Source organism: Providencia manganoxydans (genome assembly GCF_016618195.1).
Classification (GTDB): domain Bacteria; phylum Pseudomonadota; class Gammaproteobacteria; order Enterobacterales; family Enterobacteriaceae; genus Providencia; species Providencia manganoxydans.
Genome location: NZ_CP067099.1, coordinates 2,537,544 through 2,652,886, shown reverse-complemented (window position 1 = coordinate 2,652,886; position 115,343 = coordinate 2,537,544). Strand labels below are relative to the sequence as shown.

105 protein-coding genes and 3 tRNA genes (1 of these 108 only partly in view) are annotated in these 115,343 nt (G+C 39.6%); 63 read left to right on the top strand and 45 right to left on the bottom strand.

The window, feature by feature from the left end; genetic code table 11:
• Together pheT and ihfA are read left to right on the top strand one after the other, a co-directional pair.
• On the top strand, nt 1–225 hold the 3' portion of the coding sequence (gene pheT / locus JI723_RS11895) for a phenylalanine--tRNA ligase subunit beta (protein ID WP_070925450.1). 2,163 nt of this gene lie to the left of the window's left edge; 225 of the gene's 2,388 nt are visible here — the last part of the coding sequence; the start codon falls outside the window, past its left edge; the stop codon is at nt 223–225.
• Between the two features lie 4 nt (nt 226–229).
• Nucleotides 230–526: an integration host factor subunit alpha gene (gene ihfA / locus JI723_RS11890; protein WP_004263721.1), complete on the top strand. Its 297-nt coding sequence runs from the start codon at nt 230–232 to the stop codon at nt 524–526.
• A gap of 89 nt (nt 527–615) precedes the next feature.
• Here the strand turns inward: ihfA and JI723_RS11885 are convergent, their stop codons facing one another.
• Nucleotides 616–1,824, bottom strand: a complete 1,209-nt coding sequence (locus JI723_RS11885) for a hypothetical protein (protein WP_337979396.1) — start codon at nt 1,822–1,824, stop codon at nt 616–618.
• A gap of 123 nt (nt 1,825–1,947) precedes the next feature.
• Between JI723_RS11885 and btuC the strand changes: the two genes are divergently transcribed.
• The 11 genes from btuC to JI723_RS11830 all read left to right on the top strand — a co-directional run bounded on the left by btuC (nt 1,948) and on the right by JI723_RS11830 (nt 13,053).
• A complete protein-coding gene (gene btuC, locus JI723_RS11880; RefSeq protein WP_272579700.1) occupies nt 1,948–2,949 on the top strand; it encodes a vitamin B12 ABC transporter permease BtuC in 1,002 nt (333 codons plus the stop codon).
• 5 nt (nt 2,950–2,954) lie between these two features.
• Nucleotides 2,955–3,725 carry a vitamin B12 ABC transporter ATP-binding protein BtuD gene (locus JI723_RS11875; RefSeq protein ID WP_337979395.1) on the top strand — a complete coding sequence of 257 codons (771 nt, stop codon included), beginning with the start codon at nt 2,955–2,957 and terminating at the stop codon, nt 3,723–3,725.
• Between the two features lie 131 nt (nt 3,726–3,856).
• Nucleotides 3,857–5,002, top strand: a complete 1,146-nt coding sequence (arnB, locus tag JI723_RS11870; RefSeq protein WP_337979394.1) for a UDP-4-amino-4-deoxy-L-arabinose aminotransferase — start codon at nt 3,857–3,859, stop codon at nt 5,000–5,002.
• Entirely contained in the window at nt 5,002–5,994 is a 993-nt protein-coding gene (gene arnC, locus JI723_RS11865; protein ID WP_070925445.1) for an undecaprenyl-phosphate 4-deoxy-4-formamido-L-arabinose transferase, read from the top strand. The genes arnB and arnC overlap by 1 nt, the downstream gene beginning before the upstream one ends.
• On the top strand, nt 5,994–7,979 hold the full coding sequence (arnA, locus tag JI723_RS11860) for a bifunctional UDP-4-amino-4-deoxy-L-arabinose formyltransferase/UDP-glucuronic acid oxidase ArnA (protein WP_070925444.1): 1,986 nt from the start codon (nt 5,994–5,996) through the stop codon (nt 7,977–7,979). The genes arnC and arnA overlap by 1 nt, the downstream gene beginning before the upstream one ends.
• On the top strand, nt 7,979–8,872 hold the full coding sequence (gene arnD / locus JI723_RS11855; RefSeq protein ID WP_070925443.1) for a 4-deoxy-4-formamido-L-arabinose-phosphoundecaprenol deformylase: 894 nt from the start codon (nt 7,979–7,981) through the stop codon (nt 8,870–8,872). Before arnA ends, arnD begins: the two co-directional genes overlap by 1 nt.
• Nucleotides 8,873–8,879: 7 nt before the next feature.
• Nucleotides 8,880–10,538: a lipid IV(A) 4-amino-4-deoxy-L-arabinosyltransferase gene (gene arnT / locus JI723_RS11850; protein WP_070925442.1), complete on the top strand. Its 1,659-nt coding sequence runs from the start codon at nt 8,880–8,882 to the stop codon at nt 10,536–10,538.
• Nucleotides 10,535–10,882: a 4-amino-4-deoxy-L-arabinose-phosphoundecaprenol flippase subunit ArnE gene (gene arnE, locus JI723_RS11845; RefSeq protein WP_070925441.1), complete on the top strand. Its 348-nt coding sequence runs from the start codon at nt 10,535–10,537 to the stop codon at nt 10,880–10,882. Before arnT ends, arnE begins: the two co-directional genes overlap by 4 nt.
• Nucleotides 10,879–11,286: a 4-amino-4-deoxy-L-arabinose-phosphoundecaprenol flippase subunit ArnF gene (arnF, locus tag JI723_RS11840; protein ID WP_140179110.1), complete on the top strand. Its 408-nt coding sequence runs from the start codon at nt 10,879–10,881 to the stop codon at nt 11,284–11,286. The genes arnE and arnF overlap by 4 nt, the downstream gene beginning before the upstream one ends.
• 88 nt (nt 11,287–11,374) lie before the next feature.
• Nucleotides 11,375–11,860 (top strand): C40 family peptidase, encoded by a 486-nt coding sequence (locus JI723_RS11835; RefSeq protein ID WP_070925440.1) that lies wholly within the window; start codon nt 11,375–11,377, stop codon nt 11,858–11,860.
• A gap of 176 nt (nt 11,861–12,036) precedes the next feature.
• Complete coding sequence (locus JI723_RS11830; RefSeq protein ID WP_140179112.1) at nt 12,037–13,053, top strand: lipoate--protein ligase; 1,017 nt, start codon at nt 12,037–12,039, stop codon at nt 13,051–13,053.
• A gap of 242 nt (nt 13,054–13,295) precedes the next feature.
• On the opposite strand, the gene JI723_RS11825 is transcribed toward JI723_RS11830, so the two are convergent.
• The 11 genes from JI723_RS11825 to ppsR all read right to left on the bottom strand — a co-directional run bounded on the left by JI723_RS11825 (nt 13,296) and on the right by ppsR (nt 25,229).
• Complete coding sequence (locus JI723_RS11825) at nt 13,296–13,667, bottom strand: helix-turn-helix domain-containing protein (protein ID WP_070929058.1); 372 nt, start codon at nt 13,665–13,667, stop codon at nt 13,296–13,298.
• A 148-nt stretch (nt 13,668–13,815) separates the two neighbouring features.
• Nucleotides 13,816–13,923 (bottom strand): hypothetical protein, encoded by a 108-nt coding sequence (locus JI723_RS19920; protein ID WP_420704855.1) that lies wholly within the window; start codon nt 13,921–13,923, stop codon nt 13,816–13,818.
• Between the two features lie 335 nt (nt 13,924–14,258).
• Nucleotides 14,259–15,044 (bottom strand): heme ABC transporter ATP-binding protein, encoded by a 786-nt coding sequence (locus tag JI723_RS11820; RefSeq protein WP_140179114.1) that lies wholly within the window; start codon nt 15,042–15,044, stop codon nt 14,259–14,261.
• A gap of 2 nt (nt 15,045–15,046) precedes the next feature.
• Nucleotides 15,047–16,048: a FecCD family ABC transporter permease gene (locus JI723_RS11815; RefSeq protein ID WP_319065859.1), complete on the bottom strand. Its 1,002-nt coding sequence runs from the start codon at nt 16,046–16,048 to the stop codon at nt 15,047–15,049.
• Nucleotides 16,045–16,866 carry a heme/hemin ABC transporter substrate-binding protein gene (locus JI723_RS11810; protein WP_140179116.1) on the bottom strand — a complete coding sequence of 274 codons (822 nt, stop codon included), beginning with the start codon at nt 16,864–16,866 and terminating at the stop codon, nt 16,045–16,047. The genes JI723_RS11815 and JI723_RS11810 overlap by 4 nt, the downstream gene beginning before the upstream one ends.
• A gap of 176 nt (nt 16,867–17,042) precedes the next feature.
• The gene (locus tag JI723_RS11805) at nt 17,043–18,092 is read right to left on the bottom strand and encodes a hemin-degrading factor (protein WP_272579703.1); all 1,050 of its coding nucleotides are present in this window, start codon (nt 18,090–18,092) and stop codon (nt 17,043–17,045) included.
• 25 nt (nt 18,093–18,117) lie between these two features.
• Nucleotides 18,118–20,109, bottom strand: a complete 1,992-nt coding sequence (locus JI723_RS11800) for a TonB-dependent hemoglobin/transferrin/lactoferrin family receptor (RefSeq protein ID WP_070929772.1) — start codon at nt 20,107–20,109, stop codon at nt 18,118–18,120.
• 239 nt (nt 20,110–20,348) lie between these two features.
• On the bottom strand, nt 20,349–22,502 hold the full coding sequence (locus JI723_RS11795) for a TonB-dependent receptor domain-containing protein (RefSeq protein WP_272579704.1): 2,154 nt from the start codon (nt 22,500–22,502) through the stop codon (nt 20,349–20,351).
• A 208-nt stretch (nt 22,503–22,710) separates the two neighbouring features.
• Entirely contained in the window at nt 22,711–22,896 is a 186-nt protein-coding gene (hemP, locus tag JI723_RS11790; protein ID WP_070929770.1) for a hemin uptake protein HemP, read from the bottom strand.
• Nucleotides 22,897–23,116: 220 nt separating this feature from the next.
• Entirely contained in the window at nt 23,117–24,166 is a 1,050-nt protein-coding gene (locus tag JI723_RS11785; RefSeq protein ID WP_337979393.1) for a 3-deoxy-7-phosphoheptulonate synthase, read from the bottom strand.
• A 202-nt stretch (nt 24,167–24,368) separates the two neighbouring features.
• A complete protein-coding gene (gene ppsR / locus JI723_RS11780) occupies nt 24,369–25,229 on the bottom strand; it encodes a posphoenolpyruvate synthetase regulatory kinase/phosphorylase PpsR (RefSeq protein WP_140179122.1) in 861 nt (286 codons plus the stop codon).
• A gap of 272 nt (nt 25,230–25,501) precedes the next feature.
• On the opposite strand from ppsR, the gene ppsA reads away from it, so the two are divergent.
• Nucleotides 25,502–27,874, top strand: coding sequence for a phosphoenolpyruvate synthase (ppsA, locus tag JI723_RS11775; protein WP_319065863.1), 2,373 nt, complete (start codon nt 25,502–25,504; stop codon nt 27,872–27,874).
• A 745-nt stretch (nt 27,875–28,619) separates the two neighbouring features.
• On the opposite strand, the gene ydiK is transcribed toward ppsA, so the two are convergent.
• Nucleotides 28,620–29,735 carry an AI-2E family transporter YdiK gene (ydiK, locus tag JI723_RS11770; protein ID WP_272579707.1) on the bottom strand — a complete coding sequence of 372 codons (1,116 nt, stop codon included), beginning with the start codon at nt 29,733–29,735 and terminating at the stop codon, nt 28,620–28,622.
• 400 nt (nt 29,736–30,135) lie between these two features.
• On the opposite strand from ydiK, the gene ydiJ reads away from it, so the two are divergent.
• The 9 genes from ydiJ (at nt 30,136) to JI723_RS11725 (ending at nt 41,044) form a co-directional block, all read left to right on the top strand.
• Nucleotides 30,136–33,192 (top strand): D-2-hydroxyglutarate dehydrogenase YdiJ, encoded by a 3,057-nt coding sequence (gene ydiJ, locus JI723_RS11765; protein ID WP_272579886.1) that lies wholly within the window; start codon nt 30,136–30,138, stop codon nt 33,190–33,192.
• Nucleotides 33,189–33,605, top strand: coding sequence for a 1,4-dihydroxy-2-naphthoyl-CoA hydrolase (menI, locus tag JI723_RS11760; RefSeq protein ID WP_070929765.1), 417 nt, complete (start codon nt 33,189–33,191; stop codon nt 33,603–33,605). Before ydiJ ends, menI begins: the two co-directional genes overlap by 4 nt.
• Nucleotides 33,606–33,974: 369 nt before the next feature.
• A complete protein-coding gene (sufA, locus tag JI723_RS11755; RefSeq protein ID WP_070929764.1) occupies nt 33,975–34,355 on the top strand; it encodes a Fe-S cluster assembly scaffold SufA in 381 nt (126 codons plus the stop codon).
• 16 nt (nt 34,356–34,371) lie between these two features.
• Nucleotides 34,372–35,871: a Fe-S cluster assembly protein SufB gene (gene sufB / locus JI723_RS11750; protein ID WP_070929763.1), complete on the top strand. Its 1,500-nt coding sequence runs from the start codon at nt 34,372–34,374 to the stop codon at nt 35,869–35,871.
• Nucleotides 35,872–35,915: 44 nt separating this feature from the next.
• Entirely contained in the window at nt 35,916–36,662 is a 747-nt protein-coding gene (gene sufC, locus JI723_RS11745) for a Fe-S cluster assembly ATPase SufC (RefSeq protein WP_070929762.1), read from the top strand.
• A complete protein-coding gene (gene sufD / locus JI723_RS11740; RefSeq protein ID WP_070929761.1) occupies nt 36,637–37,941 on the top strand; it encodes a Fe-S cluster assembly protein SufD in 1,305 nt (434 codons plus the stop codon). The genes sufC and sufD overlap by 26 nt, the downstream gene beginning before the upstream one ends.
• 7 nt (nt 37,942–37,948) lie before the next feature.
• Complete coding sequence (gene sufS, locus JI723_RS11735) at nt 37,949–39,187, top strand: cysteine desulfurase SufS (protein WP_272579709.1); 1,239 nt, start codon at nt 37,949–37,951, stop codon at nt 39,185–39,187.
• A 136-nt stretch (nt 39,188–39,323) separates the two neighbouring features.
• Nucleotides 39,324–39,740: a cysteine desulfuration protein SufE gene (gene sufE, locus JI723_RS11730; RefSeq protein ID WP_070929759.1), complete on the top strand. Its 417-nt coding sequence runs from the start codon at nt 39,324–39,326 to the stop codon at nt 39,738–39,740.
• A gap of 227 nt (nt 39,741–39,967) precedes the next feature.
• A complete protein-coding gene (locus JI723_RS11725) occupies nt 39,968–41,044 on the top strand; it encodes a L,D-transpeptidase family protein (protein WP_140179132.1) in 1,077 nt (358 codons plus the stop codon).
• An 85-nt stretch (nt 41,045–41,129) separates the two neighbouring features.
• Here JI723_RS11725 and JI723_RS11720 read toward each other — a convergent pair whose 3' ends face one another.
• From JI723_RS11720 to JI723_RS11695, 6 genes are all read right to left on the bottom strand, one after another.
• Nucleotides 41,130–41,369, bottom strand: coding sequence for a major outer membrane lipoprotein (locus JI723_RS11720; protein ID WP_070929757.1), 240 nt, complete (start codon nt 41,367–41,369; stop codon nt 41,130–41,132).
• A 659-nt stretch (nt 41,370–42,028) separates the two neighbouring features.
• Nucleotides 42,029–43,441, bottom strand: a complete 1,413-nt coding sequence (pykF, locus tag JI723_RS11715; RefSeq protein WP_070929756.1) for a pyruvate kinase PykF — start codon at nt 43,439–43,441, stop codon at nt 42,029–42,031.
• Between the two features lie 410 nt (nt 43,442–43,851).
• Nucleotides 43,852–43,928, bottom strand: a tRNA-Val gene (locus JI723_RS11710).
• Nucleotides 43,929–43,954: 26 nt separating this feature from the next.
• Nucleotides 43,955–44,031 (bottom strand) — tRNA-Val (locus JI723_RS11705).
• A gap of 26 nt (nt 44,032–44,057) precedes the next feature.
• Nucleotides 44,058–44,134, bottom strand: a tRNA-Val gene (locus JI723_RS11700).
• Between the two features lie 159 nt (nt 44,135–44,293).
• Nucleotides 44,294–45,667, bottom strand: a complete 1,374-nt coding sequence (locus JI723_RS11695; RefSeq protein WP_337979392.1) for an MATE family efflux transporter — start codon at nt 45,665–45,667, stop codon at nt 44,294–44,296.
• A 282-nt stretch (nt 45,668–45,949) separates the two neighbouring features.
• Between JI723_RS11695 and JI723_RS11690 the strand changes: the two genes are divergently transcribed.
• The gene (locus JI723_RS11690) at nt 45,950–46,606 is read left to right on the top strand and encodes a riboflavin synthase subunit alpha (RefSeq protein ID WP_140179134.1); all 657 of its coding nucleotides are present in this window, start codon (nt 45,950–45,952) and stop codon (nt 46,604–46,606) included.
• Between the two features lie 155 nt (nt 46,607–46,761).
• On the opposite strand, the gene JI723_RS11685 is transcribed toward JI723_RS11690, so the two are convergent.
• The 4 genes from JI723_RS11685 to punC form a co-directional block, all read right to left on the bottom strand.
• Nucleotides 46,762–47,049, bottom strand: a complete 288-nt coding sequence (locus JI723_RS11685; protein ID WP_272579711.1) for a putative quinol monooxygenase — start codon at nt 47,047–47,049, stop codon at nt 46,762–46,764.
• Nucleotides 47,050–47,075: 26 nt separating this feature from the next.
• Nucleotides 47,076–47,831 (bottom strand): helix-turn-helix transcriptional regulator, encoded by a 756-nt coding sequence (locus JI723_RS11680; protein ID WP_140179136.1) that lies wholly within the window; start codon nt 47,829–47,831, stop codon nt 47,076–47,078.
• A gap of 137 nt (nt 47,832–47,968) precedes the next feature.
• The gene (cfa, locus tag JI723_RS11675; RefSeq protein ID WP_272579712.1) at nt 47,969–49,117 is read right to left on the bottom strand and encodes a cyclopropane fatty acyl phospholipid synthase; all 1,149 of its coding nucleotides are present in this window, start codon (nt 49,115–49,117) and stop codon (nt 47,969–47,971) included.
• A gap of 485 nt (nt 49,118–49,602) precedes the next feature.
• Entirely contained in the window at nt 49,603–50,826 is a 1,224-nt protein-coding gene (gene punC, locus JI723_RS11670; protein ID WP_070929750.1) for a purine nucleoside transporter PunC, read from the bottom strand.
• A 122-nt stretch (nt 50,827–50,948) separates the two neighbouring features.
• On the opposite strand from punC, the gene punR reads away from it, so the two are divergent.
• Nucleotides 50,949–51,854 (top strand): DNA-binding transcriptional activator PunR, encoded by a 906-nt coding sequence (gene punR / locus JI723_RS11665; RefSeq protein WP_070929749.1) that lies wholly within the window; start codon nt 50,949–50,951, stop codon nt 51,852–51,854.
• Nucleotides 51,855–51,857: 3 nt separating this feature from the next.
• Here punR and purR read toward each other — a convergent pair whose 3' ends face one another.
• Entirely contained in the window at nt 51,858–52,883 is a 1,026-nt protein-coding gene (purR, locus tag JI723_RS11660; protein ID WP_070929748.1) for an HTH-type transcriptional repressor PurR, read from the bottom strand.
• Between the two features lie 270 nt (nt 52,884–53,153).
• Between purR and cydH the strand changes: the two genes are divergently transcribed.
• On the top strand, nt 53,154–53,237 hold the full coding sequence (gene cydH / locus JI723_RS19915; protein WP_139158717.1) for a cytochrome bd-I oxidase subunit CydH: 84 nt from the start codon (nt 53,154–53,156) through the stop codon (nt 53,235–53,237).
• Nucleotides 53,238–53,310: 73 nt separating this feature from the next.
• Here the strand turns inward: cydH and sodB are convergent, their stop codons facing one another.
• Nucleotides 53,311–53,889: a superoxide dismutase [Fe] gene (sodB, locus tag JI723_RS11655; protein ID WP_272579714.1), complete on the bottom strand. Its 579-nt coding sequence runs from the start codon at nt 53,887–53,889 to the stop codon at nt 53,311–53,313.
• A gap of 483 nt (nt 53,890–54,372) precedes the next feature.
• Between sodB and JI723_RS11650 the strand changes: the two genes are divergently transcribed.
• On the top strand, nt 54,373–54,720 hold the full coding sequence (locus JI723_RS11650) for a Grx4 family monothiol glutaredoxin (RefSeq protein ID WP_070929746.1): 348 nt from the start codon (nt 54,373–54,375) through the stop codon (nt 54,718–54,720).
• A 91-nt stretch (nt 54,721–54,811) separates the two neighbouring features.
• Here JI723_RS11650 and rnt read toward each other — a convergent pair whose 3' ends face one another.
• Both rnt and gloA read right to left on the bottom strand, forming a co-directional pair.
• Nucleotides 54,812–55,453: a ribonuclease T gene (gene rnt / locus JI723_RS11645; protein ID WP_070929745.1), complete on the bottom strand. Its 642-nt coding sequence runs from the start codon at nt 55,451–55,453 to the stop codon at nt 54,812–54,814.
• Nucleotides 55,454–55,659: 206 nt separating this feature from the next.
• Nucleotides 55,660–56,067: a lactoylglutathione lyase gene (gloA, locus tag JI723_RS11640; RefSeq protein ID WP_070929744.1), complete on the bottom strand. Its 408-nt coding sequence runs from the start codon at nt 56,065–56,067 to the stop codon at nt 55,660–55,662.
• A 272-nt stretch (nt 56,068–56,339) separates the two neighbouring features.
• Between gloA and JI723_RS11635 the strand changes: the two genes are divergently transcribed.
• Entirely contained in the window at nt 56,340–56,579 is a 240-nt protein-coding gene (locus JI723_RS11635) for a DUF1289 domain-containing protein (RefSeq protein WP_070929743.1), read from the top strand.
• A 675-nt stretch (nt 56,580–57,254) separates the two neighbouring features.
• Nucleotides 57,255–57,689 (top strand): transcriptional regulator SlyA, encoded by a 435-nt coding sequence (gene slyA, locus JI723_RS11630; protein ID WP_070929742.1) that lies wholly within the window; start codon nt 57,255–57,257, stop codon nt 57,687–57,689.
• 649 nt (nt 57,690–58,338) lie between these two features.
• Here the strand turns inward: slyA and JI723_RS11625 are convergent.
• Complete coding sequence (locus JI723_RS11625) at nt 58,339–58,806, bottom strand: outer membrane lipoprotein (protein WP_070929741.1); 468 nt, start codon at nt 58,804–58,806, stop codon at nt 58,339–58,341.
• Nucleotides 58,807–59,385: 579 nt separating this feature from the next.
• On the opposite strand from JI723_RS11625, the gene anmK reads away from it, so the two are divergent.
• From anmK to pdxY, 4 genes are all read left to right on the top strand, one after another.
• Nucleotides 59,386–60,507, top strand: coding sequence for an anhydro-N-acetylmuramic acid kinase (gene anmK, locus JI723_RS11620; RefSeq protein WP_272579887.1), 1,122 nt, complete (start codon nt 59,386–59,388; stop codon nt 60,505–60,507).
• A gap of 24 nt (nt 60,508–60,531) precedes the next feature.
• Nucleotides 60,532–61,185 (top strand): pyridoxamine 5'-phosphate oxidase, encoded by a 654-nt coding sequence (gene pdxH / locus JI723_RS11615; protein WP_070929740.1) that lies wholly within the window; start codon nt 60,532–60,534, stop codon nt 61,183–61,185.
• A 253-nt stretch (nt 61,186–61,438) separates the two neighbouring features.
• Nucleotides 61,439–62,713 carry a tyrosine--tRNA ligase gene (tyrS, locus tag JI723_RS11610; protein WP_070929739.1) on the top strand — a complete coding sequence of 425 codons (1,275 nt, stop codon included), beginning with the start codon at nt 61,439–61,441 and terminating at the stop codon, nt 62,711–62,713.
• A gap of 228 nt (nt 62,714–62,941) precedes the next feature.
• Entirely contained in the window at nt 62,942–63,805 is an 864-nt protein-coding gene (pdxY, locus tag JI723_RS11605; RefSeq protein WP_283125830.1) for a pyridoxal kinase PdxY, read from the top strand.
• Between the two features lie 55 nt (nt 63,806–63,860).
• On the opposite strand, the gene gstA is transcribed toward pdxY, so the two are convergent.
• Nucleotides 63,861–64,466, bottom strand: coding sequence for a glutathione transferase GstA (gene gstA, locus JI723_RS11600; RefSeq protein ID WP_070929737.1), 606 nt, complete (start codon nt 64,464–64,466; stop codon nt 63,861–63,863).
• 260 nt (nt 64,467–64,726) lie between these two features.
• On the opposite strand from gstA, the gene JI723_RS11595 reads away from it, so the two are divergent.
• Complete coding sequence (locus JI723_RS11595; RefSeq protein WP_337979391.1) at nt 64,727–65,593, top strand: DUF817 domain-containing protein; 867 nt, start codon at nt 64,727–64,729, stop codon at nt 65,591–65,593.
• Nucleotides 65,594–65,647: 54 nt separating this feature from the next.
• Here the strand turns inward: JI723_RS11595 and fabI are convergent, their stop codons facing one another.
• The 8 genes from fabI to pspF all read right to left on the bottom strand — a co-directional run bounded on the left by fabI (nt 65,648) and on the right by pspF (nt 74,382).
• Entirely contained in the window at nt 65,648–66,436 is a 789-nt protein-coding gene (fabI, locus tag JI723_RS11590; protein ID WP_272579717.1) for an enoyl-ACP reductase FabI, read from the bottom strand.
• A 150-nt stretch (nt 66,437–66,586) separates the two neighbouring features.
• Entirely contained in the window at nt 66,587–67,390 is an 804-nt protein-coding gene (gene sapF, locus JI723_RS11585) for a putrescine export ABC transporter ATP-binding protein SapF (protein ID WP_070929734.1), read from the bottom strand.
• On the bottom strand, nt 67,390–68,385 hold the full coding sequence (gene sapD / locus JI723_RS11580; RefSeq protein ID WP_070929733.1) for a putrescine export ABC transporter ATP-binding protein SapD: 996 nt from the start codon (nt 68,383–68,385) through the stop codon (nt 67,390–67,392). Before sapD ends, sapF begins: the two co-directional genes overlap by 1 nt.
• Nucleotides 68,385–69,275, bottom strand: a complete 891-nt coding sequence (gene sapC / locus JI723_RS11575; RefSeq protein WP_070929732.1) for a putrescine export ABC transporter permease SapC — start codon at nt 69,273–69,275, stop codon at nt 68,385–68,387. The genes sapD and sapC overlap by 1 nt, the downstream gene beginning before the upstream one ends.
• Nucleotides 69,262–70,227, bottom strand: a complete 966-nt coding sequence (gene sapB / locus JI723_RS11570; protein ID WP_070929731.1) for a putrescine export ABC transporter permease SapB — start codon at nt 70,225–70,227, stop codon at nt 69,262–69,264. Before sapB ends, sapC begins: the two co-directional genes overlap by 14 nt.
• Nucleotides 70,224–71,909 carry an ABC transporter substrate-binding protein SapA gene (sapA, locus tag JI723_RS11565; protein ID WP_070929730.1) on the bottom strand — a complete coding sequence of 562 codons (1,686 nt, stop codon included), beginning with the start codon at nt 71,907–71,909 and terminating at the stop codon, nt 70,224–70,226. Before sapA ends, sapB begins: the two co-directional genes overlap by 4 nt.
• Before the next feature lie 467 nt (nt 71,910–72,376).
• Nucleotides 72,377–72,919, bottom strand: coding sequence for a hypothetical protein (locus tag JI723_RS11560; RefSeq protein ID WP_337979390.1), 543 nt, complete (start codon nt 72,917–72,919; stop codon nt 72,377–72,379).
• A 458-nt stretch (nt 72,920–73,377) separates the two neighbouring features.
• Nucleotides 73,378–74,382 carry a phage shock protein operon transcriptional activator gene (pspF, locus tag JI723_RS11555; protein ID WP_070929728.1) on the bottom strand — a complete coding sequence of 335 codons (1,005 nt, stop codon included), beginning with the start codon at nt 74,380–74,382 and terminating at the stop codon, nt 73,378–73,380.
• A 243-nt stretch (nt 74,383–74,625) separates the two neighbouring features.
• Between pspF and pspA the strand changes: the two genes are divergently transcribed.
• From pspA to JI723_RS11510, 9 genes are all read left to right on the top strand, one after another.
• A complete protein-coding gene (gene pspA, locus JI723_RS11550) occupies nt 74,626–75,294 on the top strand; it encodes a phage shock protein PspA (protein WP_070929727.1) in 669 nt (222 codons plus the stop codon).
• A 69-nt stretch (nt 75,295–75,363) separates the two neighbouring features.
• Complete coding sequence (gene pspB / locus JI723_RS11545; protein WP_070929726.1) at nt 75,364–75,594, top strand: envelope stress response membrane protein PspB; 231 nt, start codon at nt 75,364–75,366, stop codon at nt 75,592–75,594.
• On the top strand, nt 75,594–75,950 hold the full coding sequence (pspC, locus tag JI723_RS11540; protein WP_070929725.1) for an envelope stress response membrane protein PspC: 357 nt from the start codon (nt 75,594–75,596) through the stop codon (nt 75,948–75,950). The genes pspB and pspC overlap by 1 nt, the downstream gene beginning before the upstream one ends.
• A 229-nt stretch (nt 75,951–76,179) precedes the next feature.
• Complete coding sequence (locus tag JI723_RS11535) at nt 76,180–76,362, top strand: hypothetical protein (RefSeq protein ID WP_070929724.1); 183 nt, start codon at nt 76,180–76,182, stop codon at nt 76,360–76,362.
• Nucleotides 76,363–76,594: 232 nt separating this feature from the next.
• On the top strand, nt 76,595–77,992 hold the full coding sequence (locus tag JI723_RS11530) for a YcjX family GTP-binding protein (protein WP_140179146.1): 1,398 nt from the start codon (nt 76,595–76,597) through the stop codon (nt 77,990–77,992).
• Nucleotides 77,989–79,044, top strand: coding sequence for a YcjF family protein (locus JI723_RS11525; protein WP_070929722.1), 1,056 nt, complete (start codon nt 77,989–77,991; stop codon nt 79,042–79,044). The genes JI723_RS11530 and JI723_RS11525 overlap by 4 nt, the downstream gene beginning before the upstream one ends.
• 235 nt (nt 79,045–79,279) lie before the next feature.
• A complete protein-coding gene (gene tyrR, locus JI723_RS11520; RefSeq protein WP_272579720.1) occupies nt 79,280–80,845 on the top strand; it encodes a transcriptional regulator TyrR in 1,566 nt (521 codons plus the stop codon).
• Complete coding sequence (locus JI723_RS11515; RefSeq protein ID WP_272579721.1) at nt 80,838–81,260, top strand: hypothetical protein; 423 nt, start codon at nt 80,838–80,840, stop codon at nt 81,258–81,260. Before tyrR ends, JI723_RS11515 begins: the two co-directional genes overlap by 8 nt.
• A 168-nt stretch (nt 81,261–81,428) precedes the next feature.
• Entirely contained in the window at nt 81,429–81,803 is a 375-nt protein-coding gene (locus JI723_RS11510; protein WP_070929719.1) for an ATP-binding protein, read from the top strand.
• Between the two features lie 44 nt (nt 81,804–81,847).
• On the opposite strand, the gene tpx is transcribed toward JI723_RS11510, so the two are convergent.
• Nucleotides 81,848–82,351 carry a thiol peroxidase gene (tpx, locus tag JI723_RS11505; protein ID WP_070929718.1) on the bottom strand — a complete coding sequence of 168 codons (504 nt, stop codon included), beginning with the start codon at nt 82,349–82,351 and terminating at the stop codon, nt 81,848–81,850.
• A gap of 704 nt (nt 82,352–83,055) precedes the next feature.
• On the opposite strand from tpx, the gene JI723_RS11500 reads away from it, so the two are divergent.
• Both JI723_RS11500 and zntB read left to right on the top strand, forming a co-directional pair.
• Complete coding sequence (locus JI723_RS11500; protein WP_272579722.1) at nt 83,056–84,678, top strand: peptide ABC transporter substrate-binding protein; 1,623 nt, start codon at nt 83,056–83,058, stop codon at nt 84,676–84,678.
• A gap of 378 nt (nt 84,679–85,056) precedes the next feature.
• A complete protein-coding gene (zntB, locus tag JI723_RS11495; RefSeq protein ID WP_272579723.1) occupies nt 85,057–86,040 on the top strand; it encodes a zinc transporter ZntB in 984 nt (327 codons plus the stop codon).
• A gap of 335 nt (nt 86,041–86,375) precedes the next feature.
• Here zntB and ttcA read toward each other — a convergent pair whose 3' ends face one another.
• From ttcA to JI723_RS11480, 3 genes are all read right to left on the bottom strand, one after another.
• Nucleotides 86,376–87,290: a tRNA 2-thiocytidine(32) synthetase TtcA gene (ttcA, locus tag JI723_RS11490; protein WP_070929715.1), complete on the bottom strand. Its 915-nt coding sequence runs from the start codon at nt 87,288–87,290 to the stop codon at nt 86,376–86,378.
• A 268-nt stretch (nt 87,291–87,558) separates the two neighbouring features.
• Entirely contained in the window at nt 87,559–87,807 is a 249-nt protein-coding gene (locus JI723_RS11485) for a helix-turn-helix domain-containing protein (RefSeq protein WP_319065885.1), read from the bottom strand.
• Nucleotides 87,808–88,181: 374 nt separating this feature from the next.
• On the bottom strand, nt 88,182–88,886 hold the full coding sequence (locus tag JI723_RS11480) for an aspartate/glutamate racemase family protein (protein ID WP_272579725.1): 705 nt from the start codon (nt 88,884–88,886) through the stop codon (nt 88,182–88,184).
• A gap of 221 nt (nt 88,887–89,107) precedes the next feature.
• Between JI723_RS11480 and JI723_RS11475 the strand changes: the two genes are divergently transcribed.
• Nucleotides 89,108–89,449, top strand: a complete 342-nt coding sequence (locus JI723_RS11475; RefSeq protein WP_272579726.1) for an MliC family protein — start codon at nt 89,108–89,110, stop codon at nt 89,447–89,449.
• 92 nt (nt 89,450–89,541) lie between these two features.
• Here JI723_RS11475 and JI723_RS11470 read toward each other — a convergent pair whose 3' ends face one another.
• Nucleotides 89,542–92,835 carry a M66 family metalloprotease gene (locus JI723_RS11470; RefSeq protein ID WP_337979389.1) on the bottom strand — a complete coding sequence of 1,098 codons (3,294 nt, stop codon included), beginning with the start codon at nt 92,833–92,835 and terminating at the stop codon, nt 89,542–89,544.
• Between the two features lie 464 nt (nt 92,836–93,299).
• Here JI723_RS11470 and JI723_RS11465 point away from each other — a divergent pair, with 464 nt between their 5' ends.
• From JI723_RS11465 to JI723_RS11420, 10 genes are all read left to right on the top strand, one after another.
• Nucleotides 93,300–94,223, top strand: coding sequence for a substrate-binding domain-containing protein (locus JI723_RS11465; protein WP_139158716.1), 924 nt, complete (start codon nt 93,300–93,302; stop codon nt 94,221–94,223).
• 76 nt (nt 94,224–94,299) lie between these two features.
• On the top strand, nt 94,300–95,856 hold the full coding sequence (locus JI723_RS11460; RefSeq protein WP_337979388.1) for a sugar ABC transporter ATP-binding protein: 1,557 nt from the start codon (nt 94,300–94,302) through the stop codon (nt 95,854–95,856).
• Between the two features lie 11 nt (nt 95,857–95,867).
• On the top strand, nt 95,868–96,884 hold the full coding sequence (locus JI723_RS11455) for an ABC transporter permease (RefSeq protein ID WP_272579730.1): 1,017 nt from the start codon (nt 95,868–95,870) through the stop codon (nt 96,882–96,884).
• A gap of 398 nt (nt 96,885–97,282) precedes the next feature.
• A complete protein-coding gene (gene sra, locus JI723_RS11450) occupies nt 97,283–97,507 on the top strand; it encodes a stationary-phase-induced ribosome-associated protein (RefSeq protein WP_070929707.1) in 225 nt (74 codons plus the stop codon).
• Nucleotides 97,508–97,818: 311 nt separating this feature from the next.
• The gene (locus tag JI723_RS11445; RefSeq protein ID WP_140179165.1) at nt 97,819–98,598 is read left to right on the top strand and encodes a YaeF family permuted papain-like enzyme; all 780 of its coding nucleotides are present in this window, start codon (nt 97,819–97,821) and stop codon (nt 98,596–98,598) included.
• Between the two features lie 362 nt (nt 98,599–98,960).
• Nucleotides 98,961–99,869 (top strand): Gfo/Idh/MocA family protein, encoded by a 909-nt coding sequence (locus JI723_RS11440; RefSeq protein ID WP_319065896.1) that lies wholly within the window; start codon nt 98,961–98,963, stop codon nt 99,867–99,869.
• A gap of 19 nt (nt 99,870–99,888) precedes the next feature.
• Nucleotides 99,889–100,326, top strand: coding sequence for a VOC family protein (locus JI723_RS11435; protein WP_070929704.1), 438 nt, complete (start codon nt 99,889–99,891; stop codon nt 100,324–100,326).
• 112 nt (nt 100,327–100,438) lie between these two features.
• Complete coding sequence (locus JI723_RS11430) at nt 100,439–100,867, top strand: universal stress protein (protein ID WP_070929703.1); 429 nt, start codon at nt 100,439–100,441, stop codon at nt 100,865–100,867.
• Between the two features lie 184 nt (nt 100,868–101,051).
• Nucleotides 101,052–101,390, top strand: a complete 339-nt coding sequence (locus JI723_RS11425) for a hypothetical protein (protein ID WP_070929702.1) — start codon at nt 101,052–101,054, stop codon at nt 101,388–101,390.
• 118 nt (nt 101,391–101,508) lie between these two features.
• Entirely contained in the window at nt 101,509–101,946 is a 438-nt protein-coding gene (locus tag JI723_RS11420) for a universal stress protein (RefSeq protein ID WP_070929701.1), read from the top strand.
• Nucleotides 101,947–102,035: 89 nt separating this feature from the next.
• On the opposite strand, the gene JI723_RS11415 is transcribed toward JI723_RS11420, so the two are convergent.
• Entirely contained in the window at nt 102,036–102,329 is a 294-nt protein-coding gene (locus JI723_RS11415; RefSeq protein WP_070929700.1) for a DUF5339 family protein, read from the bottom strand.
• A 256-nt stretch (nt 102,330–102,585) separates the two neighbouring features.
• Between JI723_RS11415 and JI723_RS11410 the strand changes: the two genes are divergently transcribed.
• A complete protein-coding gene (locus JI723_RS11410) occupies nt 102,586–102,993 on the top strand; it encodes a hypothetical protein (protein ID WP_319065898.1) in 408 nt (135 codons plus the stop codon).
• Nucleotides 102,994–102,995: 2 nt separating this feature from the next.
• Here the strand turns inward: JI723_RS11410 and JI723_RS11405 are convergent, their stop codons facing one another.
• Nucleotides 102,996–103,625 carry a TetR/AcrR family transcriptional regulator gene (locus JI723_RS11405; RefSeq protein ID WP_272579733.1) on the bottom strand — a complete coding sequence of 210 codons (630 nt, stop codon included), beginning with the start codon at nt 103,623–103,625 and terminating at the stop codon, nt 102,996–102,998.
• A gap of 204 nt (nt 103,626–103,829) precedes the next feature.
• Here JI723_RS11405 and JI723_RS11400 point away from each other — a divergent pair, with 204 nt between their 5' ends.
• The 4 genes from JI723_RS11400 (at nt 103,830) to phoH (ending at nt 107,936) form a co-directional block, all read left to right on the top strand.
• The gene (locus JI723_RS11400; protein WP_272579734.1) at nt 103,830–104,639 is read left to right on the top strand and encodes a threonine/serine exporter family protein; all 810 of its coding nucleotides are present in this window, start codon (nt 103,830–103,832) and stop codon (nt 104,637–104,639) included.
• Nucleotides 104,636–105,100 (top strand): threonine/serine exporter, encoded by a 465-nt coding sequence (locus JI723_RS11395; protein ID WP_140179174.1) that lies wholly within the window; start codon nt 104,636–104,638, stop codon nt 105,098–105,100. Before JI723_RS11400 ends, JI723_RS11395 begins: the two co-directional genes overlap by 4 nt.
• A 526-nt stretch (nt 105,101–105,626) precedes the next feature.
• Complete coding sequence (locus JI723_RS11390; RefSeq protein ID WP_337979387.1) at nt 105,627–106,655, top strand: endonuclease; 1,029 nt, start codon at nt 105,627–105,629, stop codon at nt 106,653–106,655.
• Between the two features lie 498 nt (nt 106,656–107,153).
• The gene (phoH, locus tag JI723_RS11385) at nt 107,154–107,936 is read left to right on the top strand and encodes a phosphate starvation-inducible protein PhoH (RefSeq protein WP_070929695.1); all 783 of its coding nucleotides are present in this window, start codon (nt 107,154–107,156) and stop codon (nt 107,934–107,936) included.
• A gap of 200 nt (nt 107,937–108,136) precedes the next feature.
• Here phoH and zinT read toward each other — a convergent pair whose 3' ends face one another.
• The gene (zinT, locus tag JI723_RS11380) at nt 108,137–108,781 is read right to left on the bottom strand and encodes a metal-binding protein ZinT (RefSeq protein WP_070929694.1); all 645 of its coding nucleotides are present in this window, start codon (nt 108,779–108,781) and stop codon (nt 108,137–108,139) included.
• Between the two features lie 346 nt (nt 108,782–109,127).
• On the opposite strand from zinT, the gene JI723_RS11375 reads away from it, so the two are divergent.
• The gene (locus JI723_RS11375; RefSeq protein WP_337979386.1) at nt 109,128–114,860 is read left to right on the top strand and encodes a hemagglutinin repeat-containing protein; all 5,733 of its coding nucleotides are present in this window, start codon (nt 109,128–109,130) and stop codon (nt 114,858–114,860) included.
• Nucleotides 114,860–115,318 carry a hypothetical protein gene (locus JI723_RS11370; RefSeq protein WP_337979385.1) on the top strand — a complete coding sequence of 153 codons (459 nt, stop codon included), beginning with the start codon at nt 114,860–114,862 and terminating at the stop codon, nt 115,316–115,318. The genes JI723_RS11375 and JI723_RS11370 overlap by 1 nt, the downstream gene beginning before the upstream one ends.
• The last annotated feature ends 25 nt before the right edge of the window (nt 115,319–115,343 follow it).

The window sequence follows — 115,343 nt, the reverse complement described above, 5'->3', positions numbered from 1 at the left end:
GATGTTCTGGCAGAGTGTAAAAAAATTGGCATAAATCATATAGTTGGCATAAACTTGTTTGATGTGTATTGTGGTGAAGGGATAGCAGATGGTTATAAGAGTCTTGCTATCAGTCTTGTCTTCCAAGATACCGCGCGTACTATGGAAGAAGAAGAGATAACCGCGACCGTTGATCTGTGTGTTGCTGCGTTAAAACAGCGATTCCAAGCCTCCTTGAGGGACTAAACCTATGGCGCTTACTAAAGCTGAAATGTCAGAAAATTTGTTTGAAAAACTGGGTGTTAGCAAACGTGATGCTAAAGACCTTGTCGAAACTTTCTTTGAAGAGGTTCGCCTTTCCTTAGAAAATGGTGAGCAAGTAAAATTATCTGGATTCGGTAACTTTGATTTACGTGATAAAAATCAACGTCCCGGTCGTAACCCAAAAACTGGGGAAGATATTCCAATTACTGCCCGCCGCGTTGTGACCTTCCGCCCTGGCCAAAAATTAAAAAGCCGTGTGGAAAAAGCAACACCAAAAGAGTAATAGCACTTTTTTGTGCTGATAAAAGACCGCCTAGGCGGTCTTTTGTTTTATTAGTAGCATTGATTATTTTATGCGTTTAATGAGTGTGCTCATGAGATTATGCTTAATTCTCTACTGATTAATTTTTCCATGAGGTGAGTTGCCGGTTCTAACCAGCTAGTATCCTGTAGTGAATTTCGAGTGTATTGGTATCGTGATGCGGCAATCTGTACGACATTATTTGTGTCCATTTGGTTGCTTTCTTGATTGTTGATAATCTCTCGGTATAAAGGTATATAAATGCGTGTGAGGTGATCTAAATCAGAGAGTGCTCTTATGTTGCCGTTTGTTTCAAATTCAGATAATTGTTTAAGTAATTTATGTTTCTCAGTTTTATTTTTGTCTAAGAATTTATTTTGTAATTCTTTCATCGCGCTAATTGCTAAGTTTGATTTGGATTCGAATTTTTCTAAGTGGAATAAGTTGAGTGGCTTTTGAGTATCAATGCTGTCTATTAGTGTAGTTGTGTGTTTTAGAGTGCCAGATTGGCGAAATACCCACCCTTGTTGTAGGTATTGTGGTTCAGAAATTAACACAGTAACTAAGTAATTTATTTTGTGAAGTTGAATTTTTTCATTTGCTGATAAAGCACCATCCTCATCGATAGCTTTTTTATTGGCGGTATAGATTGGAGACACCTTCGCCATTTTTTGTTTATATTTGTCATATTCTGAGGCGATAATATGCTGAATATATTGAATATCGCAATCGCGCTGTTCTTCATACTCCTTAAATGTTTCTGGGAGATCATGCTGCAAAACTGGTGCAATAAGGCGCGCTAAATCTTTTTCGCTTTGGTTATACTTTTCTTTTTGCGCGAGTATTTCACACATAGATGGCACTAGCTTTTGTAAATCAGGTGGTAAATCCTTAATATTGGGCTCAAGGAACATCGGCGTTTTTTGATGATCTTCACAAGTATTATTACTTTCTTTCAGAATAAAATCCCAAATTTTTGTTAACCGATTAAACGTATTGATTTCTTCTTGAGTTGGTATTTCAATATTTTGGATCATAGATTTAAATTTAATGAATAGGTTTTCTTCTTTTCGATATGATGGGTTCTCAAAAGTGGTGAAAGGTTTTTTGCCACTGATGGTATAGTAGATTGATGTAGCGATGTTCGAGATAGCGGTTATACATCTTGAAAACATGCTAGGCGCTGGTTTGACAGAAAACGGATTTGTTGTCTCTGAAGCGCTGTAAGTTTTGTGTTGGTACTCGTTATTCGTATTATTTGCTTTAATATCAATGCTCATAAAGTTCCTTTCGTTTTATAGTTGAAGAAATTATGAGTATCCTAGATTGATGGATAGCGTATTACTTTCATAAATAGCTATAATTAGTCTGCTGACCTCTTTTTTTAAAATATTATTAACCTAATGAATAATCACTTATTAAATCTTCAAAAACAGCAACTGCGCTCTGATGTGCGATTAATTATTATGTTAATGATTTTTTTGATGATTATTTCAGTGGTGGCACTGAGTGTGGGTGAAATTCAGCTTTGGCCAAACCAATGGGGTAGTGAAAGTGCTCAATTGTTTGTTTGGCAAATTCGTTTTCCTCGGCTACTGGCGGTAATCACCATTGGTGCAGCATTAGCTGTTACTGGTGCGATCATGCAAGCGTTATTTGAAAATCCATTGGCAGAGCCCGGGCTTCTTGGGATCAGTAATGGTTCTGGGGTTGCCGTGGTTTTGGTAGTGTTATTATCCAACGGGGTGACGCAATATTGGCTAATCAGCGTTGGTGCGATTATTGGTGCACTGCTGTTAACCTCGATTTTGCTTTTCTTTGCTCGTCGAAAGCATTTTAACAATGCCAGCTTGCTGCTGGTGGGAGTGGCACTTGGCGTGATCTGCGGCGCGATAATGACATGGATGGTGTATATCAGTAGCAGTTTGGATTTACGTCAGTTGCTTTACTGGATGATGGGCAGTTTTAGTGGTATCGATTGGCGTCAATTTGGCTTAGTTATCGCATGTTTACCATTCTTACTATGGGCTATCTTCCAAGGTAATATCCTCAATTACTTGTCGCTAGGCTCATTGCAAGCCTATCAATTGGGGGTTTCTCTGCATCGCTGGCGATTAGCTTTGATTATCGTAACAGGTGTATTAGTTGGTTTAAGTGTGGCGATTGCAGGAGCTATTAGCTTTATTGGTTTGGTCGTTCCGCATATTTTACGATTAGCGGGGCTAACAGATAATCGTACTTTATTGCCCGGATGTGCATTCGCAGGAGCAGGGGGATTGCTACTGGCTGATATCGTTTCAAGAACATTAATCGCAAATGCCGAAATCCCTATAGGGGTGATCACAGCAACGTTAGGGGCACCTATTTTTATTTGGCTGTTAATCCGTAATAATCAATGGAGGTAAAATAGATGGGGAAATTACCTCCAGTGATTGAATTAGTACAGTTCAGTATTGGTAACCGTTTACATAATATCAATGAGAGTGTATTTGCCGGTGAGAAAATTTATTTATTAGGTGCAAATGGTTCAGGTAAAAGCACATTATTAAATGGAATAAGTGGTTTTTTATTTTCTACCGGACAACTTAAAGTGAATGGGCAAGATATAGTTAGCTATTCAACTCAAGAGCTGAGCCAACAGCGAGCCTATTTCCCCCAATTAGTCCCTCACCAACCTATTTTAAAAGTATTTCAGTATTTAGCGTTGTTTCATTTAGCGACTGACTTTAGTTCGTCGTTATTTGATAGTTTATGCCATGATTTTCAACTTGGCGCTCTATTATTGAAGCCTATCAATCAGTTATCCGGTGGTGAGTGGCAAAGAGTACGCATTATTGCCGCGTTTTTACAGGTGTGGGATGGTCAAGATCTGAGTGGAAAATTTATCCTATTTGATGAGCCAACGAACAATTTAGATATTATTCAGCAATCAATGTTAGATAAATGGGTGAAATATTTTTGTGATTGCCAAGGAACGGTTATAATGAGTGACCATAACTTGAGTCACGCATATAAATATGCAGATAAAGTTTGGATGTTAAAAAAAGGTGAAATTATCTTTTCAGGTAAACCTGAGCAAGTTATGAACGAGTGTAATCTTTCTGAAATATTTGCAGGTAAAGTCCGTTTAAGTCCAAATGATGAAAATAGGTTTTGGCAAGTAATTAATTTTGACGAGTAACTCAAAAATTGTTTTAATCGACGGTTTCGTTGTGGTTTACGATATAAGAAATGTTTTCAGGTGTTGATGTTCGGTTAAAGTAACTTTAACTAGAATACTCTATTCTTAATAAAAATTAGGCTACAAACTATATGAGCAATTTCCTTCCGTTTTCAAAACCGGCAATCGGTGACGAAGAGGTTAAGGCAGTAGAGAAAGTTCTGCGTTCAGGCTGGATCACCACAGGCCCACAGAATCATCAGTTAGAAGAAGACTTTTGCAAACGTTATGGTTGTAAACATGCAATTGCCCTTACTTCAGCAACCGCAGGTATGCATGTTGTTTTAATGGCGTTGGGGATAGGCCCTGGTGATGAGGTGATAACACCATCACAAACGTGGGTATCCACCATCAATATGATTGAGCTATTAGGTGCAACACCCGTGATGATTGATGTCGATCGTGACACGCTTATGATGCAACCTGATGCGGTAGAGAAAGCGCTTACTGCGAAAACGAAAGCGATAATTCCTGTACACTATGCAGGTGCTCCTTGTGATTTAGACGCATTACGCGCTATCGCACAAAAAGCAGGTGTGGTACTGATTGAGGATGCTGCCCACGCAGTAGGCACTCGTTATAAAGATGAGTGGGTCGGTCAACATGGCACTGCTATCTTTTCTTTCCATGCAATCAAAAATGTGACTTGTGCCGAAGGCGGCTTAGTGGTTACTGATGATGATGAATTAGCCCAGCGTGTTCGTACATTAAAATTCCATGGTTTAGGTGTTGACGCCTTTGATCGACAAATGCAAGGCAGAAAACCACAAGCTGAAGTGGTTGAACCTGGGTTAAAATATAACTTGTCAGATATTCATGCTGCGATAGCGGTGGTTCAATTGTCTCGTGTTGAAGAAATGAACCAACGACGTGCACAGCTCGTTGCTCGTTATCGTGAAGCATTAAAAGATTCACCGCTGCAAATGCTGTCAGTACCTGAATATCCTCATTTACATGCTAACCACTTATTTATGGTGCGTGTTGACAAAACTGTGTGTGGTATCGATCGTGATACTTTTATGGAAAAACTAAAAGCGTATGATATTGGTACTGGCTTGCATTTCCGTGCTGCACATACGCAAAAATATTACCGTGAGAAGTACCCAGAACTCTCACTCGCAGAGTCAGAATGGAACACAGCAACGCTTTGTTCACTGCCTCTCTTCCCTGATATGTCTGATGCAGATGTTGATCGGGTAGTTAAAGCGATAAATGAAATCCTTTTGGAGTCAAAATAGTGTCATTTGTAGATGAATTTGAAGAGATTAAAAAAGTCTCTGTTGTGATCCCTGTTTATAATGAAGAGCAAAGTCTTCCTCAGTTGCTTGAGCGTACCATCAAGTCCTGTAAACAATTAACTCAGGCTTATGAGCTGATTTTAGTTGATGATGGCAGCAGCGATCGTTCAGCGAAAATGTTGACTGAAGCCGCAGAAAATCCTGATAACCATGTTATCGCGATCATTCTGAATCGTAACTATGGGCAGCATTCTGCAATTATGGCTGGTTTCAATCAAGCAGACGGTGATTTAGTGATTACACTGGATGCAGATTTGCAAAACCCTCCAGAAGAGATACCTCGTTTAGTGCAAACTGCGGCTCAAGGTTATGATGTTGTTGGGACTCGTCGTGCTAATCGTCAAGATTCGTGGTTCCGTAAAACGGCGTCTAAAATGATTAATGCGATGATCACGAAAGCGACCGGTCGTTCGATGGGTGATTATGGTTGTATGTTACGTGCATACCGTCGTCATATTATTGATGCGATGCTGCAATGCCATGAACGAAGCACATTTATTCCTATTTTAGCGAATACTTTTGCGCGTAGAACGATTGAAATTGATGTAGCGCATGCTGAACGTGAGTTTGGTGATTCAAAATACAGCTTTATGAAGCTGATTAATTTAATGTATGACCTGCTGACTTGCTTAACTACAGCGCCTCTGCGTTTATTAAGTGTAGTTGGTAGTATTATTGCAGCAGGCGGTTTCTTATTAGCAGTGTTGTTGATCGTATTACGTTTGCTTTTTGGCGCAACATGGGCAGCGGATGGCGTGTTCACACTGTTTGCAATACTCTTTATGTTTATCGGCGCACAATTTGTCGCTATGGGGCTGCTTGGTGAGTATATCGGCAGGATCTATAATGATGTGCGTGCGAGACCCCGTTATTTTATTCAAAAAGTCGTCGGTGCGGATGCTAAGACTGACAAAAATCAGGAAGAAAACTAATGAAAGCTATTGTTTTTGCCTATCATGATATTGGCTGTGTAGGGCTGAAAGCGCTTAAAAAAGCAGGTTTCGATATTCAGGCGGTATTTACTCACACTGATGATCCTAACGAAAACCACTTTTACTCTTCAGTAGCGCGTGTCAGCGCGGACATGGAACTTCCTGTTTACGCGCCAGAAAACGTCAATCACCCATTGTGGATTGAACGTATTCGCGAATTGAAACCAGATGTTATTTTCTCATTCTACTATCGTGACATGCTGAGTGAAGAACTGTTAGCGTTGGCACCGAAAGGCGCGTTTAACCTACACGGCTCTTTATTGCCAAAATACCGTGGTCGTGCGCCAATTAATTGGGCACTACTAAACGGTGAGCACGAAACCGGTGTGACTCTGCACAAAATGGTTGCTAAAGCGGATGCTGGCGAGATTGTTGCGCAAGAAAAAGTGGCGATCACTGATACTGACACTGCGCTGACTCTGCATGCTAAAGTGCGTGAAGCTGCAGAAGTGTTATTAGATAAAACTCTACCACTGATTGAAGCAGGCAACTACCAGACGACAGCTCAAGATGAGAGCCAAGCAAGCTATTTCGGGCGTCGTACAGCTGAAGATGGCCTGATTGATTGGAGCCGTTCTGCGACAGAAGTTAACTGTCTGATCCGTGCTGTAACTGAACCGTATCCAGGTGCGTTCACCTATTTGGGTGCTCGTAAAATGATCATTTGGCGCGCTCGCGTTTTAGATGATAACCAAGGTAAAGCGGCTGGTACCGTACTGTCTAGCGATCCACTACGTATCGCTTGTGGTCAAGGTGCGATTGAAGTGGTTAGCGGTCAAAGCGAAACAGGTTTGTACATGCAAGGTAACCGTCTTGCTAACGAGATGGGGATTGTGACTGACGTGCGTGTTGGTGCGAAACCTACCGCTCAAGTAAAACGTCGTACACGTGTTCTGATCCTTGGTGTTAACGGCTTTATCGGTAACCACTTGACTGAGCGCCTGTTAAAAGACGGCAACTACGATATCTATGGTATGGATATTGGTTCGTCTGCGATTGAACGCTTTATTGGTAACCCACGTTTCCACTTTATCGAAGGTGACGTGAGCATTCATACTGAGTGGATTGAATACCACATTAAAAAATGTGACGTTATTCTGCCGCTAGTAGCGATTGCAACACCAATCGAATATACCCGTAACCCACTGCGTGTATTCGAATTAGACTTCGAAGAAAACTTGAAAGTGGTTCGCTACTGTGTGAAATACAACAAACGTATCATCTTCCCATCAACTTCAGAAGTTTATGGTATGTGTGATGATAAAGAGTTTGATGAAGACGAATCACGTCTGATTGTTGGTCCAATCAATAAGCAACGTTGGATTTACTCTGTATCTAAACAGCTGTTAGACCGAGTGATCTGGGCATATGGTGCGAAAGAAGGTCTAAAATTCACCTTATTCCGTCCATTTAACTGGATGGGGCCTCGTTTGGACAGCTTGAATTCTGCTCGTATTGGTAGTTCGCGTGCAATCACTCAGTTGATCCTCAACTTAGTTGAAGGTTCACCAATTAAACTGGTTGATGGTGGTGCACAGAAACGTTGCTTTACTGACATTAAAGACGGTATTGAAGCGCTGTTCCGCATTATCGAAAACAAAGACGGTAAATGTGATGGCCAAATCATCAACATTGGTAACCCAACTAACGAAGCAAGTATTCGTGAGTTAGCGGAAATGTTGCTTGAAAGCTTTGAAAAGCACCCACAACGTGGAAAATTCCCGCCATTTGCAGGCTTCCGTGAAATCGAAAGCAGCAGCTACTATGGTCAAGGCTATCAAGATGTTGAACATCGTAAACCAAGTGTTGAAAACGCACGTCGTTTATTAAACTGGGTTCCGAGCATCGACATGAAAGATACCATCGAAGAGACATTAGATTTCTTCCTACAAGGTGCTGTTGAAGAGTTAGGTGATAAAGACTAATGAAAAAAGTTGGCTTGAGAATTGATGTGGATACCTATCAAGGTACATTGAAAGGCGTTCCACAATTACTCAAAGTGCTGAAACAGCACAACATTCAGGCCAGCTTTTTCTTCAGTGTAGGACCCGATAATATGGGGCGCCATTTATGGCGCCTTTTGCGTCCTAAATTCCTGTGGAAAATGCTGAGATCTAACGCTGCCTCTTTATATGGACTCGATATCTTATTGGCGGGTACGGCTTGGCCGGGTAAAAAAATAGCCAAAGATTTAGGTTATTTAATGAAGCAAACGTTAGATGAAGGCCATGAAGTTGGATTGCATGCATGGGATCACCAAGGCTGGCAAGCGAAGGTGGCTAAGTGGAGTGAGGCTCAACTCGCTGAGCAAGTGAAGCTTGGTGTTGATGCATTACAAAAGGCAACAGGGCAGCCAGTAATGTGTTCTGCGGTTGCGGGATGGCGTGGCGATGAGCGAGTACTTGAAGTTAAACAAAAGTTTGGTTTCAGTTACAATAGTGATTGCCGTGGGCAATATCCATTTAGACCGATCTTACGTGATGGTTCGATAGGGACTGTGCAGATCCCTGTGACCTTACCAACTTATGATGAAGTGGTCGGCACCGTGGTCAGTGATGAAGCTTTTAATGATTTTATCTTGCAAGCGATAAAAGAGGATCAAGGTGTTCCGGTTTACACTATCCATACTGAGGTTGAAGGAATGTCTAAATCAGAACAATTTTCACAATTATTGGAACGAATTACTCAAGAAGAAATCCAATTCTGTACATTAAGTGATTTATTGCCAGAAGACATCAACACACTACCTACGGGCAAAGTGGTGAGAGCACCATTCCCGGGGCGTGAAGGCTGGCTTGGCTGCCAAGAAGAGGGATAGTATAAGCATGTTGAATAACCGAGCGAGCAAAATAGGAGCCTCACTGCTGGCTCTTTTTTTTATCTTAACTTATTTACTGCCGTTGAATAGCCGTTTACTTTGGCAGCCCGACGAAACGCGTTATGCAGAAATTAGCCGTGAAATGTTACAACGTGGCGATTGGATCGTTCCGTATATGTTGGACACTCGCTACTTTGAAAAACCCGTAGCCGGTTATTGGATCAACAATATTAGCCAAATGATTTTTGGTGAAACTAATTTTGCCGTTCGCTTCGGTTCTGTATTTTGCATTTTGCTGAGTGCATTACTTATCTATCGTATGGCTAAAATGATGTGGCGTAATAACCATGTTGCCTACGTTGCAAGCTTTATCTATGTTTCGATGTTCTTGGTGTTTGCTGTTGGGACATATAGCGTACTTGACCCGATGTTGTCATTGTGGATTGCTGCAAGTATGTATTGCTGTTTATGGGCAATGAAGGCTCGGGGAATAAAAGAAAAACTGGGGGCATGGATCTGTCTCGGTTTAGCATGTGGCATGGCATTTATGACCAAAGGGTTCCTTGCATTAGCCATTCCAGTGATTGTAATGCTGCCAATTACGATATACCAAAAGCGCTTTCTTGAAATGATCAAGTATGGGCCGCTTGCCATTGTCTCTGCGGTATTAATTAGTTTGCCATGGGCACTGGCTATTGCAAAACAAGAACCCGATTATTGGAATTATTTCTTCTGGGTTGAACATATCAAGCGTTTCACTGCTGATGATGCACAACATATAGCACCGTTCTGGTATTACATTCCGATTATTTTATTAGGCTCCATTCCATGGGTTGGATTGCTTCCAGGCGCATTATGTAAAGGATGGAAAGAACGTAAATCAAGCCCTGATATGTTTTTCCTACTGTGTTGGTTTGTTGTCCCCGTGTTGTTCTTTAGTATTTCACGCGGCAAGTTACCAACCTACATGCTACCGTTTATGGCTCCATTAGCATTGTTAATGGCGAAGTATGGGGTGGATTGTGTGCGTAATGGCAAAATGAAAGCGCTAAAAGCGAATGGTATTATTAACATTGCCATTGGTGTATTAGCGGTTATCGCAATTATTATTGCCGGCACTGTTATTAAGCGTCCTCTCTACGAAGCAGATGAATGGTCTAAGATGGTACTTGGTATCGTCGCTTTCTCTATTTGGGGTATCATTGGTTACCTATGTACCGTGTTAAATGCTAAGTATTGGTTATGGGCAGCCTCTTGTTCGCTTGCGGTGAGTTTATGCATCGGAAGTGCATTGCCAAACAATACGATTAATTCAAAACTGCCACAAAGTTTTATCCATCAGAATCATGATTTACTTATGGATAGCAAATATTTAATGGCAAGTAATGTCGGAATTGCGGCTGGGCTAGCATGGGAAACGCAAAACTCAAATATCTACTTATATAATAGTAGTGGTGAGCTGACTTACGGCTTAGAGTATCCAGATAGCCAACACCGTTTAGTCAAACCCGATCAATTTGCGGCTTGGTTAGCCAAAGCACGTCAAGAGGGGCAAGTGACCGTGGTATTTTTACTTGGTCGTAAAGAGGGGCTCCCAGACATACCTAAGCCAGATCAGGTGATCAGTAATTCACGCATTGCGATTGTGGTGTATCACAAACAATGATTGCACAATTATTACTACTATTATTGGTCAGTGCATTAACTTGCATTGGCCAAATAGCACAAAAACAAGCGGTCGTTTGTTGGCAGGGCGATAAGCAAAATAAAACAGCATCAGCCATTCGTTGGTTGGTGCTGGCGTTGTTGATGCTAGGTTTGGGCATGTTGTTTTGGTTAAAGCTCTTGGAAACCATGCCATTAAGTATTGCTTACCCGATGCTCAGTATTAACTTTGTTTTAGTCACTTTGATTGGTCAATTTGTTTATCATGAAAAAACAGGGCTAGATCATTGGCTAGGTGTTGTAGCGATTATGATCGGTATCTTTCTGATGAGTATTAGTGGATGAATAAAGGTTATATTTGGGTAGTAGGCAGTGCACTGTTAGTGACAATTGCTCAGCTGAGTTTAAAGGCTGGTGTAGTTGGGCTACCTTCGTTCACCCTTGGATGGCATTGGTTACAACTCGATTGGCTAATGGCGAACGCTGTTAGTTTAGGTATCGTGTTTATTGGTCTAGTGTGTTATGCATTATCTATGCTGTGTTGGTTGTTGGCTTTGAAATCAATCCCATTGAATAAAGCTTACCCATTAATTAGCTTGAGCTATATATTTGTGTATTTGCTGGCTGTTATTTTGCCTTGGTATAATGAACCGGCAACATGGCTAAAAGCCGGAGGCGTCGCATTTATTATTCTCGGTGTTTGGTTAATTAGTCGACCAACAAAACGGTCAGCCAATAAAACTAAATAATGTAATTTAATGACGCGATTATTTATTTTTCATATTTTAACGGCTATGATGAATTTGATGTGCTGATTTTTTATCCACAGGGTGCGATATGATAATTAAATGGCGATATTTACCAATAATATTTTCACTGGTGCTGGTGGGATGTTCCACTTCAGTTAAAAGAACCCCGCCGCCGCCATTAAAAACACAATTATCTGACCCAATCATGACCATTGCTCAGCTAAAAGACCAGTTGGAGCAATGGTATGGTACACCGTATAACTACGGTGGGATGAGTCAAAGTGGCGTTGATTGCTCTGGCTTTGTATATCGTACCTTTAATGATCGCTTTGCTATCCAGTTACCACGTACTACGGTTGACCAAACCCAGCTTGGCACACGTATTGATAAATCAGATTTGATGCCTGGCGATTTAGTTTTCTTTAAAACAGGTTCAGGTGAGAATGGTTTACATGTTGGTATTTATGATACGGACAATACATTTATTCACGCATCAACCAGTAAAGGGGTGATCCGTTCATCGATGGATAATGTGTATTGGCGAAAGGTGTTTTGGCAAGCTCGCCGTATCTAGCCTTCATTTCCTCTTTATTTATACTCTAGATAATTCAAGATTGCAGTTAGGCGACAAGTGTAGGAGCCTACATAAATCGGTGACTCGTACGAGTGAACGTGGTTAACAGCACTGCAACTTGAAGGATGATGAGTATATGCTATCTTAATGCCAATTTTTATTACTAAGGTAGCAGCATGTCTAGCTTACGTTTACTTATTTCTGAATCGTTTGACCCTTGGTTTAATTTAGCTGTTGAAGAAACCATATTTCGCCAAATGGCAGCAGACCAACGAGTGATGTTTTTATGGCGCAATGCAGATACTGTAGTTATAGGCCGCGCACAGAATCCATGGAAAGAATGCAATACCCGCCGTATGGAATTGGACAAGGTTCGTTTAGCTCGTCGTAGTAGCGGTGGAGGGGCGGTATTTCAAGATCTTGGTAATACCTGCTTTACTTTTATGGCGGGTAAACCTGAATATGATAAAAGTATTTCCACGAATATTATTGTTAATGGATTGGCTAAAGTTGGCATTCAAGCGGAAGTTTCAGGGCGCAATGATCTCATATTAAATACCACTGATGGCCCTCGTAAAATATCGGGTTCAGCGTATCGCGAAACCAAAGATAGAGGCTTCCATCATGGCACGTTACTGATTAATTCTGATTTAAATCGTTTAGCTGATTACCTTAACCCAGATCCTAAAAAACTACAGGCTAAAGGGATCACTTCTGTGCGTTCTCGTGTGGCTAATTTATGTGAACTGGTATCCGATATCAGCCACGAAAAAGTCTGTGAAGGGATTATCGCTAGCTTTTTTGAGTACTATGGTGAGTCAGTAGCACCTGAATATATTTCACCTGAGAAGCTGCCTGATCTGCCTAATTTTAGTGAAACCTTCGCTAAGCAAAGCAGTTGGGAATGGAATTTTGGTCAAGCGCCTGCGTTTACGCATTATAGTGATACACGTTTCCCATGGGGTGGTATTGAATTCCATTTTGATATTGAAAAAGGGGAAATTAAGCGCTGTCAATTTTTCACGGATAGTTTGGATCCGTCACCACTGGAGTGGTTAAGTGAGCAACTGACGGGACAGGTTTATCAAACAGAGACCGTACGTCAGCTCATAGCAAAAATGCACACGATGTGGCCTGAATTAGCTGAGCAACTTGTCGATATAGAAGGTTGGTTGATACATGAATTAAGTTAAAAAAAGAGCCGGTATCGCTACCGACTCAGACATAGACTTAAATATACTTATCATATTTCAATTTGCAGCTTTTTTTGTTTAGGTAGGGTGACTAGTTTCATTTTACACTAGTCACATACTTAAGTGTGTTCCTAGCGATCCATTCACTTGCCACCTAGCTGCCCCTCGAATTACTTAGAGTATAAAGAAATAAAAGGTATTAAGGGGATGACGAATATTTCTACAACTGAACTGAAATAAGTTTAATTATTACAACTGCAAGACATAAATTCTTGGCATTCAGGCATTTGACCGTTTTGGCGGAATTTTGCAGGTGTAATGTCAAAATGTTTTTTAAAGATACGTGTAAAAGTCGCTTGTGAGCTAAAGCCGTATTGCAGAGCAATATCAAGGATCGGTAAGTTGCCATCACGTAAAGATTTCGCAGCTTCTAATAAACGACGTTTACGGACGTATTCGCCAAGCGTGCAACCTTTCATTTCTTTGAAAACACGCTGTAGATGCCATTTTGAATAACCACTCTTATCGGCAATAGTGTCGATTTTGATACCTTCATTGCGCTGTAACTGACTTTCAAGCCATTTAACAATATCGTTAACTACACTCTCAGACATATTTACCTCCCACTACGATGGGTTATTGTTCATTAATAACTAATAATAACTAAAGAAATTAGTGTCTATTCTTCCTATTTTTCCGATATATCGATAGGCATAACGTGCTTTTTTTTAGTGAGAATGGTTATTGATACGATTGGATTTATCAATCTAACTGTTTTATACATTCAATATTGTATGTTATTTTTTTATTTAAATCAATGTGATAAATTTTATTGCTGTTCTTATTAGGTTTATTTTTACGTGTAAAAATACCCTGTTCAATTTTTTTGTATGATGCATTCGAATTTATTAACCAAGTAAAATGTTGAGAAATTAATTTGTTTTAAGTTCTATGGAAAAAACGATGAATGGCTTTAATAGACAGGAAATACCGATGTGATAATCACAAATGTTAATGCTTTTTTATCTATAATTTTAAGATAATATGATTGGTGTTATTCGTTTTATTAGTAAAAAATCGTAATTAAAGTGTTAACTAATTCATAACAAGATGCTAGCGCAAATAGTCAATTCATTATCAGAGCATGTGTTGTCATCCGAAGAACACAGTTTCTTGCAGAATACGCTGCAAGAAACTGAAAGAAATTAGCGGCGCAAGTAGACGTGTGGTGTGGTTGTTTCAGGGTGGGTAATGATACCTAAGTCAGCTTTATACCACTGGGTGAGGTTTTCTTCTGTTAATACCTGTTCAGGTGTACCGCCAGCAACAAGTTTACCTTGATGTATCAAATAAATACGGTCAGCGTATAACGCTGTGAGGTTGAGATCATGTAGTACACAGCAGACACCAATGGGTCGTTCTCGGGTTAACTGGTGTAGTAGGCGTAAGCTATGTTGCTGATGATAGAGGTCAAGGGCTGATGTCGGCTCATCTAAAAATAAACATACGGGTTGTGGGGTTGGTTGCCAGACTTGAGCCAATACACGCGCTAACTGTACTCGCTGTTGTTCACCGCCAGAGAGTTGGCGAAAATCACGTTGACGTAGTTCAAGGCAATCTGTTTGTGTTAACACTTCCTCAATGGCTTGCTGTTTGTGTTCAGAGCCATGTGGGCTACGTCCCATAGCGACGACATCTTCAACGGTAAAGGCGAAAGACAAATTGCTCTGCTGCTTCATTACTGCACGTTTTTTCGCGAGTGCACGGTGTTGCCAGTCACGTAGATCTAGGCCTTCTAATAGACACTTGCCTTGCGTGGGGGCTGAATATCCCGTTAGTAACTTTAGTAATGTTGATTTTCCCGCACCATTTGGGCCGATAATAGCAACCATTTCATGTTGTTGTATGGATAGACTGATATCATCAATCAATGTTTTATCGCCAATTTGAAAGCCAAGATGGCGTGCTTCAAGGAGAGCTTTACTGCTCATTTTTAAATCCTCCCTGCTGGCTGTCGCAGTATTAACCACAAAAAGTAAGGTCCGCCAATTAAACCTGTCAATAAGCCAACAGGGATCTCTGCTGGGCTAACAGCGGTACGCGCGATAGTATCTGCAACCAGTAGTAATGTCGCACCAACAATAGCTGAGCCGGGTATTAACCAGCGATGGTCAGGACCTAAAGTCATACGGATCAAATGAGGAACTACTAAGCCAACAAAGCCAATCACGCCACTCATTGCAACAGCACAGCCAACCAGTAAGGCACTTAAAAAGAGTAAAATAAATTTAGTTTTCTCAACATTTAAACCTAAATAATGTGCATCTTCATCACCAAGCTGTAGCAGGTTAAGCTTTTTGCCTTGCCATAAACAAATAAGGCAGGTTGGTAAAATGACACTGGCTGCGATCGTCAGTGAAGTCCAATCTATGCTCGCAAGTGTGCCCATCATCCATAAGCTAAAAGTACGCAATTGTTGATCATCACTGATATAACTGAGTACACCGATAAATGACATGCACAGGGCGTTGATAGCGATACCGGCTAAGAGTAATCGAGCAAGATTGCCATTCGAATAACGGTTCAAACTAAAAATAATTAACGAGACAATTAAGCTACCAACAAAGGCAGCACCGATATGACCATAGTTCAGCAAAACGCTAGGCAAAGAAACAGAGAGCACAATAAAAGCAGCCACACACAGAGCGGCACCACTACTGATACCTAATAAACTGGGATCGGCGAGTGGATTACGGAATAGTCCTTGCATAATTGCGCCAGAGACGGCAAGGGCAAGTCCGACTAAAATAGCCAGTAAAATTCGCGGTAAACGGATATTTAGCCAAATTTGCCAGACAGGATCGGTTGTAGGGAGTTGCCACAGTGTTTTAAATGAGACATTCATTGCCCCAGTATTAGATGAAACCATTGCAATGGTGATCAGTACTAAGAGTAGGGCAATAACGACAAATAGTGGGTATTTAATCCGATTCATTGCGAATTCTCTAATGCCTCGCGTATTTGCAGCATCACTTCTGGTGTACCAAGACTAAAGCCAAGCATTCCCATATCATCAACGACAATTAATGCTTTATTTTTCGCCGCCGGTGTCATTGCAACCCCCGGCAATTTCCATACTCGCTCTTTACCACCTAAAGATTTAATGCCTTCTTGAGTGACAATGATGAGATCGGGTTGGCTAGCGATGACCCCTTCTTGAGATAATGGACGATAGCTATTAAAACCAGACATGGCATTTTTAGCGCCGGTTGCTTTAATCAGACTATCAGCGGCAGTTTGTTGACCCGCTGCGAGAGGAAGTACACCACCGTGGCTCATAATAAAGAGTACTTTCTTATCAATCGGTGATGTATTCACTTTGGCTAATTGTTGATTAAATTTCTCAGTAAGTTGTTTGCCTTGTTCCACTTTACCGACAGCATTCGCAATGGTCGTGATTTTTTCAGGAACAGCTTCTAATGAGGGTTTACCTGTGACTTTGATGATCTTAACGCCACTTTTTTCTATCTGTGATAGTGCAATCGACGGTTTGGCAAGCTCACTCGCGAGTATCACTGTTGGGCGCATAGATAATACACCTTCGGCATTAAGCATACGCATATAGCCAACATCGGGTAGTTTAACTGCTTCAGCAGGGTGGAGGCTGGTGCTATCCCTAGCAACCACTTGGTCACCTGCGTTGAGTTCAAAGACTATCTCCGTCACATCTCCCCCGAGCGTTACGACTCGTTCTGCTGATTGGGCGGTGCAACTGATGATGAGTGTCATTGCAATTAGAAGCCATTGTTTCATGTTATTTACCTACAGGCCGTTGATCTAAAAACCAATCATTCAATCCAATGTGTATCGAGAGATTCATTATCTTAATATTAGATAAGAACCTCTCGGAGGTTAATTTACATTTTAGATATCAGCCGTTAATTCAGATGAAAATTGGCGATTAACTAAAAAGGGACTGTCTCTAACGATTAGATGTGTTGCAGTGCCATAACTTGATTACGCCATTGTTCTTGTTCTGGCGTTCCTTCGGTACGTTGGCCATACATCTGTACAATTTGATTGCCATCTTTATCAAACACCTCAAGGCTGGTGACAAAACCATCTTGAGTGGGTTTGCGTGTTACCCAGCACTCAGAAACACCATTTTCAATCATATGTAAGGTGAAATCCGGATTGAAAATGTTCAGCCATTTAATTTCAGACCCTTCGGCTTGATATGGCATCAAACGTTTCAATTGGCCTGTGAAAATCTGTACACAACCACGGTTACCAACAAAAATCATAATTTCATTTTGATCGTTAAACGCGGTATTAACCAATTGATTGAATGAATCAACAGGGACTTGCCAAGCCAAATCATCACTGACGGCACGGAACACTTGCTGGCGGCTCAGATTATTTTTCTTCAGTAAGATAAAGAATTGGTGAACATCGGTCATATTGCGCCATTCTTGCTCTAACTGCTGTTTCAGCTCATCGCTGATTGGCTGTTGAGAAAAAGGCTCCGCAGCTTCAACAACTAATGGCGGGTTGTCATTAGAGGCATATTGTTCAATCAATGCCTGCCATGCCACCATGTCTGTCTCATCTGTAGTATAGACTTTATGCAGAGCATCACCTTGTTTATCAAAAAACTGGATACTATGGCGTTCACCGTTTTTAGCTTCTTCGGTCAAGGTAAAAATAGAATCCCAATGGCTGAAGAACATCCGTAAATCCAACGCGCGTGGATTTAAAATTAACCCTGCGTGTGAGCTGAATTTCGCATTATCGTAGCGGCCAACTTGCTCATGTACCACGTATTCATTACGTGTGATGGCTTTGACTTGACCAACGGCAGCTAAAGCCTTTAGCAAGGTAGGGGCATCAACATTGAGTCTTTGCGCTTTGTCATGACCGACACGGCTATGTAATAGCTCACCTTCAGAAACATTAAGGTAAGCCGCTAGATCGCGAGCGTATTTTGCTTTATTTTCTGCTTTAGCTTGTTGATAACGCTCGAATAATGTTGAACTCACTGTGTATCTCCTTATTTGATTAAAATTACCATTGGAAGCTGACAAATAGCTTCGCATTACGTCCATCCTGCGGAACGCCTTGTGAAGAGTAATATTCCTTGTCGAAGGCATTGCCTAAGACAACGCTAGTACCCAAGCCTTTTAATTGACCATCACCCTGATAGCTAACATAGAAATCATGTACAGCATAGCCTGCTTGGCGTGGTTGTTTTGATGCAGCATTAAAGTCAGTATGGCGGGTAAATTCACCTAACCAACCGACAGAAAAACCGCTATTAGAAATAGGAACAGAAAGGTTACTGGTGACAGATTCAGGTTTGATAGACGTTATCGATTGTCCATTGTATTCATTTTTACCTGTGGTTTTGTTATAGGCCAGTTTCCAGTTGAAATAGTCATTTTTATAGTCCATTGAAGCATCGACACCCCAAATTTTCGCTTGTTTGGCGTTAACGGATGTCGTGTAGCCTTCGAGAAAACTCACTTCAGTATTGATATAATCTTTAGCTTTCGTATCAAAATAACTGGTTTTAAATTGTAAATTGTCGCGAGCCATAAATAGGTCATCAAAACGTAAACCAAAACCATACTCGGCAGTTTGAGTTTTTTCAGGTTTTAAGTTTGGATTGGGCTTCCACCTATTTACAAATGGACCGACTTGAAAATGAATTTCATCGTTATACATTTCCATCATGGTTGGTGCACGGAAAGCTTCTGAATAGGAAGCAAACAGCATTGACCAGTCTGTAGGCGTAATACTAACCGCACCTTTGGATGACCATTTCCCTTCTTTAACGTCATCATTGCCTTTTGCCGTTGATTTATAATGGTCGTAACGGGTTCCAATAATAAATGAAACAGGCAAATCCTTTAATGCAATCTCATCTTGTAAGAAGCCGGAAGCAAAGGTGATATCTGCATCAGGGAACTGAGTGGTCGCAGCATACGGTGTTTGATTTTGCTTATAGGTCTCACCACCATAAGTCAAGTTATGAGCAGCGAAAGGTAACTCATAAAAATGGGTTTTATTATCCAGTTTCAAACCATAGGTTTTTTGGGTACGCCCTTCATATGGTGTACCATTACCTTTAGCGGTGATATTGACATCGGAATAATAGGTGGTGGCTTTAAGATTTAACCAATTGTTTGATTCTGGCGCGAGGTAATAGGTTGCTTGAGCATCGCGTTGACGTGTGGTGCGATTAACTTTGAGATTATCTTTTGCCACGTTTAAGTCTTGGGGATTTTTCGGCTCATAAGCATTATCGTTATAATAACGTAATTGCCCTGATAACTTTTGGTCATCATTCACCTGCCATGTACCTTTGGCGAGCATGTTGGCAATGGTTTCTTTATTATCCATATCATCACCATTGCTCAAGCGAACATCCCCTGATTGCTTAGTGACAAAACTGAATAGACCATCTAATTGCTCGGTTCGCCCAAATGAAGTACCACCAAAACCAAAGCTATGATCACCGGTAGCGGCTTGGCTGAAGACACGAAAACCGCTATTTTGACCATCTTCTAGTAAGTCTTTAGCATCAACGGTTTCCCATGCTATGACACCGCCCATTGCACCACTACCATACAGTAGGGCGGAAGGACCGCGAATGATCTCGACTTGCTTGATTAACGCAGGGTCAAGAAACGTGCCATTAACATGGCCCGTATCGGTGCCTTGGCGGACATTATCGACAAGAGTCAAAATCCCCTTGCGGTCAAAGCCACGCATATAAATTTCTTGACCATTCACTCGGCTGGTTCCTGAAACACCAATACCGGGAATTTTGCGTAAAATATCATTTGCGGTACTCGCTGTTTTGGTTTCTGGTGAGTTATTTTTGATAACAGTCACCATCATCGGTGCATCAAAACTATCCCGTTCAGTACCTGTCGCATAGACGGTCATAACATCATTGCGATGGGGTGATGTTGTTTGTGTTTCTGCCTGAGCAGTAGCAATAACAGAAAGAACGGCGCTTGTTATAACTGATAAACGTAAAACATGAGACATGTTGTTATACTCCATAAAGTGTTACCGGTTGCGCTCGTTATGCTTCAAGTTGCAGCGTTGTTGACTACGTTCATTCGCACTAGTCACATAGTTTTCTATGTCCCTAGAGACTTATTCACTTGTCGCCTAGCTGCACCTCGAATTATTTAGAGCGCAGTTTTCAAGTTTAAGTTTTTGCCTAAACCCGCATGTAGGAAAACTAACCGGTGAGTATTATTTATTTTATAATTATTAAATGGTTACCATTGATAACTCACATTGAAATAGAAATTACGACCCTCTTGAGGAACACCCATTGATGAAACATATTGGCGATCAAAAGCATTCTTCAGTGTTAGTGTCGTACTTAACCCTTTGATAAATTGATCAGCTTGATAGTTAACATAGAAGTCGTGCAGGCTATAACCAGCGTACTGAATGACTTCTCTATGTTTACGATCGACGCCATGCTGAGATTTATGTTGTTGTAATTTATATTTATCGCTGCCTTGTAATTGGGTTTTGGCCGCAAATTCACCGATCCAGCCTAGATTGATACCTGTTGTTGCAATCGGTGCATTAAAGCGAACAGACAGAGTTTCAGGGCGAATAGATGAAAGTGAATGACCCGTATTATCTTCAGTACCTGTTGTTTGGTTGTAGTTAATGTTTAGGTCGAACCAATGATTTTTATAGGAAATAAAGCTATCAAGCCCATGAATGGATGCTGATGGGATATTGGCGTAAAAAATTTCATGAGGGAACCATTGGAATATTCCCTCCCTAAAATTATATTTTTTTTCATAACGGCCTTCAGCAACGATGTAATTTTTAGCTTTAGTCGTAAAATAGGTGGAACCCAGTTGTAGGGTATCTCCTTGAGTCATCACATCGTCAAAGCTTAATTTAGAGCCAACCTCAAGCGTCTTATTGGTTTCAGGTTTGAGATCTGGTGAAGGTCTAAAATCTGAGCTAAAAATAAATGCCTTAAAATGATTTGAGTTGTTATATAACTCGGTCATGCGTGGTGCACGATAGCCTTCCGAATAAGACGAATAGAGGTTTAACCAATTTGTTGGTGTCACACTCACTGCAAAACGGGATGACCAATTGGTATCTTTATTTGTCGCAACGTCTTTGCGTGACGACTCATAACGGGTAAAACGGGTACCAGCAGAAAAAGTGATAGGTAAATGATGTAGCGTCATATCATTATTAATCCAACCTGAAAGGTTAGATAGCTGAGCCTGTGGGTAGCTATTAGCGTGCAAATTCGGGTTTTGCTGCTGCTGATAATATTCAATCCCATTTTCGATATGGTTATTGAACCAACCTTCAACGGGAACCATAAAATGGTGGGCAAACTTGCTACCGTAAGTGTATTGATTACGCTCTTCTCGTTGATATTTCTTATCCGTTTTTTGTTTAACTAAATCCAATTGCCCTAAAAACAAATCGGTATAGTACAGATCCCAATCTGCTTGCCAATGACGTGAGTTTTGCGGCGAAAAATGCTGATTAATTGCAAGATCACGTTGATGGCTATAGCGCTCATGAGGGGTATTCTTAAACTTTTTATTGCCAGTATCAAAAACGGTCGGTTGTTTTAAACCGCTGCCATCATTACGATATTCACGTAATTGCAGTGCAATGGTATAAGCAGGGTGCGCATGCCATGTGGTTTTCAATGCCCAGTTATGCACTTTTTCGTGATGATCCGTTGTCGATATTTCAGGGGGTGCCAACAAGTATTTTTTGCGTTGGCTATAGCTGAGCAGGGTATCTAATGACTTTGTACGCCCGTATAAAGAGGCACCCGCAAGGTAGCTATGGTCATTACGATTGATGCCACTGAAGACACGACCACCGAAATTTTGCCCCTTTTTTAAGAGGTCGGAAGCATCAACTGTTTTCATTGCCACAACACCCGCTAATGCGCCGCTACCGTGTGCAACAGATGATGCGCCTTTATGAACATAGACTTTTTTCACCAATGAAGGATCAATAAAGGTGGCTTCATATAGGCCCGAATAAAAATCTTGAGTGATGTTATCAACTGTGACTTTGACGCCTCGTGAGTCGTAGCCACGCATGTGGATCTCTTGGCCATAAGTTCCACCGGTACCTGATACAAAGATACCCGCCTGGCCTTTGAGTAAATCGAGTGCCGAAGTTGCTGATTGATACTCAGGGGATTGGGCATCAATCACATCAACTTGTTCTGCAACGGCAATATTTTCCCTTTGAAAAGGGGGGGTTTTGACATGTATGGTGTCACCAACCACATCTTTTTCTTTTGTCGAGGCCGAAGCACTAAATCCAGTTAGTGCTAAAGCGGTAACAAGGGTGGGCATGGCAATTTTTTGCCCATATAAAGAAGTGATGGATGTTGCAGACATCAGTTTAAACTCCATAGGAAATCCTTTCCTTATGTGGTGAATTTAGCTGGCTGCCTTGATAGTGATCTGGGTGGCTTGCTGTGATTATACTCGTGATAATTTAAGTTGCAGAGGGCTAGACTACGCTCGACGAGACTCAGTGGTTATCTATGCTCCCCGACTATCTTCGTTTGTCGTCTATCTGCTACTCGAATTATTTTGAGTCTAAATTTTTAAATAAAAACTATTTAGTCAGAATTAATTTACCGGCGCGGGTTTCCCTTAATTGGTACATTTCGCCACGATGTTGAATGACCAATTTACCATCATGACCTAGCAACTGATGGCTATCTATAACGTCAACTTTTACAGGTTGTACCGTAGGGCTTACGATATTTTCAACAGGTGGTTTAGCGATGTTATCCGTCATACTCAACTCAATTGATAATAAAACTAATAGTGAGAATCATTATCTTTAAGTTAATTGGTAACATCAAGAGGTTTTTACATTTGGATGACAAATTAACTACAATGCAATAGTGATTTATAACTAGAATTGAATGATTGAAAGAGAATCATAAGGTTGCAGGTAGGGCGGTCTGGCTCTTTCAGGCTAAGATAACCAGAAAGAGCCAATGATATCATTTAAATCACTTGAAACGGCTTTCAACAGCTTGAACTAAGATATCGAGTAGTTCTTCAGTATCATCCCATCCTAAGCATGGATCAGTGATTGATTGTCCATAGGTAAGAGGCTGCCCAGAGACAATTTTTTGTGTACCTTCAAGCAAGAAACTTTCAGCCATGACGCCACTAATTGCTGTTGAACCCCCTTTAATTTGCTCAGCAATGTTTCTAGCAACATCTAACTGGCGGCGATGGATTTTCTGGCAATTTCCATGACTAAAGTCGATGACTAAATGCTCTGCTAACTCAAACTCACGGAGTTTGTCACAGGCAGCGGCGATATCACCAATCGCATAATTAGGTTGTTTACCACCACGCATAATAATATGACCATGTGGGTTACCGCTGGTTTGGTAGATAGTCATTTGGCCGCTTTTATCTGGTGATAAAAACATATGCTGAGCTTTCGCAGCACGGATCGCATCAATTGCGATACGGATATTGCCATCAGTACCATTTTTGAATCCGACAGGACAAGAGAGTGCTGATGCCATTTCACGGTGGATTTGACTTTCTGTAGTTCGAGCGCCAATTGCACCCCAACTGATCAAATCGGCAATGTATTGCCCAGTGACCATATCGAGAAATTCAGTGGCTGTTGGTAAACCAAGTTGGTTAACATCAATCAGTAATTTACGAGCAAGCCGAATACCGGTATTCACTTGGCATGAATTATCTAAATTAGGATCGGAGATTAGGCCTTTCCAACCCACGACGGTACGCGGTTTTTCAAAATAGGTACGCATCACGATTTCTAGGCGATCTTGATAACGTTCACGTAACACATTTAATCTATTCGCATAATCAAGAGCTGCATCAATGTCATGAATTGAGCATGGACCAACAATGACTAATAAGCGAGGGTCTTCACCCGATAATATTTTCTCAATCCGCTTACGTGACGCTGTCACGTTATCCGCGACTTTTTCAGAAATAGGGTACTCGTCAGCAAGTGTTTGTGGCGTTATTAAGCTATCAACACGCTGAGTACGTAGTTCATCAGTTTTATGCATTATTTCTTCTCAAAACTTTAATAGGCTGAGCCATATCAGTGATTAAGATCACAATAAACGAAAATGGCTCAAATTCAACCAACAACTGCGATTGAATGCAATATTTTTTCTATACTCGTCATACTTCAAGCTGTAGGGGGTGACTACGTTCAGTGAGTCGCCTACCTACATCTCGAATTATTTAGAGTATAAAACGCGCCTATTAAAAAATACGTCGCTGTAACCCCATTGTGTCGATAACTTTTGCTGATATCTCTTCTACGGAATAATTCGTCGTATTGAGGTAATTAATTTTATTTTGCCTAAACAATGCTTCTACTTCGGCTATTTCAATGCGGCATTGACGTAATGAGGCATAACGACTGTTCTCTCGACGCTCTTCGCGAATTGCCGCAAGCCGCTCTGGACTGATCGTTAAACCAAATAATTTATGCGTATAAGGGCGCAATTCAGCAGGGAGTTGTAAGTTATCCATATCATCAGCAGTAAAAGGATAATTTGCCGCTTGAATGCCAAATTGCATGGCTAGATAGAGACTGGTTGGCGTTTTACCACAACGTGAAACGCCGATCAAAATAACCTGTGCTTGGTCGAGGTTACGTAACGAAATACCATCGTCATGGGCTAATGTGTATTCAATCGCCGCAATACGCGCATCATATTGGTTCATATTCTGAACGGATAAACCATGCGTTCGATTGAGTTTGGGTTCAGGCTCTAAGCCAACTTCTTTCTGAATTGGTGCAACGAGGGTTTGCACGATGTCCTGACAAAAACCCGCGCTTTCGGTGATGATTTTTTTTACTGATGGCGAAATAATCGAGTAAAACACTAAAGGGCGGTTTTGGGTTTCTTGATAGATAGTATCAATCTTGTGTTTTATTTCCTGTGCACGTGTTTCTGTGGTGACAAAAGGTAATGTGTATGAAGTGAATGCTAAAGGAAATTGCGACAATACAGCATGCCCTAATGTTTCGGCGGTGATTGCCGTTCCGTCAGAAATAAAGAAAACAGTTCGTTCTGCGAGGGTTTTATTACGATTAGTTACGGTGATTTCACTCATATATTTGGTCTTTTGTTGTATTTTTTATCGGTTTTAAAGAGATATTATATTTGATTAAAGTTTAAAAAATAGTTTATAGGGGAAAGTATAGCCAATATTTGAACAATTTTTAGAACAAAAATTTTTTCTTGCTAGTTGGAACGATTCACCTGTCTATATTCCTATATTGTCTGTGCTAGTCTAGTTCGTGAGGCGAATAATCGCCAATGAGATTTTTTACGAGTTTGTACCTTGTCACTAAATTGCTAGATAAAGATAAAGGATCGCTTTCAATGTCCACAAATGGCCTCACTCCGTGTAATGTACTTTGGTATAACCAATTAGGGATGAATGATGTTGACCGTGTTGGCGGTAAAAACGCCTCGCTCGGTGAAATGATTACTAACCTGTCCGATCTTGGTGTATCCGTACCTAACGGATTTGCGACTACTGCACAGGCGTTTAATGATTTTCTTGAGCAGAGTGGCGTTAATCAGCGCATTTATACGCTGCTAGATGAAACGGATATTGATGATGTTAATCAGCTCGCGGCTGCGGGTGAACAGATCCGTCAATGGGTAATAGATACACCATTAACACCTCAGTTAGAAAACGATATTCGTGAAGCGTACCAAACCTTATCTGAAGGGGAAAAAGATGCTTCATTTGCTGTTCGTTCTTCTGCAACCGCTGAGGATATGCCTGATGCATCATTTGCAGGGCAGCAAGAAACCTTTTTGAACGTTCAAGGTATTGATGCTGTATTAGTTGCGATTAAACACGTATTTGCTTCGTTGTTTAATGATCGAGCAATTTCTTACCGTGTTCACCAAGGTTATGACCACCGTGGCGTTGCATTGTCCGCTGGTGTGCAAAGAATGGTGCGTTCTGATTTAGCCTCTTCCGGTGTCATGTTTACCATTGACACGGAATCAGGTTTTGACCAAGTTGTCTTTATTACCTCGGCTTATGGTCTTGGTGAAATGGTTGTGCAAGGGGCTGTTAACCCTGATGAGTTTTATGTTCATAAACCAACATTAATTAATCAACGTCCTGCGATTGTTCGCCGTACGCTTGGCTCAAAAAAATTGCAGATGGTTTATGCAAATAGCCAAGAACATGGTAAACAAGTTCAAATTGAGGATGTGCCAGAAGCGCTACGCAATCGTTTCTCTTTGGCGGATCATGAAGTTGAAGAGCTTGCACGTCAAGCTTTGCAAATTGAGAAACACTACGGCCGCCCAATGGATATTGAGTGGGCTAAAGATGGTCATAATGGGCGTTTGTATATCGTTCAAGCTCGTCCTGAAACGGTGCGTTCTAATCAGCAAGTCATGGAACGTTATCAACTGAAACAACAAGGAAATGTGTTAGTTGAAGGGCGTGCTATTGGGCATCGTATTGGCGCAGGGCAAGTCAAAGTGATCCATAATCTGAATGAAATGGATCGTATTCAGCCAGGCGATGTGCTGGTGACCGATATGACCGATCCTGATTGGGAACCAATCATGAAGAAGGCCGCTGCGATTGTGACCAATCGTGGTGGCCGTACTTGTCATGCTGCAATTATTGCTCGTGAGCTTGGGATCCCAGCTGTTGTTGGTTGTGGTGATGCGACAGAACGTTTAACTGAAGGCAGTCAAGTCACAGTATCTTGCGCTGAAGGTGATACCGGTTTTGTTTATGATGGTCAACTTGAGTTTGAAATTCACAGCTCTGCTGTCGATAAAATGCCTGAGCTTGATGTCAAAATCATGATGAACGTCGGCAACCCTGACCGTGCTTTTGACTTTGCTTGTTTACCTAACGAAGGCGTTGGATTAGCGAGATTAGAATTTATCATCAACCGTATGATTGGTGTTCACCCAAGAGCGTTACTCGAGTTTGATGCTCAAACACCTGAGCTGCAAAGCGAAATTCGTATCATGATGGCGGGTTATGATGATCCGATTGAATTCTATATTGGCAAATTAACGGAAGGCATTTCGACTCTTGCAGCCGCATTTTGGCCTAAACGCGTTATCGTCCGTCTATCTGACTTTAAATCTAACGAATATGCCAACCTTGTTGGTGGTGATATTTATGAGCCAGAAGAAGAAAACCCGATGTTAGGTTTCCGTGGCGCGGGCCGTTATGTTTCAGATAGCTTCCGTGATTGTTTTGCACTTGAGTGTGAAGCGGTAAAACGTGTGCGTAATGATATGGGCCTTACTAACGTTGAAGTTATGATCCCATTCGTTCGTACCGTTGCTCAAGCTGAAGCTGTGGTTGCTGAATTAGCAAAACATGATTTGAAACGTGGTGAGAATGGCTTGAAAGTCATTATGATGTGTGAAATTCCATCAAATGCATTGTTGGCGGACCAGTTCCTTGAACATTTTGATGGCTTCTCAATAGGTTCAAATGATATGACTCAGCTTACATTAGGCTTAGATAGGGACTCAGGTGTGGTTTCTGAGTTGTTTGATGAGCGTAATGATGCAGTAAAAGCGATGCTATCGATGGCAATAAAAGCGGCCAAACGCCAAAACAAATATGTTGGTATTTGTGGTCAAGGCCCATCGGATCACCAAGATTTTGCACAATGGCTGGTTGAAGAAGGAATTGATAGCCTTTCACTTAACCCAGATACTGTTGTTAAAACTTGGCTAACATTAGCTGATTAACAAGAAGTTAATCTATTATTTAAGACTAGTGTCTCAAAAAAGCCGGTAATAATATTGCCGGCTTTTTTTATTAATCAAATAGAATATATCAATTACTGATATTTATATAAACTATCAAATATGTTCATACAAGTAATATAAGTAATGCTGTATGCATAATAATGAATAAGTATTTACTCACATAGCTTAAACTAAAAAGTTAATGAACCGATCCATTAGTGTTAATCGTTTTGAGTTAAATTTAATTGTGTTATATAAATAGATATATAAAGGATTATAAAATAGTTTTATTTACTCCAAATCGGAGTAATTAGCGTGAGTACACAATATGATGATTTACAAGGTAACAGCCTTGTTAAAGTGAATAATATTCATGTTGGAAGGTCAAGATAAAAAAAAAAGCCTATCATGGGCTGACAGGCAAAGACTACACACAGCAATTCGATTGAGACAGCCACGCTTTAGCTTAAATAAGCATGGCTTTGAGATCCGTATTGAGTGAAACGTAATTTATTACATTAATGATAATTTAATTAAAATTAATCTTCATTAAGAAGACTCTCAATATAATTGTTAGTAGCTGTATCATAAAGAGAATTCGTTTCGACGAAAAAGATAATATCACAAATATGATTGAAAACTAACATTAGTCTGTTAAATATTGTTTCTAAATATTAATGGGGATAATAATTAATCCAACAGTGCACTTAAATTGTTGTGCACTGTTGGTGAATTTAAAGCTAAATTATTTCTTACTCATAAATTCGTCGTGAAGAAACTTTTCTGTTTCATCAAGGTTTTCATTGGGTACTGCAACTTCATTCATCCATGCTTTTAATAAACTATATGAAACGGCAAGTACGACAGGGCCGATAAACAAACCAATCATACCGAATGAAAGAATACCGCCAATAACCCCAACAAGTATTAATACCATCGGCAAGTCAGCCCCCATTTTAATTAACCAAGGGCGTAACACCCCATCCATGGTAGCGACGACCGCAGCCCAAATCGCTAAAATAATTGCCCATGTGGTATCGCCAGTCCAAAACAACCAAATCACTGAAGGCACCATGACCAGTAAAGGGCCAAGCTGAGCGACGCAGCAAATAAAAAGTAAGACAGTTAAAATCGCCGCATAGCTAATGCCTGAGAGTGCCAAGCCAATCCCGCCGACGATAGCTTGGATTAATGCCGTGACAACGACACCCAGAGCAACTGCTCGGATAGATTGAGCGGCTAAGACAACCGCAGCATCGCCGCGAATTCCAGCTAAGCGTACCGCAAAATGGCGAATACCTAACATGACAGATTCACCTTTCAGATATAGTAAGCCACTGAATAATAACATCAGCATGAGATGGAACATAAAACGCCCCGCATTGATAGCTTGAGCAATAAACCATCCTGCTGCTTGACCAAAGTATGGCTGAACTTTAGCTAATAAGGCGTTACCACCACTGGCGACTAAGCTGTGCCAAGCGTAATAAATTTTTTCACCCACGAATGGCAGTGTATTTAACCATTCTAAATCTGGAAAACGTAGGCTGTTGGGTGATTTAGCTAAATCAATAAGAGGTGCACTATTTTGAATGATGCTGCCAATCAAGATCCCTAAAGGAATGACGAACAGCAGCAATATTAAAGAAACCATGATTAAGGCGGCAAGCCAACGTTTGTTCCAGAGTCTTGCTTCTATTCGTAAAAGGAGGGGCCATGTAGCGATGACCATCATACCTGCCCAAACAAATCCAAGAATAAAAGGGTTCAATACCCAAAAGCATGCGGCAATCATTAAAATGATTGAGGCAAATCCGAAGATCAACTTGGGTAAGTCGAGCCTTTTTTGCGATTTTTCCATCAATGACTAATCCTTAACAAATAAAAACACTGCAAGTGAGCCGTTTTTTCAGGTGAAAATAACGTAATTTTTTTTCGCGATCAAAAAAAAACAATATTGTGATATGGTTCTTCACTGACAATGTCATCAGCGATTGTATTCTCTTTAACTTAAAGACTACAGGTTGTACAGGGGAAGCCCTATCAACCAATAAAGCACTATTGTGCTACTTAAAATAAAGATAGTACATAACGAGTAATGCGAACACTATACTCTAAATATTTTGAGGTGCAGCTAGACGACAAGTGCACGAGTCACTAGAGCCTATAAAGCGGCGTGACGGAGGTCGTCACCATCCCTAAATGAAAGGTGTTGCATCTTGAAGTATCACGAGTATAAACAACAAGAGTCATCGTTAATAATGATCCCGCGTATAACTGAAGCACCTCATTTAAGTAAACTTGTCATTGAATTCCTGCAACAGCTGCAAGAGCAAGGCTTTACCGGTGATAATGGTACTAGCTATGCAGAGCGTTTATCAATGGCAACAGACAATAGTATTTATCAGCTACTACCACAGGCTGTTGTGTTTCCACGTTCTAGTGCTGATGTGCAAATAATTACCCGCGTTGCAGGGCTCGCAAAGTTTCGTGAATTAACGTTCACACCGAGAGGCGGGGGAACGGGGACGAATGGTCAATCGCTAACCGAAGGGATAGTGGTTGATATGTCACGTTATATGAATCGTATTTTAGAAATAAACCCTGAGCAAGGTTGGGTAAAGGTTGAAGCCGGTGTGATCAAAGATCAGCTGAACCAATTCCTTAAACCTTATGGTTATTTTTTCTCTCCAGAGCTTTCCACCAGTAACCGTGCGACCTTGGGCGGTATGATTAATACGGATGCTTCTGGACAAGGTTCTTTAGTTTATGGAAAAACCTCGGATCATGTTCTTGGGGTAAAAGCCGTATTATTGGGAGGAGAGTGCATTGATACACGCGCTATGCCTATTGCACTCGCCCAATCGATTGCGTCAGAAGACTCGGTGACTGGACGTATTTATAAAACCGTCTTAGAGCGTTGTTTAGAACAACGCCCTCTGATTGAAGAGAAATTTCCAAAACTTAACCGCTTTTTAACGGGTTATGATTTACGCCATGTCTTTAATGACGACCTTAGTGAATTCGATCTGACTCGTATCTTAACCGGTTCTGAAGGCTCTCTCGCCTTTATTACGGAAGCAACCCTTGATATCACGCCATTACCTAAAGTGCGTCGTCTGGTGAATGTCAAATACGATTCATTTGAATCTGCTTTGCGTAACGCACCGTTTATGGTGCAAGCTAAAGCGTTATCCGTTGAAACCGTTGATTCGAAGGTACTTAACCTTGCTCGTGAAGATATCGTTTGGCATTCAGTTAAATCACTGATCACCGATATCCCTAATAAAGAGATGCTAGGTCTCAATATCGTTGAGTTTAGTGGTGATGATGAAAATGAGATTAATAGTTTAACGGAAAGCCTCTGTCAGCGCTTAGATGAGTTGATGGCTAGTCAGCAAGCAGGGGTTATTGGCTATCAGGTTTGTGGTGACTTGGAAGATATTAACCGTATCTACAATATGCGTAAAAAGGCCGTTGGTCTGCTAGGTAATAGCAAGGGGGCAGCCAAGCCTATCCCATTTGTTGAAGATACCTGTGTGCCACCAGAGCATTTAGCGGACTATATCGTCGAGTTTCGCGCCTTACTGGATCACCATAAACTGAATTATGGCATGTTTGGGCATGTGGATGCGGGGGTTTTACATGTACGCCCTGCATTAGATATGTGCGATCCGCAACAAGAAATATTAATGAAACAAATTTCAGATGACATTGTGGCATTAACGGCGAAATATGGTGGCCTACTGTGGGGAGAGCACGGAAAAGGCTTTAGAGCACAATACAGCCCTGAGTTTTTTGGGGAAGTATTGTATGCAGAACTGCGTAATATAAAAGCCGCTTTTGATCCGGATAACCGTCTTAACCCCGGGAAAATTTGTCCTCCAGCGGGTATCGATGCGCCTATGAAACAAGTCGATGCGGTAAAACGTGGAACCTACGATAGACAAATACCAGTGCAAGTTCGTCAACAGTTTCGTGGGGCGATGGATTGTAATGGCAATGGCCTCTGTTTTAACTTTGATGTGAAAAGCCCGATGTGCCCATCAATGAAAATCAGTGGCCAACGTATCCATTCACCAAAAGGTCGGGCAACGTTAGTCCGTGAATGGTTGCGTTTACTTTCTGAGCAAGGTGTCACCCCTGAGAGCTTAGAACAGGGGATTAAAGAAAATCGTCCATCATTGCGTGGCTTGATTGATAAAACACGTAATACATGGCGTGCCCAAAAAGGGGATTACGATTTTTCTCATGAGGTCAAAGCGGCCATGTCGGGTTGTTTAGCCTGTAAAGCATGTTCAACCCAGTGCCCAATTAAAATTGATGTACCTTCATTTAGGTCAAAATTCTTAGCGCTCTACCATGGTCGTTATTTAAGACCTGTTCGTGATCATATTGTTGCAGGGGTTGAAGCGACTGCACCGATGCTATCAAAAGCTCCCGGTGTATTTAACTTTTTCTTACGCCAGCCGTGGGTGCAAAAACTGAGTGAACAGACTATCGGTATGGTGGATTTACCGTTATTTTCTCAGCCTACGCTAAAACAAGAATTATCAGGACATGCGGCAATCACGGTAACACTAGAGCAATTAGAAACAATGTCACCTTCCCAGCGAGAAAAATATGTGCTGGTGGTTCAAGATCCATTTACCAGTTATTACGATGCAAAAGTGGTAGCTGATTTTGTTAAATTGATTGAAAAATTGGGTTTTAACCCTGTTTTACTGCCATTTTCACCAAATGGTAAAGCACAACATATTAAAGGTTTTCTTGCTCGTTTTGCTAAAACCGCACAGAAAACGGCAGATTTCCTGAATCGAGTGGCTAAACTTCAGTTACCGATGGTAGGGGTCGATCCTGCTTTGGTTCTATGCTATCGCGATGAATATCATGAAATATTAGGTCAGCAACACTGCCGTTTTACTGTACAACTAGCTCATGAATGGTTGAGCACATTGCCTGAACCTCAACAAATGGCTACCTTGACGTCAGATCCATGGTATTTCTTTGCTCACTGCACTGAAACAACCGCTCTACCAAATAGTGGCGCACAGTGGGTTAATTTGTTTAAGCGTTACGGACAAGAGTTAAAAAATATCAGTGTAGGTTGTTGTGGAATGGCGGGAACTTATGGCCATGAAGTGGCTAATCTCAAAAATTCAAAAGGCATCTATAATTTGTCGTGGAAACCTGCGATGGATAATTTGCCAAAAGCGCGTTGTTTAAGCACGGGATACTCATGTCGTAGCCAAGTGAAACGGATGGAAAATATACAAATAAAACACCCAATACAAGCTTTGCTGGAGATAATCGGATGATTTGGAAACGTAAATTTACGCTTGAGCAGATGTCAGCAATGGCAAAAGATTGCATGTTAGGTCATTTAGGCATTGAAATCACATGTTATGGTGACGATTATATTGAAGGGACTATGCCTGTTGATAATCGCACTAAACAGCCATTTGGTTTGTTACATGGTGGGGCTTCTGTGGTACTGGCCGAATCATTAGGTTCTATTGCAGGTTATCTGTGCAGTGAAGGGGAACAACGCGTAGTGGGGTTAGAGATTAATGCCAATCATATTCGTTCGGCAAGAGAAGGGCTGGTGAAAGGTGTTTGCAAACCTATTCATTTAGGGCGCCGTCAACAAGTATGGAGCATTGATATTTTTAATGAAAAAGATCAATTGTGTTGCACTTCTCGTTTAACTACCGCGGTCCTTTCTGATTAGTCGCTTTTAGCCTCAAGTGAGTTAGACTTGAGGCTCTTTCAACTTTTTCAGCATAATTTCAATATTAGGTTTATTATTTAAGTTGTATAATAAATGTATCTTTATTATTTTGTGCGATTTTTATGTATCTCTTAGTACACAAAATTAAAAAAAATGTAAAATAATTTAACTGTTTATATTTAATAGGTTAGCACTCATTTTTACTGTTTTTGCTGAGTTAATAGACTACGAATGGGTGAAAAATGAGCTAAAATAGGTATAACCTCTCAAAACAAATGGTTGAAGTGACAAGGGTTATCGTTACCATAGGACAAACGGAGTTAATCTCCTGATAACTGGCTGAAAAGCCATGAAAATTGTGGGGTCAAAATGACTGCAAAAGTGAATGACAATGTAGAAACGTTTTCTATTGATGAAACCAATTGGCAAGGTGTCAATCTGACTGATAGCGCAGCGAAACAAATTAAAAAATTGATGGAGCAGAATCCTGATACTAAAGGGCTTTCGCTAGGGGTTAAACAGTCGGGCTGTGCTGGTTTTGGTTATGTTTTTGAAATGATCAAAAACCCAACAGATGATCATTTACTCTTTGAACACGATGGGGCACGCCTTTATGTGCCGAAACAAGCAATGCCATTTATTGATGGTACCGTTGTTGATTATGTCCAAGAAGGGCTAAATCGCATCTTTAAATTTAATAACCCGAAAGCCCAACATGCCTGTGGGTGTGGTGAAAGCTTCGGCGTTTAACATGTGAAGTCAGATTATGTCTCAGAGCAATGTAGAAATTGGCGATGAAGTTCAAAGCTGGCTAGATGACCAGCGATATAAAGAAGGTTTCTTTACGAATGTCGCCACAGATGAAATGGCTAAAGGGATCAACGAAGACGTGGTCCGAGCGATTTCTGCGAAACGAAATGAACCTGAGTGGATGCTAAAATTCCGCCTTGATGCATATCATCACTGGAAAGGAATGGAAGAGCCACACTGGTTAAAAGCCCATTATCCAAATTTAGATTATCAAGAATATAGCTACTACTCAGCACCTTCTTGTGGTTCATGTGATGATACTTGTGGTTCGCAATCAGGTGCGACACAGGCAACTGGCGTCACTGAAACCAATAATTATCTTACCGCTGAAGTTGAAGATGCTTTCAACCAGCTGGGGGTTCCTGTCCGTGAAGGCGCAAAAGTTGCGGTTGATGCAATTTTTGACTCCGTGTCAGTATCCACCACTTATCGTGAAGATCTTGCTAAGCATGGCATTATTTTCTGTTCATTCAGTGAAGCAATCCAAGAGTATCCTGAGTTAGTGCAAAAATACCTTGGTACGGTTGTTTCCAGTCACGATAACTTCTTTGCGGCCTTAAACGCAGCAGTTGCTTCAGATGGTACCTTTGTTTATATCCCGAAAGGGGTGCGTTGCCCAATGGAATTATCGACTTACTTCCGAATTAATGCAGCAAAAACAGGGCAATTTGAGCGGACCATTCTAGTTGCCGATGAAGGCAGCTACGTGAGTTATATTGAAGGCTGTTCTGCGCCTGTCCGTGATAGTTATCAGCTGCATGCTGCGGTTGTTGAAGTCATTATTCATAAAGATGCTGAAGTCAAATATTCCACAGTACAAAACTGGTTCTCAGGTGGTGACAGTGATACGGGAGGGATCCTGAACTTTGTGACCAAACGTGCATTATGTGAAGGTGAAAACTCCAAAATGTCGTGGACACAGTCAGAAACCGGTTCTGCTATTACATGGAAATACCCGAGTGTTATCTTGAAAGGTGATAACTCAGTGGGTGAGTTTTTCTCTGTTGCGTTGACTAATGGTAACCAGCAAGCCGATACAGGGACTAAGATGATCCATATCGGGAAAAATACCCGTTCAACGATTATTTCTAAAGGTATCTCTGCGGGCAAGAGCCAAAACAGCTATCGTGGTTTAGTGAAGATATTACCAAGTGCACATAATGCACGTAACTTCACCCAATGTGACTCGATGTTGATTGGTACTCAATGCGGCGCTCACACATTCCCTTATGTTGAAGTCAAAAACAATACTGCTCAACTAGAACATGAGGCAACCACCTCTCGTATTGGTGAAGATCAATTGTTTTATTGCTTACAACGTGGAATTAGTGAGGATGATGCTATATCCATGATCGTAAATGGTTTCTGTAAAGATGTTTTCTCAGAGCTCCCGTTAGAGTTTGCAGTGGAAGCACAGAAATTGCTGGCAATCAGCCTAGAGCATAGCGTGGGTTGATCACAATAAGAGTTTATGCGCAAAAGCGCTAAAGGCATGTTGATATGTTAAGTGTTAAAAATTTACATGTAAGTGTTGAAGGTAATGAAATATTAAAAGGCTTATCATTGGAAGTGAAACCGGGTGAGGTTCACGCCATTATGGGGCCAAATGGTTCGGGTAAAAGTACGTTATCTGCAACCCTTGCGGGTCGTGAAGAGTATGAAATCGACAGTGGTGAAGTGACCTTCAAAGGTAAAGATCTGCTAGAGCTTGATCCTGAAGAACGCGCTGGTGAAGGGGTTTTCCTTGCTTTCCAATACCCAGTAGAAATCCCTGGTGTCAGTAACCAATTTTTCCTGCAAACTGCGGTAAACGCGGTTCGTGAATACCGTCAGCAAGAAGCATTAGACCGCTTTGACTTCCAAGATTTTATTGAAGATAAAATTCAATTATTGGAAATGCCTGAAGATCTGCTAACACGCTCAGTAAACGTTGGTTTCTCGGGTGGTGAAAAGAAACGTAATGATATTTTGCAAATGGCGGCCTTAGAGCCACAGCTATGCATTTTAGATGAAACCGACTCAGGTTTAGATATCGATGCATTGAAAACTGTTGCAAATGGTGTCAATTCACTGCGCTCTCCAGAACGTTCATTTATTATCGTGACGCACTACCAGCGCATTCTAGATTACGTCAAACCTGATTTTGTTCACGTGTTATATCAGGGGAAAATCATCAAATCAGGTGATTTCAGCTTGGCGAAAAAACTGGAGGAGCAAGGTTATGGCTGGCTTATTGACCAACAGTGAGAGAGCAGGTAAACGTGGTCAAGTCGCTGCTTTAAATGAGCAAGCCATGGCGCGTTTTGCAACACTTTTCGAACAACGTGCAGGTGCTAAATCGCATCATGCAGCAGCACATTGGGAAAAGGCTAAACAAGTTGGTTTACCACCGTTTCGTCATGAGGACTGGCACTACACCCCTTTGCATACGGTATTAAAAACCCAATATCACTTTGCTGAGCAATCTATTAATGAGCAAGCGTGTGAGGCATTAGCACTATCAATAGACGCTTATCGAATTGTCATGATTGATGGTCGTTATAGTTCAGCGTTGAGCTCAATTGATATGGGGCCATTCCAAGTTGCTTTGTTAGATAATCAAGATCTTTTGCCTGATGCAGTGAATAGCGAGATCTTCTTACACTTAACTGAAAGTCTTGCACAGCAACCGATTGTGATCCACCTTGCCGCCAATCAAGTGGCACAGAAGCCTCTTTATCTTCTGAATATTTCCAGTGGAAATGAAGGCACAGAGGTCAATACGAGCCAATATCGTTATCATATTGCGCTAGGTGCAAATAGTCAGGCTCAAGTTATTGAGCACTTTGTCAGCACAAATGACTGTGCTCACCTGACAGGTAGCCGTTTGACCGTTGAAGTCGGTGATAATGCGCAATATCAGCATTTTAAACTGAACAATGAGAACCATCGTTCACAGCATTTTGCTCACAATGACATTGTAGTTGGTCGTGATAGCCAAGTGCTTAGCAGCAGCTTTTTACTGGGTGGGGCACTAACGCGTCATCATACTAGTGCTCAGCTGACAGGGGAAAATGCTAATTTATCACTGAATAGCTTATTATTGCCGAAAGATAACGAAATTGTGGATACGCGCACTTATCTTGAACATAACGCAAGCCATTGTGAAAGCAGACAATTACATAAAGTCATTGCAATGGATAGCAGTAAAGCGGTATTTAACGGCATGATTAAAGTCGCACCGAGCGCCTTAAAAACTGATGGTCAGATGGGGAATCATACCTTATTACTTGGAGAGCAAGCTGAAGTTGACACCAAACCTCAGTTAGAAATCTATGCTGACGATGTAAAATGTGGCCATGGTGCAACAGTGGGACGTATCGATGATGAACAGTTGTTCTACCTACGTTCAAGAGGGATCGACGGCAAAGCTGCAAAACATATGATTATTATCGCATTTGCTGCTGAGTTAACCGAATCAATTGGTTCAGATGAACTCAAACAAGCGGTTATGGCGAATATACGTCGACGCTTAGCAGAGGTTTAATACGCAAATGACATACAACGTAGCAGCAGTAAGGCAGGATTTTCCTGCCTTGTCTCAAAATATCAATAATCACCCGTTGGTTTATCTTGATAGTGCAGCTAGCGCACAGAAGCCTCTTCAAGTGGTTGAAAAAGAGAGCGAGTTTACGTTGCACCATTATGCTGCGGTACATCGGGGTATTCATACCTTAAGTGCCCAAGCGACAAGTATGATGGAAGAAGTTCGTCAAAAAGCGGCTGATTTTATCAACGCTTCGTCTGCCGAAGAAATTGTCTTTGTCAAAGGCACTACAGAAGCGATTAATTTGGTTGCGAATACCTTTGGTCGCAAGTTCATTAGTCAGGGTGACAACATCATCATTACTGAGATGGAGCATCATGCGAATATTGTGCCATGGTATATGTTAGCTGAAACTATTGGCTGTGAAATTCGTGTGCTTCCTGTTTCCGATAATGGTGAACTGGAACTTGCTGAGCTTGAAGCATTAATTGATGCCAAGACCCGTTTACTGAGTTTTACTCACATCTCTAATGTTCTAGGCACTGTTAACCCAGTTAAAGCGATCATAACGCAGGCTCGCTCATTTGCAGCCTCTTGTGGGGCTCAGCTTCACGTATTAGTTGATGGTGCGCAAGGTGCGATGCACAGTGTTGTTGATGTACAAGATTTAGATTGTGATTTTTATACCTTTTCTGGGCACAAACTGTATGGTCCAACAGGAATTGGTGTACTTTACGGTAAAAAATTGCTATTAGATGACATGCCGCCATGGGAAGGCGGCGGAGCTATGATCCGCAATGTTAGCCTAAAAAAAGGGATCACTTATGCAGATGCGCCATGGCGCTTTGAAGCAGGAACCCCAAACGTCAGTGCGATTATTGGCTTAGGCGCTGCTTTTGATTATCTCAATACTTTGGGAAGAACAGTGGCATTTGCTTATGAAAAGTCGATTATGTCCTATGCATCGCAAAAATTGAAAGAAGTTCCTTCATTAGTTTTATATGGCAATGAGCAGCGGGAAGGAGTACTTGCTTTCAATTTGGGTGAGCATCATGCTTATGATGTCGGCTCATTTTTAGATCAATATGGTATTGCAATACGTACAGGTCATCACTGTGCATTACCATTGATGGAACGGTATAAAGTTCCAGCAATGTGTCGTGCTTCTGTTGGGATCTATACAACAAAAGAAGAGATAGATTCTTTATTCAATGCATTACAACGGATTAAAAAATTGTTAGGCTAAGTGCTATAGCTTGATTGTTTTTGTCATCATTGACTGAAAAGCCAATAATAAATTGGCTTTTTGTTTATGGGCTGAATGATCGTTGTCATCAACAATCAATGTAACCTTAGAACTTAGATTAAATAAGGAAAGTAGTATGCCAGCTTTGCCCGATGAACATAAATTACTGCGCAATTTCTCACGTTGTCAGGACTGGGAAGAACGTTATCTGTATATGATAGAGTTAGGTGGACGTTTAACTGCTTTAACAGAACAACAGCGTAGTGATAGTAATCTGATTGCGGGTTGTCAAAGCCAAGTTTGGATTGATATGCAAAAACAAGCCGATGGGCAGATTATTTTTGCGGGTGATAGTGATGCGGCAATTGTAAAAGGGCTAGTTGCAATCGTAATTATTCTTTTTCAGGGTAAAACTGCAGAGCAAATTTTAGCTGTGGATGTTAAAGCTTTTTTCTCTCAGCTTGCGCTAGAGCAGCATTTAACTCCCTCGCGGACTCAAGGTTTAAACGCGATGATCCGCACAATCCTTACGCGCGCAGCACAATTACAATAACTATCCAATGAGTGGAAGAGATGGTTTCTCCACTCGTTTTCGCCTTAATCCTATCAACATTTTTTCCTTAAATTGTTAATTTATTTGCTGACTGTATCTCGCTGTTTCATAAGCAAAGCAATGATTATTACTCATAATATATTCAATAGGTATTAAAGATATGTAGTATAGTTGCTATTATGTACATCTTAGCGTGATACAAATGTTGTTTTTTCCTTGGAGTCGGTATGAAAAAAGTGTTAACTGCAGCAAGTTTGTTTGTAGCGAGTGCGTTGCTGTCACCAGTGCAAGCAATGGATTATCCATTACCTGATGGCAATACACGCCTGATCGGGGAAAACTCAATTTATGTTGTTCCTAATGATGGTCGCTCGTTAGAAATGATTGCCAGTGAGCATCAAATTGGATTACTTGCAATGTTAGAAGCTAATCCCGGTACTGATCCCTATTTACCTGAGGCAGGCAAAGAACTGATCATCCCTTCACAGATGCTACTGCCTTCAACACAAAGAAGCGGCATAGTCCTTAACCTAGCTGAATTAAGACTTTATTACTATCCAGCAGGAAAGGATGAGGTGGTGGTCTACCCAATAGGAATTGGTCAATTAGGTCGTGATACACCTGAAATGGTCACATCAGTCAGCCAGTTAATTAAAGATCCGACATGGACACCTACAGCGAATATTCGTAAAAATTACGCTAAAGAAGGAATTACATTGCCGGCGGTTGTTCCTGCGGGACCAGATAACCCAATGGGCTTATATGCATTGCGTCTATCCTATGGTCATGGTGAATATTTGATCCACGGTACTAATGCTGATTTTGGTATCGGCATGCGCGTTAGTTCTGGCTGTATTCGTTTGCGTCCTGACGATATTGAAGCGTTATTTAAAACCGTTCCTAAAGGAACACGTGTTCAAGTTGTGAACCAGCCGGTTAAATATTCTAAAGAGCCAGACGGTAGCTATTATATTGAAGTGCATCAACCGCTGTCTAAAAAGCCAAGTGATGATCCTCAGACAATGCCAATTGCTTTGAGTGATGATTTTAAACGCTTTCTTGAAAATGAAGAAATAGATAAAGCGCTAGTCGAAAAAGAGCTGGCAAGACGTTCAGGGTTGCCAGTTAAGGTGAATAAAGGGCAGGACGCTGAAATACAGTCTCAGTATGAGCCTGAATATGCATCAAGCGAAGATCAGCAGGATGAAAGTGCTAATGAGCAAGGCAAATATCCAGAGCTAAAGCCAATTGACTCGTTTACTATTTCTCAACCACAGCCAATCTATAACGAATCAATAAACTAACCAGCAAAAAATAAGGGCCTAAATTAAGGCCCTTTATAAAGAAATGAGTTAAAGAACATTCCGTTAACTCATTGCCAGTTCAAACTTACTTTTTGTAAGAACGAACTTGGTTGTCTAGACGTTGGTTAGCACGAGCTGCTTCTTGTTGTGCAGTTTGTACTTCAGCACGGATAGTCTGAACATCGTTGCTCAGCTGATCAACTTTACCATTCAGCGTTTGCACGTCTGAAGAGAGTTTTTGCACTTCAGTGCTGTTAGAAGAACAACCCGCCAGTAATGCTGAAGCTAATACGATAGAGCCCAGTACAATTTTAGTACGAATCATTATTTTACCCTCTAGATAGATTTATCTTGAAAATATAAAAGTAAGCTACCAACAAAATAGATATCAGACAGTCATTCTACATCTACTTATTCCATATGAACAACGTTATGCATTTATGGAATGGTGCTCACTTAGTCTTATGCTAGTACTTAATTTCCGTTTTTGCTAGAAATACTTTACGCCGGAGAGTAGGAAAAATAAGAAAAAATTTAATTTTTGGCTCACGCGGCTATTATTTAATCAAATCAGTTGCATTCTGAGATATACGTCTAATATAGCAAATGAATAATAGATTGCAATAAAGCCATAAATTGAAAAATTCTCTAATGAAAGCATTTTATGTTAAACCGAAAATAGCACCTCAGTTTTGCTTCAAGTGGGCGATTTAACTTAAGTTAATGGAGGGGAGGATTTATTGGTTGGATAAAAATCGGTGAGAGCAAAGTATCAAGACTTGGCATTCCAAATAATTAGAGGGCGAGCAGGCATATAGAAAAGAAAGTGTTCGACGTGAGTGAGCTCGATTATTAATGTTTAACCAAAAGCGTTGTAACTTGCAGTAGGATGAATATAACCAAAATAAAAAGCGGAAACACAAATGTCCCCGCTTTCATCAAATATCGAAACCTTATACCGTGATTAAACAGTAGAATCGATTATTATAATACATGTACTGAAGAGGTATTTGTCGTACCACTTGGCACTAACGCACCAGACACCATGACAATCGCATCACCTTCTTTCGCTAATCCACTATTCAGTGCTGCACGCTTACCTTCACGATAAAAATCATCAGTAGAAGTAAAACCACCTACCATCATAGGTACTACGCCTTTGACTAATAATAGCTGACGCGCGGTTTCTTCATTGGTAGTTAACGCTAAAATAGGGGCTGTTGGGAAGTATTTACGTACTGATTTTGCCGATTTACCACCAAAAGTTGCGACGACGATCAGAGGAACATCTAATTTTTCAGACATTTCAACTGCGCCACGGCAAACGGCTTCGGTAACGCGTAAGCGCTGACCTGGTTTTTGGCTATCAATACGTGATGGCATAACACGGTCAGTACGTTCACAAATTGTTGCCATGATGGTGACAGCTTCAATAGGGTATTTACCTTTGGCACTTTCACCCGATAGCATAACCGCATCGGTCCCATCGATAATTGCGTTAGCAACATCACCAGCTTCTGCGCGGGTAGGGCGTGGATTTTTGATCATTGAATCTAACATTTGTGTTGCAGTAATAACAACTTTACGTGCAGCAACACATTTTTCAATCATCATTTTTTGTGCAAAAATAACTTCTTCAACGGGGATTTCAACACCCAAATCACCACGAGCAACCATGATGCCGTCAGACGCTTCTAAGATTTCATCAAAGTTGTTTAAACCTTCTTGGTTTTCGATCTTAGAAATGATTTGAATGTTTTCTCCACCATGTTTTTTCAGGTGAGCACGAATTTCTTCAACATCAGAGCGTTTACGGATAAAGGAGGCAGCAACAAAGTCAACGCCTTGTTCACAACCAAACACCAAATCTTCTTTATCTTTATCTGCAAGTGCAGGTAAACCAATGGAAACACCTGGTAGGTTAACGCCTTTTTTCTCGCCTAAATCACCGTTATTTAAGACTTCACAGATTACCTCAGTCGCAGTGACATCTTTGACTTTCATGCCAATGAGCCCATCATCGACCAAAACAGTATCGCCTGCGTTGAGATCTGAAGTTAAACCTGAGTATGTGACAGCAACTTTATCTTTATTACCAATTACTGAGGTATCAGTAGTAAATGTGAATGTCTGGCCTGCAACGAGAGAGACGTCATTACCGCCTTCCAATTTCATAGTGCGGATTTCTGGGCCTTTAGTATCAAGCAAGATAGCTGCTTGTTTACCTGTTCTTGCGCAAACTGCGCGTAGGTTTTTAATGCGTTGACCATGCTCTTCATAGTCGCCGTGAGAGAAGTTAAGACGCATGACATTCATGCCTGCATCAAGAAGTTGACTTAATTTTTCTTCTGATTCGGTTTTTGGGCCGATGGTACAAACAATTTTCGTTTTTTTCATGGCAGTCTATCTAAAGGTTATAAAAGAAATCGGTATTGTCGCCTGATCTCATGAAGCACACTGACTTGTCAGTGTTGCGCAACGTATTGTAGTAAGAATAGGCGACAGTCTGGTGTTTAATGCAATTATGTTGTGAATTAGATCTCATATTTTATTGTCATTATTGTAGTTCTGATCTAATACACAAAAGCTAACTTACTGATTTGTTTCTAGTGAAACCTTTCAGCTTGTGCGCTTATTATAGACAACAAAAAACTGTGAGACAAATCAAATTTTTAAAAATTAGATTAAGAGGCAATACAGATCAAAAGAAATGATGATTTTAGGTGAATGAGTTGCGCAACAAAAGAGAAAGACTGAAATATTGATAATCGTTGAGGTAGCGTATTGAAATAATGAATATTCTAGAATGGTGCGTCCGAGTAGACTCGAACTACCGACCCCCACCATGTCAAGGTGGTGCTCTAACCAACTGAGCTACGGACGCATCGTGATTTCGTTGACGTTGTGAAATGGTGCGTCCGAGTAGACTCGAACTACCGACCCCCACCATGTCAAGGTGGTGCTCTAACCAACTGAGCTACGGACGCATCGTGATTTCGTTGACGTTATGAAATGGTGCGTCCGAGTAGACTCGAACTACCGACCCCCACCATGTCAAGGTGGTGCTCTAACCAACTGAGCTACGGACGCGCTTCAAAACTGTCAAGGTGACAACGGGAACGAATATTAACGTCCTGTTGTCGTTCTGGCAAGGGGAAAATGTATTTTCGTGATAGTTTGCTCGTATTTACAGCGACTAAGCGAAAAATACATCTCCCTAAGATATTAACCTGCTGATTATTCGTTCAATTAACGTGTTGAACGTAATAAAACGAAGCTATCAGGCTGCTTATGGATCCACCAAATACGTCCTGCCATACCAATTGCAGAAGCACTCAGACCGATAATAAAACCAATCCAAAAACCTTGAGGGCCCATTGGTTCGGCAAACAGATCCGTTAACGCTAGAGCGTAGCCAATTGGTAATCCTAATAGCCAGTAAGCAGTAAAAGTAATAAAGAAGATCGAACGTGTATCTTTATAACCACGCAGAATACCTGCGCCAATAACCTGTACTGAGTCTGAAAGTTGATAGATTGCTGCAAATAGCATCAAACTTGATGCCAATACGACAACTTCAGGGTTTTTGTTGTACATCAGTGCGATGGGTTCGCGCAGGGCTGCGGTAACAATTGCGGTCAAGGAAGCTAATAATAAACCGACCGCTAAGCTCGTATAGGACGATATTTTTGCCGCTTCAGTTGACTGTTGACCTAGGTTGTAACCTACACGGATTGTTGCCGCGATACCTAATGATAGCGGGAACATAAACATCACCGAACTAAAGTTCAATGCGACCTGATGCCCAGCAACAGCGACTACGCCCAGTGGTGCAACTAATAATGCAACAATGGCAAATAAGGTCACTTCAAAAAATAATGCTAATCCGATAGGCACACCTAAAACAAAAATACGTTTTAGGATAAGTGGGTCAGGGGAAGCAAACCGCAGCGTTGCATGGATGTCACGCTGCGAAGGCGCTTTTCTGACATACCAACGCATTAAGATACACATCACCCAATAAACTGATGCTGTTGCAACGCCACATCCTACGCCACCTAATGCAGGTGCGCCAAAATGCCCATAAATAAAGATATAGTTGATAGGGATATTGACCATTAAACCTAGGAAGCCAATGACCATACCTGGCTTTGTTTTGGATAATCCTTCACATTGGCTACGATAAACTTGATAGAATAAATAGCCCGGCGCACCCCACATGATAGCATGTAAAAAACGAACCGATTTATCCGCTAATTCCGCATTCATATGCGGCATATTGCCAATAATAAGTTTGCTATTATAAAGCAAAAAGATCACGCCAAGTGATAAGAAAAACGCTAACCACAGCCCTTGTTGAACTTGATTCCCTATCAAATTACGGCGACCTGAACCATTCATTTGCGCCACGATAGGCGTCAGTGCCATTAATAGCCCTTGTCCAAAAAGAATAGCCGGTAACCAAATTGAAATTCCGACAGCAACTGCTGACATCTCAATTTCACTGACACTACCTGCCATAACCGTATCCACAAACCCCATTGCAGTTTGTGAAAATTGGGCAAGAATGATCGGGATGCCGAGAGCAAGCAAGCTACGCGCTTCTGTAAAATATTTCTGCACGCACACACCTTTAGAGTAATAAATGCTAATAAAAAGAATATAAAGAAGGAAATGCCAATGATTTACGATAAATCAAATACTTACTGTTAGCGTTATATTTTAACTCTTTTAATAGTGTTAGCCAATGACTCATAAGGATGAATTTTAAATAAAGGCATTTATTGACATGCATACAGCATAAAGTTGAATAGTTATCGCCATCAACAAACCGCTCAAATCAGATAGATCTCTCAAAAATGTCAGGTAAACTGAGTCTATTAATTCAACCTACTGAGAATCATTATGTTTACAGGTATTGTTCAGGGCACGGCCCCAATTATTGAAGTTACAGAGAGAGCCAATTTTCGTACCCATGTAATGAAATTCACACCAGATCTACTCGTTGGTTTAGAAACTGGCGCTTCTGTTGCGCATAATGGTTGTTGTTTGACAGTCACAAAAATTGAAGGTGAACAGGTTAGTTTTGATTTAATCAAAGAGACTCTTAGGCTGACCAACCTTGGTGAACTACAAGTCGGTGATGTGGTTAATATAGAAAGGGCCGCTAAGTATGGTGATGAAATTGGTGGTCATGTTGTGTCGGGGCACATTGTAACGACCGCTGAAATCAGCAAGATCTTCACTTCAGAAGATAATCACCAGATTTGGTTATCTATTTATGATAAATCACTGATGAAATACATTTTGCACAAAGGTTTTGTGGCAATTGATGGTATTAGCTTAACGGTTGGAGATGTCATCAATAACCGCTTTTGTGTTCACTTGATCCCTGAAACCTTAGCGAGAACAACCTTAGGGAAAAAACGCTTAGGTGATAAAGTTAATATCGAGATCGACCCACAAACCCAAGCAATTGTTGATACAGTAGAGCGTGTGCTATTACAAAAAGAGCAAGAGAAAAAAGCACAGCAGGCTGTGTCGCAAGAGAATGATATGTAAATTGAAGTCTTAGATATTCACTAAAAAATGCTATATCACCCGTATTGTATCGGTGTTATAGCATTTAAAAGTTAGGGGAGGGGGCATCAGCCCTGTGTATTTTGTAGTTAACTATTAGTGGGTATTGCTCTAATACCTATCGTTAATTTGTTTAGTTAAACAGTTTGTTGGTAATTTTCGCTGAAGTTAATTGAAATACTCGCATTGTCACGTTCAATTGCTTCGACTAAACGTTTAAAATGCTCTGATTTTTTATGCATTTCAAGGGCTGCGGTGCTTTCCCATTCTTCAAAAACGATATAGCCATCCTCTTTAGTAATCAGATCATACTTGATGCATCCTTGCTCACGTCGACTTAATTTCGCTAAATTTTTGACGATGTCTTTAGTTAAAAATCCGTTTTTATTTTCCGTTGTGATTTGTGCGTATACAACAATACTCATTCCGTTCTCCTTATGTGTATTGAGAACTATCTTAAAGTTTGCTTTGCGATTGTATTGTAAAAAAACGAATAATCAGACTTTAAGAATGCGGAAGGTGTCATCGTAAAATATCGTTTAAAATCACGATAGAAGTGTGATTGGTCATAATAACCTGTTTCTAGCCAGCGGTAGGTATCCTGCTCTTTCAGCATAGCTTTAAGTAATTGTTCTAAACGACAATTAATCTGATATCTCTTAGGGGTAATACCATATTCTTTTAAAAATTCTTTTTGTATAAAACGTGCGCTATATCCCGTTTCATCGGCAATATCTGTGATCTTTTTAGTGGGATTGCGATAAAGAATATTGAGTATATCATCGATTAATTGGGGCTGTTTTAACGCTTTGGTACGGACAAAGCAGTCTAACAGTCCTTTAAAAGAGGAATTTGCTAAATCTAGATACCAAGGCTCTTGCCAAATGTCAGCTAAGGCGGTTGGCTTATCAGTATAAGATAATGTTCGTTCAGGGAGCAGAAAACGCACCGCATCATGGCGAACACGCAATACCATCAAATTTCCATTATTCGGTTTAGCTGTGAAGGTATCAATGCGAGGGATAACAAGTTGATATTTATTTGTTTTTATATGGTTTTCAGTAGATATGCATAACTCTTTGGATGAAACCCAAATCTCCGCGCCAGTACCCGGAAACACTTTTATTGGTACCGTAAATTTTTTAAGAATTAACACTGAGCTGATAAAACCATTCAATTCAGCAGGCGGATAATACTGTTTGAGCATAGCTTACCCATGGTGAGTTATATAATTAGCCCATGATAACCATTTTTAGGGGAAAAACTAATGAAAATAGTATTTATAGATGAACTAAGGCGCTATATCAAAAGATAGCGCCCTAGTTCAGGTTGATTAATAACGAATTACCTTGGTACGCGTATTCCTCCTTTAGCGCCTTTAGGGCTCCAAAGGATTTGCCATAATTGAATATCTCTGGCTCTGAATGCCCCAGCACATGAGTTCAAATAGTAAGTGAACATGCGTTTAAAGCGTGGCGTATAATTATCGCTAAGCTCAGGCCAACTGTCTAAAAATCGCTGATACCATGCCATTAGTGTTTTGTCATAATCAGAACCAAAATTATGCCAGTCTTCCATGACAAATTTCCCTTCACTGGATTGGCCAATATTCTCAATAGAAGGGAGCACTCCATTTGGGAAAATATATTTGCCAATCCATGAATCAACATTCACTTTGTTTTTATTTGAGCCGATGGTATGTAATAAAAATAAACCATCATCTTTAATATTCTTACGTGCAACATCAAAATAAGTGGAATAGTTTTTAGGGCCTACGTGCTCAAACATGCCAACTGAAACAATCCGATCAAATTTATCATTTAATTCACGGTAATCTTGTAAAATAATATTAACGTCAAGCCCACTACAACGCTCTTGAGCTAATTTTTGTTGCTCTTTCGAAATAGTGACACCAGTGACGGATGCGCCATAATAACGTGCAGCATAAGCGCTAAGGCCTCCCCAACCACAACCAATATCGAGTAAGCGCATACCCGGTTCTATTTGTAGCTTACGGCAGATCAAATCTAATTTATTGATTTGCGCTTGCTCAAGCGTAGTTGCTTCATTCCAATAGCCGCAGGAATATTGCATATAAGGATCTAACATTAGGGTGAAAAGATCATTACCTAAATCGTAGTGCTCTTCTCCGACAATCCATGAACGCTTCTGAGTTTGCAAATTCCTTAGGCGCGCCATTGCGACTTTCATTATATCAGTAAGATTATTGGGTAGCTTAGTATCGAGTTTCGCCTGTAAGACTTTATAGAAAAATAAATCAAGACGCTCGCAATCCCACCAGCCATCCATATAACTTTCACCGAGGCCCAGAGAGCCTTTTTGCAAAACTCTTTTAAAGAAATCGGTATTATGAACTTGAATATCAAATGGGCGGGAACCGTTGATTTCGATGCCAGCTTGGCTTAATAACGATTCTGCAATTCTTTGCCAATTTGAAACTTTACTTTTGGTTTCATCTACACAAGTGCTCATATGCTCTCCAACTTGAGATGAAGGTTTTTGAGATAGAATTTTAACTTGCTGAAAGTGTAGGGCTGCGAAGAAATAGCTTCGCAAAGACAGGGTTTGGTAATAAATATTATTGACCCTGAGTATACTCGTCATACTTCAAGTCGCAGGACCTTTTATTAGGTACGGTGACTACGTTCATAGGCGTCGGTTACATACTTTAGTACGCACCTAACAGCTGATTCATTAATCGCCTCGCTGTGACTAGAATTATTTAGAGTACAGTATTAACTCAAAAATCACTTCGGACTAAGTACTCTCCGAGTATAGAAGTGATAATTTTATTTAACAATGGCGAAAAATGTCACTTTTGATAGAAAAGTAAAATTTAGAGTAAATACGCGCAATTAGAGTTTCTAATAATGTCTGGAAGGTCAAATAAAGAGTGTCAATTTTTGATTTTTTATCAAAATCAGCCACTAAAATACAGTGGCTGATCAGAAAAGTAGTTATTGCGGCTGATATTCAGAGCTTTTTTGTGATGATTTAGAGTGATCTTTTGTATGTTGTAGAAAATAACCGATAACCATCGGAATTATTGTCACCGCCATCACCCCTGTGGTGGCTAAGAGTGGGTCGAAAGGTAACGCTGAAACCAAGAGGCTGGCTAAAAAACATAACCCAAGTTGTAAAGAATTTTGCAAAGCAGCAGCTTTACCGCTAGCTTGTGGATAGGCATTCAATGCTTTGGATACCGCTATTGGGTAAGAGGCTCCGTTCATGGTTGCCATAAAGCAGAATGGTATTAGTATCATGGTCAGTGTTGGTTCAGCATACATAGATATTAAAAATAAGATAATCATACTGACTGCATAACCTACTAATAGTAATGGAAATAATACTTCAGCTCGTAGTTTGATTAAAATAAAACGACAACCATACCCACCGACAATAAACGCTAATGTTTGTGGAATATAGCTTAATCCAATATCTGCTGGGTTGAAGCCCATATTACGTAAAATAAACGGTGATCCTGTTAGCCAAGCAAAAAATCCTGCACTACAAGATGCATAAATTAAAACGTTCCCACTAAAAATACGTGAGCTCAGTAAAGTGAAAAAGGAAATAGATTTACTTTCTGTCGCGTCAGTAGTCATCGCTTTGGGGGTGACGTTTTTTAATAACAGTGTTGGAAGTAATAATAAAATACCCACAGCCATTAAAACGATAAAAATAATTTCCCAGTCATAATGTTCCAATACCCATGCACCTAATAATGGCGCCAATGCCGGTGATAATGCAACGAGCGGCATAATAGATGCAAATACCTTTTGGGTACTCGCCGCATCATAACGGTCAATAACCAATGCTTGCCAAAGAACAGCGGCACTACAAACGCCAACAGCTTGCAAGAAACGTAGGATCAGTAACTGTGTCGCATCGGTTACCCAAAGAATACCTAAGCAGCTGAGAATAAACAGTAATAAGCCAGCAATTAAAATAGGCTTGCGTCCAAGTTTGTCTGACAAAGGTCCCCATAGCAGTTGTGCGAAGGCAAAACCAGCAAGAAAGATACTTAAGGAGGCGCTAATTGCCCCTTCAGTGGTATTTAATGCCGTTTGCATAGAGCCAAATGCAGGGAGGTACATATCGATGGCTAGAAACCCTAACATGCTCAGTCCAGCAAGGTAGAGCATAAAACCTGGGGAGTTTTTCGTCACAGTATTTGTCATAGCGATTTACTTTCTAGAGTTTACAAAATTGTTAATATGTACGCTATTGTATAGGCTATATTTTTACATTGTGAAACGGTAATATTTGGATCCTGCTATCAAAATTTTTGAAAGGTATCGTTATGTGGTCAGCGCATGCGTTAGAAGTGATTGATGCGGTTGCAAGAACCGGGAGTTTTAGTGGCGCAGCAGAGGAATTACATCGTGTCCCTTCCGCAATTAGCTATACCGTTAAGCAAGTGGAGGAATGGCTTGCTGTACCAATATTTGAACGCCGTCATCGCGATGTCGTCTTGACGGAAGCTGGGGAGATATTTATCAAGCAAGGGCGCTCAGTCATCAAAAAAATGACACAAACGCGTCATCAATGCCAACAGGCAGCTAATGGTTGGAGAGGGCAGTTTAGTATTGCTGTTGATTGTATTGTGAAACCTCAACGGACACAGCAACTGATATTAGATTTCTATCGTCATTTTCCGGATATCGAATTATATATTCACCCTGAAGTTTTTAATGGTGTATGGGATGCATTGGCTGATGGTCGAGTGGATGTAGCAATTGGGGCAACCAGAGCTTCACCCATCGGAGAACGTTACAGTTTTCGTGATATGGGCTTTATGTCATGGTGGTGTGTTGCAGCGCCAAATCACCCATTGGCAAAAATTGAAGGGAAACTAACAGATGATCAAATGCGTGATTACCCGAGTTTATGCCTTGAAGATACTTCAAGAAATCTTCCTAAAAGAGATACATGGGCATTAGATAACCAACGGCGCCTTGTGGTACCTTATTGGGAAGATGGTATGGTGTGTTTAGTTAATGAGCTGTGTGTCGGCATGGTTCCGGAACATCGCGCAGCGCCGTATTGTACGCAGGGTAAGTTAGTCCCATTAGAGTTATCACAGCCTTTTCCACCAAGCCCTTGCTGCTTAACTTGGGTTGAAAAAAATACATCACCAGCGTTGAGTTGGTTACTTGAATATCTTGGAGACAGTCAAACTCTCAACGCTGAGTGGTTAGCACCTTAACGGTTAACGGCGATAATCAATAAATGGTCCATCAGCAACAGAACGGCGCTCGACTAAACGTGGGTGCACTTCAATGGTTTGTGCGTCTTCACGCTTATTCACGATACGGTCGAGTAGCATAGTAAAGGCCATTTGGCCTAGACGTTCTTTGGGCTGGTGGATAGTGGTGAGTGCAGGGGTAAAATAGCGTGCATTACGCACATTATCATAGCCAATGATAGAAATATCTTGTGGAACACGCAGCCCCATCTCATCGGCAGCGCAAATGGCTCCCATAGCCATAATATCACCACCACAAAAGACCGCTGTTGGTTTTTGTTTGTTACTTAAGATTTGCATCATTGCTTTATAGCCGGACTCAGGTTCAAAGTCTCCCTGTACAATCCACTCATCACGTAAAGTGACTTTGGCTTCTTCCATTGCTTTTCGGAAGCCGGTGAGGCGACCAATCCCCGTGTTCCGCTCAAGTGAGCCTGGGATCACCCCAATATCACGATGCCCACGATCAATTAAGTAACGACCCGCCAAGTAACCACCATGAAATGAATTATCAATAATGCTATCAGTAAAATCACCTCGCGACGTCCCCCAATCCATAACGACCATAGGGATATTACGGTAATCTTCTAACATGCTAATGAGCTTTTCTGGGTACTCAGAGCACATCACCAGAAGGCCATCAACACGTTTTTGAGCAAGCATTTGTAAGTAAGCTTGCTGTTTACCTAAGTTATTATGTGAGTTACAAAGAATGAGTGTGTAACCTTTTTCATAACAACTGTTTTCGACAGATTCAATAACTTCTGCGAAATAAGGGGCTTCGCTCGATGTGGCAAGTAAGCCAATCGACTTAGTATGGTTAACTTTTAAACTACGAGCAACAGCACTTGGCGAATAGTTGAGTTCTTTTATCGCAGCCCAAACAGCAGCCTTAGTATCATCGGCTACGAAGCGCGTTTTATTAATTACATGGGATACAGTTGTGGTGGAGACATTAGCACGCTTCGCCACATCTTTAATCGTTGCCATGGGAAAAAAAAACTCCTGACCAATAATCGGTCTTGTTATGAATACTTATTAAAAATTACCAGCATATTGAGGCATAGTTACTTAACTGGCAATAATTTAGCGATTTGTTATGGATTTTGTCTGATCTAGCGCAAAAACAAAAGAAATAATTGATGTTATAACCTGTGATATAGACACTGGTTTTTATAAATCGTCATGTCATACTTATTTAACCTTATACAGTATAGGGTCAAATGGCTGGTTAACTGTTCTTGATAATGAGAGGAACTCATGGATACAGATTTTAAATTCGGATTATTAGCAGCAATTGGTTCTTTGGCAGTGATCATCACATTTGCAATACATATTTTTTAATTTTGCCTTTAAATAGCAAAGGTAAGATCACAAAGGGCGAGCACTGCTCGCCCTAAATGTTGCCAAAAATCAGTTAAGCAAGATTTTCTTCAACAAATTTCCAGTTTACGAGTGACCAGAAGTTTTCTAAATATTTTGGACGTGCATTACGGTAGTCAATATAGTAAGCGTGCTCCCAAATATCGACTGTCAGGATAGGCTTATCATCACCAGAGATTGGTGTTGCAGCATTAGATGTATTAACAATTGCTAAGCTACCATCTGCTTTTTTCACTAACCAAGTCCAACCGGCACCAAAGTTTTTGATTGCTGCATCGGTAAATTGTTGTTTGAAGTCAGCGAATGAACCAAATGCTTTATTTATTGCATCAGCAACTTTACCTGTAGGTTCGCCGCCTGCATTTGGTGCTAAACAGTGCCAATAGAAAGTGTGGTTCCACACTTGTGCAGCATTGTTAAAAATGCCAGCATCAGAAGTTTTAATGATTTCTTCTAGGGATTTACCTTCGAAAGCGGTACCTTTTACTAAGTTGTTGAGGTTAACAACATAAGTATTGTGATGTTTGCCATAGTGGTACTCTAACGTCTCTTCAGAGATATAAGGTTCTAGTGCATTTTTTGCATAAGGTAGAGCGGGTAGTTCAAATGACATTGCGTACTCCTTGTTTGCGTTTTAAACAACACGTATGGGTGTGATGCTCAAAGTTGAGCGAGTAATTGTCTTTTTAATCATGTACATACTAAAATATAGCGCACTGTATGTATCATTTTATCGTCATTAGCGCATTATACCACAATAAAAATATGGTCATGTGCATCATTGTACTATATTAACAAATTCAGCATATAAATACATCGTAAAATCATATAGATAATAAAGCCTAAAATCACAAAATGCGTTTGCTAGAATAAAGCTAATTTGATTTAACTATCTTTAAAAGACTGATAGAGAAAAAATCCCTTTTTCTATTTGAGGGTGTTATAGTAATGCCCCTGTAAAACTGGCATATTGTATGAAACAATGTGTAGTAATATTTTCGGTCAAATATTCTCGCTTAGTAACAGTTGCATCATCTGCATTTGCGATTGTTTACTGACTGCAAAACCAGCACCCAAGCTTTAAGGAAGTAAAAAAATGACGACAATTGAAAGAATCGAACGCCAAATCAAAGAAAATCCAATTCTGCTGTACATGAAAGGCTCTCCTAAGCTTCCTAGCTGTGGTTTTTCTGCTCAGGCAGTTCAAGCTCTATCTGCTTGTGGTGAACGTTTCGCTTATGTCGATATTCTGCAAAATCCTGATATCCGTGCAGAACTACCAAAATATGCTAATTGGCCAACGTTCCCACAATTGTGGGTTGATGGTGAGTTAGTAGGGGGTTGTGACATTATCATGGAAATGTATCAGCGTGGTGAATTACAAGCACTGATTAAAGAAACAGCTGATAAGTATCGCTCAGCTGATGAGGCAAGTGCAGAGTAATTTCCCTGTAGAGATAGTCTAAATAATTCTAAGAAACCGTATTAGTCCCTGATTGGCTAATACGGTTTTTTGCTATGAGACGTTGAATCAACTAGTCTTGTTCGGCTAATGGCCACCCACCTAACTTTTTCCATTTATTGACTAATTCACAGAAAAGTAGGGCTGTACGGTTAGTATCATAGAGCGCACCATGTGCTTGCTTACCATCAAAGGGGATCCCTGCGGTAACACACGCTTTTGCTAAGATAGTCTGACCAAAGACTAGACCGCTTAGTGCAGCTGTATCAAAAGTTGCAAATGGATGAAAAGGATTGCGTTTTAGGCCCGCACGTTCAGCTGCATTCATGACAAAACTATGATCGAACGTTGCATTATGCGCGACGATTATGGCACGGTTACAATCAGTGGCTTTCATACCTTTTCGTACCATTTTAAAAATAGCATGGAGCGCATCATATTCACTGACAGCGCCACGTAGGGGATTTGTGGGATCAATTCCTGTAAATGCTAAGGCTGTTGGCTCTAAGTTTGCCCCTTCAAATGGTTCGACATGAAAATGGAGTGTTTCATCGGGTGATAGCCAACCCTCTTTATCCATTTTTAAGGTGATGGCGGCTATCTCGAGTAGGCCATCTGTTTTAGCGTTAAATCCACCAGTTTCAACATCAATAACAACAGGATAATAGCCCCTGAAGCGACTCACCAGTGCATTTGGATTATTTTTATCAGACATTAGACATTCATATTAGAGTTTCTAGTTGTTGGTTATTATGCCAAACCCAGTAAAATTTTGCATATACCCGTCATAGTTCAAATTGAAGCACTTTTTCATTAAGGTTCAGTGACTACTGTTACTGGCTGTCTTGCTGCACCTCGAATTATTAATAGTATTAAGCTAAGCAGTAATATTTACTGCTTAACTTAAATAACTCGAATTAATTAGTTGCCAAGACCTTTGCTAGCACTTTTATTTTCAATTAATTCAATTTTATAGCCATCAGGATCTTCAACAAAAGCAATAATGGTATTACCACCTTTTACCGGGCCTGCTTCACGTGTGACATTACCTCCTGCATGACGGATATCTTCACAGGTTTGAGCGACATTATCGACGCCAAGGGCAATGTGGCCATAAGCCGTACCTAATTCGTAGCTATCAACTCCCCAATTATAGGTGAGCTCAATGACAGCACCTTCACTTTCATCACTGTAACCAACGAATGCTAATGAATATTTATATTCAGGATTCTCGCTCGTACGCAGTAATCGCATACCTAATACTTTGGTATAAAAATCAATCGAACGCTGCATGTCTGTCACACGTAACATGGTATGTAATAAGCGCATATTAAGACTCCCTAAAAAGTAACTGAGTGAAACTGAATCGTTTTAACGATTAATATAACGTATCTGTGCTCTTGAGCACAACGAAATGGGTTTATACTTGAGGTAATTCAAGTTGCAGTATTATTGTCGAACAAGCTCATATTGCGTCACTTGTACACATTGGTGTCATCTAACTGTACTTCGAATTATTTAATTTTTATTAGTAAATGATAGATATAATCGTATTTATGGAGTATATCATTATTTAATGTTTATCGTTAGGTGGTATTTACATGGCGGAGCAACTTGAGTTTTTTGAAATCCAGAGCCCTTGTCGCGGAATTTGTCAAACTAACGAACAAGGCTATTGTCGAGGTTGCTATCGCTCTCGTGAAGAGCGTTTTGGTTGGTTAAAATTTACAGATCCCCAGAAGCGTAATATTTTACGTTTATGTCGCCAGCGTTATATGCGTTCGCTTGCGATAAAAAAAACACAAGAGGATCCACCTACAGCACAACAAGAGCTGTTTTGACCGGTTCGCCTACCTAGCCTTCCATTGATTGAATATCTATCAAGTATAATTTTTATATTCAAAATACTTCAAGTTGAAGTATTTTACGTTGAAATATGATGATTATATTTATCGGCTACTCATTATATTGTTTTTTAATGAACTTAGCATGCTGCTCTCTTATCATTCAGCAATGTTTAGTATTTTTTTAGTATGATTTAATTGTTAATTAATTCATTGTTATTAATTTGCATTTACACTCTTCAATTAATTTTTATTTATTCAAAATAATGATTAAATAGAAGTAATATAACCCCAAATAACATGATTTTAAGATTAACTATATTTTATTGTTTTTAAAGGGTTAATTGAGAATTGTTATTTTTATTGTTAATTGTAATTACTATAAGGGTTAAAATAGATAGATTTGAAACAGGAGTAAGGCTATTCTTATTAACAAGATAATTGATAGTTTATGTGAGTAAATAAAATGGATTTTAATATATAAAACGAGTGAATTCTGCTAGTTGATTGATATCACGAATCAAATGATTGACATTGACTATAAATAGGTATTTATCATGGTTTTTCATAATAATTGGTTGTCATGGCAAGAAGGAGTTAATATATAATTTAAAATATAATTTATAACTTGTATATTTGTTAAACCAAATAGTATTGTATAAGGAGGGAACATTGGAGTCACAAATAGGAACTGATTTATCGCGTGTTGTTCGCATGTGGAGATCATTGATTGATCATCGCTTAAAACCGCTTAAATTAACACAAACACATTGGATTACTTTACATAATATTAGTCAATTACCGCCAGAACAGTCGCAGATCCAACTGGCAAAAGCGATTGGCATTGAACAGCCCTCACTAGTACGAACGCTTGATCAGTTAGAGGAAAAGAAATTAATTTCTCGTCATACTTGTGTTAATGATCGACGTGCTAAGAGAATAAAGCTCACTGATGAATCTGAGCCATTTATTAAAACGGTTGATGAAGTTATTGACAATACGCGTAAAGAAATCTTAGGTAATATCACTGCTGATGAGCTAGGGCAGTTATCATTACTACTTTTAAAGTTAGAGAAAAACATTTCTCGCTTACAAGGAGATCTATAATCTAGAAATATTATGACCTATATATTATTCAAATTTAAATTATTTTGAAAGATTATTTACTTTTTCTGATGATATCTATTTTTTGATGTTTATAAAGTAAATTGATTTTATAATTAATTATTAATATGGTTTATTATTTAATGATAAATCGTTAATGGTTTAACTGTTTTATTGAATATAAATGGCTATTAAAGCCAAAACATCATGAAATTTAATGAAAATACGATATTTCAGATTAACCGTTTTTTGAGGGATAAGTAAACACAGCAAGTATGAATAAGTATGAATAACTAAAATTCAATTAACAATTGTATATGAAGCTCTATATTCTAATTATATCACTATTGGCTAGGAGACTGATTGAGCCTAACACAATGATCATATAGATATATGAATAATGTGAGCGAATGAGTCAACAAAGCGATGGTTTGATATATATACTCGAAATAAATTGAGGAGCAGAAGGGGGATAAGTAAACGAACGGTGAGGAACATATAAACTATGTGACTGGCACGAGTGAATCGCGTCCACAACGCTGCAATCTGAAATAGGACGAGTATAGCAGTATTTAAAAAAGAGCTTCACATAACCCAAACTAAACATGTATGTTCACCGAGAGTACCCGGTGAACATATTCTAATACTAATATTAGCGAGGCGAAACAGTAACAGTACCACCACTATTAGCAATCATAACACGTTGTCCAGTACGGAAAGCGCTAGGGTCTTGTTTCTGAACCACGACAATATTCTTGCCGCTATCAAGGCGGATTTCTAACTGTACACCTTGGCTTTTATTCAGAGCACCTTGTGCTTGCTGGCCTGCTAAACCACCAGCAATTGCTCCCGCTGCTGTTGCAAGTGTTTTACCAGTACCACCACCTACAGTATTACCTAATAAGCCACCTAAAACTGCACCGCCAATTGCACCGATGACGTTTTCGTCTTCACCGGCTTGGATAGTAACAGGGCGAGCATTGAGTATTGTTCCGTAAGTGACGGTTTGTACTTGTTTTGCATCTTTGGCTGAAATAGTATCACCAGAAAGTGTACTAGTATTGACACAGCCAGATAACACAACGACTGCAACAACACCAACGAAAACTTTCTTAAGCATAATTACTCCTATGAGACTGGCTGTCTGTGGCAATAACGTAGCATGAATAGCGCTTTTAACTACCATATTAGGTATGTCTTTAAGTTATGCCAAGTTTTAAACGGTTATCAGGCTACTGATTCTGATTTAAACGGGGCATAAACACTAGGTAAAATATCTCAAAGTAGGAAATATTTCCTAATGTAAGGCACACTTTGTTAAATACTTCTCTTAAATAAATTCACGATATAATCATCATTCGATGTTCATCGCACAAAAAGTATTCTCTTAATACCGATGTTTCTTCACTATCTCATCGAGAAATACCTTGGTCTGATAATTATACTATAAATTATAATTAACGAGATGGGTATTAGTGCGTAAAAGTAAATTGTATTGTCTGTATTTTGTACTTTAGGCTTTCTTATTTTGCTTAAAGATTTTTTTCTGCGAGCCAGCACGAGAAATTTTAATGTTCGGTTGACAAAAGTATCAGCCAAAGCACAATCTTTTGAAGTCTAAGAATCGTTTAGCGCTGAATGAAAATGGTATGTAGTTAAGCAACCAATAGAGTATGTGAAACCTAAAGGAACAGTGATGATGATAAAGTCCGGCCGTTATATAGGGATTATGTCTGGAACCAGTTTAGATGGGGTTGATGTCGTTCTGGCAGCGATTAGTGATAAATTTGTTGCTGAACAAGCAAGCGTAAGCATTGGCTTTCCTGTGGAACTAAAAAAAAGAGTGCTTAATATTTGCCAAGGCCAAGAAACAACGCTGTCTGAAGTTGGTAAAATAGACCGTGAACTTGGCTCTCTCTATGCTCAGGCTGTGGAACAGTTATTAAAAGAAACAGGGGTTGCAGCAAAAGATATCATTGCAATTGGCTGTCACGGACAAACGGTTTGGCATGAACCCGACGGAGAAGCACCTTTTACCATGCAACTTGGCGATAATAATCGGGTAGCGGCATTAACAGGTATCACCACTGTTGGCGATTTTAGGCGGCGAGATATGGCGTATGGTGGACAAGGTGCTCCGTTGGTACCTGCATTTCATTTAGCTGTATTAGGACATCCAACTGAAAAACGAGTCATACTCAATATTGGTGGCATATCCAATATTACAGCACTCTTCCCTGGAGCTTATGTTAAAGGTTATGACACCGGCCCAGGAAACATGTTGATGGATACTTGGATATGGCGGCATAAACAACTACCGTATGATGAAAATGGTCATTGGGCCAGTTCTGGTGTGGTTAATCAGGCATTGCTCAAAAATATGTTACGTGACCCTTATTTTAGGCGTTCTGCACCTAAAAGTACGGGGCGCGAATATTTCAATATGCAATGGTTAGACCAACAGTTAGCTGGTTTTGACGATATGTCTCCTGATGATGTACAAGCAACTTTATGTGAGTTGACCGCTGTTTCTATTACTGAACAAATTTTGCTTTGTGGTGGTTGTGAGCGTCTGATTGTGTGTGGTGGCGGTGCAAAAAATACATTTCTTATGCATCGGCTTGCTGCATTGTTGCCAGGAACAGAGGTTGGCACGAGTGACAAATATGGATTAAGTGGTGATGATATGGAAGCCTTAGCTTTTGCTTGGCTTGCTGCAAGAACTATCGCGAATTTATCGGGTAATCTGGCTTCAGTAACGGGGGCTGAGCGTGAAACCGTTCTTGGTGCTATTTATCCTACAAATACTGATGAAAAATGATGGCGTTAAGGAAATAGAAATACGATGAACGAGGTACAAAATCAAGAGTTGGCTGCGTTACGCCGTGAATACACAAGAGGGGGACTGCGTAGAGCAGATCTAACTGCGGATCCTCTCGACTTATTTGAACGGTGGTTGAAGCAAGCTTGTGAAGCTAACCTTAGTGACCCAACAGCGATGTGTGTTGCTACGGTTGATGAAACAGGCCAACCTTATCAACGTATTGTTTTATTAAAGCATTTTGATGAAAAAGGCTTGGTGTTTTACACCAATATGGGAAGTCGTAAAGCGCAGCAGTTAGGAAAAAACAATAAGATAAGCTTACACTTTCCATGGTATCCCCTTGAGCGACAAGTTAATTTTTTAGGGGTTGCAGAACGTTTAAATCCGATTGAGGTAGTAAAGTACTTCCATAGTCGCCCTAAAGATAGTCAGATTGCTGCATGGGCATCACAACAATCATCACGCATTTCAGCTCGCAGTATTCTTGAAGGCAAGTTTTTAGAGCTAAAACAAAAATTTCAAAATGGCGAAGTGCCATTACCGAGTTTTTGGGGCGGTTTTCGCGTGGTATTTAATAGTGTTGAGTTTTGGCAAGGTGGTGCAAATCGTTTACACGATCGCTTTATTTACCAACGAGAAGAGGATGGTTGGAAAATTGATAGATTAGCACCATAATAAAACGTTTTTTAACTGGCACTTAAAAGCTAGGCGCTTTATGCTATAGCTTCGTTTACGAAAACTGACAAGCTATGTTCACGAGAACAACCGCTAGGTGGCGGTCTTGTGGCACTTTTAATAAAAATATACTCGTCATACTTCAAGTCGCAGCGTGTTTCGTTAAGAAAGAGTAGCTATTTCACTTGTTGCTTAGCTGTGCTTTGGATGATTTAAAGTATAGATAGACAAAATACAACTGATGGAGTCATTGATGTCTAGCAATAACCTGATTAAACAATTGCAAGAGCGGGGCCTCGTTGCCCAGGTAACGGATGAGGATGCGTTAGCAGAGAGACTGGCGCAAGGCCCTATCTCTCTCTATTGTGGCTTCGATCCTACCGCTGACAGCTTGCATTTGGGGCATCTGGTTCCCTTGCTGTGTTTAAAACGATTCCAACTAGCCGGGCACAGGCCTGTGGCGTTGGTCGGTGGCGCAACGGGTCTGATTGGTGATCCAAGTTTTAAAGCCTCTGAGCGTAAATTAAATACCGCAGAGACCGTCCAAGAATGGGTAGCAAAAATCCGTAACCAAGTCTCTCCTTTTCTGAGTTTTGATTGTGGCGATAACAGCGCAACATTAGCCAATAACTACGATTGGTTTGGTAAAATGGATGTGCTGACTTTCTTACGTGATATTGGTAAACATTTTTCTGTTAACCAAATGATTAATAAAGAAGCCGTTAAACAGCGTCTAAACCGTGATGATGTTGGTATCTCGTTTACTGAGTTTGCTTATAACTTACTGCAAGGTTATGACTTTGCAAACCTGAATAAAGAACATGGTGTGGAGTTACAAATTGGTGGTTCAGACCAATGGGGCAATATCACATCAGGTATTGATCTGACTCGTCGTTTACACCAAAACCAAGTCTTTGGGATGACAGTACCGCTGATTACGAAAGCAGATGGCACTAAGTTTGGTAAGACAGAAGGTGGTGCTGTGTGGCTTGATCCTAAGAAAACCAGCCCATACAAATTCTACCAGTTCTGGATTAATACCGCAGACGCTGATGTCTATCGTTTCTTGAAATTCTTCACCTTTATGGAACTCAGTGAGATTAATGCACTTGAAGAAGAAGATAAAAACAGCGGTAAAGCGCCTCGCGCACAATATGTTCTCGCTGAAAATGTGACTCGATTAGTTCATGGTGATGAAGGCTTAGCGGCGGCTCGTCGTATTACTGAGAGTTTATTCTCTGGTGCGGTTTCTGATTTAACGGAAGCTGATTTTGAACAGCTCGCACAAGATGGCATGCCATGTATTACTCTGGATTCGGGTGCTGATTTACAACAAGCACTGGTTGATTCTGAGTTAACGCCTTCTCGTGGTCAAGCTAGAACGGCAATTAGCTCAAATGCTGTTGCTGTGAATGGTCAAAAACAAACTGACCCAATGTATGTATTTACAGATACAGATCGCTTGTTTGGGCGTTTCACCCTGATCCGTCGTGGTAAGAAAAACGACTGCTTGATCAACTGGAAATAGCTCTGACTAACCATGGTGAGAATAGCTCGAAGAAAACTTCGGGCTATTTCTAGTCATCATACTTTTTATGGTAGCATCACTAAGAGCCCTCACATTCTGAGTAGATTTTTTGCTTGTTGCTGGGATGCTCTATTTGCTTACCGCAATACAAAGAATGGTGAACGTCTATTCCACTATGGCTAATCACTGATTTCTCTTCATTCGACTTACAATTCTTTTGGGTTTTCCATGAAAAGTGTTCTTTCAATTCAATCCCATGTTGTTTTCGGTCATGCAGGAAACAGTGCTGCTGCATTTCCTATGTGCCGAATGGGGGTCGATGTCTGGCCGCTAAATACTGTTCAATTCTCCAATCATACTCAGTACCCTCAATGGACTGGTACTGTATTTCCTGCGCAACATTTAACGGATATTGTGCAAGGGTTAGCGAAGATCCATAAGCTAGAAATTTGTGATGCAGTGTTAAGTGGTTATATCGGTTCTGCTGAACAAGGTAACGATATTCTGTCTATCGTGAAGCAAATTAAGTTAGTTAATCCACAAGCACTCTATTTTTGTGATCCTGTTATGGGACATCCAGAAAAAGGCTGTATTGTTGCTCCAGGTGTCGCGGAGTTTCTTTGCCAACAAGCGTTACAAGCAAGTGATGTTATTGCGCCTAATTTGCTTGAGTTAGAAACCTTATCAGGAGAAACAATTACAACTGTTGAGCAAGCAGTACAGGCTGCTCGTCAGCTATGTCGTCAAGGCCCTAAGATTGTTTTAGTGAAGCATTTGAGCCGAGCGGGTTACAGAGCTGACCGCTTTGAAATGATCTTAGTGACTGAAGAACATAGTTGGCATGTGAGCCGTCCACTGGTGGATTTTGGTGAAAAACAGCCAGTTGGTGTTGGGGATTTAACTAGTGGATTGATGTTGGTTAATCTACTAAAAGGTGAAAGTTTACCTAAAGCATTAGAGCATGTTGCTGCTGCTGTGTATGAAGTGATGATACAAACTAAGAAAATGGGAGAGTATGAACTTCAGTTGGTGGCCGCTCAAGACAAGATGGTGAAGCCAGAACACAAATTTTGCGCAACTGAAATTGACTAAATAGGGGTTCCAGTAAAACCCGTAGCGCTCACAAAAACGGAGCGCTACGGCTCTATTAAATTAAGCCTTCCGCAGACAATGCTTCTTGTACTTTAGGTCGTTTAGCTATTTTCCCGCAGTATTCACTTAAATGCTTAAGGTGAGAAATATCAACACCAACTAATTTAGTCCAGTTAGTTACTGTAAATAGATAAGCATCAGCAACGGTGAAATTATCATCAGCAAAGAAAGCTCTTTTTGCCAATACATCATCAACATATTGGAATTTTTTAACGAGATTCGCTCTAACAATGTCTTTATAGTCTTCAGGTGTACCCGGAGTAAATAAAGGTGCAAAGCTCTTGTGAAGTTCTGTTGAGATAAAGTTGAGTGCTTCGAGTTGATGATAGCGTTTTAGCGTGCCTGCGGGTGCGATTAAATTCCTGTCTTGTTTTTGATCTGCTAGGTATTGCACAATCACCGCGCCTTCTGTTAGCAGCTCACCATTGTCCAAAAGTAACACAGGGACTTGGCCTTTAGGGTTAATTGCTAAAAAATCTTCACCATCTTCAGTTTTTTTGTCTTTTAAATTGACACGTATAATGCTGAAATCTAGACCTGTTTCACGCAAAATGATGTGAGGAGAAAGGGAGCAAACACCGGGAGAATAATACAATTTCATCATAAAACCCCTAAAAATAGTTATGTTGGCAATGATAACTAGCAAGCTTAAATCCAGTGAATCACAGTATATCATGCTTAAATAAAAAAATTTGTATTAAGATGTCAGTGTTACTATCAGTTTGTAAGGGCATGAGGGGTTATCCTCTTGAATCAATTATTAAGAGTGATTCTTATCTTTTTTAGTTTCATACCTGCTAAAATTTGAGTCAAAAACGCCACATCAAAAATAAATGCTCAAAATAAGTGTAGGTAAACTGAATGGATAGTGAGTACCAGAAGCTGAATGTTCTTCGTAGGTTTGATGATCTGTTAATGGCGCATAGACCTCATAACATTACAGGGTTAAAACGTTTTGTTTTAGAGTTTTGGTTTTTTGGGTTGATTAATGCCAGATCATGCTTATTTGCTGGTTTCTTTTTCTTAGCACTTTTTTTAGTGCCTGCAAAAGGGATTTTACGGGTACCGCGTTACGATGTTTTGTTAGTTTTTGCTGTTATTTTTCAAGCTCTACTAGTGTGGTCAAAACTAGAAACTTGGGATGAGCTAAAGGCGATTTGTGTGTTTCATATGGTCGGTTTTATTATGGAACTATTCAAAACATCAGCAACGATCGCGTCATGGCAATATCCTGATGAAGCTTATACTAAATTATGGGGTGTCCCTTTATTTACTGGCTTTATGTATGCAGCGGTGGGGAGTTATATTATTCAGTCATGGCGTTTCTTTAAAGTACGTATTCAACATTATCCACCCTATTGGATGGCGACACTTGTTGCACTAGCCATTTATATTAACTTTTTTAGTCATCATTATATTGAAGATTATCGTTGGTATCTTACCGCGTTTATTTTTGGTTTATATGCACGAAGTATGGTTTTTTATACTCCGTTAGATAAAGAACGTAAGATGCCATTATTACTTGCATTTATGTTAATTGGTTTCTTTATTTGGTTAGCTGAAAATTTTGGAACATTTTTTGGGGTCTGGCAGTACCCTAATCAGATTGGGGCATGGTCAGTGGTGCATGCAGGTAAATGGGGAGCGTGGTCGTTATTAGTGATTGTCACTTTCACGATTGTCGTTCATCTTAAACATATCAAAGCAAATGTGGCTATTGCGCGCTAGTCCCAAGATAGCAAAACGCCATCCGAAGATGGCGTCATCGAACTAGAGTATGACTTATTTCAACTCTAATTCATTCATTGCCGCGATGCTAAAACCACCATCAACATGAACCACTTCACCAGTGATACCGGCTGCAAGGTTTGAGCAAAGGAATGCTGAAGTGTTACCAACGTCTTCAATGGTGACAGTACGACGAATTGGTGTTACAGCTTCACAGTGTGCCAGCATTTTGCGGAAGTCTTTGATACCAGATGCTGCCAATGTACGGATAGGGCCGGCAGAAACAGCATTAACACGGATACCTTGAGGACCCATCGCGTTCGCCATATAACGCACGTTAGCTTCTAATGAAGCTTTAGCTAAGCCCATGACATTGTAGTTAGGGATCGCACGCTCTGCACCTAAGTAAGTCAGAGTAAGTAAAGCTGCATCTGGGTTAAGCATGTCACGACATGCTTTTGCCATCGCAACAAAGCTATATGCACTGATGTCGTGAGCAATACGGAAACCATCACGGGTAACGGCATCAACATAGTCGCCATCTAATTGATCTGCTGGAGCAAAACCAATTGAGTGCACAAAGCCATCAAATTTAGTCCATGATTTTCCTAATTCAGCAAACAGAGCGTCAATACTTGCATCAACCGCCACATCACATTCAATAACGATGTTAGAGTCTAAAGATGCCGCGAACTCTTCAACGCGTGGTTTCAGTTTTTCGTTCTGATAAGTAAACGCTAATTCAGCGCCTTGTTCACGCATTGCTTTTGCAATACCGTATGCAATTGATAATTTACTGGCAACGCCAGTGATTAGAATGCGTTTGCCGGTTAAAAAACCCATAGCATTATCCTTGTTTATTTTCTATTGAAAACGCGAATATAACAGAAGACACTGTGTCTTGGGTAGTTTTCGCATCTCTTATTGACGAATCGGCTATATATTACCATGTATTATATCAAGAAGGATATTTTGCTGCGCTTGTCGGAGCAGTCAAAGATCCTGACGCCATGCATCGATTGAAAGAGGTTCACCAAAATGACTCTCAATTAATCGGCGAGTAACATCATGCAGCGGAGCTGCTAATACCTCAGCAGTATTACCGCGCTCAACGACAACGCCTTTATCCATTACTAACATTTTATCACTAATATGTTTCATCATGCCTAAATGCTGTGTGACATAAATATAGGCTATATCTTGCTTTGCTTGTAATTCGAGCATTAGATTAATTATTTGCGAGCGCATCGACATATCTAGGGAAGCTAATGCTTCGTCAGCAATAATAATTTCAGGTTGTAAAATTAGCGCTCTGGCTAATGCAACACGTTGTTTTTGCCCAGAAGCTAGCATATGTGGGTAATACTCTGCATGATCAGGCAATAAACCGACTTGGCGTAAGGTTTGAATAATACGCCGTTCTCGTTCAATACCTGTCAACTCAGTATTGAGTTTTAAAGGTAACTCAAGTGTTTGGCCGATACGTTGTCTTGGGTTTAATGAAGTACTGGGATCTTGAAATATCATGCGTATTCGCTGACTACGATAACCATAATCACCATAATTGAGCTGATGTCCACGGATCATAATTTCCCCCGCGGTTGGCTCTGTGACGCCTGATAACATCCGAGCAAGTGTTGATTTTCCCGAACCGTTAGCACCAATAATGGCTAAGGTTTGTCCTGCTTGCAAATTGAAACTGAGTGGTTTCACCGCTTCTAATTCATAACGACGAAATAGTCCTTCACGAAAACGAAACGTTTTTGTGAGGTTACGTACCTCAAGTAGTGCCTCCATTAAGATTGCTCCTCCGTATTCAGCGGATAATGACAAGCGAATAGGTGGTTTTTAATATTACGCAGTGGTGGGGCGACAATACATGTACGTTGTGCATAAGGGCAACGCGGACCAAGCCTACAACCAATTGGCAAATGCTCTAATGATGGGATAGCTCCAGGTAACGTATTTAATCGTCCTTTATGAGGAATAGGGCTTTCAAAGTCAGGAATTGAACGAATAAGCGCTTGTGTATAGGGATGGTGTGGACGTTGTAGAATATCTTCAGGAGTCGCACTTTCAACAGTTTGCCCGCAATAAAGCACGTTAATTCTATCCACTAACTTGGACATTAGTTCCATATCATGGCTAATTAATAATATGGACATATTATTATTTTGATTTAGTTTATCGAGTAAACGGAAAATCTGCGCTTGAGTGGTTGATTCCATAGCATTTGTGGGCTCGTCAGCAATCAATAAGCGTGGCTGATTGGCAATAGCAATCGCGATCATCACCTTTTGACACTCACCATCGGTAAGTTCATAGGGGTAGCTACGCATGATATCTTTATGATCTTTAATGCCTACACGATGTAATAATTCAATAGCGCGACGCTTTCGCCAATTAAAGCGTTGCCACCAACGGCCTTTATAAGTCCAGCCGGGGATCGCTTGTATCAGTTGCTTACCGATGTCTTCAGAAGGGTCAAGGCAAGATTGCGGTTCTTGAAATATCATTGAGATATTATGACCGATCAATTTGCGTCGTTTTCGTGGGCTAAGTTTTAATAAATCAATATCTTGAAAACGAAAACGGTCAGCGGTCACTCGAATATTGTCTTTAGTGACACCACAAATGGCTTTAGCAATAAGACTTTTGCCTGAGCCTGATTCACCCACTAATCCACGTACTTCCCCTTCAGATAGGGTCATGGAAATACGGTCGACCGCTTTAACAGGGCCGTTAGCCGTCAAAAACTCAATGGTCAAATTGCGGATGTCTAACAGAGGCATTATTCAACTCCCGCATTAATAGCTCGGTGCAATCCATCACCAAGCAAATTGACGAACAGGACACTGATCATAATTGCAGCACCGGGTAAAATCACTGACCAAGGTGCAACATAAATCAGCTCTAAAGTATCGCCTAACATCGCTCCCCATTCAGAAGAAGGTAACTGAGCGCCAAGATCAAGAAACCCTAGTGCAGCAATATCTAAAATGGCAATGGATAGCGCACGTGTCAGCTCAGTAACAAGGATCGGGGTAATATTCGGTAATACGGTATACCACAAAATAAAAATATTTGATGCACCATCCAACCGTGCAGCAACAATATATTCTTTATCTAATTCATCATGAACGGCGACATAAATTGTTCTGACCATACGTGGGATCAACGCCAAACAGATAGCAAGCATGGCATTTTGTAAGCTTGCTCCCATAAAAGCGACAACGATAATGGCAAGTAGCAATGATGGAATAGACAGTAGGGTATCAAGTACGTGATTAAAAACCGCAGATTTTAAACCACGGGTCATACCAGCAAGGCAACCAAGTATTAGGCCAACTAAGGTGGCAATAAATGTCACGAGGAGTGCTGCGCCAAAAGTGGATTTTGTGCCAATGATCAAACGACTCAGGATATCTCGCCCTAGATCGTCAGTTCCAAGGAAAAAAGCGACATTACCGTAATGAGACCATGATGGTGGCAATAACTGATAGCCTAAAAACTGCTGATCAATGGTATAAGGCGCAAGATACGGCCCTACGAAGCACAGTATTAATAGAAACAGTACCCCATAGAAACCGATCATAGAAATGATATCAGAAGAAAAAATATTCCAAACCACCCGTGTTGGGGATGGCATCTTCTGTTCACGATAAAAATTATCTGAGGACATACCAATCCTTATGTTTCAACGGATCCATCATCGCCCCTAAAATATCAGACAATACGTTAACGGTGATCACTAAAGCCCCTATTAGCATCACGCCAGCAGAAATAGCTGAATAATCTTGCTGGCGGATGGCGGTTACCAGCCAACGACCAAGCCCTGGCCAGTTAAATACTAACTCTGTAACCATTGTCAGGGTTAACATCGTTGAAAATTGCAGCCCCAGTTTTGGAATAATTGGGGGGATTGCATTGTGAAATATATGTCGCCGAATAATTGTTAATCTTGATAATCCACGTGTTGCAGCGGCCTTAATATAATTTTCACTAGCAATTTCCTCGGTGCTATTACGAACTAAGCGAATAACTTCTGTCGTAGGTGCTAAAGCCAATGTTAATACAGGTAAAATCATATGTTCCAAAACATTAATGATCATTTGTTGGCGATAAGGTGAATCAGAAAGCCAAGCATCTATTAATGCAAACCCAGTAACAGATTCTAAATTATAGAGCAGGTCGATTCTTCCAGAAACAGGGAGCCAACCTAAACGCAGTGAGAAGAACAGCGTTAGAACTAAAGCTAATACAAAAACGGGTACTGAAAAGCCGAGTAAAGCAAATGTGCTAATCGCGATATCTGCGGGCTTATTACGCCAAAAAGCGGCAATCATACCTAATGGTATCCCCACAATTAAAGCGAACATAAAAGCTAAGATACATAGCTCCATGGTAGCTGGAAAGGTATCTCTTAGCTGATCTGAAATAGGTTCACCATTGATACTAGAAACACCAAAATCGAAGTGCAATAAGCCATCAAAATAGAATAAATAAGCATCATAAAGTGAAGCGCCACTCAATGGTGCATTAGGGGTAAAATAGCTCAGACTAAAACTGACCAAAGAAAGAAAAAATAGCGTGATGAACAATAATAGTATGCGTCGCAGCGAGTAAATAATCATGGTTGCTGCTCCTGCTTACGGTCATTTTGGGGGCTATTTTCATTCATATCTCGATAAACACCAGCAAATGAGGTATTACCAAATGCACTAATGACTAATCCTTTCATATCAAAACGATAGGCTTGTAAGCGTAATGAATAAGCCAAAGGTAACACGGGAAGATCATGACTCAATATTTGTTGAGCTTGATGATAGTAGTCAATTCGTTCAGCTAATTGCTCAGTGAGTAACGCTTTATGTAATATTTCATCAAAAGTTGGGCTACACCAATGGCTTAGGTTAGTTTGCGAGGCGATCGCTGCACAGCTTAATAATGGACGAAAAAAGCTATCAGGATCGTTACTGTCGGTAGCCCAACCGGCCAATGTCATATCATGAGAGCGATCCATCAATTGATTTTCTTGAAAGCGTCCTTCTACAGAGCGAATATTCATAATGATCCCCACCTGAGCTAAATCCGCTTGGATCAGCTCTGCCATCTTTAGTGGGCTAGGATTATAGGATTGTGAAGAAACAGGAACCCAAAGGTCGAGTTTGAGGTTTTCAAGACCAAGCTCTTGCAACATTTTTTTCGACAACTCAGGATTATAATCCGTCACTTTAGCTTGATTATCATAAGCCCAAGATGCACGTGGGAGGATTGAAGCTGCGGTTTCTGCGGTTCCGTAATAAATAGATTGCATTAATCTTTCATTATTAATTGCGTAAGCAATAGCTTGACGCACTTTCAGTTGGTCTAAAGGGGGCTTACTGGTATTAAAGGCTAAATAGGCAATGTTCATGCCTGAGCGCATTGAGATACGTAATCGTGGATCATCACGTAAAACAGGTAATTGACTCGCAGCAGGGTAAGCTAATACATCGCACTCTCCGGTTAGCAGTTTGGAAATACGACCTGTTCCCCCTGCACCCATATCAATAACCACTTCTTGCATGCGTGGTTCACCTTTCCAGTAGTTATTATTACGCATCAAACGTACAAATTGGCCTGCTTGGTAATCGTCAAGTCGAAATGGCCCTGTACCAACAGGGCGCCAGTCAATCATTTCTTGGCGATTGATACTCGAAAGGTAATCCGCATACTCAGCCGACAAAATAGGTGCGTAATGGGTAGCTAAATGCCATAAAAAAGAGGTATCAGGCGCATTTAAACGAAACTCAACGGTATAGTCATTAAGTTTGCGAATACTTTGCACGCTATTGGCGAATTGTAAGCTATCAAAGTAGGGATAACGGCCACCATTAATATAATGATAAGGATGATGGACTTCAAACATGCGTGAGAAACTAAAGACAACATCATCTGCGTTCATATTACGCGTAGGAGTAAACCAAGGAGTTTCTTGAAATTTGACATCTTTACGCAGTGTTAGCCGATAAGTCGCACCGTTATCGAGCACTTTCCAGTGAGAAGCGACTTCAGGAATTAGCTGATAGGTGAATGGGTCTACATCCAACAAGCGGTCATAAATTTGTGCCGCAAGTGGATCGACAATCAGGCCACTACTCACTAGCTGTGGATTAAATGTCGTGACAATGCCATTAACACAGTAGATAAAGCCATTTTGACGAATGTTTTTAGGAACATCATTCGCTACGGTATCTCTGTATGAGACATTGCCACTAAGAGCTTGGGCTGTTAGTGAAAGAGTAAATAGAAGCCAAAGAGTTATTAGGCGCATATCACTGATATCGTTAACCTGAAATGACCTATTGTAGCTTAAAAATGGGTCGACAGGGTATAAGCAAAATATTAGCTATTTTTTATACCCACTCTACTTCAAGTTGTAGTGCCTTTTATTAAGGATGGTGACTGCATTCACTGGCGCTAGCCACCTAAATATGTGTGCTTCTAGCGACCTGTTTACCAGCAACAGGAATTCGTTAGAGTATGGAGCAAATCGAGATTGTTGAATCAGCGAGCGAAACACGAAATAAAATTTAATTGTTTAAATATCAAACTGTTATTCTTTAATGAGAAGAAATCTCATTAAAGCGCTTTACAAATACTACTGATAACTATTATCATTCTCTTTGCCGCCTAAGCAAAAGCTTAGGTCTAGGCATGACATTGCTCACATTGCTTCCAGTGTTTTTTTATAGCCAGCATGGGTGCTGGCTTTTTTTTATCTAAAACTTGGTTGATTTATTAATGAATAAGTCCAATAGCTTTTAGGTCTTCGTCATTAACATTTCCTTGTAATGTGCACATTAGTTTAACCGTTCCATTTTCCTTGTTTGCTTCTATAAAGAACAGCTTCTCAGCTGAATTTCCTGTAGGTGCAATACCACTGACTGGCGCTAAATTATGTTGCCAAGGATCTTCATTGGTATTACGCATCATGGAGTTAGCGACATAATATCCACCCCCTTCAATTAGAGGGAGTTTGGTTGATACACGTTGTATAACACCAAGCTCTGCTTGTGAGGTTTCAAATCCCCAAAAATAGAATTTGCCACTTATATTATCGCTAGGGATGATTTTATAGCGATCGAGGTCGATAGCGATGGCAATAAAATGATCAATCTCAATACCTTCTTCAGTGGTATGCTGTAAAGGAATTGAAATGCCGTTGTCACTGAATAATTCTGATGGACTGATGGCATCGGGGATCATGGTAAATTGCTTATTTTGATTTATTTGTTTAAAGAATGAATTGTCACACTTAGAAAGTAATTTTATAATATCCATAGCATGACTAGAGTAGCTAATACCCATAAATAAAAAAATAATATCATTTTTTTTAAGGCAGTCATTTTTTTACCCTTTAATGTAGTCAGAAAAGAAATATTCATAAAGTCATAAAATTAATTATTAGCATTAATTAAAGTAAGGTGATTATTCGATTTTAATTTTTATTATGTGGTTAAGTGTTTTTACTTATAATTGTTGATGAATATAATTAGCAATTTATTTTACCAATTAATAATAGGATGGTATATAAATAATAACAATATTATAGTGTAAATAATCTCTGTCATAGTCTAAATAGCCGCTAAGTCACTTAAAATTTATGGCGGTGTTATATTTAATTCTAGTTTTTTCAATGTATTTCAGTATTTACTCTGAAATTTCAAGTAGGGAGCAATCAATATAATCTCTATCATTTTAGCTAGGTTAATATTAACCTAGCATTTAAATTTTACTCATTAAATGTTATTTACTTCAATTTGATGTTTTTTAATTAATCCTCTAATTTGATCATAACTTAATGATAATCGCTGAGCTGCTTTACGTTGATTAAATTGGCATTGCTGTAACGCATGCTCAACTAATTGTTTTTCACTTTGTTGTTGCCATAAACGTAAATCACAAGGAAGTGAAGGTAGTGGGGAGATATTATCAAATTCAGATTGTTTGGGGCCTGCAAGCTCAGATAATTTTTCACCAAAGGGGTCAAATATAATCGTCTCAACAAGTTCTTCACTTTCACCATGACGATACACCGAGCGTTCGACAACATTTTTTAGTTCACGAATATTTCCCGGCCAAGAATAGTGTTCGAGAGCATGTCGAGCTTTTGTACTAAAGCCACTAAAATAAGGGCGTTTGAGTTCACCACTCATGGCTATCGCAAAGTACTCAGCTAGCAACATAATATCGGAGACACGTTCACGTAGGGGTGGGATGCGGATCACTTCAAAGGCAAGCCTATCGAGTAAATCAGCTCTGAAACGACCTTCTTTTGCTAATTCAGGGAGATTTGCATTAGTAGCACAAACGAGTCGTACATCAACTTTGAGAGATTGACTGCCGCCAACACGCTCTAATTCACCATATTCAATGACGCGTAGTAATTTTTCTTGTACAGACATGGGGGCTGTGGCAAGTTCATCTAGAAATAAAGTACCTTTATCTGCCCGTTCAAAACGGCCTTGATGGCGTTTTTGGGCACCAGTAAAAGAACCTGCCTCATGACCAAATAACTCAGAATCAAGTAAATTCTCATTGAGTCCACTGCAATTAAGAGAGATAAAAGGCTCTTGCCAGCGGGGGGATAGAAAGTGTAAGCGGTCGGCAATCAACTCTTTACCTGTACCTCGTTCACCAATTACTAAAATAGGTTTGTTAAGTTTGGCTAACTCAGAGGTACGTTCAAGGACATCTAAGAAATTAGATGAATTACCAATAATGGTATCGTTAGTATTTTTCATGGTTATTTTCACCAATAGTTGGTTTTATTGACCTGATATTAACTATAGTTTACTGTACGAGAAAATGATATAAAAATAATTTATTTCTTTTTATTCATATGGTTAATGATTTTTATTAAAAGTTGGCATGCTGCTTGCAATATGTTTTATGTAATAGTCAAACGGAGCATCACGTATTGGTGGGAAGCCAAAATCGGGTTGAGGCTCTACTGAATGATATAATCCATCAAGAGGAAATAAATAATGGGTATTTTTTCACGTTTTGCCGACATCATTAATGCAAACATCGCATCTTTGCTAGATAAAGCAGAAGATCCGCAAAAAATGATCCGCCTGATGATTCAGGAAATGGAAGATATGCTAGTTGAGATCCGCTCAACCTCTGCGCGTACTTTAGCTGAGAAAAAAGGCTTAGAACGTCGCATTGAAATGGGCGAAAAGCAAGTGGCAGATTGGCAAGAAAAAGCTGAACTAGCACTGGTTAAAGATAAAGAAGACTTAGCTCGCGCTGCACTGATTGAAAAACAAAAAGTGAGCGCAATGGTTGATACACTGAAACATGAGCATATTATTGTTGAAGAAACCTTAGCTCGTTTGAAAGGTGAGATCACTGAGCTAGAAAATAAATTGCAAGAAACGCGCGCTAAACAGCAATCGATGACGGTTCGTTTAGAGGCTGCACAATCAAGCCGTAATGTTCGTCGCCAATTAGATAGCGGTAAGCTGGATGAAGCAATGGCACGTTTTGAGCAATTTGAGCGTCGTATTGACCATATGGAAGGTGAAGCGCAAAGTTATGGTATCGGCAAACAGAAATCTTTAGATCAGCAATTTGCTGAACTAAAAGCAGACGATGAAATTAGCGCGCAATTAGCGGCGCTTAAAGCTAAAATTAATACTAACAAAGAATAGTTATGATAATTCCCCTAATGCTGCATTAGGGGAAAAAGATAATATTACCATTTGATATAAGGAAATGTGATGGGCTATGTTTTTCTGTCTCTCGTATTAATTATTTTTGTTATCTTTATTCTACCGTTTTGGTTGTGGCTGCATTACAGCAAACAAAAAAACGGTCAGGAGAGCCAGCTAACAGAAAATGAAATTCAGCGCTTAATGCAGCTTGCTGAGCAATCACAACGTATGCAACAACGCATTAAAACGTTAGAAGATATTCTGGATGCGGAACATCCAAATTGGAGGCAAAAATAATGACTCATTTTCGCAACCGTAAATTATATCGTTTAACTGATCGCCGAGTATTTGGCGGTGTGTGTTCCGGTATTGCGCAATATCTTGACGTACCGGTTGCATTGGTCAGAGCATTGACAGTATTGGCTCTATTTATGAGCTTTGGTATCACACTGGTCATATATATTGTTATGTGCTTTGTTGTTCCTAATGCACCAAGTGGCTATCGTGCCGAACAAGATATTAGTGCAGAGGTGACCAGTTTATTTAATGAGGTGGATGCTCAATTAAAATCAGGGGAATTACGTTTACGCCAAATAGAGCGTTATGTGACTTCTGATACCTATACGGTAAATAGTAAGTTTCGTGATTTATAATTCAAACACCCCCATCTGCGTTTTCGGGGGATAATGGAAATCATTATTCCCTAAAACGTATACGCGTCATACTCTAAGTTGCAGTGCTTTACGTTGAGGTATGGTGAATAGGAGCATTCGCGTCAGCTACCGTGTTTTCTATACGCCTAGCGGCTCGTTTGTTTGTTGCTTCGCTGTACCGCGAATTATGTAGAACATGCTTACTTATTGAAATTTATACGGTAAAACAATGCATACTCATATCAAACGCAAATTCCAGCAGCAAGTGAAAAAGCAGGCTGTCGGTAAGGTATTGAAGGTCGTTGTAACATTAGCTATGACCTATGGCCCAGGTGGAGTCATTGGCAAAGTGATTAAAATCGTTGGCAGCAAATGGGTCATCAGTTACCTAACAAAACGTCTAACCCGTTAAAAAATAGCGACTATGCTTGCATTCTTGCAATTCGTGATGAGCGAATTGATACTCGTCATACGGCCAGTTACAGGGCTTTTCTTCAAGGTATCAGTGGCGATGCAACGTTTACCGAGTCGCATAGTTTATCTATACTTCCCCGTCTATCTTGACTTGTCGCCTACCTGAGCCTCGAATTATTTAGAGTATATGTTAAATTAGATATCAATATTATTGAGCGAGTGGGAGAATTATGAAACGGCTACAAAATGAATTGACCGACTTGATGAATCGCAGTGTTGATCGTCATGTCAGGCTTGCCGTAACTGGACTTAGCCGTAGTGGAAAGACGGCTTTTATTACTTCCCTTGTTAACCAATTATTGAATGTAAATAGTGGTGCGCGTTTACCGCTATTTTCCGCTGCGCGCGATAAGCGTTTACTTGGTGTTAAACGTATCCCACAGCGTGATTTTTCAATCCAACGTTTTACTTATGATGAGGGCATCTCTCAGTTATATGGTGATCCTCCTCAGTGGCCAACACCTACCCGTGGTGTGAGCGAAATACGTTTGAAGTTACATTACCGCTCAGAGGACTCCTTTTTCCGTCATTTTGTTGATAATTCTTCGTTATATTTAGAAATTGTTGATTACCCTGGGGAATGGTTGCTTGATCTTCCTATGCTTGATCAACATTACGTTGAGTGGTCGGCACAGATGGCATCGCTACAAAAAGGAAAACGTAGCCAATTAGCACAATCATGGCTACAACTGTGTGAGTCATGTGATCCATTTGCACCGGCAGATGAGAATTTACTCGCTGCAATTTCAGCAGCTTATACAACTTATTTAGAGCAATGCAAAGCGGAAGGGCAGCACTTTATTCAACCGGGGCGTTTTGTGCTTCCTGGAGATTTGGCTGGAGCGCCTGCATTGCAATTTTTTCCGTGGCCAAATATCGAAAAATACGGTGAAAAGAAGCTGGCTCAAGCCGATAAGCAGACCAACATTGGTATGCTTCAGCGTCGTTATCAATATTATTGTGAAAATGTAGTTAAGGGGTTTTATAAAGATCACTTTCAGCGTTTTGACCGCCAAATTGTATTGGTTGATTGTTTACAACCATTAAATAGCGGTCCTGATGCCTTTAATGATATGCGTATGGCATTAACTCAATTAATGCGTAGCTTTCATTATGGTAAACGTACTTTGTTAAGGCGTATGTTTTCACCTTGTATTGACAAATTACTGTTTGCGGCCAGTAAATCGGATCATGTTACCCCCGATCAACATACTAATTTAGTTTCATTGTTACAGCAGTTAGTTCAAGAGGCTTGGCAAAATGCGGCTTTTGAAGGGATTAGTATGGATTGTATCGGTTTGGCTTCTATTCAAGCGACAGACAGCGGTATTATCGATTATCGAGGAGAAAAATTGCCTGCGTTAAAAGGAGAACGCTTGAGCGATGGTCAAACGATGACCTTTTATCCAGGTGAGGTTCCTAAACGGTTGCCAAATGAACAATTTTGGCAAAAACAGCAGTTTGAATTTGAAAATTTCCGTCCTCGGCAAATACCCCTTGATCAGCCACTACCGCATATTCGAATGGATAGTGCATTAGAGTTCTTATTGGGAGATAAATTAAAATGAGTGAGCCCATTAAGCCAAGAGTCGATTTTTCTGAGCAGACAGCGGCTGAACATGATGAAAAATTGCGAAAAGCGCAATACTTTGATCCGCAAGAGCAACATCATTTTGTATCTGTTGAAATTGAAGCAGAACAAGATGTTCAAGAGGGCGAAGTTGAAAGCTTAATTAATGAAGCTTTGAAACCTAAGCGTAGCTTTTGGCGTCGACTGGTTGGTGCTGCGATAGGTGTGTTTGGTGTCAGTGTTATCGCTCAATTAGGCATATGGATCCATACCTCTTGGGTTACTCAAGATTGGACCGCGTTAGGTACCGCCGCCGCTGGTGGTTTAATTGTTGTTGCTGGTGTTGGCTCTGTTATCACAGAGTGGCGTCGTTTATATCGCTTAAGAGAAAGAGCGCAAGAACGTGATATTGCGAGGGAATTACTGCATAGCCATGGTATGGGGCAGGGTAAAGCATTCTGTGAAAAATTGGCCAAACAATCGGCTCTTTCAGAACAACACCCCGCGATACAGCGCTGGCAAACGACAATACATGAAACGCATAACGACCGCGAAGTCATCGAATTATATAGCAAACTAGTTCAGCCGATCTTAGATGAGCAGGCACGTAAAGAAATCAGCCGGTCATCTGCGGAATCAGCACTGATGATCGCAGTTAGCCCACTAGCAATTGTTGATATGGCTTTTATTGCATGGCGGAATATCCGTTTAATTAATCGTATTGCTGCTATTTATGGTATTGAACTCGGTTACTATAGCCGTATTCGTTTGTTTAGAATGGTATTAATTAATATTGCATTTGCGGGGGCGTCTGAATTAATTCGTGAGGTCGGTATGGATTGGCTGTCTCAGGATATTACTGCACGTTTATCAACTCGTGCCGCGCAAGGTATTGGCGCCGGTTTATTAACGGCAAGGCTGGGTATTAAAGCGATGGAGTTATGTCGTCCATTGCCTTGGATTGATGATAAACCACGTTTAGCTGATTTTCGCGGGCAGCTATTAAGCCAACTTAAAAATGCAGTGCCTAGTAAAAAAAGCACGAAATAAACCTTTTACTGGCAGGTTGCGTTGATAGTAAACAACACTTGCCAGTAGAAAAGAACGTCATTTTTTCATTTCATCATAACGCTTTATTTTCCATCGTTATTATAATAATACCTTTGTCATTTGTTGGCTGTAAATCATTGCTGTCAATAATATGTGACACATCTGCTGTATTCCAGCTGTAAATACGCTAAAATATTTAATAACTATTTCTATTTCCGTTAAAGGTTCTTAATCCATGCGCCTTGAAGTGACTTGCCAAGACCGTATCGGTCTCACTCGTGAATTATTAGACTTGCTCGTCTTGCAAAATATTGACCTTAAAGGCATTGAAATATCAGCGCAAAGGCGGATCTACCTTAATTTTACCCCCGTTGATTTTCAGGTATTTAGTACACTGATGGCAGAGATCCGCCGTATTAACGGCGTCATTGATGTTCGGCGTATTTTCTTTATGCCTTCAGAGAGAGAGCATAAAGCTGTTTGGGCTTTGTTAAATTCATTCCCAGAGCCTGTCCTATCTATTGATAACAAACTAAATATTGAATTAGTCAACCCAATGTCATTGCAATTATTTGGTGTTGATGAAAACAAAATTAAACAGAAAACTTTTTCAAATTTAGTCAATAATCACGGGCTACAGCGTTGGTTTGAGCGAGAAGAGCCTGAAGCCTATACCGAAAGAGTGACTGTAAAAGGTAATGACTATTTGATGCAAGTTACTCCCATTATTTTGGATGATGAAAACGGTAAATCACATTGCACTGGTGCGGTATTATTACTTAAATCAGTCGCTATCTTAGAAAAACAGCGTCAGCAAATTGTTGGTGTTGATGTGGATGGCTTTGATTTGATTGTTGCGAGTAGCCCTGCGATGTCACATGTCATCGAACGTGCAAAGCGTATTGCCATGTTAGATGAGCCATTATTACTCGTTGGTGAAACCGGAACGGGTAAAGACTTGCTAGCAAAAGCGTGCCATTTACACAGTGCCCGAGGGAATGCACCTTTCTTAGGATTAAACTGTGCATCAATGCCTGATGATGTGGTAGAAAGTGAATTATTTGGTTATGCGGCAGGCGCTTATCCAAATGCGCTTGATGGCAAAAAAGGCTTTTTTGAACAGGCAAATGGTGGCACCGTTTTATTAGATGAAATTGCCGAAATGTCACCACAGATGCAAATTAAATTACTACGTTTTCTCAATGATGGTACATTTCGGCGTGTAGGAGAAGAGCGTGAAGTAAAGGTCAATGTACGAGTGATTTGTGCGACACAGAAAAATCTTCCTGAATTGGTTGCACAGAAAAAGTTTAGAGAAGACCTTTATTATCGCTTAAACGTGCTAACACTGACTATTCCTCCACTACGAGACAGACAAGAAGATATTTTACCCCTCACTGAAGTATTCGTTACTAACTTTTCTAAAGAATTGAATATTGCCAAACCCCGACTAACGCCATCATTGATTGATTATTTAAGCCGTTATTATTGGCCGGGCAATGTTAGACAATTACGAAATGCAATTTATCAAGGCTTAACGCAGTTAGAAGGTGATGTATTAAATGCCCATGATATTGATTTACCGGATACGGACAGCTTACCCGCTATTGCAATAGATTCTTTAAATGGATCATTGGATGAAATTACCAAACGTTACGAAGCATCGGTACTATCACGCTTATATCGCGATTATCCAAGTACACGTAAATTGGCAAAACGTTTAGAGGTATCTCATACGGCAATTGCAAACAAATTGCGTGAATATGGTTTGAATCAGAAAAAAGAGCAAGATAATGAATAACTATCTATTACTGGTTTTTTTGTTCTTTTGTTTTAATCACCAAAGTATTGGGCAAGAGCTCACTCAATCTGCTGAAATGGATAAGTATTGTCATACCCCACAGCAACAACCTGATGATATTTATGAGAATGGCTATTTGATCGAATGTGATTTTGCTAATGCAAATATACCTGTTGCCTTTGAGCGTTATAAGCAGCTTGATAGTGAAGATCGCTATAATTTGGTTAAAAAATTGGTACCCAATAAAAATATTAAGGTGAAATGTAGTCAAGGTGGTTGTATTGAAGCGGATTATCATTGGCCAAATTCTAAACAGTTAGAAATCAGCTTAATGTTTGAAGGGGGAGAGACGTTGTATAAGTTTATTGAGCAATCAGAAGGCACTAAGTTAGAAATTAGAATGTTCCCGGATTAAACAATCCTTTTATGATTAATGTGATCGCTGACGAATTTTTCATCGCCAGCGGTATCTTTTAGCACAAAAAGCACACTATACTGAAGTTAGCACATCCATATTTTCGCTTTGTTTTGATTGATGATAACCGATGTCGCAAGGCTGTTTAAGAGCCTGCAAGGAGTTGCTATGGATCAATTCGCTCTTAACTTTATTGTTACGACTAAACTGCGCAATTATCTCAACCAGCGCCACTATAAAAATGATATGTTTGAGGTTGCGGCTTCAGCTGCTGAGCTCTATTTAATGAATCGAGCAGCAGCCCGTTATCTGGAAAAGCGTCATCGCTTTACTTGGGAAGCGTTAGTTAAAAATGGTAATAAACCGAGAGATCTGATTATCGATATTCTTACCTCATCTTGCCCTGTTGATAAAGAACAGGCGATGAAGATCCTCAGTTGTTGCTCCCACTCGTTGGTAAACATGATGGGGGATAATAAACTATTCGCGAATGTTGTTAACGCAAAACATCATAAAACATTAAATTGGCTTTATGTTGACTAAAGCCATCAATAAGCAGCCAGTATAATACTGGCTGCTCAGCTAAATTACTTCAGTGCAGCAAGTGCTTTGTCGTAATCAGGCTCTTCAGTGATTTCAGGAACTAACTGGCTGTAAATAACGTTGTCATTTTCATCTAATACCACGACTGAACGCGCCGTTAGGCCTTTCAATGGGCCGCTAGTTAATGCTACTCCGTAGTTATGAGCAAACTCAGGGTTACGGAAAGTAGATAGCGTGACAACATTATCTAAACCTTCGGCACCGCAGAAGCGCGCTTGTGCAAAAGGTAAATCAGCTGAAATGCAAAGAACAACTGTGTTGCTTAAGTCATTAGCCAATTGGTTAAATTTACGAACTGATGCAGCGCAAACACCGGTATCAACACTAGGGAAAATATTCAGCACTTTACGCTTACCTTTGTAGCTATCAAGTGTTGCTTCAGAAAGATCTTTAGCAACTAAGGTAAATGCTTTTGCTTGCTGTCCTGCTTGTAAAAATACACCGTCAACAGAGACGTCATTACCTTTTAATTTTACTGATTGTGACATAATTTATGTTCTCCCATTAGTGAGTCAACGTGCAAGTTATTAGACTAACATCAATTCGCAATGAGTTGCGATAAAACTCATCATTTATATTAGTTTAAACCCCACATAGCGATTTTTGACCAGTTTGGATATTAAATCCTATTGATATGTGCCATTTGGCTTTATCGGCTTTTATTATACCTTAGTTAGCGCTTGGTGATGCATGAGAAAGTGCAAATGATAAGGTAATATGTATTCTATCATTTGATTAATATTTTCTAATAATGAATTAAGAAAACTATTCATTAGTTAAAGGGATCTAGCTAACTTGATATGATGTGAATAAACGCAAATTAGATAATATAAATCTGCAAGTGATATTAATATGCAGATTAATCGATACTGTATGGATTTTTGTTCAATGAACGAATATGATGCCTATAACTCGTTATACTTCAAGTTGCAGCACCTTGTGTTGAGTATGTGACTAATATCAATTCACATTGTTTACATACTTAAATATGCTCCTAACGACTCATTCACTTGTCGCCTAACTGCACCTCGAATTATATAGAGTATAAAAAGCTCTAGGTATGACGTACGATCTAAAGCTTCCGGCTGAGGTATTTTATTGTTTAAAATATCTTTATCATAGTTGAGTTTATTTTTGTCTCAGTGACGAAATACTTAGCTGATTCTTTTGCTAATAAGACAGAATTCCAAAAATGCATAAATGCTCACTTTCATCTTTAGCGATTATTTTCACAGCGATATTTACCGCGGCTCCGGCTATCTCTGCGGTGATCCCAGCCGGTACTGTACTTGCAAAAAATCAAGAAGTTACACGTCATCTAAAAGATGAACCTGCATCATTAGACCCAATTAAATCAGTTGGTTTAACTGAAGCTCAGGTAATGCGTGACTTGTTTGAAGGTTTAGTTAATCAAGATAACCATGGTCGCCCAATACCTGGAGTTGCCCAAAGTTGGAGCACCACAGATAACAAAACATGGCTTTTCAAATTACGTCCTGATGCACGTTGGTCAAATGGTGAACCAGTTACAGCCGAGGATTTTGTATACAGTTGGCGTCGGTTAGTTAAACCTGAAAATACATCGCCGTTTGCTTGGTTTGGCGCGTTAGCAGGGATCAATAACGCACAACAAATTATCGATGGCAAGCTTCCCGCAGAAAAACTTGGTGTTGAAGCCCTTGACAAACATACCCTTAAAGTTGTGTTAGACAAACCCGTTCCTTATTTCCCTTCTTTAACGGCTAACTTTAGCTTATTTCCGGTACATGCAAAGACAATTGAAAAGTACGGTGCAGATTGGATTAAGGTGGGCAATTTAGTTGGAAATGGTGCATTTAGCCTTTCTGATAGGGTAGTGAATGAAAAAATTGTATTAACACCAAATCCGTATTATTGGGATCATGCAAATACGGTGATCACTAAAGTGACATTTGTGCCGATTAACCAAGAGTCACATGCGACGAATCGTTATTTAGCGGGTGATTTGGATATCACAGAATCCTTCCCGAAACAGCGTTATCAAAAGTTACTTGCTGATATTCCAAATGAGGTTTTCACGCCAGATCAGCTGGGAACCTATTATTATGCATTTAATACACAAAGGGCACCCACTAACGATGTACGTGTGCGCAAAGCACTATCTATGGCAATTGATCGTCAACTCATTGCTAAAAAAGTATTAGGCACAGGTGAGAAACCTGCCAATCACTTTACCCCTGATGTCACTGACGGTTTTAAGCCACAAAAAGGAATTTATGAAAGTTATACTCAGAAAGAGTTAGATGAGCAGGCTAAAGTACTATTACAAGCAGCAGGATATGGCCCTCATAAACCATTAGAATTGGTACTGTTATATAATAGCTCGGAAAATCATCAAAAAATTGCTATTGCTGTTGCTTCAATGTGGAAGAAAAAACTTGGTGTTGAGGTCAAATTAGTTAATCAGGAATGGAAAACGTATATTGACAGCCGTAATACCGGTAATTTTGATGTGATCAGAGCATCATGGATTGGTGATTTTAATGAGCCATCAACATTTTTATCACTGTTGACTTCGCAACATAATGGCAATATTCCAAAATTTAATAGTAAACGCTACGATGAAGTGATTGCATCAGCGAGTATTGAAACGAATGCAGACTTACGAAATCGTTATTATAACCAAGCGGAGGCGATTATTGCGCAAGAAGCACCAATTGCACCTATCTACCAATATACCAATGCACGATTAATTAAACCGTGGCTAAAAGGTTATCCAATTGAAAACCCAGAAGATGTTGCTTATAGCCATAGTTTTTATATTACAGCACATTGATTAACATTCTGGTTTATATATTCCAGAGAACTTGAAGAGGCAGGTAGGCGAAAAGTGAAGGTCACCGCGCTGCAACGGAAGATAAGTCTATATTTAATCTGCTACTGTCATTTCATCACGAAAAAGCTCCTTCTGCTGGAGAGTCAGAAGGAGGACCAAAAAAGGAATAAACACTACCTGAGTGATACTAATGCAATCGCATGTTAATTTATTGTTCGTTTGTGGCAAATTGCGTATGGCTATTTAACGAAAATGGCGATGACGTTATTTGAAAGCGGGTAGTGCACAATTCTTAATATACCGTTGTTTTCTTGATATTACTGTTATATTCCCTCTATGCTATAGCTAATACATATTTTTATGGAAGGAGACAACAGCATGGCGCTGATCTATGGTTCATTATTTCAGAGCTCTAGCCCTGTACATGCATTTCAGTTAAATGGAGATGGCGGTTTTTTCCCTCTTGATGTGAATGCAAGTGCAACACAACAAAATCCATTTTGGTTACATTATGATTATAAAAATCGGGATAGTGAGAAATGGATCGAAGGCTCAGAATTATTTAATGAACAGGTCAAATCAGCACTTTGTGGCCATGCAGGGCGTTGGCGCATCTTAAGAGTTGGTGATGGTGTTTTATTAACCTTGCAAACACTAAATACCAATGCTGGTCAAAGGCCTGAACAGTTAGTTGCATTCAGGGTATTTATTAATGGGCGTATAATCATCTCAAGTCGTCACAGAAAAGTGAATTCACTGGATACAGTGATAACCGATTTGCAAGAAGGTGTTGGCGCTGAAAGCACGGGTGATTGGCTGGTAGCGGTCGCAGATGCGATCACTGATGAAATCAGCGATTTTACGGATACATTACATGAACGTTTGATTGAAATGGAAGACTTCATTTTAAACGGTGAAATCCCTGAGCGTGGTGAGTTGGCACTATTGCGCAAACAAATCATTGTGATCCGTCGTTATATGGCACCGCAGAGGGATATGCTGGCGCGTATGACAACAGAAAAATTATTGTGGCTTGATGAAACAGACCGAAGGCGTTTACAGGAGATTTCTGATCGTTTAGGGCGCTGTATTGAAGATTTAGACGGCTTTGTATCTCGAACGGCCATTATGTCTGATGAAATTACCAATATGATGACTGAGATGATGAATCGTCGTATTTATACCATGTCATTACTCGCTATGATTTTCTTGCCAACTACATTTTTGACTGGGTTGTTTGGGGTCAATTTAGGTGGGATCCCCGGTAATGAGTTCCGATTTGCTTTCAGTGTATTTTGTTTTTTACTTGCTGCGCTCATTGGTACGGTTTTCTGGTGGTTGAGACGTAGCCGTTGGCTTTAAAAATAAGTTATTACGACTAACCTTACCTCTTTTGAGGTAAATCAATAAAAAGCATGTCGTTTTAAGGCACTATTAGTTCCGCAGGTGAATGCAACGTTGAGCGATGAACGTTGTGCTCCATAATTGTAGTTTTTCTCATATTGAGTTCTTATACAGAATAATTGACCACTGTAATGCCGATGTATATATCACATCGGCTTTTTTTTGCATTCAAAATAGACTCATTAGACTTCAAGTAGCAGCGCTTTGGCTCAGGTATGAGAGCGATAGTTACGTGTCGCTAGTCGCCTTTATAAGTCATTTTCAGTATATGCCACCAGAAGGTGGCAATAAAATTATTTCACTTCGATGATATCTAAACGCGCAGCCATAAATTCAGGTCTGTCATCTTCATCAATTTCAACCTGTGTAGGGATATCTTCACGATCAAAGGCAAGGTCGCCACCATTAATCACTTCACCGCCGTGGGATACATTTTTAAAATCGAACAGTTCTGTATCGCATAAGTGTGATGGTACAACGTTTTGTGTCGCTCTAAACATCGTTTCGATACGTCCAGGGTAGCGTTTATCCCAATCGCGCAGTAAATCTTTGATCACCTGACGTTGCAAGTTAGGTTGTGAACCACAAAGGTTACAAGGGATAATCGGGAACGCTTTTGCTTGTGAATAACGCTCAATATCTTTTTCGCGACAATAAGCAAGAGGGCGGATAACAATATGTTTGCCATCATCACTCATTAGTTTTGGTGGCATACCTTTTAATTTCCCACCATAAAACATATTTAGGAATAAGGTTTGCAATATATCATCGCGGTGATGGCCTAATGCGATTTTGGTTGCACCAAGTTCAGTGGCAGTGCGATATAAAATCCCTCTGCGTAGGCGAGAGCACAATGAACAAGTGGTTTTTCCTTCAGGAATTTTTTCTTTGACAATCCCATAGGTGTTTTCTTCAACTATTTTATATTCAACACCCAGTTTATCGAGATACTCAGGAAGAATATGTTCAGGAAAACCAGGTTGTTTTTGATCTAAATTGACGGCAATCAGAGAGAAAGAGATAGGCGCACTTTTTTGCAAACTTTGTAGGATAGAAAGTAGAGTATAGCTATCTTTACCGCCAGACAAGCAGACCATAATGCGATCGCCGTCTTCGATCATGTTGAAATCGGCAATAGCTTGCCCTACATCGCGGCGTAATCTTTTTTGTAACTTATTAAAGTTATATTGTTCTTTCTGTGCGTTCATTTTCTACTGTTCTATACCGTTGCTGATAAATAAATTAACTGATGATAAATTGTCCTGAAGGCGCCTATACTCATGGTAACTCTCAGAGCGACTAAGTTAAAGCGCACAAATTTACGGCAAAATACCAAAAAGGAACTCATGATAACAGAAGGAAGGTGCCTTTTGATACGGTTAACGGTGGAAGGCGCATTATTTTTAGTTAGAAACATGCATCGAGGTTGGTAGAGCTAAATGTTTATGTGGAACACACTGATGCTAGCGAATTTACTCAGATCCAAATATCTTTTTTAGGATTTTCAAATGCTTCTAATAAATAGATGATATCGACATCAAGGAGACTAGCAATAATCACTAAGTGTTCCACATAAATTGAAAGAGTACCTGATTCGTATTGAATATAATTACTTTCAGATATTTTTAATGCAGCAGCCATAGCCGTTATTGAAATATTCCGAGAAGTACGTAACTGCTTAATATATTTACCTAAAGAAACACCTCTAGATTTTGATGATTTCATGAGTATTTATTCCAAGTATAGAATGTAATAACTATTATCAGATATAAAACAAGTAATTCAATAGTCATTTTCTGGTAAATAGGGTTAATAAAATTGAAATTTAATATCTAAGAAATTTAATCTTTATTAAATAATAAAAAAAAAGATAAGTTAACTTAAAAAATATCAAATTTAGATATTTACAGATATTAAAACTAGAGGGTTTACATAAATTTTCTCTTCCATGTTTTAATTATAAGTAAATACACTCATATAAAGAAGATCTCAATTGGATGTTGATGATAGTGGAATCTAATGAGCTATATTTATTATATTTAGCCCATGTCACTGTGTAATAAAAGAATTTTATGAGTTATATAAAAAGGTTTATAAACTCATCTCTGTTTTTTGTTTAAGGCTATATCAACAGCTTTACTTGCATGTAGTGCTGTTGTATCAAATAGTGGTACAGAGGTATCAGATTGATCAACAAGAAGAGTAATTTCAGTGCATCCAAGGATAATCCCTTCAGCACCTTGCTCCACCAATGATGCCATAATTCTTTGATATTGTTTTTTAGAATGAGTATTAATTTTCCCTAAACACAGTTCTTGATAAATAATATCATGAATGATCTTCCTATCCTCATCTGAAGGTGTGAGGACAGATAAATTATATTTTTCCCGAAGGCGGCTTTTATAGAAAGATTGCTCCATTGTGAAAGCAGTACCTAGTAAGCCAATTGTTTTTATTCCAGCAGCAACAATATGTTCACCAGTGGCATCTGCGATGTGCAGTAACGGGATATTGGTATTATGCTCAATCTGCTCGGCAACTTTGTGCATGGTATTGGTGCAAAGGACGATAAAATCAGCACCTGCTTGCTCTATATTTTTACCAGCCTGTGCAAGTAACTGTCCGGCAAGTTGCCATTGTCCCGCTGCTTGTAAATGTTCAATTTCGGCAAAATCCACGCTATAAAGTACAATCTTAGCAGAGTGAAGACCTCCGAGCTGTTTCTTAACACCTTCATTAAGTTGTTTATAATAAAGTAGTGTAGATTCCCAACTCATTCCCCCAATTAAGCCGATTGTTTTCATGTGTGTTCCTTAATTATGATCCCGTTGTACAAGAGAAAGCATTGTTTGAATAAGTCATTAATCAGTTTGGAAATAAGTGTAATTACTTATCAATAACTCAAGACATAAAATGATTATACAAAAAAGGTCTATTTAAGGAAGAATATTATGTTACTAAGTGCTATCTTTACTATGATACTTATGTTGAATTTTAATTAAACCAATTTATTCAAGGAGCAAGTATGCGTAAAGTTATTTCGGTTGCTACGTTAGCGCTGATATCCGCACTCACAGCATCTTCAGCTTATGCCGCAAAAACGGATACTTATAACTGTGAAGGCCAGAAAATAAAAGTCTCTTTCCCAGATGAAAACACGGCAGCTATGTTATACAGCGATGAGTTAATTGTGCTAAAAAGTGTTCCTTCCGCCAGTGGTGCCCGTTATGTGGGCGAAAATATGCAGATCTGGGCACGAGGAAAAAATGAATTTAATCTAGCCACTATTGCTGAAGACGATGTGGTCAATAACCGCGTTTCTGATGATAAAGGCCGTACGTGCACACTGGTTAAGTCATCGAACTGATGCGTATATTCGCATGACAAACAATTATGTTTGAACGATAGCGAAATGAAATTTTACAGTTACCCCTAGTGAATACTAGGGGTAAGAAAAATTTATTGCGTGATACCATTTATTGTGGTTGTGAGCTCTTCGTTATCCAGTTGTATCTCTTGAGTTAAAATAGATTTTCCTTTAATGAATAATTCTGCTTTTATTGGGGATAGCTTACGTTCAATATTAATATGAAATTTATTCATTTTATTATTAACAACCCTAGATCGATTAAGTTTATAATCAATCATTTGCCCATTGGCGAGTGTTATGCGTAAAAATGCGCCTTGTTGGTTTTCTGCATCTGGATGATAAACCATTCCATACGAGCCTTCTAATGCGGGGGTAATAAAATTTTGTAGTTGATTTTCAGGGTCATAATATCCAATTAGGGTAACGACAGGAATACCTTGTTTATATGGTTTCTTGCTATGAATGACCTTTGATAATTGCTCCCATGATTGCCCATTAGATTTAAAGTATAATTTTTCACCATGTTTAATATTTATTTTATCACTATTAACATGAATTTTCATGTTATAGTCGGATTCTCTAAAGACCTCGATAATATTACCTTTATTCTTCTGTGTAGCATCAGGGATATAAATATTAGGGGTGTAATGGCCATTATAGCTATGGATCTTTAAATAATCGTTGTTATTAAAAAAATGATTTAGCTCATTTTGATCAATATTGGTTTCATTTTTAATCTCAATATTCAGTTTTACAATATTTAGGCTAAGTTGATAGTCTTCCATTTTCTGCGTTTTAGGATCCCATTTTTTATAACCGGTTGGCGAATCTTGATTAAATTCAATATGATTTTCAAAATATTGTTGAATTGATTGCGTTGTAGCGGGTGTATAAAGGGTAAATGCATTAATAGATGAATCATAAGGTTTTCCACCTGACATCGCATCTTTAGTCATGGTGTGTTTTTTATAGGGATGAGCCGCGGGCTGATTGGTTGTGTTTCGATCGTCTAAATAGACTAATTCATTTTTTTTCTCTTTTTCAAAATTGGGAATAAAAACATTATTATCTGAATCCCATCCCCATGTTGAGTTTTTATGATTAGCATGCGCATGTACTCCACCATGAAACCCTTTATGGTAGTGTCCTATTTGAAAATTATGACCTAACTCATGACTAAATTCATTTCCAGTAGAATTATAAAGCGTCGCTTTACCTGCTCCGCCTGACCAGCCATGTACTTGAACACCATTATCATAGTTACCAATCGCATTGTGGATCGTTATTTGCGGCGTAGGTAAATAACTATTTTCATTCGGTGCTGAGGAATTGATACCATAATTAGCTAAGTTAATACCATCAGAGATAAGATCTTTAGCTATCTTTTCTCGCATATCACCACTGTGTCCTCCACCGTTATCAGCGGATTTTTGTGTATAGCGAGTACCATTTGGTAAAACAACTTCATTGAGTTGAACAGGTTTATATTTAGTTACTATTAATTGGCTGGTGGGGAGCTGCTGCAAAAATTGGCGATGTAATTCAGGATCATCTTGGAAACTAAATTCATCTCGATAGGGAGTTAACATACCAATATCAATAGTATGCAGTAACAGGGAGGACGGAGCTCCAACTTTAACTGTAGGTAATGAGCCTTGTTTATTTTTATAGTGAAAGCTCAATTTTATTTCTGGTTTAATATGACTTTTAGGAATAATGGTAGACCAACCATTTTCAATATATTGTATTTCTTCTTCATTAGAAATTAATGTTTCATCTTCAATTGTGCGCCAAAAACCAAATTTATCCGAGACAAATAGTTTACTTTGGTTAGTTTCTATCGTGATTTTTTTATCACCGTAATAAATATCAGTATTGTAGCTGGCAGAGGATGAGACGTAGATTTTCTTATTTGCAAATTTAGGGTCTGTATCTAGTATAAATTTTGAGGCCCAATTTCCATCAGATGTGAATATAGACACACTATCATTTATGGAAATGATTTTATTTAATTGCTCTATATCTTTTGAAATTTTCTGAATTTGTTCGTTATTATCTATTTTTATAGAAAATGAATCAGGTTTTGAATAGTCAATATTTTCTTTATATCTACTGTTTGCTATTGACCATATTCCATTTTTATCGCTAACAAATAATTGTTCCTCATCGGTAGAAACTCTGATTTTATTATCACCATAAGAGATATCGCTATGAAAGGAAGCTTGAGATGAAAAGAGTATTTTTTTGTTCGAATATTTTTTTCCATTGGGAAGGTTGAAGTTTTTCGCCCAATATCCATCTCCAGTTGAAATTTTTATTAAATTATTTTTATTCAGGATCTCATCAAAGTATTCAATGTTTTTAGAAAAACTGTTAATTTTCTCATTAGAATCAAGCTTTATATCAAAAGAGGCTGGAGTTTTATTTTTAGTATAATGGTTTAATGCATGTTTATAATGCTGAGACAAGCGAGCATCTTCACGAGTATGCCAATTACCGTCTGCATCACTTACCATAACAATTGACCGATCATTAGCCATTTTGATGAGTTTATTATTGTATTTTATTTTAGCATCAACATTATTCTTAATATTAAAAATGATTTTTTTATTTGGATGCTTAGCTAAAGAGTCAAATGATAGAAAAAATGGTGAGCTTGTTTCATGTATGTTTAAGTTTATCGTTGTGTTTTGAGTTAAGAAGTGATTTAAATAAGATGGATCTTTAGATATTTGATTAACTAGATCAGGTGAGTTAATATCAGCATCAAAAATAGTTGGCATAAAAAAATCGTCTGGTGTTAGTTCAATAAAATCACTCTTATTGTTAGGTAATCTCGGTAGCTCTGATGGGGGAGCTAATTTAGCGGAGTATATTTCTTCATCATCTTTATTAAGTATTTTTAGCTCTAAATTTCCATTATTTTCAATTTTTACATGTGGCTTAAAAATGACTAGTGTTTTACGATCAGCAACAAGATGAGGATGCTGATCATCATCTATATGGTAAGCTGCTGGAATAATACTACTTTGAGCATAGAATACATTTCCTTTAAGCTCTCCTTGAATATCGCTTGGGAACTCACTGGTATTAAAATAAAATAACTTTCCAATTTCTTTTTTATATTCTAGCATCAATGCACTATAGTGTTTGTTTTCCTTATCAGTATTTTTACTTAAATTTTGGTTATTTAATAATAAATCTAATGTTTTGAGCACGGTGTGATGCTCCAGCAAATATTGCCATATTTCATTCAGCTGACCATTATTTATTCTATCATTTTGCAAATTTAGAAATGATTGTGAATGACTATTATCAACAATAGTTGAAGGCAGAATACTTGATTGCTGGTTTTGGCAAATACAAATTGTACAAACTAACATATAATTCCTTTTTATTTATTAGCTCTGGCTATTTAATCAATCCAATTGACTTGTCGATATACTATAGAAAAATAAAAAAATAATAAGTAAATTATTTAAGAGTCATTCTTAATTTATTAATGTAATTGTAACTATTGCTATATCAACTCGTTCTAGAAATCAATTCGTTCAGAAATAAAATGAAAATTTCAATCATCATTAAAATTGAAAGTATGAAGTAAATTTTTATCGTCAATCATCTCCTATGGTTCGCTCCCTCAGAGAAAATCGTGACCCATCTAACATTTTTTAAGCACTTTCTCGCTGTTTTCGTTATCAGCTCAACAAAAATAAAATTTTCATATAACAAAAATTGGAATATATGTTTCATTGTTGTATATCTATGTTATCGCCTTGTTAACGGATGGCGAAAATCTACACAACACACATCTATAATCAGTGGGAAGGGCAAAATGAAGAAAATCATGAAATTAACCGCGCTGGTTGCTGTTCTTGGGCTAACGACGCAGGCGATGGCAAAAAATGAACAGATCGTTTTTAGTCCACCAACATTGGCGAGCCCATTTGAAGTTCATATGCAAAAATCTGCGGTAAAAACAGCCAAAGAGCTTGATGTTAATATTCAAGTTTTAGACGGCCAAGGCAGTTCACCGAAACAAGTCGCCGATATTGAGAATGCGATTACACGTGGTGCTCAAGGTTTTATTGTTTCACCAAATGATGTTAATGCTATTGCTGATGCGGTAGTTGAAATTCAAAACGCGGGTCTTCCTGTCGTGACACTTGATAGAACGATCAATGCACAAAAACCAGTCCCACACTTCGGTGCCAATAATTACAAAGGCGGTTATGCCATTGCTGAATATGTTAAACAGCAATTTCCTGATGGAGCGGATCTTATTTTAATTACGGGTCAGCCTGGTTCATCCTCAAATATTGAACGTACTAAAGGTATTCGAGATAGCTTAAAAGAAGGTGGTACTAAATACCGTTTAGTTGCTGATCAAAATGGTAACTGGATGCGAGCGGAAGGGATGCGTATCACTGAAAGTTTACTACCTTCATTACCTAAAAAACCCGACGTGATCTTATCCGCTAACGATGATATGGCATTAGGGGCAATTGAGGCATTGAGTGCGCAAGGCTTTAAACCAGGAGAAGTACTCGTTACTGGTTTTGATGCAGGTCCTGAAGCGCTAGGCCGAATTAAAGAAGGTTGGATGGCTGTGACTGCCGATCAACGAGCAGGTTATGCGGTGAAAATGGCGATGGGACAACTAGTGGATAATATCCGCGATAAAAAAGAAATTACAGGCGCTGATTACGCCCCGACCATTATCAGTAAAGACAACCTAGACCAAGCAGAACGTATCGGTGAATTGAAATAATTTCAGGGGCTAAAGAGGGAGAAGATGGTTATCCCTCTTTAGCAGTAAATCCCTGATTTCCTGAAAAGGAGTTTTTATGTCAGAGCCACTACTTAAAATTACCAATTTAGCGAAAAGCTTTTCAGGAATTTGGGCATTGAGCCAAGCTCAAATGACGGTGATGCCAGGGGAAGTGCATGCTTTATTAGGAGAAAATGGAGCGGGCAAATCAACGTTTTTAAAAGCTTTAGCAGGCGCTCAGCCACAAACTAGTGGTGATATTTGGTTTAATGGTGAAATACTCTCATTAACGGATTCTCCTGTTATTCGCCAGCAAAAAGGGATCATCACGATTTACCAAGAATTTAATTTACTGCCAAATATGACGGTTGCTGAAAATATGTTTTTGGGACGAGAGGCGTTAAAAATGCGTTGGATGGTGAATGAAAAAGTGCTTAATCAAGAAGCAAAAGCCATTCTTGATTATTTGCAGCTAGCTATTTCACCCACTACGCAAGTCGCACGTTTAAGCGTGGCACAGCAGCAAATGATAGAAATCGCGAGAGCATTAACATTGAATGCTAAATTAATTGTAATGGATGAACCTTCAGCGGCACTAAGTGATGTTGAGGTAGAAAGCTTACATCGTGTCGTCAGAGAATTAAAACATCGAGGTGTTAGCGTTATTTATGTCACTCACCGTTTACATGAAGTTTTTCAAATTTGTGACAAGTTTACGGTATTTCAAGATGGGCGATATACAGGCTCTGGGAATGTTGCTGACACATCGGTACAAGAAATTATTCGTATGATGGTTGGCCGCAACGTTATTTTTGAGCGACGTCCTGTCAGCGAAACGTATCATCGCGACAAACCTATTCGCTTGTCAGTGAAGCATTTATATAAAGAAAAACCCCCTCTCGACCCACACGGTATTGCATTACATGATATTAACTTTGATGTTCATGAAGGGGAAATTTTAGGCATCGCAGGGTTAATGGGGGCAGGGAGAACAGAAGTTGCTCGTTGCTTATTTGGTGCTGACAAATATACATCAGGAGAGTTTACCCTTGATGGGCAACCTTACCAGCCAACAACGCCTATGCATGCGTTAGATAAAGGGATTGCCTTAGTTCCTGAAGATCGCAAAAAAGAAGGTGCAGCTTTAGGGTTATCGATTCGTTATAACTTGTCCTTATCAGGTTTATCCCAGTTATTAAAAATGGGCTGGATGGTTGATACCAATAAAGAAAATGCATTAATAGAAAGTTATAAACAAGCCTTACAAATTAAAATGGCAAGTAGTGAACAAGAAGTTCGTAAATTGTCAGGCGGGAATCAACAAAAAGTGATCCTTGCTCGTTGTATGGCGATGTCCCCGAAGGTATTGATTGTTGATGAACCTACACGTGGTATTGATGTAGGTACTAAATCTGAAGTGCATCAGGTTATTTTTGAAATGGCTAAGAAAGGGGTGGCCGTGATCGTTATTTCCTCTGATTTGCCTGAAGTGATGGCGATTTCAGATCGGATCATTACTTTAAGTGAAGGGCGGATGACAGGCGAAATTTTAGGTGATGATGCGACAGAGGAAAAATTAATGATGATGATGGCAATTTGTCATCAAAACTCCATGATTGAAACTGCCGTATAAGAGAGGTTTATATGTTACAACAATCTTCTACGGCGGTTAGCCGTAATAAAATTGATTTTATTGCATTTTTTGAGCGTTTTGGCGTGCTAATTTTTATGGTGTTATTGGTATTATTTTTCCAAACACAAAATAGTAATTTTCTGACAGAACGCAATGTGACTAATATTCTAACTGAAGTGTCTATTTACGGCATTATGGCTGTTGGCATGACATTAGTTATCTTAACTGCGGGGATCGATTTATCAGTTGGTTCAATACTTGCTGTTAGTGCGATGACGGCGGCCTTTATTATTAAGGGCGACAATTTAGTCGGCTTAGATGTTAATGCGTGGGGGGGAATGAGCTGGCTAGTTGGCTTAGCCATTTGCTTAGCAGTTGGAACAGGTATTGGTTTCTTACAAGGACTTGGTATTACTCGCTTGAATATACCGCCATTTATTGTGACGTTAGGCGGTATGACAATTTGGCGCGGTTTAACATTAGTGATCAATGATGGTGCGCCTATTTCTGGATTTGATGCAGGCTATCGCTGGTGGGGACGTGGAGAATTACTGGGTATTTCTGTACCGATTTGGATCTTTGCTATTGTTGCATTGATTGGTTATTTGGCTCTGCATAAAAGTCGCTGGGGACGTTTTGTGTATGCCGTAGGCAGCAATCAAGAAGCTGCTAGACTAGCAGGGGTTAATGTCAAGCGTGTGTTAGTCAGCGTTTATGTTGTGATTGGTTGTTTAGCAGGGTTGGCAGGATTTGTATTGAGTGCACGTTTAGGGAGTGCTGAAGCCGTTGCAGGTATGACATTTGAGCTACGTGTGATCGCGTCTGTAGTTATTGGCGGAACCTCATTAATGGGAGGATATGGCCGTATTGGGGGAACGATTATTGGCTCAATTATTATGGGTATATTAATTAATGGTTTAGTCTTAATGAATGTTTCAGCTTATTATCAGCAAATAATTACAGGGTTAATTATTATTTTAGCAGTTGCATTTGATACTTATGCTAAAAACCGTCGTGGTGCACATTAAAATAGTGAGCTTTTTGTATCAACACCTTTTCATTTATATATGAAAAGGTGTTTTTTAACATAATATACTCGTGATACTTCAAGTTGTAGGGTTTTTTGTTTAAGGTGTAAGTGACTACGTGATACACATTGATTCACCGTGTTTATCTATACTCCTCGTCTATTTTCGCTTGTCGCCTACCCGCAACTCGAATTATTTAGAGTATATACTTTCAATTATAACTATTTTTATGGTTTTATGCGGTGGCTAATTTGGTTGTTTAATTATTTTTTATTACTGCTATACTATTAGCGTTATTTCTTTATATAAAAAGAAAATAACCCATGTAGTCACACTGGCTATATTTTTGATGTTCAATATATTGTTGAATTAAAATACTTAGTTTAGGAGTCGATAAAATGGTAAGTAATAATGCAGCACGTCGCTTGTTAGGCATGCCTTATAAATTGAGCCGTTCTAAGAAAAATTTGCGTGTATCAATTGTCACCAAAGAGAATGCCACTTCAAATTTACCCGACGATTTACAAAATAAATCGGTCGTTGCTGCACTAAAAAATACAGCGACAGAGAAAAAAACATATCATTCAACAACAGTCTTTTATCCTGAATATGTTGTTAGCTAATTGAATGTATGTTTACCCTCTAGCATGTATGGCTAGAGGGTATATATTGAAATTTGTATTTATTAATATCTCCAAACGGTTTAATTTCATTAAAAATAAATTTTATTATTTTATCTACATTAAAAAACTTTTTTGATGAGAGTTCCCTCCTGATCGTAACTAGTATGTCGTTGCTAAATTGTGATTGCAGTAACTAGTGCCTTTGTTGAAAATCAAGCACAATATTGAGACCTTTCTGATGAAAGAAGAATGGCTAACTTGGTTACAGTGCTTAGTATATAAAGATAAAAATTGGGTAGGGATCCCTGTTAATGAATTACAAATGTTTGATTTTATGTTTGTGTCTACTGGTTATTAGCGGTTGTTCTACGGGTTTCAAAAAAGATGAAGAAACTAATAGGTTAAAATTTAGTATCCAACAAGCAAACACGATACCGATTAAAGAATCCGTTGAGGTATTAGCAGTTTCAGATATGTTACCTGGAGATATTTTATTATCATCGGCAACAGGGTTGAACTCATGGGGGATCCGCTTATTCAGTATCAGTGGGGTTAGCCATGCCTCAATCTATTTAGGTGCTGGAGAGGTTGCGGAATCTGTCGGCAGTGGGGTAAGGATCATTTCCCTCGATCAAGCGATTTCAGATTCTAATAATATGGTGGTATTACGTCAATCAGGTTTGACATCGATGCATGCGAATAAATTACGCGAATTTTCTGTGCAAAATGATGGTGGTAAGTATAACTATAAAGGTATCGTCATGATCGCCCCTTGGATGCTGACTAAGCGTGTTTGCGAATTACCCTTAATTGGCCAAACGATACGTAATTTTTGTTTGAAAACACTAGCAAGCGTACAACTAGGTAATGATGTTGACCAAGCAAATGGTTTCTTTTGTTCGCAGTTTGTTTTAGATGCTTATAAATATGCAGGTATGCCATTATTTGAAGGCAATTCGGCTTGGATCACGCCAGCAGATATTCTACATATGCGAACTGATGATGTACCTACATTTATGCCTACCCATCGATTGAGTTACGTAGGACACTTGAAATCATGGAGTTTTGCGAGTGCTATTCGTAAAAAATAACAGTTTTATCAATTAATTGTAGTTAAAAATAAAAAAAAGGCCAACTCAAAGTGGTTGGCCTGCTAAAACTGGAAGCAATGTGAGCAATGTCGTTAACAAAAACTTGAGTAATTTACTCAGGTATTCGTTAAGTAAAAGATAACCATTCTCATTTAATAAATCAACCCTTTTTTGTCAGTTAATGAAGATTTTAATCGAATATGTACATTCTTAAAAATAATATCTATAAATTCAGTTAGTTGAGTGATGTTCTGATTTTGTGCTAGGATAAAATCTGACTGCGGGTACTCGGGTTTCAAAATAGCAGCATAGGTATATTTACTAGTATTTTTCTGAATTCAGCATATAGGAGCCACTCTTTGATGGGAAAATTACGAATTGGTATTGTGGGTCTAGGTTCGATCGCTCAGAAAGCTTACCTTCCAGTCTTAAGTAAAACCGATAGTTGGCAATTGATTGGGGCTTTTTCCCCTAACCAAATCAAAGCAAAGGTGGTATGTGATAATTACCGTATTCCTTTATATTCAGATATTAAGCAATTAGCCTCACAATGTGATGCCGTCTTTGTACATACCAGTACGTCGAGTCATTTTGAGGTGATCCACACTCTGTTATCAGCAGGGGTTCATGTGTATGTTGATAAGCCACTCGCAGAAACACTGACTCAATCAGAGCAACTTATTAATTTCGCAAAAAAACAAAAATTGTTTTTGATGGTTGGTTTTAACCGCCGTTTTGCACCTTTTTATCAATCGCTTAAACAAAATCTGGGTCAGGTGGCATCATTGCGAATGGAAAAACATCGTAGCAATAGTGTCGGGCCAAATGATGTGCGTTTTACATTATTGGATGATTATTTGCATGTAGTTGATACTGCGATTTGGTTAGCTGGTCATCAAGCGACAATTCAAAGTGGCAGTATTATTGCTACCGAAAAACAGCAGTTATTTTATGCAGAGCATCATTTACTCGTTAATGGTTGTTGGGTGACAACGTCAATGCATCGTCGAGCTGGAAGTCAGCAAGAACAAGTTACCGCAACGTGTGATGGCGGGATCTATCAAGTGACTAATATGAACCATTGGTTGAGTGAGGGTCAATCAGGTATAAAACAAATACAGCCATCTAGCTGGGATTCTATTTTAGTGCAAAGAGGGTTTGATGGCGCAATCCGTCATTTTATTGAAGCGGTGAGCCATCAAACAGAACCTGAAATTAGTGGCGAACAAGCCATTTATGCACAACAATTAATTGAAAAATTTTTGGCATAAAATAAATAAGGTAGGCAATATGTTTAATCCTGCTCAAGATTCAGAAGTGTTATTTGTTGCCGGTTTTGGTCCTATAACACGTGACTCATTGGCGAGTCGTCATTTTTATCAGGCTGCGCTTGGGTTACCTTTACAAGAGATGGAAGGGAATAGTGATTACTTAACTTGTGAAGAAGAGCAGCTAGGTGGCATTAATCATTTTGCCTTATGGCCGCTTGAGCAGGTAGCACAATCTTGTTTTGGACAAGAACACTGGCCAAAAGAGCATATTATTCCTCAAAGTTGGATTGAATTTGAAGTCGCAAGTTTATCTAAAGCCACGCAAAATTTTATCGATCACGGTTATTCTTTACTGATTAACCAGAAAATAGAACCTTGGGGGCAAACTGTTACTCGTTTATTGAGTCCTGAAGGAATGTTGGTGAGTCTGACGATTACGCCTTGGTTAAGAGAGTAAACATAAATTTATTGTGAGAGATCTCATTTATTTAGTTGTTGACGAGATATTTTTACATAACGGTATATAATTCTTCTGTTAACTTAAATTCTATTTTTTATCAGGAGGGGATATGTATAAAACAATTCTGGTTCCTATAGATTTAACTGAAGATGAACTTACCAGTAAAGCGGTTCGTCATGCAGTTAATTTAGCTAAACAATCAGGGGCAAAGCTGCATTTAATTCATGTACTGCCGATTTCTTCTGCAATTATTAATGCTTATGCGCTGGGATATATGGAAATCAAAGATCGCGCAACCGTTAAGGCAGAAGAAGATATGAAAATGTTAGTGGATTCAATCGACTTGCCACTGTCTGATGTAAACTACACAATTACATTTGGCTCACCTCGTGATGAAGTGATTAATACTGCAAAAGATATCAATGCAGATATTATTGTGATTGGCTCACGTCGTCCAAATATTACTACCCATCTTTTAGGTTCAACGGCAGCGGGTATTGTCCGTTACGCAGAAACATCCGTTTTAGTTGTGCGTTAAGGAGCGAAGTAAACCTATCTGTATTCAGGTAGGTTTTTAGGTACCCATTCAGCACATTTAAAATCAATATAAATCAATCTTTTTACGACTGTTTGTTTGTCTTTTATTTTACCCCATTTAAGCTATTGAATGTTATAGTTCAGCATACTGAATTTTATTGCATAAAAGGAAAACGAGCTTATTTATGGAGAAGTTCTCAAAAGAAGTGATCCGCATTGAGCACTTTATATTAAGGGTACTGCGTTTTTATTGTTTATCTCTATTGGTCTTTTTTCTTGGGCTATTGCCAGGCATTATTGGTTTTTATTTTATTGAAGGTCATTCACTCATGGAGTCGATGCTCAATGCATTATCTATGTTAAGTGGCCAAGAAATAGAACCTGCACCAATAACACAAGGCGGACGTTTTTTTATCGCCATTTATGGCTTATTTTTGCAGAGTGTATTCATCATTAGTATTGGTCTAATTGTGACTCCATTTATCCATCGTATTCTGCATAAATGGCATTTAGAGGAAGATTAGTATTTTGATGAAATTGTGAACTAGCTTTAACAAATCATCATTTAGCTCACGGCAGTTTGATTTTATTGAAGCTATACTTTACAGGATAAGCACGCTTACATGTTAATGAGGGTATCATATGTATAATAAAATTTTGGTTCCTGTCGATATTTCTGAAGATGTTCTGACGGATAAAGCGTTAAAACATGCTATTTATTTGGCTAAAGCATCAGGAGCAAAAATACATCTTTTTCACTCTGTACCCGATGTGTCCCGGTTTTCGATGAGTTATAGCTACCATTATGATCTGCTGTCTTCTTTTGCGAAAAAAGCACTTGAACGTTCAGAAGAACAGCTAAAAGAGATTATTGCGAAGATTGATTACCCACATGAAGATATTAGCTTCAAAGTTGTGTTTGGCTCGCCACGAGATAAAGTTTTATCTGAAGCGGAAGAAATTGGTGCAGATCTTATTGTTATTGGTTCTCGCAATCCAAGTATTACGACTCATTTATTAGGCTCAAATGCTTCGGGTATTGTTTCGTATGCGAAAATTTCAGTGTTAGTTGTTAGATAAGAAAATGCAGATAAGGTCAGTTTATCACTGACCTTACTTTTAGGATTGTGTATTAAGCTAGAATTAGATGAGAGTTATAGAATTAATGGTTATTTCCCTTCAACCGCTTCTTTTGCTTTTTGGATAGCTTGAATGCCTTGTTCGCATGCTTGTTCTTGTGCATCTTCTGGATAATCAGCTAATGCTTTTTTAGCGTCAGCTAATTGTTGTTTCATTTCTGCGATGCGTTCTTTAGCATCGGGCTCGCTTTTATATTGCTCTTCAGCTTGTTTCACAAGCGCATTCATTTCTTGAAAATAAGTATCACAGTTTTTTCCTGCATTTGCGCCAAATGCAGTTAATGTAACTATTATCCCTAAAACGGCCGGTAGTAATTTTTTCATAATTTATTCGCTTTTTTGACGTAACAATAATGCGAGAATAGCATTCCATATTAAAAAAGACATCATCCTCAGTAAGCATATTTTCTTCAGTGCGGTTTTTTTTCTACATATTAGGATTTATCTGTTCGTTTTATCTTCTTTTTACAACACAGACAAATAGCACGAAATGTCTAAATATAAATGAGAATCATTATTGACCATGCCATGGATTAAAGTGTACAGTTAAGTACACTTTTGGTTGTAAGGAGATAGAGTGATGCCGAATAAAACTATTATTAATACAGTGGAATGGCCTGTTTGTGTGATAAATACGTTTCCTGAAACAATGGATGAAACACGTTTATGGCTAGAGGAAATGGACTTGCTACTTGCAAGAAGACTACAATTTGCGTTGATTTATCCTCCTGTACAAAAGCCAAAAGGCAAACCAACTACAGAACATATGGAAGCGATGAAATATGTTCGCCGCTGGTTAAAACATGCGAGGGAGCCAATGATAGAGCATTGCCGAGCAATGGTCGTAACATTACAACCTAACGGCAGCAATAAAGCAGAGATGGAAGAAATGGCGCCATTACTTTCTAATTTATATGGACCTGAAGTTATTATTGAAAGTGATATTACCTCAGCAAAACAACGAGCAACAGAATTAGTCGCTAAATAAATTTAGCGACTAATTTTGCGAATGTAGCTGGCGATGATATCAACGGAAAGCGAAATTTGCTGAGTTATAAATTCATCACTAGGTTGGAAATCAGCAACACAGAAAGTGGTAATAAACACATCTGCTTTTAGCATTTCCAAGAAGCGTGATGAAATACTGAGCAGTATTTTTTCATTAACTTTTACTTCAGGTAACTCAAGAAGTTTTTCTGCTAATAATCGATAGCTACGCACGGGGCCTTGTTCAAAAAAGGCCTGACTGATTTCAGGAAAACGATTATATTCGCCAAGGATCAAACGGTATAAACCAATGGATTGTGGTTTAATCACATTCAGCAAAAATCTCGCACCATAAAAAGATAATACAGACTCGATGGTCTGAGGTGCAGGTGGCGTGGTTTCATAGTCACTGAATATATCATCAATCATTGTTTCGATAACGGCGGCAAATAATCCCTCTTTATCGCCAAAATTTTTATATAAAGTAGAACGCGATCCCCCCGCGCGCTCAATAATCATATCCAGCGTTGTTCCTTCAAACCCATGTTGAATAAAAATCTCAGAGGCCGCAGAAATTAATGCTTTATTACGGCGTTGTCCTTTGGGGGTTTTGGCTGGAAATGGGGTATTCATGCAATATTATTCCTAGCATTATGATTTATTTAATGATTAATCCTAACTCGTGATTATCATGAAAGATAAGGTCGATAATGATTAATCATACTTAACCTGAAAGAGATCATGATTCAGGCTATTATTTCGCTCTATGATACCGACAAAGGTTATCATGTTTGAACTATTATCTGAATAATTACAGTGTTAGTGAGGGGGAGGGTGATGAAAGAGGGTACAATTGATGCGGAGCAGAGTAATAATGTCATCTCAAACAGCCAACGAGAAATTACTCGCTTATGTATAGAGTGTGGGCTGTTACTACTACAGCATGGCGCAGAAAGCATGTTAGTGGAACAACTTACTACACGTTTAGGCGTTGCTTTAGGCGCGGATCAAGTTGATAGTGCTATTTCCTCAAACTCTCTGGTTCTCACAACGATTATTGATGGTCACTGTTTGACATCGACCCGAAGAATTATTGATCGCGGCATTAATATGCATGTTGTGACTGAGGTTCAACACGCGGTAATTTTAGTTGAGCATCATTTATTAGATCGTAAGCAATTACAGAAAAAACTGTCGTCAATAAAACCGTTACGCTACCCACGTTGGATGATGGTTTTGATGGTGGCTCTATCATGTGCTTGTTTTAGTAAGCTCAATGGTGGGGGTTGGGATGGCTCGCTAGTGACTTTTATTGCCAGTGGCTGTGCAATGTATATTCGCCAAGTTCTAACATCACGGCAAATGAATCCATTGATTAATTTTTGTATTACGGCATTTGTTGCCACTTCAGTCTCTGGCTTGTTATTGAAATTACCTTATTTTGCACCGACAGCCAGTATTTCAATGGCTGCGAGTGTGCTACTGCTCGTGCCGGGCTTCCCTTTAATCAATGCTGTTGCAGATATGTTTAAAGGTCATGTAAATACGGGGCTTGCTCGCTGGACAATGGCGAGTTTATTAACATTAGCAACCTGTATTGGAGTGGTGATGGCGATGGCGGTGTGGAATCTGAGGGACTGGGCATGAATTTTATATTAGCACTGTTAGAAGATATGTTTCTGGCCGCAATCCCTGCCGTTGGCTTTGCAATGGTATTTAACGTGCCAGTAAAGGCTTTAAAGTACTGTGCTTTATTAGGTGCAATAGGCCATGGTTCAAGAATGACAATGATGACATTAGGTTTAAATATTGAGTGGGCAAGTTTTATTGCTGCGATCCTTGTCGGAGCGATAGGTATCCAGTGGTCAAGGTCGTGGTTAGCACACCCAAAAGTTTTTACAGTCGCAGCGGTAATACCCATGTTTCCGGGGATCAGTGCTTATCTTGCTATGATCTCCGTAGTAAAAATTTCTCATCTCGGGTACACCCCAGAGCTATTCGAAACCTTGGTCACAAATTTTTTAAGGGCATCGTTTATTGTTGGTGCGTTATCCATTGGTTTGTCATTGCCTGGCTTATGGTTATATCGTAAGCGACCGAGTGTATAATTAGAGGGACTGGCCATTACTGCTGATTTTTACGACTAAAAAAGATTAAACAAAAGTCTAAAAAATGGCTTTGTGTCTTCAGCAATTTAGCGCTTTATTATTTGAGTTAATTGTTGTGTTTAAATGTTGCCCTATGAATTCGATTAAAGCACACTTCACTTATTGGATACTAGATTGAGGGCACTTGTCTCACACTAAAATAGCTTTAATTCGCATAAAATTTAACCCACAAAGTTCAACAATCCCGAGTTTAATGGGGTTCATAAATATTAATGACTGACGTTAAACGATGTACAGTTATTTAATTAGGCAGTGTCATAAGTTATTCGATTAATTAATAAACAAAACTGTAATTATTTAAAATTTTTCGCATTATATGATTGCTTTAATACGCCACTGTAGTGGTATGACGAGCGCATTATGCCGACTAAATAGGTTGTTTCTAATATTCATCCAAGGCAAAAAGGTTTATATTCAACCGCAATTCTGCCATGAGAAAAATTGCAGTATATTACAGTGTGCGTTAATGCATTCAGGTTACTTGTTTATTATTAGTGGTGCTATTTTGAGTCAATTATTCTTTTTTTCGTGCTCTAAGTGGGCACTTTCGTTTTTTATATTGTTATTTACTTCCTCTCTTATTGCCGCCCCCGCTGGATTTGATGAAGCGAAAGTATTAAGTAAAACCAAAGTTTATATGGATCAGACTCATCAAGGTGAAGGGACATTGTATTGCGGTTGTGATTGGAATTGGGTGGGTAAAAGTGGTGGTCGTGTTGATTTAGCATCTTGTGGCTATCAAGTTCGTAAGCAGCAAGCACGGGCGGAAAGAATTGAATGGGAACATATTGTTCCTGCATGGGTTTTTGGTCATCAAAGACAATGTTGGCAGAACGGTGGACGTAAAAATTGTATTGCGACTGATGCCATTTTTCGCAAAATGGAAGCGGATATGCATAACTTAGCGCCTTCTATCGGTGAGGTAAATGGGGATCGTAGTAATTTTAGTTATGGACAACTTACTGATGCCGTGGAGTACCCTTATGGCCAGTGTCGTAGCCGTGTTGATTTTAAACAGCGTGAGTTTGAGCCTCGCAATGAAGTGAAAGGGCAGGTTGCGCGAGTCTACTTTTATATGCATGATCGCTATAACCTTTCCATGTCGCGGCAGCAGCAACAATTATTGATGGCATGGGATAAACAATACCCACCTAATCAATGGGAAAAACTGCGTGATCAGCGCATTGCTGCACAAATGGGTCATCATAATCCTTTTGTAACAGGGGAAGCATCATGGCAGCTTGGGCATAAAAATAGTGCTCAGGGGCTTAAGTTTGATAATGATGTTTCACCAACGCAGGTAAAAACAACAGTATCAAAACCACAATCGACCGAAGGTGTGATGCAGGTGAAAGGGAATCGTAATTCCCACAAGTATCATTTATCACATTGTACCGGTTTTAAAACGACATCCGAAAAAAATGCAGTTATGTTTGCAGATGAATTAGCCGCTCAAGCAGCAGGTTATGAATTAGCTGGTAACTGCAAACCATAAATAATTCGATACCCAGTATTGTTTTAGTTACTCAACACTGGGTTTTTATATTGTTAATAATCAATTTGTTACGCTTTAATTTATTAAAGCGAGTTGAGTCTTATTTATTAATTTAGGGTATAAATGCAAAAATATATCATTATAAGTGTTAAATTATTGTTGCATTTAAAAGAAATACAGCGGTATAGTCTTTTTAACGGATGCACGTAACACCATAAGAGTTAACAGATTTAAATTTACGGTGTTTTGTCATAATAGTGTCATAGAAATTCATTAGTTTACGGGTATAGCCTAGCAGGGAGGAACTAATGGGAACTAAGTCTTTGTTTATGTGTTCACAAGGCCGGTTACTGTTCCATCATGAAATTGTCATGGTGAGATTAGTAACCGGTTTTTTTATTGCATGTTCAACCAACACGAGCTTGAAGGGAGCTCCTCTCTGTTCTGAATAGTCCGTCATTTGAATTGACTTCAACGATACCTGGAAGGGTTAATACTATGAGTAGACAGAAAGCTGCAACAAAGACACGCCGTGAAATGAAACGTTCATTACGTAAAGAGCGCGCAGGTCGTTACGAAATGGCCAGTGTAACTTCCTTTGCTGATTTTACTGGCATTGAGCCAATCGGAATGGCAAAAGAGCGGCGTGATAATTCGCCGATCACCCCTCGTAATGACGCACAAAAGCTCTATATCAATTCGATTAAGCATAAACAATTAATTTTCGCAAATGGGGAAGCCGGTTGCGGTAAAACGTTTATTAGTACCGCACTTGCTGCGGATGCATTAATCAATAAAGACATCAATAAAATCATTGTCACACGACCTGTCTTGCAGGCAGAAGAAGATCTCGGTTTTCTTCCGGGCGATATGGCTGAAAAGTTTGCGCCATATTTTCGGCCGGTTTATGACGTATTAGTGAAAAGATTAGGTAATTCCTTTTTACAATACTGTTTGCGGCCTGAGATTGCTAAGGTTGAAATTGCACCATTTGCCTATATGCGTGGTCGTACATTTGAAAATGCGATTGTGATATTAGATGAAGCGCAAAATGTGACTGTCACACAAATGAAAATGTTCTTAACGCGTTTAGGAGAGAATGTCACAGTGATTGTTAATGGTGATGTAACGCAGTGTGATCTACCTGAAGGTGTTACATCTGGATTAGCCGATGCCTTACAGCGTTTTAGCAGTGATGAAATGGTTGCGATGATCAATTTCACTGTTGATGACTGTGTGCGCTCAACATTGTGCCACCGCGCTTTATTAGCTTATAGCTAGCGCATAAACTGTCTTATCCATAGCCCCACAGAGTGGGGCTATAGTTTTGCTACGAAGTATTTCTGCTTTATGTTATCCGTTAAAAATAAATAATTTGATTTTCCTACGTTATTTTAAAAAAATTTATGTCCCCGATAAATATATATGCCAGCTAGCACGCTAACTTAAGATTGCTGAGATATTCTTTTTAATTATAGTGACTAGTGATGTAGCATCTCATGCACAATTTGTTCGTCATTGAGTGAATAAGGGTAATAAGTTGGCCAATTATCCATTTGTTGTAGCAATTTTTCTTGTGAATCATTGCCCATATAGAGATGGAAATGGCTGGAGGCTTGTGGCTCGATAATATGATCACTAAATTGAATGTATTTTGGCGCTTTTGATGCAGGATCTTGGCACTCAAATAGATAACGAACGCCTTTTTTACCTGAAGTATAATTAAGGATTTTATAGCCTGAATAATGGTAAGTGCAACTATGAATTTGCCCGTTTTGGCTAAACTCAATGATATTATTTTCAATACTTATGCTATCAACATCCGTTGCATAACCTTTTTTATAATACGCACGATATTCTTCAACCGTTTTATCTTTATGAGTTTTGGCTTTTTGTTCTAATACGGGATCCAATCTGCCATTGAGTAATAGTGGGTTAACAGATTCCCATATTCCATCCCAATCACTCAGTTTTCTATCTTTTACATCAGCATCATCAAAAAATCCTTTACTGGCTTGAATGGCTTTCTCAGATTGAGGATGAGCGTGGCTATGAGCAAAAACATTAAAACTCGTCAATAATGCGCAGACACTTAATGTCATTGTAACAAGTGATTTGTTGTTCATTGAGGGGATCCTTAGCGGTCAATTAACTGAAGTGTTATGTTATAATATAACATTAATATAAATGCAAAAGATTATTTTGTAGAAAAAGAAGAAGTTCTAAAGGAATGCGGTAATGATATGAAAATTAAGAAAAAATATAGCCTTAAGATAGGCCATATTTTTAGAATAAAGTGGAAATCCGAAAATTAATACCTTGGTTTGCTGATCTGCTGCTCTCGATAAATGTTTTGGTTTTGATGGATTATTTTCTAGCCTTGGTGATCTTGTTTTAACCACGACGACGGTAGTTAACCAACTTGCTGGTGAGATTAGTGGGCAAAACACACGTATTAAAGCCAGTGGACAGGTGATTAATACAGGGTTAATAGATGGTGGATTAATACATATCACGACCAATACATTAGATAACCTAAGAACAGGGCGTATTTATGGTGATTTCCTCGCTATTGCGGCTAATACTTTATTAAATGATAAACAAGGCGATAAGGCCGCAGTAATTGCTGGGCGTAAAGAAACCCATATTGCAGTTTCTGAGCTATTAAACCGTGATCACGCATTGATTTACAGTGATGGTAATTTAACTATCGGTAATACGCTTAATGACCAGCTGCAAGCATCAGGCCATGCTAAGAGTGTGAGAAATCAAAGCGAAAACATTGAAGCAGCTGAAGATCTGACATTAAAAACAGCGTTTCTTGAAAATAAAGATATTCACTTACAACTCACAGCAAAACCTGTTGAAGTGAGCCGAGAGCATTTTGATTGGTTTGATTTTGGAAATGGTAAACGTTATAAAATTCAGCCACGTAATGGTAACGATACCCGCTATGCTATCAATGATGATGGTACTCTAAATAAAGAAGTTGGTATCCATTATGAAAAATCGAACCGCTGGCGGATGTTCGAAAATGGCAATTGGACAAAAGACTTCTATGAATATGATTACGACCGTGTTGTTTATGAAACACAGGTCATCCAGCGGGATGCCGCACTAGTCACGAGCGGTAAACATTTAACAATTGATGGGCAACAACTTAATAACGAAAATTCTCGCGTGGTGGCGGGACAAAATCTGATTTTAACTGGCTATGCGCTCAATAACCAAGAAGAGCAAGGTATTCGCCGCACTGTGGAAAGTGGTAATACGATTTATCGCTATAAAGGTGGTGGAAAATGGAAAACGCGTGAATCAGTCTATGCTTACCAAGGAGTAAACAGCGAAGAAGATTTACCTCTGCACTTATTAGAAGTCACTGAACAGGCAGGAAGTACAGGCAAACCTAAGTTGGATGACAGAACAGTCTATCAACTCGATGGCAAAGCGGGGGAAGTTGCTAATTCAACGCTAAACGAAAATCAAGGTGTGATACTGACTGAAGCAGTCTTAAAAGACAGTAAACATACACCTTTGGAACTTTCTGCTGGTCAACAGGCCGAGGTGACACCACTTCCATCCATTACTAAGGAAGTGGATGTTGCCGATGATAAATCCGTGACAGCCACTCAAGTGGATGATGCGAATATCGCTAATCATATTGATGTTCAAGGGCAAAGCGATGCCGGCAAAGGGCAAGATGTTACGGTAGAGCATACCCCTGAAGGTAAAGATAACCTCGATACAGTGATCAGAACGGTTGAGCCGAATACTAAATTGCCTGATAACAGTCTATTTAATCTGACGCCGGGTAGTGATAGCCAATTTCTTATCGAAACGGATCCCCGATTCACGAATTATAAAAAATGGCTTTCAAGTATTGATATTGTCTCTAATGATCAACTGCATAAACGCTTAGGTGATGGTTATTATGAGCAGCGTTTAGTGCGCGACCAGCTAATTGAAACCACAGGGCAACGCCTACTGGGTAACTACAGCAGCGATGAAGAACAGTATCGCGCCTTACTGACTAATGGTGTTGCATTTGGTCAACAATTTAACTTGACGCCGGGTATCGCGCTTTCTCCTGAACAAATGGCGAACTTGACTACCGATATTGTGTGGATGGTTAACAAAGAGGTTACTTTACCGGATGGCCGAGTTGAGATGGTCAGTGTGCCGCAAGTGTATGTCCGCGCTCGCCAAGGTGATTTAAACGGTAATGGAGCGTTACTGGCTGGACGCAATGTATCAGCCAATATGACGGGTAATATTCTAAATAGTGGAGAAGTCAGTAGCCGTGAACTGACTGATTTACGCGCTGAGAATATTGAAAATAGCGGGCGGATCCAAGGTAAGGATGTACAGCTCAATGCCTTGAAAGACATTAAAAATATAAGTAGTGAGATACGTGGATTAGACAGTGTATCACTCTCAGCTGGACGCGATATTCTTAGTGAAACAGTACAGCGTAGTGATGGTAAATCCGAATGGCTTGATCGTCCTGCCAGTATTTATGTGACAGGTGAGAATGGGCAACTGACCTTAAAAGCGGTGCAAGATATCAATTTGATTGCAACTGAAATTGGCAATTTAGGTGTCGAAGGTAAAACCTCGATCATTGCAGGCCGTGATATCAGTTTAGAGACAAGAGATATCAGCTCAGCATTTGATTACACCCATAATTCCACCAATTACTATCGTGGTGCTAATGGCACAGAAGTGGGTACAGAAATTCACACCAAGGGTGATTTAACGTTATCTGCGGGGCAAGACTTATCGGCGAGAGCGGCAAATGTATCTAGTGGTGGTGCGCTCGCAGTGAATGTTGGGCGCGATATCAATATCACATCTGGTGTTGAAACCAATGAATATGCGAAACACACTAAGCATACTGATAAAGGTTTCTTATCCAGTAGCACCAAAGAAACTCATGATGAAGTGAATGAACGTACTGCTATTAGTAGCACTTTTAGCGGTGATAGTGTGGGTATGCAGGCAGGAAATAACGTCAATATTGCTGGTAGTAATGTGCTTGGAACAAATGATGTTAGTGTTAATGCCGAAAATCAACTGAATGTCACGACCTCGGACGAAGCGTTACATGAAACCCACATGTCGAAAACGACCAAGTCAGGGTTGATGGGCACCGGGGGCTTAGGCTTCACGGTTGGTTCAAATTCGCAAAAGGTTACCACTGACAGCGAAAGCAACCTGAAAAAAGGGAGCGTGATTGGTAGCACCGCAGGTGATGTGAACTTAACTGCTGGTGGGTCTACCAATATTCATGGTAGTGATATTATTGCAGCAAAAGATATCAATGTTACAGGTAGTGATGTCAACATCAGCGCAGCTGAAAATAGCCGTACAGATATTACAACGGTAGAAACTAAATCAAGTGGTTTGACTGTATCGCTAGGCGGTACTGCGGGTAGTTTGTTAGATGGTATGGTGCAGACGGCAAAGTCAGCGAAAGAAGAAGATGACGGTCAATTAGCAGCACTTAAAGGGATGAAGGCAGGTTTACAAGGTGTTCAAGCCAAGCAAGCAGGTGAATTAGCTGGGATTAAAGAAGGCAGTAGTGTTACTGATGCCTTTGGTGTAAACGTGTCTTATGGCAGTAGCTCCTCAAAATCAGTCACTAAGACAGAGCAAAATACCGCATCAGGCAGTAACTTGAGCGCTGGCGATAATATAAACTTCACGGCGACAGGCAAAAAAGAGGGTAGCCAAGGTAATTTAACGGTACAAGGCAGCCAAATAGATGCGGGTAAAGATATTACTTTGACCGCGAAAAATGATATTAACCTGACTAGTGCTACCAATACGCAAACCGTGGATGGTAAAAACGAAAGCAAAGGCAGTTCAATTGGCGCGGGTATTAGCACTGGCGGTTGGAACGTGAATGCGAGTGTAAACAAAGGCAATGGTTTTGAAAAAGGTAACAGCCAGTTCTACACCGATACCGAAGTGAATGCGGGTAAACAACTGACGCTCAATAGCGGGAAAGATACCACGCTAACAGGTGCTCAAGTCAGTGGCGAGAGCGTGAAAGCTAATGTGGGCGGTGATTTAACCTTATCGAGCCAGCAAGCTACGGATAAATATGATTCGAAGCAACAGAGTGGCAGCATTTCTGGCAGTATAGGAACTGGGTTGAATACTACTGTTTCGCTGAATGCCAACAAAACCGAAATGCATAGCGACTATCAATCGGTGGATAGACAAACGGGTATCAACGCGGGCAAAGGCGGTTTTGACATTACGGTTGGCGATCATACGCAACTTGATGGTGCGGTGATTAGCAGTACTGCTGACGCAAATAAAAATAAACTGGATACGGGTACGCTGGGCTTTGGGGATATCAAAAACAAAGCTGAGTATAAGGTCGATAGCCAAAGTGGTGGCTTTAGTTCAGGGGGAACACCGTTTACAGACCAACTTGCCGGTAATGCAGCGGGTTCATTGCTGACCAATGTGAATAATAAAGGCAAAGACAGCAACACCACGCATTCGGCGGTATCGGAAGGTGAAATTATTGTTCGCGATAAGGACAATCAAAAACAAGATATCAAAGAATTAAGCCGTGATACTGACAATGCTCATGAGAAGCTCAATCCGATCTTTGACAAAGAAAAAGAGCAAAAACGGATAGAGAAAACGCAGTTAGTCGGGGAGCTTGGCAAGCAGATTACTGATATAGCGGTGACGGAAAAACGTATAGAAGCGACTAAGGCTGAAAGAGCGAATTTTGATAAAACGCCAATAACAAAGGATGAACGCGAGAAAGCGATAGATTCCATCAAAGACCCGAGCCTAAAAGAGGACGAAACAGCGATTCGAGATGCAGTACTCAATGATCGTATTGAAAAAGCAGTACAAGCGTCAGGGTGGGGTGTCGGTGGTGATAATCGTCGAATAGTGGAATCGGGAACAGCGTTAATTCAAGGGCTTATCAGTGGAGATGTCAATAAAGCGGTAGCGAATGCGAGTGCACCGTATATTGCGAATGAGATAGCCAAAGCCATTCCTGACGACAACAAAGAAGGGCGGATTATTGCACATGGAATCGCGAACACTGCATTAGCGCTGGCCAAAGGTGAAAATGCGGGAGCGCAATCTTTGGGGGCAATGACAGCGGAAGCAGTAGGCATGCTGTCACAAGAGTTATATAATAAACAGCCAAGTGAGCTGAGTGAAGATGAAAAAGCGACAGTCAGTGCTTTTGCAAGCTTAGCAGCAGGGATAGCAGGCGGTTTAGTAGGCGGAGATAGTTCAAGTGCAGCCAATGCCGCAGAGGCAGGGAAGACAACAGTTGAGAATAACTATCTGAGCTCTCAAAATGTCGTAGACATGAAAAAAGAGCTTGAAGAAGCGGATAAGACTGGCGCAGATAAAACAGGCATTTACGACAAGTACGGTAAAATCAGCAAGGAAAATAGAGATAAAGCCATTGCTGAAATTAAAGATGGCGATTCTTTTGATGCCATCGGTGCATGGGAAGAACTAAACGGCGGTGTCAATGTTGCCGATGCTTTGAAAATATCAGGCCTTTTTGATGACCTGAGTTCAGAAGATCGCGCCCAGCTTGTCAATTTTGTGAAAGCGGAAAGCGCACAAAGCGCCCAAGAAATTTATCAGTCATTATCGCTCACTGCGAAAGTGGCACTCCAAGGAAAAGAGATTGTAGAGAACTCAGGCATTAAAGGTTCATTGCCTGGCTCAGGGGTATCGTCTTTAGGAATTAAAGGCGGTAATAAAAAAGGAACTCAACAAAAAGAACAAGATAAAGAATCGCAGGAAGCTGTTAAGCCTCTTGATGTTGGTTCGTATAAAGAGTTAAAAGATCGTTCAAAAGTTGGTGATGGATTAGAACATGACCATATACCATCTTTTGCAGCATTAAAGAAAGCAAAAGAGACTGAGTTAGGAAGGCCTTTAACGAAAGAAGAATCAAATAAACTGTTCAATAATGCAACAGCTGTCGAAGTTCCTAAAGATGTTCATGCAGCAGGGCCTACGTACAAAGGGAAAAACTCGGCAACTCAAGTACAAAAGGATGCCGCTGATCTTTGTGGGGCACAATGTCGTGATACTGAGGCATTAAGACAAAATATGGTAAATCGTGGTTATGACCCTAAACTGGTTGATGATGCAATTAAAAAAATAATAGAACGAAATCAGGAAAAAGGAGTGACTAAATAATGACAGAGTGGGCTGAATTCGTTGATATACTTGGTAAAAGTGAGACTTCACAAGAGGTTAAGAACCTTTGTTTATCTATAAATGAAGATGTGAATATATCCATTGACCCAATAGAACATAATGATCCTATTGGAAGAACCAAATACTACAGCTTCATTCATTCAGGTATAGAGATAGGTTTTAGAGGAAACATATTAAACCATATCCATTTTTATTTTAATGATGAGGAAGGCTATGGTCAGTATAAAGGTAAGCTAATATCTGATATCTGTGCTGGATGGGATAAAGAAAATATCCTGAAAACGTTAGGAGAACCATCACTTACGGGGGGCGGAAAAATGGATATGCTTCTTGGTTATATTGATAGTTGGATTAAGTATCAATTTAAAAATTATGATTTGAATTTTCAATTTAAACAGAATGGCTATTTATCTCGTTGTAGCTTGATATCTAAATAAAAAAGATCCCAGTTATACAATGGGA

What these genes read in the sequence shown, in the direction of transcription:
- JI723_RS11480 (WP_272579725.1), bottom strand. Translation starts at nt 88,886, where the DNA reads ATGAAAACAATCGGCTTAATTGGGGGAATGAGTTGGGAATCTACACTA.
- arnT (WP_070925442.1), top strand. Translation starts at nt 8,880, where the DNA reads ATGTTGAATAACCGAGCGAGCAAAATAGGAGCCTCACTGCTGGCTCTT.
- anmK (WP_272579887.1), top strand. Translation starts at nt 59,386, where the DNA reads ATGATAAAGTCCGGCCGTTATATAGGGATTATGTCTGGAACCAGTTTA.
- JI723_RS11825 (WP_070929058.1), bottom strand. Translation starts at nt 13,667, where the DNA reads ATGTCTGAGAGTGTAGTTAACGATATTGTTAAATGGCTTGAAAGTCAG.
- pspF (WP_070929728.1), bottom strand. Translation starts at nt 74,382, where the DNA reads ATGAAAAATACTAACGATACCATTATTGGTAATTCATCTAATTTCTTA.
- punC (WP_070929750.1), bottom strand. Translation starts at nt 50,826, where the DNA reads ATGACAAATACTGTGACGAAAAACTCCCCAGGTTTTATGCTCTACCTT.
- JI723_RS11455 (WP_272579730.1), top strand. Translation starts at nt 95,868, where the DNA reads ATGTTACAACAATCTTCTACGGCGGTTAGCCGTAATAAAATTGATTTT.
- JI723_RS11635 (WP_070929743.1), top strand. Translation starts at nt 56,340, where the DNA reads ATGGCGGAGCAACTTGAGTTTTTTGAAATCCAGAGCCCTTGTCGCGGA.
- zinT (WP_070929694.1), bottom strand. Translation starts at nt 108,781, where the DNA reads ATGAACAACAAATCACTTGTTACAATGACATTAAGTGTCTGCGCATTA.
- JI723_RS11460 (WP_337979388.1), top strand. Translation starts at nt 94,300, where the DNA reads ATGTCAGAGCCACTACTTAAAATTACCAATTTAGCGAAAAGCTTTTCA.
- sufC (WP_070929762.1), top strand. Translation starts at nt 35,916, where the DNA reads ATGTTAAGTGTTAAAAATTTACATGTAAGTGTTGAAGGTAATGAAATA.
- ppsA (WP_319065863.1), top strand. Translation starts at nt 25,502, where the DNA reads ATGTCCACAAATGGCCTCACTCCGTGTAATGTACTTTGGTATAACCAA.
- arnB (WP_337979394.1), top strand. Translation starts at nt 3,857, where the DNA reads ATGAGCAATTTCCTTCCGTTTTCAAAACCGGCAATCGGTGACGAAGAG.
- btuC (WP_272579700.1), top strand. Translation starts at nt 1,948, where the DNA reads ATGAATAATCACTTATTAAATCTTCAAAAACAGCAACTGCGCTCTGAT.
- JI723_RS11680 (WP_140179136.1), bottom strand. Translation starts at nt 47,831, where the DNA reads ATGCTCAAACAGTATTATCCGCCTGCTGAATTGAATGGTTTTATCAGC.
- menI (WP_070929765.1), top strand. Translation starts at nt 33,189, where the DNA reads ATGATTTGGAAACGTAAATTTACGCTTGAGCAGATGTCAGCAATGGCA.
- sufE (WP_070929759.1), top strand. Translation starts at nt 39,324, where the DNA reads ATGCCAGCTTTGCCCGATGAACATAAATTACTGCGCAATTTCTCACGT.
- arnA (WP_070925444.1), top strand. Translation starts at nt 5,994, where the DNA reads ATGAAAGCTATTGTTTTTGCCTATCATGATATTGGCTGTGTAGGGCTG.
- ihfA (WP_004263721.1), top strand. Translation starts at nt 230, where the DNA reads ATGGCGCTTACTAAAGCTGAAATGTCAGAAAATTTGTTTGAAAAACTG.
- JI723_RS11835 (WP_070925440.1), top strand. Translation starts at nt 11,375, where the DNA reads ATGATAATTAAATGGCGATATTTACCAATAATATTTTCACTGGTGCTG.
- sapF (WP_070929734.1), bottom strand. Translation starts at nt 67,390, where the DNA reads ATGGAGGCACTACTTGAGGTACGTAACCTCACAAAAACGTTTCGTTTT.
- JI723_RS11400 (WP_272579734.1), top strand. Translation starts at nt 103,830, where the DNA reads ATGAAAGAGGGTACAATTGATGCGGAGCAGAGTAATAATGTCATCTCA.
- gloA (WP_070929744.1), bottom strand. Translation starts at nt 56,067, where the DNA reads ATGCGCTTATTACATACCATGTTACGTGTGACAGACATGCAGCGTTCG.
- pdxH (WP_070929740.1), top strand. Translation starts at nt 60,532, where the DNA reads ATGAACGAGGTACAAAATCAAGAGTTGGCTGCGTTACGCCGTGAATAC.
- sapA (WP_070929730.1), bottom strand. Translation starts at nt 71,909, where the DNA reads ATGCGCCTAATAACTCTTTGGCTTCTATTTACTCTTTCACTAACAGCC.
- JI723_RS11595 (WP_337979391.1), top strand. Translation starts at nt 64,727, where the DNA reads ATGGATAGTGAGTACCAGAAGCTGAATGTTCTTCGTAGGTTTGATGAT.
- JI723_RS11415 (WP_070929700.1), bottom strand. Translation starts at nt 102,329, where the DNA reads ATGAAAAAATTACTACCGGCCGTTTTAGGGATAATAGTTACATTAACT.
- JI723_RS11875 (WP_337979395.1), top strand. Translation starts at nt 2,955, where the DNA reads ATGGGGAAATTACCTCCAGTGATTGAATTAGTACAGTTCAGTATTGGT.
- cydH (WP_139158717.1), top strand. Translation starts at nt 53,154, where the DNA reads ATGGATACAGATTTTAAATTCGGATTATTAGCAGCAATTGGTTCTTTG.
- JI723_RS11510 (WP_070929719.1), top strand. Translation starts at nt 81,429, where the DNA reads ATGGATCAATTCGCTCTTAACTTTATTGTTACGACTAAACTGCGCAAT.
- arnD (WP_070925443.1), top strand. Translation starts at nt 7,979, where the DNA reads ATGAAAAAAGTTGGCTTGAGAATTGATGTGGATACCTATCAAGGTACA.
- cfa (WP_272579712.1), bottom strand. Translation starts at nt 49,117, where the DNA reads ATGAGCACTTGTGTAGATGAAACCAAAAGTAAAGTTTCAAATTGGCAA.
- JI723_RS11370 (WP_337979385.1), top strand. Translation starts at nt 114,860, where the DNA reads ATGACAGAGTGGGCTGAATTCGTTGATATACTTGGTAAAAGTGAGACT.
- JI723_RS11625 (WP_070929741.1), bottom strand. Translation starts at nt 58,806, where the DNA reads ATGCTTAAGAAAGTTTTCGTTGGTGTTGTTGCAGTCGTTGTGTTATCT.
- arnF (WP_140179110.1), top strand. Translation starts at nt 10,879, where the DNA reads ATGAATAAAGGTTATATTTGGGTAGTAGGCAGTGCACTGTTAGTGACA.
- JI723_RS11720 (WP_070929757.1), bottom strand. Translation starts at nt 41,369, where the DNA reads ATGATTCGTACTAAAATTGTACTGGGCTCTATCGTATTAGCTTCAGCA.
- phoH (WP_070929695.1), top strand. Translation starts at nt 107,154, where the DNA reads ATGAGTAGACAGAAAGCTGCAACAAAGACACGCCGTGAAATGAAACGT.
- pspB (WP_070929726.1), top strand. Translation starts at nt 75,364, where the DNA reads ATGGGCTATGTTTTTCTGTCTCTCGTATTAATTATTTTTGTTATCTTT.
- JI723_RS11650 (WP_070929746.1), top strand. Translation starts at nt 54,373, where the DNA reads ATGACGACAATTGAAAGAATCGAACGCCAAATCAAAGAAAATCCAATT.
- JI723_RS11465 (WP_139158716.1), top strand. Translation starts at nt 93,300, where the DNA reads ATGAAATTAACCGCGCTGGTTGCTGTTCTTGGGCTAACGACGCAGGCG.
- JI723_RS11530 (WP_140179146.1), top strand. Translation starts at nt 76,595, where the DNA reads ATGAAACGGCTACAAAATGAATTGACCGACTTGATGAATCGCAGTGTT.
- sufA (WP_070929764.1), top strand. Translation starts at nt 33,975, where the DNA reads ATGACTGCAAAAGTGAATGACAATGTAGAAACGTTTTCTATTGATGAA.
- tyrR (WP_272579720.1), top strand. Translation starts at nt 79,280, where the DNA reads ATGCGCCTTGAAGTGACTTGCCAAGACCGTATCGGTCTCACTCGTGAA.
- sufS (WP_272579709.1), top strand. Translation starts at nt 37,949, where the DNA reads ATGACATACAACGTAGCAGCAGTAAGGCAGGATTTTCCTGCCTTGTCT.
- JI723_RS11815 (WP_319065859.1), bottom strand. Translation starts at nt 16,048, where the DNA reads ATGAATCGGATTAAATACCCACTATTTGTCGTTATTGCCCTACTCTTA.
- JI723_RS11405 (WP_272579733.1), bottom strand. Translation starts at nt 103,625, where the DNA reads ATGAATACCCCATTTCCAGCCAAAACCCCCAAAGGACAACGCCGTAAT.
- JI723_RS11470 (WP_337979389.1), bottom strand. Translation starts at nt 92,835, where the DNA reads ATGTTAGTTTGTACAATTTGTATTTGCCAAAACCAGCAATCAAGTATT.
- JI723_RS11560 (WP_337979390.1), bottom strand. Translation starts at nt 72,919, where the DNA reads ATGGATATTATAAAATTACTTTCTAAGTGTGACAATTCATTCTTTAAA.
- JI723_RS11395 (WP_140179174.1), top strand. Translation starts at nt 104,636, where the DNA reads ATGAATTTTATATTAGCACTGTTAGAAGATATGTTTCTGGCCGCAATC.
- pspA (WP_070929727.1), top strand. Translation starts at nt 74,626, where the DNA reads ATGGGTATTTTTTCACGTTTTGCCGACATCATTAATGCAAACATCGCA.
- rnt (WP_070929745.1), bottom strand. Translation starts at nt 55,453, where the DNA reads ATGTCTGATAAAAATAATCCAAATGCACTGGTGAGTCGCTTCAGGGGC.
- JI723_RS11685 (WP_272579711.1), bottom strand. Translation starts at nt 47,049, where the DNA reads ATGAGTATTGTTGTATACGCACAAATCACAACGGAAAATAAAAACGGA.
- JI723_RS11440 (WP_319065896.1), top strand. Translation starts at nt 98,961, where the DNA reads ATGGGAAAATTACGAATTGGTATTGTGGGTCTAGGTTCGATCGCTCAG.
- JI723_RS11690 (WP_140179134.1), top strand. Translation starts at nt 45,950, where the DNA reads ATGTTTACAGGTATTGTTCAGGGCACGGCCCCAATTATTGAAGTTACA.
- zntB (WP_272579723.1), top strand. Translation starts at nt 85,057, where the DNA reads ATGGCGCTGATCTATGGTTCATTATTTCAGAGCTCTAGCCCTGTACAT.
- pdxY (WP_283125830.1), top strand. Translation starts at nt 62,942, where the DNA reads ATGAAAAGTGTTCTTTCAATTCAATCCCATGTTGTTTTCGGTCATGCA.
- sapD (WP_070929733.1), bottom strand. Translation starts at nt 68,385, where the DNA reads ATGCCTCTGTTAGACATCCGCAATTTGACCATTGAGTTTTTGACGGCT.
- JI723_RS11535 (WP_070929724.1), top strand. Translation starts at nt 76,180, where the DNA reads ATGCATACTCATATCAAACGCAAATTCCAGCAGCAAGTGAAAAAGCAG.
- JI723_RS11435 (WP_070929704.1), top strand. Translation starts at nt 99,889, where the DNA reads ATGTTTAATCCTGCTCAAGATTCAGAAGTGTTATTTGTTGCCGGTTTT.
- JI723_RS11425 (WP_070929702.1), top strand. Translation starts at nt 101,052, where the DNA reads ATGGAGAAGTTCTCAAAAGAAGTGATCCGCATTGAGCACTTTATATTA.
- JI723_RS11390 (WP_337979387.1), top strand. Translation starts at nt 105,627, where the DNA reads ATGCATTCAGGTTACTTGTTTATTATTAGTGGTGCTATTTTGAGTCAA.
- JI723_RS11430 (WP_070929703.1), top strand. Translation starts at nt 100,439, where the DNA reads ATGTATAAAACAATTCTGGTTCCTATAGATTTAACTGAAGATGAACTT.
- JI723_RS11475 (WP_272579726.1), top strand. Translation starts at nt 89,108, where the DNA reads ATGCGTAAAGTTATTTCGGTTGCTACGTTAGCGCTGATATCCGCACTC.
- JI723_RS11820 (WP_140179114.1), bottom strand. Translation starts at nt 15,044, where the DNA reads ATGAGCAGTAAAGCTCTCCTTGAAGCACGCCATCTTGGCTTTCAAATT.
- sufB (WP_070929763.1), top strand. Translation starts at nt 34,372, where the DNA reads ATGTCTCAGAGCAATGTAGAAATTGGCGATGAAGTTCAAAGCTGGCTA.
- pykF (WP_070929756.1), bottom strand. Translation starts at nt 43,441, where the DNA reads ATGAAAAAAACGAAAATTGTTTGTACCATCGGCCCAAAAACCGAATCA.
- ydiK (WP_272579707.1), bottom strand. Translation starts at nt 29,735, where the DNA reads ATGGAAAAATCGCAAAAAAGGCTCGACTTACCCAAGTTGATCTTCGGA.
- JI723_RS11515 (WP_272579721.1), top strand. Translation starts at nt 80,838, where the DNA reads ATGAATAACTATCTATTACTGGTTTTTTTGTTCTTTTGTTTTAATCAC.
- JI723_RS11830 (WP_140179112.1), top strand. Translation starts at nt 12,037, where the DNA reads ATGTCTAGCTTACGTTTACTTATTTCTGAATCGTTTGACCCTTGGTTT.
- ppsR (WP_140179122.1), bottom strand. Translation starts at nt 25,229, where the DNA reads ATGAGTGAAATCACCGTAACTAATCGTAATAAAACCCTCGCAGAACGA.
- purR (WP_070929748.1), bottom strand. Translation starts at nt 52,883, where the DNA reads ATGGCAACGATTAAAGATGTGGCGAAGCGTGCTAATGTCTCCACCACA.
- JI723_RS11725 (WP_140179132.1), top strand. Translation starts at nt 39,968, where the DNA reads ATGAAAAAAGTGTTAACTGCAGCAAGTTTGTTTGTAGCGAGTGCGTTG.
- hemP (WP_070929770.1), bottom strand. Translation starts at nt 22,896, where the DNA reads ATGACGGATAACATCGCTAAACCACCTGTTGAAAATATCGTAAGCCCT.
- JI723_RS11525 (WP_070929722.1), top strand. Translation starts at nt 77,989, where the DNA reads ATGAGTGAGCCCATTAAGCCAAGAGTCGATTTTTCTGAGCAGACAGCG.
- JI723_RS11445 (WP_140179165.1), top strand. Translation starts at nt 97,819, where the DNA reads ATGAATTACAAATGTTTGATTTTATGTTTGTGTCTACTGGTTATTAGC.
- ydiJ (WP_272579886.1), top strand. Translation starts at nt 30,136, where the DNA reads ATGATCCCGCGTATAACTGAAGCACCTCATTTAAGTAAACTTGTCATT.
- fabI (WP_272579717.1), bottom strand. Translation starts at nt 66,436, where the DNA reads ATGGGTTTTTTAACCGGCAAACGCATTCTAATCACTGGCGTTGCCAGT.
- pspC (WP_070929725.1), top strand. Translation starts at nt 75,594, where the DNA reads ATGACTCATTTTCGCAACCGTAAATTATATCGTTTAACTGATCGCCGA.
- JI723_RS11485 (WP_319065885.1), bottom strand. Translation starts at nt 87,807, where the DNA reads ATGAAATCATCAAAATCTAGAGGTGTTTCTTTAGGTAAATATATTAAG.
- sufD (WP_070929761.1), top strand. Translation starts at nt 36,637, where the DNA reads ATGGCTGGCTTATTGACCAACAGTGAGAGAGCAGGTAAACGTGGTCAA.
- punR (WP_070929749.1), top strand. Translation starts at nt 50,949, where the DNA reads ATGTGGTCAGCGCATGCGTTAGAAGTGATTGATGCGGTTGCAAGAACC.
- JI723_RS11410 (WP_319065898.1), top strand. Translation starts at nt 102,586, where the DNA reads ATGCCGAATAAAACTATTATTAATACAGTGGAATGGCCTGTTTGTGTG.
- JI723_RS11420 (WP_070929701.1), top strand. Translation starts at nt 101,509, where the DNA reads ATGTATAATAAAATTTTGGTTCCTGTCGATATTTCTGAAGATGTTCTG.
- tpx (WP_070929718.1), bottom strand. Translation starts at nt 82,351, where the DNA reads ATGTCACAATCAGTAAAATTAAAAGGTAATGACGTCTCTGTTGACGGT.
- tyrS (WP_070929739.1), top strand. Translation starts at nt 61,439, where the DNA reads ATGTCTAGCAATAACCTGATTAAACAATTGCAAGAGCGGGGCCTCGTT.
- ttcA (WP_070929715.1), bottom strand. Translation starts at nt 87,290, where the DNA reads ATGAACGCACAGAAAGAACAATATAACTTTAATAAGTTACAAAAAAGA.
- JI723_RS11800 (WP_070929772.1), bottom strand. Translation starts at nt 20,109, where the DNA reads ATGTCTCATGTTTTACGTTTATCAGTTATAACAAGCGCCGTTCTTTCT.
- sra (WP_070929707.1), top strand. Translation starts at nt 97,283, where the DNA reads ATGGTAAGTAATAATGCAGCACGTCGCTTGTTAGGCATGCCTTATAAA.
- JI723_RS11810 (WP_140179116.1), bottom strand. Translation starts at nt 16,866, where the DNA reads ATGAAACAATGGCTTCTAATTGCAATGACACTCATCATCAGTTGCACC.
- sodB (WP_272579714.1), bottom strand. Translation starts at nt 53,889, where the DNA reads ATGTCATTTGAACTACCCGCTCTACCTTATGCAAAAAATGCACTAGAA.
- JI723_RS11795 (WP_272579704.1), bottom strand. Translation starts at nt 22,502, where the DNA reads ATGGAGTTTAAACTGATGTCTGCAACATCCATCACTTCTTTATATGGG.
- sapB (WP_070929731.1), bottom strand. Translation starts at nt 70,227, where the DNA reads ATGATTATTTACTCGCTGCGACGCATACTATTATTGTTCATCACGCTA.
- JI723_RS11500 (WP_272579722.1), top strand. Translation starts at nt 83,056, where the DNA reads ATGCATAAATGCTCACTTTCATCTTTAGCGATTATTTTCACAGCGATA.
- arnE (WP_070925441.1), top strand. Translation starts at nt 10,535, where the DNA reads ATGATTGCACAATTATTACTACTATTATTGGTCAGTGCATTAACTTGC.
- gstA (WP_070929737.1), bottom strand. Translation starts at nt 64,466, where the DNA reads ATGAAATTGTATTATTCTCCCGGTGTTTGCTCCCTTTCTCCTCACATC.
- JI723_RS11785 (WP_337979393.1), bottom strand. Translation starts at nt 24,166, where the DNA reads ATGCATAAAACTGATGAACTACGTACTCAGCGTGTTGATAGCTTAATA.
- JI723_RS11885 (WP_337979396.1), bottom strand. Translation starts at nt 1,824, where the DNA reads ATGAGCATTGATATTAAAGCAAATAATACGAATAACGAGTACCAACAC.
- sapC (WP_070929732.1), bottom strand. Translation starts at nt 69,275, where the DNA reads ATGTCCTCAGATAATTTTTATCGTGAACAGAAGATGCCATCCCCAACA.